This is a genomic window from Methylobacter tundripaludum SV96 (assembly GCF_000190755.2).
Classification (GTDB): domain Bacteria; phylum Pseudomonadota; class Gammaproteobacteria; order Methylococcales; family Methylomonadaceae; genus Methylobacter_A; species Methylobacter_A tundripaludum.
The window spans coordinates 460,878-575,664 of record NZ_JH109152.1 but is presented as its reverse complement, the minus strand read 5'-3'; the positions used below and the strand labels follow the sequence as shown (position 1 = coordinate 575,664).

Sequence of the window (114,787 nt, the reverse complement as noted above, 5' to 3'; positions counted from 1 at the left end):
TCGGGTTTGTTTTAGGACTGGTTGCGGTGTTTTTTGTTGGAGGCTTTCTGGAGTCCCAGGCTTTCCTGACACGATTCAATAAATTTGAAGCACTGGTGATACAGATTCCCTTTATTAAAATCATATATACGGCAACCCGTGATTTTATGTCTCTTTTCTCCAGTGAGCAGGAAGGAAAATTCAAGCAAGTGGTATTGGTCAAAATGCCTACCGGCAATGGACAGCAGATAGGCTTTGTTACAGTTTCGGATTTTAAGGAGTTTTCATATGGTTTTATTGCTGATAACCAGATTGCCGTATTTCTGCCATTCAGTTACCAGGTGGGCGGATTCACGGTTATTGTGTCACGTGAAAATGTGGTGGAATTAGATATGTCTGTTGAGGACGCTCTGCGCTTTATCGCAACGGCTGGCGTTGTAGCCGATCAACGTATTGACAGACTTCCCTAGGACTACCCCGTCCAAACAATAAGGAGTCCATAACAATGTCAAAGTCGGGCTGTTCAATCTTTATTTTCCGTTATGTACGATGGCGTACAGATGCGTGGCGACGACCCGCGCAATACTATTTCAAACGCAATTTTCAGGAGATTCATCATGACCTATCCTAATAACTCAGTCGTAAACGAATTTGGGGGTGAACGTACCTTATCCGGTGTCTACCCAGAATCCATGCATGCCAATGCAAGTGCTGTGTCGTGGAGCGCCATTTTTGCTGGAGCAGCGGCGACAGCAGCCCTGGCGTTGATTCTTTTGATGCTGGGAACAGGTTTAGGTCTGTCCTCGGTGTCGCCTTGGGCCTACAGCGGCGTAAGTGCAACCACTTTCGGCGTATCGTCCATACTGTGGCTGACCTTTACGCAACTCGTTGCTTCAGGAATGGGTGGCTACCTCGCCGGCAGGCTGAGGACAAAGTGGGTTTCGGTACATACGGACGAGGTCTACTTCCGCGACACTGCTCACGGCTTCCTGGCTTGGGCGGTCGCCGCGCTTGCAACCGCCGCACTACTGACATCCGTGATTGGATCGATTGTCAGTGGTGGAATTCAGGCTGGGGGAGTCGCTACTACAGCGGCTACCGCCACAACTAGCGGGATGGCGGGTGGATCGGAAATGGCGAAATGGGAGCCTATGAAGTACTTCGTGGATTCGCTGTTCCGAAAGGACGTCAATGTGTCTGTAACCGTTTTAACTCCCGACGAAAGCGGCGGCATGTCTAGCGTTATTTCTGAGCCAAGCGCTGCCGTATACAGAACCGAAGTTGCCCGTATCTTCATGAACAGCATTCACACGGGACCATTGCCCGCAGAAGACCTTCGGTATGTCGGTCAGGTTGTCGCACAGCGCACCGGTCTGACACAGCTGGATGCTGAAAAACGAGTGGTTGATACCTATGCACGCATACAGGCCAAGCTTAGCGAAGCGGAAACTGCGGCTAAAGAAGCTGCCGACTCCGCACGCAAAGCTTTTGTCTATGCGTCGCTGTGGCTGTTCATCTCGTTGCTCATCGGGGCATTCGTCGCCAGCTTTGCGGCTACTTATGGCGGCCGGCAGCGTGACATGTAATTACATTTACAACTAACTTAGGAGACAAACAATGCGCTCAATACTTTTGTACCTTCTCGGCATCCCCATCCCCATCATTATTCTGATTGCGTTGTTCGTGCGTTAGACGCGTTCAACATGCTGATGGGCGCGACGCGCAGGGTTGGACCTGCCGTTCGTGGCGAGCAGTAAGTCTATCGAACAGTTGAACGAATAAGTCTTAACTTATGGCTAGGTCATCGTTAAGCATTGAAAAACAACTCATACCGCATTAGGCAACGCAGTCTCAGCAAAGTCTTTACGGTTTTTTAAGAGTAACTACCTGATTTAACATTCATTCAAAGGAGAACCGCCATGCAAACCCTGGACAACATAAACAACACCGACGACTCAGTTAAGCGTAAGGACTTCACTATGCCGAAGCGATTAGGGTTATTCACATTCGCCTTGACGGCGAGCCTGTTGCTGGTGACCGGCTGCGCCCGAGACGAACCGATCACTAATACGCCGCCAGCAGAACCTCGTGCTTCAGAACTCGAACATATCGAACGCAATGTTCAACAGAGGCCGACACCTCCCCCCAATTCGAATCTAGAAAATACCGATCGCAATGTTCGCGACAGTAGCGGCGCCACTCTCACCCCGGAAGATCAAGGCGCAAATCCTGGAGATCGTAAGATCACTGCGGCCATCCGCCGAACCATCGTCAAAGACGAATCACTGTCACTGGACGCTCACAACGCCAAAATCATCACCCGCAACGGTGTTGTAACCCTACGCGGCCCTGTCGAAAATGCTGCGGAAAAAAACACACTGCAATCAATCGCCAAAAAAATACGGGGAGTGAAGCAGGTGGATAATCAACTCGAAATCAAAGCACCTTAACCAGCATTAGGAGATAAATCATGAAAAAAGCAGTTTTTTGTATCGCCAAAAATATCGAACAGGCAGAACATATTGTCAGCCAGTTGAAAACAGCCGGTTTCTCGAATAACGATATTTCCGTGCTGTTCCCGGACAAATCCAGTACCAAGGACTTCGCCCATGAAAAGCACACCAAGGCCCCCGAAGGGGCGGCTATCGGCGGAGCAACCGGCATTGGTGTGGGTGCTGTGCTGGGATGGCTGGCGGGTATCGGTAGCCTGGCCATTCCTGGAGTCGGTCCATTTATTGCTGCCGGGCCGATCATGGGAGCCTTGAGCGGTGCGGCAGTGGGTGCGGCTACCGGCGGCATTACCGGCGCTTTGGTCGGCTTGGGCATTCCAGAATATGAAGCCAAACGCTATGAGGGAAAGATCAAGGGAGGAAGCGCTTTGATTTCTGTGCATACGGAAAGTTCCGAAGAGCGTTCGAATGCGAAGGAAATCTTCGAAGAGGCCCATGCGGAAGATATTTCATCGACCGGTGAAAGCAGCGTATAAGCGATTAGAAGGCGTTGACGGTTTTATAAACAACATAAGATCGTTAATCGACTTGGATTTGTATTTAACATCTGTTCACATTCTTATCCGAGTTTTTTGTCCATAAAATTCCGGGACTCGGTAAAGGGTGTGAGCGGTTATAGCCGCTCCCGGAGTTCTTCTTGAGCCCCTGTCTCGCAGCGGCCGTGAGCATTTCACGTCCAGTAAGGTCATTAAGTTGATGACCTTACTGGTCTTCATTCCGATTAAGGACCCGTTACACAACCCACTCACGATCTACGACCCCGCATGCAGTAGCAGTGGCATGCTCACCGACTCCAAAGACGAGATCAAAGCCAAGGCTGGTGTGTACCTATACGGCAAAGAGATAAACCCGGAAACCTACGGCATTTGCAAATCAGACATGAGGATCAAGGGCAACGATCCCGAGAACATCCTGTTCGGTTCCTGCTCCATGTTGTTGAGATACTTGAGCTGCCGGGATCTTGATCGAGATTTTTCTGTCGGCATTGACCACTCGGCTTGACCCATTGGGTGACAGAACCGCCGTCCCCTAAAAAGTCCTAAAACGCGCAAGTTCGTCGCTCAGCCATTGTTTGCTCGTCACGGTTGCGCCACCATTACAACTCACCTCATAAGGTTGACCGCTAAGACTGCTTTCCGTGGCAGCCTTTTCAATAAAGTCTTCGGTGGTTTTGATCATATTTCTTGCCACCAGGTATTTGTATTTGTCGCGTAAATGCATTTGCGCCGCTTTCGAGTTGTGCCAGGTGCCGTTGCGATTAAGCTCACATCCGGAAGATCCCTCGACAAAGCCAAGCAGAAAGTTCACTTCTATTTGCACATTTACCGGGGGCTGCGCACGCGCAACTGGCACCAGCAAGAGTTCCAGTATTAGCATCAAACCCGTTATCAATCGTATGTTCATAATTCATCATCCAGTGGCAGTAGAGATAAAATATTGACCTTGATTCTTTGCCAGTCACTCCGAGCAGGTTCTGTATCGTACTCGACGACTTTTGCGCCTTCCTGGGTTTTCCACATTAAACTTGGATCCCCCTCGCTGTTCGGACGCAATGCCAGCCTGTAGGAATTGACCGGCTGCACCATGGCTTCGAAACGCGCAGCAACCTGTTGGGCCAGCGCAGGACTGTCAATGATCAAGCCAAACTCAGTGTTGAGGTGCATCGATCGCTGGTCGAAGTTCATTGATCCTATAAACAGCCTCTGGCGGTCAAATACAAACAGTTTCGCGTGCAGGGAATAGTTCCCATATCGCGATATCGCCGCCGTTTCACCGCTACCTCTGGCATTACCCAGAAGTGAGCGGATCTCATAGAGCTCCACGCCATTCTCAAGCAGAGGCACACGATAATGGATGTAGCCAGACTGCGCCAGCAACATCGGCGATGACTCGAGTGAGTTGGTCAGGATGCGTACACGTACGTTGCGTTGGCGCAGGTCTTTGAACAGCTGCATTCCTTCGTCCCCCGGTATCAGATAAGGCGTGACCATCAGCAACTCGGACTGCACCGAGTTGGTGGCATTGGCCACCGCCTGCTGCATCAGACTACCCATCATCGCTCCATTTTCCACTTTCTTCTTGTCGGGGCTATCGCTGAAAATCTTGGAAGCGGAGCACCGCGTAGCGAAGATTTTTAGTCCGCAGAAGCGATAGCGCATGTGTTTTCACGAAGCGCTTTTTGCGTAGTGAAAATGCAGGCTTTCCGACATCGCGTCGAGTCATTGCGAGAATGATGTTGGATACCCCTTGCTGGGTATCCAACGAATGAAGCAGGACGGCTGGGGCCGCCGGAGGCATTGGCTGCCGCGTAATTTTTGCCGCTTGCTTGGGCTGGGATGCCCAAAACAAGCTTTCGCAAAAATAGCGGCACTTTCACGTAGACCAGTTCAGCGTGCGCCCATATCAGGGGCAAGCGGCCGAAGATTATCCTGTCAAATAGCTCGCCGGTTGCAACCCGCCTCACATAGTCGATACCATCCGTCTTCAACTGTTGGTCATGTTCGTGCAATACCTCGCGAAGCTCGTCCAACGCTGCATTAGACGACTTTTGTCCTGAAAGCGCCTCGGCGGGAATCGACAGGGCACTGTTCCAGTACTCGTCGAAAGTCGACGAGAGCCGTTGAGCGATAGGACCGGCGGCAAATACGTCGTCATCGGCGAATTGGGACTCAGGGTCGATCTGAAAGAATTGATCACCTATATTGCGTCCGCCTATGAGCGCTATTGCATTGTCTACAACGAGCAATTTATTGTGCATTCTGTAGTCGAGCCGGGAGGCATTGAACATGAATTCCATGGCTCTAAACAGCTTGGTATGGCCGCGATACGCGAATGGATTGAAAACTCGAATCTCGACTGCAGGATGCGCATCAAGCGCTGTAATCTGATCGTCACCGGCCACCGTTTCGCCATCGTCGATCAGCACGCGTACGCGCACCCCGCGATCAGCCGCATGCAGCACAGCGTCGGTAAGCAGCTGGCCAGTTTTGTCCCCGCGAAAAATGAAATATTGAAGGTCGAGTGTTCGTTCTGCGGCATTGATCATTTGCATCCGGATCAGGAACCCGTCGGCGCCTACCGGGACGATACGAAATCCAGAGTTGCCACCCTGTTGGCGTCCTGTATTGTCAAACTGGCGACCGAGCCGAGTCTCCTCAGGATGAGAGAGCGCCGAAGACGCGGTTTTTGGAAAGTCGATGCCGGGAGGAAGCGAAGCGCATCCACTGAGGACTGCGACTATCAGTACGACAAGTGAAAAGTGGAATCGGCCGATCATCATTATTTTCCAGCGTGGTCGGCACACTTGTCCGGACGCGTGGGTGCCCGCAGTGCACTAGCCGGGTAGGTCAGGTGCATCGCACCTCGATCATCAATTGGGTTTACTGACTTTGTGGGCGACAATACCTTCGATGACGGTGTTCTTATTCTGCATCGACTTGCCTGCCCAACCATCCAGGCCGAGGAGCATTTCTGTGGCAACTGCACTGAGCGCGAATCTCTGTATCGTTTCATGGACTTATCCCTTTCTCAAACATTATGTTTTGGGTGATTCATGCCGGGCCGAATGCGGCTTACGTCTAGCCAAAGCGCGTCATCGCAAAGCTGGCCTCTGTCTTGAATATGCGCGCGTGATAGCTAGTCTTCTGAACTGGGGCGTCAGTTCGGCGTTGCAATCTTGTCCCTGCCAGCCTTACAGTCGTTCTTCGACATGCTTCACGCTATCGCGCTGTATGGGTTCGAGTCTCGCTTTCGGCATAAAAATACAAAATCCCAACAACTTAAATCATTACCATTCGCCGGTATGGCTGCTACGGACCAAGCCACTGGCTCTTCGACAGGAACAATCATTGGCCAATAGCCTCCGGGATCCACGGTGCCCTCTAAAGAACAAACCTCCGCGAAACATTTGGCGGCGGCGGCTCATGAACAAGTCGCAATGTATCATAAAGCCGCCGCTAACGCTCAGCAGCCTGAGCATGCCAAGGCAGCAGAGAAAACCTCATCAATAGCTTTCGAAAAAAGCTCATCCGCTTTGATGTCTACAATTGAAAAGTAAACAACGGTTTAATCTTATCGTAAGAGGCGCCGGTCACAGTCAAAACCCGCAGAGGAAATATATCGATCGACGGAACTGAGTAACGGTGAAAAAAATGAAGATTCACCGTTGACTCAGCTAATCGGTACTAAGTTAAAAATGACAAGGCCGGTTCATGTCCTTACCCGATTAAAAAAAATCTTTGACTACTGTATTCGTTGTGAAGGAACAAACGATACAGAGCTTCATCTATATTGATTACCTTAAATCGGTGTGTTTTAAGAAGATAGCCTGATTTTCCATCCCAAAAACCTTAATCGCTTTGGCATAGCGATGCTAAGACTATGGATTTTAGCGTTGAAGGAATAGCTCCTTTATTACAAGTGCCTGTATGTGCTCTACCGTACCGACTACAGTTAGTTTTACAGCTAAAGTGTTTTCCGGTCATGAAGGAGAAAACATGAGCAAGCAAACCCGTGTCAGCCACCCGCTATACAGCCTTTTGCCCACCGAAGTCGAGGGATTCGATGCCCTGGCGGAGCTGGCACTGGATATGCGCTGGTCGTGGAGTCATGCCACCGACCGGGTATGGAAGCAACTTGATCCGGAACTATGGAAACTCACGCAGAATCCCTGGGTGGTTCTACAGACGGTGTCTCGCGACCGGATAGAGCGCGTGTTGGCCGATCCCGTTTTCCGCAAGATCGTTGACGACCTGGTTCAGACCAGGCGGCAAACGATGGAAGCGCCGGCGTGGTTTCAGCAACATCATCCGCAGGCTCCGTTGACCTGCGTCGCCTATTTCAGCATGGAATTCATGTTGAGCGAAGCGCTGCCCATTTACTCAGGCGGACTCGGCAATGTGGCCGGCGATCAGCTCAAAGCCGCCAGCGATCTTGGCGTACCGGTGGTCGGCGTGGGACTGCTCTACCAACAAGGCTATTTTCGCCAAGTGATTGACAAGAACGGAGCGCAACAGGCCCTGTTCCCATACAACGACCCCGGACAGTTGCCGATAACCCCGTTTCGCCAAGCCAACGGCGAATGGTTGCGCCTGGAAATCGCCTTGCCCGGTTACTCGGTCTGGCTACGCGTCTGGCAGGTCCTGGTCGGGAGAGTAAAACTTTACCTGCTGGACAGCAATGACGCGGCCAACTTCCCTGCCCATCGGGGGATTACCAGTGAGCTGTATGGCGGCGGACCGGAGCTGCGCATCAAGCAGGAACTGCTGCTCGGGATTGGCGGCTGGCGGTTGTTGCGTGCGCTGGATATTCATCCTGAAGTCTGTCACCTGAATGAAGGCCATGCCGCCTTCGCGGTGTTGGAGCGCGCCCGCAGTTTCATGGAAGAGACTGCGCTGTCCTTTCATGACGCTCTGGCCGTGACCCGAGCCGGAAACCTGTTCACCACCCACACGGCAGTGACCGCAGGATTCGACCGTTTCGCCCCGGCCCTTATCGAGCAATACCTCGGTCGTTATGCCAAAAATATCGGTCTGACACTCCACGAGTTGCTGGCTCTAGGCCGCCGGAACCCGAACGACCCGTCGGAAAGTTTCAATATGGCCTATCTGGCAATCCGCGGCAGCGGGGCGGTAAACGGCGTAAGTCGTTTGCATGGCGAAGTCAGCCGACATCTCTTTGAACCGCTTTTTCCTGGCTGGCCGGTGAACGAAGTGCCTGTTGGACACGTAACCAATGGCGTCCACATGCCGACCTGGGACTCGGCTCCGGCCGATGATCTGTGGACGGAAGCCTGCGGCAAAGAGCGCTGGCTGAGACCGACGGAAACCTTGGATCAAGACATCCGCCGTATCTCCGACATCAGGCTCTGGCAATTTCGTGCCGACGCAGGCAAGTCTCTGGTTGAATACGCCCGCGAGCGATTATCCCGGCAACTGGCCGCCTCCGGCGCGCCTCCCGAGGAAGTGGAGGAAGCGAAACATTTATTTAATCCCACCGCATTGACCCTGGGTTTTGCGCGCCGCTTTGCGGCCTACAAGAGGCCTAACCTGCTGCTGCACGACCCGGATCGACTGCTTCGCCTTTTATCCAATGCCGAGCGACCGGTGCAACTCATCCTTGCCGGCAAGGCTCATCCGGCAGACTTGGAGGGGCAGGCCCTGATCCGGCAATGGACTCATTTCATCCGACGCCCCGAGGTGCGCCCTCATGTGATCTTCCTCAGTGACTACGACATGCATTTGACCGAGCAGTTGGTGCAAGGCGTGGATGTCTGGATCAACACGCCAAGGCGGCCCTGGGAAGCGTGCGGAACCAGCGGCATGAAGGTGCTGGTCAATGGCGGACTCAATCTGTCGGAATTGGACGGCTGGTGGGCGGAAGCCTACTCGCCGGAAGTGGGTTGGGCGTTGGGGGACGGCCAGGAACACGACCACGATCCAGTCTGGGACGCGGTCGAAGCTGATGCGCTCTACGACCTGCTTGAACACGAGGTAATCCCCGAGTTTTATACCGTCGATGAACGGGGCATTCCTACCGGCTGGGTGGCGCGGATGAGGGAAAGCATGGCGCAATTGACCCCGCGTTTCTCCGGCAACCGCACCGTGCGCGAATACACCGAGCAACATTACCTCCCGGCTGCGACCGCCTATCAATTGCGCATTGCCAATAAAGGCGCAATCGGCAGGCAAATAGTCGAATGGCAGCGGAGTCTGGAACTGAAATGGGCCGCGCTACGCTTCGGAGAAGTTAAGGTAGAGACTGACGATGAGCAACATGTATTTGAAGTTCAAGTATATCTCGATGATCTTAATCCGGAGGCAGTGCGAGTCGAACTTTATGCTAACGGCATTGATGATAACGCAGCCGATCGAGTGGATATGAAGCGCGTGCGGCAGTCGGCCGGTGCGTCGAACGGCTCCGTTTACAGCGCGGCAGTGTCAGTAACCCGTCCCGCAAACGATTATACGGCGCGAATAATACCGCACTGCGACGGTGTTGCGATCCCATTGGAAGCTGCCCACATCCTGTGGCAACGATGATCCATTCGTCGGAAGGGCGGGACAATAACCGGCATCCTGATGATCGTGCTGCTGGTCGTCGTTATCATCAGGCTGTCCAAAAAATCATTCAGTGCACCGCGCTGTTACCAAGTGAACTATTAACCGAGAGGTCATCTTATGTTATTTAAATTATCTACCGACAAAACCGTGAGTGCGGCTGCCGCTGCCTTGCAAGTCGCCGTCCAGGCCAATCACTTTGGCGTTATGCAGGTACATAACCTCAAAGAAACCATGACCAAAAAAGGCGTGGAATTCATCCCCGAATGCCTTATTTTTGAAGTGTGTCAGCCGCAACAGGCCAAGAAAGTTCTTGAGCAAGACATGAGCATCTCCACGGCCCTACCCTGCCGTATCAGCATTTACGAGGAGGAAGGTAAAACCGTTCTGGCGACATTGAAACCAACCACTCTTCTGGCAATGTTCAACGTGCCGCAGCTGGAAGTGGTGGCGCGAGATGTGGAAAACACCATTGTTAAAATCATGAAGGAGGCGGCATCCAACTGATTGATCACATTGGGCACAAATCGGTGCAAATACGACTGCCGGCCGGACGACGACAGCGTACAAAGATCGTAACTATTCAGCAAATCGAAAATCGCGGAGTATTCGTCCCTATGTGCCAACTTAAGGAAAAACGGCTGCTGGACGGGTTATTTAACCCGTCCACACGTTTAAGGGTTCAATGCAACCCATTGATAAAATACTTTAAGCGTTATGGTCGGGGCGAATGCCCCGACCAGCATAAGCGTAGGGTGGATAAGCGCAGCGCATCCACCTATACCGAGATTGTTATGGTGGATGCGCTACGCTTATCCACCCTACAACAATCACTTTTAACGCTTAACTTAATGGCAGTGACGCTCTGCGCGGGAACCCAGTAGGGGATGCTCCAGCGTCCCGAACCTCAGCGCGAGGGAATGATGAGTACAGGTTTCGGGAAGTTATTACCGACCATATCCTTAGCGCTGAATAGTTACCAAAAATCAAACTCAAAAACCGGGAGCACTACCATGTTCTACAAAGCCAAAACACTAAAAGGTTACAAATTGCATAGCCTCGACGGAGATATAGGGAAAGTGGAAGAATTCTATTTCGATGACCAGCACTGGACGATTCGCTATTTAGTCGTCGACACCGGCAACTGGCTTACCGGCAGATTGGTGTTGATCTCCCCGTATGCGCTGGTCGCGGTGAATAAAGAAGAGCAATTCATCACTGTCAATTTGACCAAAAAGCAGATTGAGGACAGCCCATCGTTGGACAGTGACAAGCCAGTATCGAGACAATTCGAGGAGAAGTATTACGGCTATTATGGATGGCCGTTGTATTGGGATGGCCCGTTCATGTGGGGATCTTATCCCTCTTATCCCTACATTGTGCGCGACCCTGAAATATGGAAAAGATCAAGCCAAGATGAGAAAAAGTGGGATCCTAATTTGCGCAGCACTCACGCTGTGATGGGTCATCACATTCAAGCCACAGACGGCGATATTGGCCATGTCGAGGATTTTGTTATCGATGATGAAACCTGGGCGATTCGTTATCTAATCATCAATACGCAAAACTGGTGGCCGGGAAAAAAGGTTCTGATTTCACCTCAATGGATCGAGAGTATTGATTGGTACGATTCGACAGTCTTCATTAATCTCAGCTGTGAGGCTATCAAGCAGTCACCGGAATATACGGAAGAATCTCAGCTAACCAGAGATTATGAGACCGGACTGCATCGACATTACGATCGCCAAGGATACTGGGTCGATGAATCGGCTGCCAAGAAGCATTCCCTCTGAAGCCAACATAAAAAAGGCTTTCTTAGATGCGTGTCTTGCTCGAAAGATCGGTGCCCAGGAAGTGTTGGCGCAGTTCGGTTCCCCAGAGGCCGGACTGTCGCCTTGCCGCCGATGCCCGGCTTTTGGAAGCAGCCTCGCTCAAGTGTATCGAAGCGACGCTGACCCGATTTATGGGGCATTCGGCGGGATCATGGCATTACCGCTATGGATTTACCTTTCCGGGTGCATTTTCATCTTCGGCGCCTGCCTGTGCGCTGCTCAGGCCGAAGCACTCAACACCAGGAATTAAACCATGAATACCAAGACTCTTTCCCCGGAATTACTCCACAAGATGGACGCCTACTGGCGCGCCGCCAACTATCTGTCGGTCGGCCAGATTTATCTCTACAACAACCCGCTGTTGAAGAAGCCGCTCAAGCTGGCGCACATCAAACCGCGCCTGCTCGGTCACTGGGGTACGACGCCGGGGCTCAACTTTATCTACGTCCACCTGAACCGCGTCATCAAGAAACACGACCTGAATGTAATTTACATCACCGGGCCGGGGCATGGCGGGCCGGGACTGGTGGCGAACGCTTATCTGGAAGGGACTTACAGCGAGGTCTATCCCAACATCGCGCAAGACGAAGCCGGGCTGAAGCGGCTGTTCAAACAATTTTCCTTCCCCGGCGGCATTCCCAGTCACGTCGCGCCGGAGACGCCGGGCTCGATTCACGAGGGCGGCGAGCTGGGTTATTCGCTGTCGCATGCTTTCGGCGCCGCGTTCGACAATCCCGGCCTGATCGTTGCCTGCGTCGTCGGCGATGGCGAAGCAGAGACCGGACCGCTGGCTACCGCCTGGCATTCGAACAAATTTCTCAATCCGGTCCACGACGGTGCCGTATTGCCTATCCTGCATCTGAACGGCTACAAAATTGCCGGTCCTACGGTTTTGGCGCGCATTCCGCATGACGAACTGGAAGCCTTGATTCGCGGCTACGGGTACACGCCGTATTTCGTCGAAGGCGACGATCCGGTGGCGATGCACCAGCTCATGGCGGCCACGCTGGACACCGTGACCGCCGAGATCCGGCGCATCCAAACCGACGCCCGCGCCAACGGCTTCAAGGCGCGTCCGTGCTGGCCCATGATCGTCTTGCGCTCACCGAAGGGCTGGACCGGCCCGAAGCTGGTCGATGACAAGCCCAGCGAAGGCACATTCCGTTCGCATCAGGTGCCGATGGACGACATGAGTCATCCGGGGCACGTAAAGATTCTGGAACAGTGGTTGCAAAGCTATCATCCTGAAAAATTGTTCGACAAGACCGGCAAGCTGGTTGCCGAACTTGCTGAATTGGCGCCGACAGGCGAACGACGCATGAGCGCCAATCCTCACGCCAACGGAGGTCTTTTGTTACATGAGCTGGACCTGCCTGATTTTTGCGACTACGCAGTAAAGGTGCAAAAACCCGGCGCCGTGGAGGCCGAAGCCACGCGGGTGCAGGGTGAATTTATCCGCGATGTGATCAAACTGAATCCCGAAAACTTCCGTATCTTTAGTCCGGACGAAACGGCTTCGAACCGCTGGGGAGCTGTGTTCGAAGTGACCAACCGGTGTTCGACCGCGGAAATTGTTCCCGGCGACGATCACGTCGCAGCCGATGGCCGGGTAATGGAAATATTAAGCGAACATCAGTGCGAAGGCTGGCTCGAAGGCTATCTGCTTACCGGCCGCCACGGGTTCTTCTCCTGCTACGAAGCGTTCATTCATATCATCGATTCGATGTTCAACCAGCATGCCAAGTGGCTCAAGGTCTCGAATCAGATTCCCTGGCGCCGGCCGATTGCATCCTTGAACTATCTGCTCTCGTCGCACGTCTGGCGGCAGGACCACAACGGTTTCAGTCACCAGGATCCCGGCTTCATGGACCATGTCGTGAACAAAAAGGCGGAAGTCATTCGCATCTATCTGCCGCCCGACGCGAACACGCTGCTCTCGGTAACGGATCATTGCCTGCGCAGCCGCAACTACGTCAACGTCGTCATCGCCGGCAAACAACCGTCGCCGCAGTGGCTCGACATGGATGAGGCCATTAAACATTGCACCGCCGGCCTTGGCATTTGGCCGTGGGCCAGCAACGATCAGGATGGCGAGCCGGATGTCGTGATGGCCTGTTGCGGCGATGTGCCGACGCTGGAAACCCTGGCTGCCGTCGAGTTGTTGCGCGAGCATTTTCCCGAACTGAAAGTCCGGGTGATCAACGTGGTTGATTTGATGAAACTCCAGCACCCGAGCGAACACCCGCACGGCCTGAGCGACGAAGACTTCGACGTTCTGTTCACCAAAGATAAACCCATCGTTTTCGCCTTTCACGGTTATCCATTGCTCATCCATCGTCTGACCTATCGCCGCAGCAACCACTCGAATCTGCATGTGCGCGGTTTCAAAGAAGAAGGCACCACCACGACGCCCTTCGATATGACGGTATTAAACAACCTGGACCGGTATCACCTGTTTGGCGACGCGATTGACCGCCTTCCGCAACTGGGAGCGCATGCCGCCTACGCCAAGCAAGCCATGCAAGACAAGCTCATCGAGCACAAGCAATATATCGACAAGCACGGCGAGGACATGCCGGAAATCCGCAACTGGAAATGGAAAGGATGAAAACTATTGGCGCAAATGGAATGCCTCAACCCCCTACCTGTGGAGACGACAACATGACATCGGCAAACGAAGTGGTGTTCTTGCTGGATATTGACAACACCCTGCTCGATAACGATCGCATCATCGCCGATCTGGGCGGCCATCTTGCGCATGAGTTTGGCGAAGAAAGCCGGGATAGATATTGGGAGATTTTCGAAGCGCTACGTAGTGAACTCGGCTATGCGGACTATCTGGGCGCCCTGCAACGCTACCGTACTGGTGCCATGAATGATCCGCGGTTGCTGTTGATGTCTTCATTTCTGATGGACTATCCGTTTGCCGATCGCTTGTACCCTGGTGCGCTCGACGTCATCGCATATCTGGGCCGTTGGGGACAAACGGTGATTCTGTCGGATGGTGACGTGGTGTTCCAGCCGCGCAAGGCACAGCGATCAGGATTGTGGGACGCGGTCGAGGGCCGGGTGCTTATTTACCTGCACAAAGAGCAAATGCTCGATGACGTCGAGCAGCGTTACCCGGCTCAACATTACGTCATGGTGGACGACAAGCTGCGCATTCTGGCGGCAATGAAAAAGATCTGGGTAGATCGTCTGACGACCGTATTCCCTCACCAGGGACACTACGCGCTCGACCCAAGGAATATCGCAGCCTATTCGCCCGCTGATATAACGATTGAGCATATCGGCGACCTGATTGATTACGATTTTTCCACCTTGCTCGGCATCGCCAAAGCCGACTGCACATAATTGGAGTCATCATGAAAGCCACACAACAGCATGATCCCGGTCAAAGCCTCCGGCTTGATTAAAAACCTGTAAGCGCAGAGTTAATGGCTATATGCAAACAGATACTAATTATTCGTTCGAGGAGAACACTATGCTTGTGACATTTACGACCAATGCCTATGCCGACACTACCCTATTCGGGGATGTCGCGCTTGCCCTGCTGAAAATGATGGGGCACAGCGCAACCGTGCCCGGTGCGATTCTGGCGGCAGATGTTCCTGCCGCCCTAAGTCGGTTAACAGCGGCCATCGAGTCAGAAAAAGCCTCTTCGCCAGTTGAGGACAAGTATACGGATGAGCCGATCGTGAGCATGGCTAATCGTGCACTGCCGCTCATTAATCTTCTTGCTGCCGCAGCAAAGGCAAACGCTGACGTAATGTGGCAATGAAAATAAGTCCTTTGACGGGAAGCCCGCTCAGCCGAATATGCTGATCAATGTGCCCCAGACTCGTCAAAGCTTACTCTGGCAACATGCCCGACACTGCGACGCCCAGGCAAAGCGTCTCGCTTGGCACCTCGAGGCATCGTGGTTTCGCGTTCCAAAACAGTCTCAACGAATGGCATGTTCTTGCCATCAGCCAGGCTATTTTTGATTACCACATCAAGCGTAGCAAGCCCATATATGAAAACACATGCACTATCGCTACCGGGGACTAAAAATCTTCACTCCGCTACGCTCCGTTTCCAAGTTTTTCAGCGTGGGTGTGCAAAACAGCTTTCACTTTTTTCCACAATTCAGCGACGATTTCCCAGTCAAGACAAACAGAGTTATTAATAAAAGCAATAATTTAGAGATTATGAACTGGCAAATTTTGACGCTCTTTTACAGCTGCTTTGATTCAACACCAACGTCGACGACGAAACACATCTCATACTCCATAAGGGTATTGACAGACAGCTTGAGTTTTTTGCATAAGGTGCTGATGCTTTCCCGCGTATGATGGGGAATCGCTTCGGATACCGAGCCAATCAGTTCATCCGCATTGTCCGCCGTTTTTAATATCTTGCTCATGGTATTGGACAACAGGCGTTCCTTTTTCGGTAAAAACCATTGTATTCGCAGCAATTCAGCGATTGCGTCGCACAGACTCAGGTTTCCGTCCTGTCTAATATCGGCGATGAACTTTGATGGAGGAAGTCTGCTCAGTTCAAAAAGCCTTCTAAGCCGCATGATGTGATTTTCGGTGATGATCCCGATACGATTAAGAAACTTTTCTGCAGCAGGATGAACCTTGCAATAGGAGACAAGCAGCCTCCCCCCCTTTTTTGTCACGCGTCTGGCTTCGTTAATGATCTGCAGGATTTGCTTTTCATCGTCCAGAAAATCGACCACGCCGGTCGAAATGATGGTGGTCGCGTAGCTTTCGTCGGCAAAGGGCAAACTTGATCCGTCGGTATGCACCAGCTTGATGCCTCTGCGCTGTTCGGCCAGCCTGACCATTTCAGAGCTTGAATCGACGCCGTCGACGTGAAGCCCTTTTTTACGCAAGGCATCGATTATTAAGCCTTGTCCTCCGCCGACTATTAAAACAGGCTGGGAAATTTTGTCAGCAATAATATTGATCGTTCGCAGATCGAGGTGGTTATCCTCAAAAAGAGCAAGATGCGGCGCCCATAGTTGCCAGAAGTTTGATTTGTTTGTCATGGTGCGATCATAAGCCGAGTATGTTATTTTTTTAGAATATAGGTGATCCAGTAGTAAACCAACAGCGACCTATTTGGATTGCTTAAGCGGATAGCACAGAAAAACCATTAAGTTGTTTTCTCGTAATGAATACGCCGCAATGGATCCTGACGATAATAAAGTTGAAGTTGTTGGTAAACATCAGCAAAGTGCGTATGAAGAGTTTCAGGCGAACAAAAAAAATATTCACTGATTACTGCAAAAAACTCCGCAGGGTCCGTCGCAGCATAAGGATTAATGCATGCACGATGGTGATGTTCAACTCGCCGAACCAATGACTGATAGGCGGTACTCAGCGAAGCAGTCCAATGTATGATCTCCATACCATAATGCAGAGGAGGAAAACCGTTGGCACTACCATTTAACATATCCAGTTTATGGGCAATTTCATGAATCACGACATTGCGGCCGGATTGTTTCCCCTGCACATCCCGCTCAACATCGTCCCATGACAATATAAGTGGCCCTCGCGACCATGATTCACCTATGAGCGCCTGTTCCTGATGATGTACAACACCCGCCGCATCCTTGTCGTCTCTACAAATCCGAAACGCACCTGGATAAACAATGATCTCGGTCCAGCCTGACAAACAGCTAATACCAAGCCCTAGTACCGGAAGACAGGCCTGAATGGCGATGGTCACACACATTGCGTCGGTGAGCTGAAGTTCCTGAGCGCCGAAGAACTTTTTTTCATGCAAAAACAGCGTACTCAGTTCTCGCAAGTGCGCTTTCTCAACCGCCGTCATTCCCTGCAAAAAAGCTAGCTTTTCGGCAACTTCTACCCACAGGACATGTGCAATAGCATGGCGATGCAGAATGTATAGAGTACGTGCGCGTCTAAAAAAACTCATTGTCGATCAAATCCTGATTTTGTTAGTCAACGTCGAATTTTTGCCAACTAACAACGTCAAAATTAATCGGTAAAATTTACTAAAATATTGCTTTACCTAGTCTACTATAAGCCGATGTTTTATTCATCGGTAGCAGAAAACCCAATCAAGCCAGCATGTTTCACCCTCATAGAAGATTAATTGTCAGGGTAAACCGGACATTTCGACATTTTAGCTAAGTAGGGATACATCGCGCCCCTACTTGGCTGAATGCCTATTTTCCCGTTGCCGGCTTATCGCTTTAATGAGTTCGCGCGCTATCCTCACACTCGTTAAGAAAGCGTGGATCCTCATCCGCTCTAGGCAGCTCAGGAGGCTTTGTGAACGATGGATGCTCGAAATCAAACATGCCAATAGGTGACCTGGCATGGGCATCTCGGGCTGTAAGTGCAGACAAATTAAACCGCGCCTGCACAAAACGCAAGATGGATGTGTGATCGTATACATGGTGTGATACATAGTGCTTTTTGGCATAAGGTGAGATGACAATCATCGGCACAATAATATGATCGATGGGGATGTCGGTGCTACGAAGCATATCCGGGTATGTTTCCACCACGCTTTGCCCCGCCTGGTATGGACACGACTCGATGTAAGTCTTAGGAATAGGTGTACACGCAGTGCACAACAGAGTTACTCCCTTGATAATAGAAAATTTATATATATTTGGCATGTAAAAACAGCCTGAGAAAATGACCAGGAAATCGGAGAGAACAGCGTCAAAATTGACCATGTAAGATCATTATTGCATTGTTTTTTTAATGTTTACTTCATGAGTAGACTGGCAAAATGGACGCTAAAACTGATAAATATTAGATGCTGTTACAGCCTTGGCCTAAAACCGAGGCATGTCCGGCGTTTTTTATTGACCCGCTACGAGTTTGTCTGCGAACCTCGTTACGATTACTTTCTAAGACCTTGCATTTTCGCGTATTTCTTGCTGGCTTCCATTTCTTGTTCCATGGCTTGGGTTGAATATCCATGGGCTATATGGGCGTGCTGTGCTGCAGTTTTGTCGTCACCGGATTCGTAATGCTTGGCGGCTTCCTTGTGATGCTTGGCTGCCTGTTCGTGGTGCTCTGCCGCTTTCTGATGATGTTGCTGTGGAGTTTTCTCTTGTGTTGTTTCTTGGTCTTTCGCTTGTGCTTGTGTCATTTTTTTCTCCCGAAAAAAAAATTTAACGAATCCCTCTGCCCTTGAGCTAATGGAATTCCTATGCCGGTGAGCCAATGAATGACTCACGAGTTAATGATAGGAAATTATCAAGAATTATTCCGTGCGCTGGCGTACATAGATACGACTTTTCTGTATGAATTTAGTTGAATACTGGTCAGTGTCCGGTTTCAAATGCAGGTCGTTACGCTTAAAGAGCAGTAATCCTACGCTGAGAGCGTTGATTCTTAACTGCCATTGCCAAGGCTTTTGATTGCGCAATGACCACCACCAACTGTTTTCCACGGGTGACGCCGGTACAGCGTAGATACCATAAAAATCACTCAGTTCCTGAAAGTTATCCGGATGGAATAGTTGGCCTTGGTTAATTCGATGCGAATTAATGAACGTGGTACACGCTTCAAAAAATGAGATGCAAAGTTTGATGACTATGAACTTCCAGTTATTTTGAGAGAAAGCCGAAAACTTGAGCGCGTGGAGTATATGTAACGCAATGGCAAATTACTACCATGATGCACATAGGATGGCATTGGTTTGCTTCTAATTGTTACCATCCAGGTATGACAAGACATGCAGCTCAATAGCGTAGTCACCTGATAGGTAGCAGCACTTATTGATTGGAGAAGTTGAACCCTATATCTTACAGACACTTGCACAACACAAACTGATTTTTTAGAGCTGTTCGATCTTGCATTAACAGAGGGATGTTACTTATGTCTGACCCATTTAACTCTTGGCAAAACCATCTTCTCGCCGCCCTGCCCGCAGAGGAATTCGAGCGCATTTCTCCGCATCTGGAATTGGTCCAGATGCCACTCGGTAAAATCCTTTACGAATCCGGTGACGAGTTACATTATGTCTATTTTCCCACGACTTGCATTGTGTCCAAGCTTTACGTCACAAAGAATGGCGCATCGGCCGAAATCGCCGTAGTCGGCAACGATGGCATCATCGGTATCTCAATCTTCATGGGCGGAGGAACCATGCCTGATCGGGCCGTCGTGCGGAGCGCGGGCTACGCCTATAGGCTGCGAACGCATCTACTTATGCAGGAATTCGATCGTTCTAGGGGAAGTCGCTCCGGGGGGTTGCACTGTTTATTGCTGCGCTATACCCAGGCGCTGATTACCCAGATGGCACAGCTAGCTGTTTGTAATCGACATCATTCCGTGGATCAGCAGCTCTGTCGTTGGCTGCTGGTAAGCCTAGACCGGCTGCCTTCTAACGAGTTAACCATAACTCAGGAATTGATCGCCAATATGCTCGGAGTCCGCCGCGAAGGCGTCACGGAAGCAGCCGGGAAATTGCAGGGAGCTGGATTGATTGTTTACAGACGAGGCCACATCACGGTGCTGGACCGACCTGGACTGGAGGCGCGGGTCTGCGAGTGCTACCACGTGGTCAAAACGGAATCCGATCGCCTGCTCCCCTCCACTCTCTCCACGGCGTGGCCCACTAACATCATGCATGCGAGTGGTATGTTACCGTGAAAATTACGAAGCGAGCACGTCCAATCTCCCTTTGGAAGAAACTGGGCTAGGAAAACGGGTCATTTAGTTACCATTCCTAAAGGAATTTCGGACTACTCTTTTCTCCGTCTTTTAAATCGTTGCCTGCGTTATGACGCCGTGGGGGAGTGATGAGGAGTCCATGTCATCATGCCTAACCCCCAAGCCGACGGTCAAATATTTATTTTTAAACCGTGATTACGTTGGAACTAACCGCTCTCAATGACAGTCGGTGATGCCTAAGGCGAATGAACTCGTCCGGTACAACGAATACTTGGAATCCCTATTACCGGCAGCCACCTTCTGTACGATAGCGAACAGACTAAGTCCAATCTTGCCACTAAACTAAATGCTCACTCAAGGAGGATCACCATGAATATGAATCTGCATTTCGCGATCGAACCCATACTGGCACTTGTAATAGGTATATTAATTTTGCTGGTACCGAGGTTTTTAAATTATTTCGTGGCCGTGTATTTGATCGTCGTGGGTATCTTGGGGTTAATGCATCATAGCCTTTAAGTAAAGCAGTGACGGGGCCAAGACCCCGACGATTTGGAATGGTTTTCAATTTAACGTTTTTTCTCTAAGAGGGGTACTGTCATGCCACTTGGTACAATCTTACTCATAATTATTATCCTGATGGTTATTGGTGTCTTTCCAGCCTGGCCACATAGCCGATCATGGGGTTATGGACCCAGCGGCGGACTCGGGCTGTTGCTGATTATCTTACTGCTCCTGATCTTTTCGGGAATAATCTAACCCTGAAGTACTACCGTTCTGTTTGTACCTTGTGTGTGGGAGAGGGTCGCTGCGCAAGCGGTGGGCATAGGCAACACACAAGGCATCGCGACAGAACATCGAGGCTCTTAAGATTGAGAAAATTTTCTGGCATTTGGTATCGACGCAGACCAAATCGCCCAACTTGAGCGCGGAGAAATTGTCGGTTACGAAACCAGCCAGGAAGAGCTAGCTATTGGTCTGGCTATGATACTCCCAGTAGCCTTACCTAAAATCATTGATTACATTACAGGCTTAAAGGAGCCAATAAATATAACGTTTTTTCAGTCTTAATCAGGAACCATATGTCACATGCAGGGGAAACAGCAAAGGATAAAGACACGCGCCCGGAGTCCTGGTTAAAGAAACTTGGCCCCGGTTTGATTACCGGCGCCGCCGATGATGATCCCAGTGGCATCGCTACCTATTCGCAGGCTGGCGCTCAGTTTGGCTTCAGTATGCTGTGGACCGTATTGTTGACTTATCCCCTAATGGTTGGCATCCAGGTAATCAGCGCCAAAATCGGGCGGGTCAGTGGACATGGTTTAGCGACCAATATACGCCAACATTATCCGGCCGGACTGCTATATGCTATCGTCGGACTGCTGTTAGTTGCCAATACGATCAATATCGCTGCGGATGTCGCCGCCATGGCGGATGCCTTGAAATTGATGGTTGGCGGCTCCACCCACTGGTATGTCGTTGGCTTTGGTGGGCTATCGCTGTTATTACAACTATTTATTCCGTATAGCCGTTACGTGCGCATCCTGAAATGGCTTACCCTATCATTGCTCGCCTACGTTGCCACGGTATTTGTCGTGCACATACCGTGGACGCAAGTACTGACCAATACTTTGTTACCGCAGTTATCATGGAAACCGAAATACATCACCACTGTCGTCGCGGTCTTCGGAACCACCATCAGTCCTTACCTGTTCTTCTGGCAGGCTTCACAAGAGGTTGAGGAGCAGCGAGTTAATCCGCAGGCAAAAACGTTGAAGGATGCGCCCGACCAGGCAAGAGCCAATTTTAGCCGAATTAAGGTCGACACTTTTATCGGTATGGCATTTTCCAACCTGGTCGCATTTTTTATTATATTGACGACAGCCGTCACTCTAAATCTGCACGGCGTGACTGAGATTCAAACATCGGCACAGGCCGCGTCTGCACTACGTCCGATTGCCGGCGAATTTGCTTTCTGGTTGTTTAGTGCAGGCATCATTGGTACCGGCTTGCTCGCAATTCCAGTATTAGCCGGCTCTGCCGCCTATGCGATGGCCGGTGCATTTCATTGGCGCAATAGCTTAGAATTAAAGCCCCTTATGGCAAAAAGCTTCTATGGCATTATCGCCCTATCGACGATTATCGGCGTCGGACTCTGTTTTACGCCCATCAATCCAATCAAAGCGCTCTACTGGAGTGCGGTTATCAACGGAGTTATTTCCGTGCCTATTATGACGGTGATGATGCTGATGGCAGTCCGCCCAGATATCATGGGGCAATTCGTCATTGCACTCAGACTGAAGGTGTTAGGCTGGTTATGTACAGCCGTTATGGCAATTGCGGTAGCCGCGATGTTTTGGTCGCTGGGGAAGTAAAAAATAGTTTACTAGCTCTGCCGTATTGTTCTGGCTGAATACCCGATCTCTTCAGCTATCCACGGCTTCGAAATTTCATCGCACTCAAGCGAGACGCCTCTTCGGGACAGCAAATCCTTCCGACGAGCAACCCACTCCAAGTCCAGCGAGTCCTGGTCTTAGCCACCTGTCAGAGAGCAAAGTCGAGCAGACCTAGTCCGTCTCTGTTCGCTACCGTACCGACTGCGTTTAGTTTTATCTGTACCCTTTAAAATGAGCGATGGGGAACTTCATTCCACGCTTTAGTCATGGCTATCTGGGCATGGCTAAATAATTACAGGAGACACTCATGAACAAAGATCAAATAAAAGGCCGAGTCGAAGAAGCCAAAGGTAAAGTTAAGGAAGTCACCGGCAAGATACTGGACGACGATGAGATGGAGCTGGAAGGAAATGTTCAAAAAAACGTTGGTAAAGTCAGGGCTGGCTTTGGTGATCTCAAGGACGATATTAAGAAAGACAAATAAGACGAGCACTGCTGAACTGTGCAGCTGGGCCCAGAAAGACTGGCCAGAAGCACAGCGGCAATTTGATGCTCTCACATAACTTTTTTTTCAGGAAATGCACATGAAACTCACTCACATGAAACTCATTGGTTTATCGGCAGTTATCGCTTTCACCGTCTGCTCGTTTGGCGCTTATGCCGAGGAAAGCAAAGAGGAGACCTACAAGAACATGAACAAAGATCAAATAAAAGGTCGAGTCGATGAAACCCAAGGTAAAGCCAAGGAAGAAACCGGCAAGATACTGGACGACAAAGGGATGGAGGTGGAAGGAAATGTCCAAAAGAATGTCGGCAAAGCGCAAAAGGGCTTCGGTGACACCAAAAAGGATATTCAGCAAGGCAAATAAAACGAGTTTATGACGGAGGAAAACACAGGTCAGAAGTGCTCAAACACGCGATAGCTCATGCTAAACCCGCCATCGAACACCTGAATGCCTGCATCGCGGTGCATAAATGATGCTATTGATCACGGCAAGCAAAAGCATGTCGACGTTGCGAAGCAATCTGCCGAAGGAGCCGACATACATTTGAAAGCCACGCAATAAACGACCATCAACTTCTGTTCGGCATGGATGCCGTTCAATTATGTTAATAAAGAAACACTTACTATGAAGGAGAACACTATGCCTACACGATTATTGCTAGTTATTTTCACTTTAACGGGCAGCCTAATAATGATGACCGGTCCTGTTCGAGCCGAACAAAATACCGCATTCCATTTGGCAGCTAACTCGGAATTGGAAAATGCCGAGCGTAATGTTCGCGACAAGAACAACGCTACTTTAACCCCGGAAGACCAAAAGGAAACCAAAAAGGATATCAAAATCACGGCTAAGATACGTCAAGCCGTGGTTAGAGATAAATCGCTATCAGTCGATGCGCAGAATGCAAAAATCATCACCCGTAATGGCGTGGTGACTTTGCGTGGGCCTGTTGCAAGTGAAGCTGAAAGTAAGAAGCTGCAAGAAATCGCCAAGAAAATGCGTGGTGTAGTGCAGGTAGATAATCAACTTGAAAATAAAGCGCCTTAAAGGCCCAGGAGAATGACATGACTAAAGCAGTTTTTTGTATCGCTCAAAATCTCGAACAAACAGAGATCATTGTTAATAACCTGAAGACAGCAGGTTTTTCAATTAATGATATATCTGTGCTGTTTCCCGACAAATCCACGACCAAGGATTTTGCTCATGAGAAGCACACCAAAGCGCCGGAAGGCGCCGCTATCGGTGGGACCGTGGGTTTAGGCACTGGCGCTGCGCTCGGGTTGTTAGCCGGGATCGGCGCTCTGGCTATTCCAGGCGTCGGTCCGTTAATTGCTGCTGGGCCCATTATGGGGGCATTGAGTGGTGCGGCAGTAGGCGCTGCCACTGGAGGTTTGACTGGAGGCTTAATTGGGCTGGGTATTCCTGAGTATGAAGCCAAACGCTACGAAGGAAAAATCAAGGGAGGAAGTGCCTTGATTTCAGTACATACGGAAAGCAGCGAAGAGTGTGATAAGGCGAAAAAAATCTTTGAGCAGGCTCACGCAGAGGATATCTCATCGACTGGGGAAGAGTCAGTATAAATACTTAAGCTTGATGATGCTATTACACGTAATCAAGAAATAATCACAGAGGAGTTTTATTATGCATAACATTGAAATACTCAACAAATTGTTGAAAGATGAATTATCAGCAACGGAAACATATCAGCAGGCGTTGGATAAACTTAAGGAAGATGCCGGCGTGGGCGAATCGGAGGATTTAAAGCCAATTTATGAGGCTCATAAAGATGCCGTTTCCAGTTTACAAGCACTAATCAATCGATTGGGAGGAACTCCCTGTGAGGACTCAGGAGCTTGGGGCACTTGGGCGAAAATAGTCCAGGGAGGCGCTAATATGTTGGGTAAAAAAGCGGTACTAAAGGCTTTACAGGCAGGAGAAAAAAGTGGTGCAGAGGAATATGAGGAAGCGCTGGAGGATACTGAGCTTTCCTCAGATGTTCGCTCTTTGATTGAAACAAAGTTGCTGTCTGCTCAACAAGCGCATATACGCACTTTGGATCAGCTTTTGGACACGGCATCTGAATAGGCTTTCCAGCCTAGCCTACTGTTTAAGTGATGTCAGCGTGGACCTAAAGTGATTCGCGCTGACTTTATTTATTGCGTTACCGGGTTTTAAATAAAAATCCAACTCACTTTATTAACTATTAAACCTGATTAGCAAGGATCGTCAGTTATACGAATTCATGCCGGCATGATGGCTACTTGAGGAGTTCGCCAGTTGTTCGGCCAAAATTGTACGTAATCCGGAATTGATAAGACGTTAATTGTCTTAACGCAGCAGCTGGGTAGAAAGAAATGGTGAAACACAAGTAAAGAATAGATATTGCTGTGATTATGCGGCGAAATTTTTTTTAATTTGGAGGTACCTATGTCTATATTTAATGCTGAAGATTCAACAAGATCAAGCCTGGATCGCGTTCGTAGCTCCACCGCTTCCCTTGTGAATGAAGAAATAGATCATCAAACGGATATAAATATTCACCGTTATAAGGGTAAAAGCAGGGCAGAAATTCTTGAGCGTATTCAAATGCTGGATAAGGAATGGGATATAGAGCGAGTGCTTGAGGTCAATGCCTCCACGTTAGCCCTAACCGGCCTGATTCTTGGTTTAACCAAAAATCGAAAATGGTTATTCCTTCCCGGCATTGTTTTGCCGTTTTTGTTGCAGCATGGATTACAAGGATGGTGCCCTCCCTTACCTCTATTACGCCGGCTTGGTATCCGTACCCGGGGAGAAATCGACCGTGAAAAATACGCGCTTAAAATCCGACTGGAGAAAAACTGAGTTGGTATTATTTAAGTGACTGCACAGCCTCAATTTTTCGAAGCTACAGTAGAGTTTGCCAACTGGACTAGAACAAATGAATAAATTTCAATGGCGCCACCTTTAGAAACCCAGACGTAATAAAACCATTACGCCTGGATGGTAAAAAACGTGGAAAATGTGCCAGCTTTTCCAGTAAATAGCGCCTAAATATTACCAGAAACAATTACTATATTATTGTTTTTAATGATATCTACAGTCTTATATGGCTGGGAAAAGGCGCTTTTTGTGGAAAAAATTCAACGCCGTTTTACATTCGGCAAGCTCAAGCACTACCGTAGAATTGCCACTCGATACGAGAAAAAGGCTATTAATTGCATGGTGATGCTGTCATTTTCCTCGGTACTTTTATGGCTCAGATGAAACGTCAACAGAACCTAGTCAACTGGACTCTTGAGATCGAGACTCTCCGTTATCTGATGGACTGTTTCGGCTTTATGCTGCATTTTTTTATTTTGGATATCGACACATTACATATTAAGACAGGCAGTTCTCGCATTAGCGCCTCCACACGGTGATGTCGGCGCCGAACCTCAAATGCCTCAACGGTTTGGGCCTATACCCCATTTACTTGACTTCCCCTTCCCGTTTGGTTTCCATTTCCAGATTTTGGTATTCATGTTGTTCCAACTTACCGTCATGACCTGCATCCACCTTGTCGAATACTTGCAGTAAATACGGGAAATTTTGCAATTCACTTTTAGTAACGTAGTGATCGCCATTGACATCAGCCTGGGCAAATGTGGGTAATTTTCCCTGGCCATCTCCAGGTTTTTTGGCTGGATCAGCTTGTGCATTTTGAACGTCTGGAGTTTGATTTTCAGCCCATACAGACTGGGTAACAGAGCCAAGGCCGATACTCATAACAACAGCTACCTTAATAATTTTAAAAAACTGGTTGGGGTTATGGGATATTTCGCGAATAGTTTTTCTAGTTTTCATAATGGTCTCACAGGGTTAGAGTTTAAGTAGATCCGGTTTTATCTTGAAAATGGTTTCAACAAGAATATCGTGTTACTTGCCTGCTTTGGATGCGCGTTATTACTGGCCCAAAGCGTCTGGGCGGCTAATGATGAATTAATAATATCACTCTGCGATATAGCCGGCGTCTTCCATTTGATGCTTCTTTCATGTCTGCTTAATTACTTCAATCTTCGAGAATGTGGAAAATGACTTTGTCGCCATGTTCATATCAATTCAAGCACTGACACAAAAAATAATTCATTGAGCCAGAATAATTATAAATTGGACAATTGAGTTAAGTCGGTACGGTGGCACACATAAAGCGACTGGATAATGTAGTGTGTCAACACTTTTCCGGACGCAAAATTAAGCAGTGTTATGCAAAAATTACGCGATTATTAAAGTTTTTGTTTTTTGACAGCCACAAGGACATTGTCTATGTGCGATGTCGCACAGACCGATTTTAATTATCTGTGTAACCTTAAAACACAGACAAGGAGATTTAATGAGGTATGCAGGGAACTCACTCGTTAAGAAAAAATCGAGTAATCCCGTTAAAATCCGAAAAGGGTAGTGTTTTCAATCCTCGTCTGAGTACCGATTAAGAATTTTCATAAAACCGGCTCAAACTGAGCCAACAGGAGAAAAACCATGATTAATCCCGACCAAATCAAACCTGATATGCCCGTTGTTTGCTCCCAAGACGGACAATTTGCTACTGTCGATCATATGGAGGGGACGGATACCATCAAGCTGAAGAAAGATAAGGCAGGTCAACACCATTACATTCCGCTAACCTGGGTAAGCTCAATCGAGAGCGGCAAGGTTAAAGTAGATCGTCCAGGCGATCAAGCGATGCAGGAGTGGTCGACAGTTTCGCCGAAATCTTAAGCGAATAACTTCAGGCGATAATTAGACAATCGTTAGAGTGGCTTTTTGTTTCTGTCGAGACGCTTAGGTGAAAGTGCTGAGCGCCAGCAGTTTGCTTCAACTTAGCCGTTGCGAATTTGAATGTGCGACGGCTGGGCTCTGGGTCTTGAGCCATTCCACCAAACTTAAAGGTTCGGAGGACAAGATATGAGACACACAACTCCAAGAAACCGTTGGGTGCTGTTCGGGATATTCGCGACAGCGCTCACAGTCAGCGGCATAGGTAAAGCCCAGGAATCAGCAACAAAAAAATCGAGCTACGCCCCCACTGTTATCAATGAGGACTTCGCAAAGACGATGGCACGCATGAAGGCTGCTAAGCCAGAGATCATGAAACGTCAGATCGATCTGCTCAATGCGCGATACGACCTGAGTGACCGCCCTGCTAATGGCGTGACAATGTCTAGCGGAAAGCCCGTTCAGGAAGGCGTCCGTGTGAAGCTGTCCAAAGATACAAGCTGGGACAAACTTGCGGCGGCCAGCCCCGAAGAGATTCGCGAGAAAGGCCTGTTCCCGGCAGGTTTCTTCCCACTACCCCATCCGAACCACCCGGAAGGCGGCATGACCTTTCCCAAGTTTCTCATTGAAGAAATCAAGAAGCAAGAAGGGCGGGATCTCGTTCGTTTTGATTTGGATTTCGATCTTCCGAACCATTTTTTGCCCGAGTTCCCAGCTCCCATCTACCTGACCACACGGCCTGATCTCGGAGATGTCTCACAAGGTAAGCTCGTCACTATCGACAACTATTACGAGCTGTTCAATGGGATACTAAATCCCAAGCAGATAGAGGGTCTGAGGATGTTGTTGACCCCCTTCTCACAACAGCAGTTCAACCAAACCGAGGATCGCCGCTCGGAACGTCCGAGTCGAGGGGTTGCCTGTTTCGACTGCCACGCCAATGGACATACAAACGCTGCGACCCACCTCGCGGGAGATACCCGTCCTCAGGAGTTTCGGCATCGCATTGACACGCCGTCGTTGCGCGGCGTGAACATCCAGCGCTTGTTCGGCTCTCAGCGTGCTTTGAAGAGTGTGGAGGACTTTACCGAGTTCGAGCAACGCGCCGCGTATTTCGACGGTGATCCGGTCATCGCGACGAAGAAGGGCGTCAATATCCTTGATCGCGGCAGTCAGGTGCACTTCATGGCAGAGTTTCAGGAACTGCTGGATTTTCCACCGGCTCCCAAACTCGGCATTGACGGTAAGTTGAATCCGAAAATGGCTACTGAGTCGGAGATGAGCGGGCAAGCACTTTTCTTCGGCAAAGCCAATTGCGCGAGCTGCCACGCGGCGCCCTACTATACTGATAATCTTATGCATAATATGAAGGTGGAACGCTTCTACAAGCCACAGATGATCAATGGGCGTATGGCTAGCGCCGATGGTCCAATCAAGACCTTCCCCCTGCGCGGAATCAAAGACTCGCCACCTTACCTCCACGACGACAGGTTGCTAACGTTGGAAGATACGGTAGAGTTCTTCAACCTGATTCTCGACATCAAGTTGACTGAGCCTGAGAAGAAAGATCTCGTCGCATTCATGCGACAGCTTTAGAAAGAAGCAGTAATAGAGGATCGAATCTTCTATACGGTCAAACGGGTGCGGAGGGTATCCAGTCGACACCACTGAGCTTATATCCCTCTGTATCCGTATATAGTCCCTCTTCCGGTATGAACACAACCGCGTCCGAGGTTCGCCGATTGATCATAAAAGTGCGTAACTAACGCGTAAGTTCTGATATTTGATGGCGGAGGATCATATCGAGCTCGAGTGATATAAAGGGAACCTCTATTAATTTAATTCAATTCTGAAAAAACTAGTATTTATTAGTTTCAAAGACTTATATTCGAAAATATCATGAAAAAATCAAGTATTAGAGATTCCCTTAAAGTTAATGAGTCAGTTTTCGCACTACTCAAGCTGATTTGTTTTTGCCATAGACTGACCTGCACTGCGTAGCGACTCGGGACAATCCAGTCGTCCGGTGTGAATTTCGATAAATACGAGGTCGTCCGCTGTGGCAGCTTTAGTCAGCGCCTCTTCAAGCTCGCCTTCCGTACGAACATCAAGACCTAACCCACCTCCGAACACCTCCACCAGTTTGTGATATTTCCAGGGTTGGAGATCATTGTACGGGTGATCGCTGATTACCCGCTCTATGGTATATCCGTCATTGTTGATCAGAAAGATGACAGGCTTGAGATGGTTGCGGATCATCGTCGACAGGTCCTGGCCAGTTACTTGAAAAGACCCGTCTCCCACAAACAGCACGACCTGCCTATCCTGCGCTGCCATGCCCGCACCCAGGGTTGCTCCGATCGTATAGCCGATTGATCCGTAAAAGGTCTGGCCTATGAAGGTCACTCCTTCCGGCATGAGCATTTCGGCGGCACTGAACAGGGATACGCCTGTTTCAGCAATAACTATTGCATCGTCTTCTATAAAATGACTCATGCGGTCGAAGAAACGCTTGATGGTCAGCAGTTTCGGCACATCAGGCTGGTACAGCTCCGCACGTCGGTGCACGCAACCATCAGCAGCGCATTGGATATCCAGAGTTGCGGGATCGCGTCGGGTAAGCTTTTCGGTCAGCCCAAGGATAAAGTCATGTAGAGACACGTTCTCGTAATAATGATGTTTGATCCTCACGGAACGGATGTTGGCGCTGATCGTCTTCGCGTCGTCGAGGTTGGTTGTGAAGCCTCCGGTGTTAAAATCGGTTAGCACGGCCCCAAGTTGTAGAATGCAATCAGCCGACTCGACTCGATTTCGAACATACTCGCGACTTCGTTCTCCCTCAAACAGACCAATGAATTGCGGATGCTGCTCTGACAGGACGCTCTTGCCCAACATCATGGTCACATACGGGAAACCGGTTTTGTCGAGAAAGCCGGCGAAATCCTGTTGCAGCTTGAAGCGTATCAATTCCACATCGCCGATCACAATCGGTTTCTGTGCCTTATCCAGCATTTCCAGCGCTTCGGTGATCGCCTCTCCAAGCGCATCCGGATCACTACCTAGGGCTGGTGGGAACAGAAAAGCCTGAGGGCGCTGACACGACATCATTACCACGTCCGATGGGATGCTAATGTAAACCGGTTGCTGATGAGATAGGCACACCGATAACACTCGGTCGATCTCGGCCGGCGCCGTTTCAGCCGAAACCAGCTCGGTTGAGGCGGCAGTAATTTTTTCGTATATCCTCAAGGGAATCTGATAATCGCCCAAGGTGTGATGCAATAGCGGTCGGGTGCGGAAATTAATCGTCGACGGCGAGCCGGTGATCACCACCATCGGCACTCTCTCGGCGAATGCGCCCGCCACGCCGTTGATAGCACTTAATTCTCCGACGCCATAGGTTGAAGAAAATGCACCAACACCCCGAATACGAGCGTAGCCGTCGGCAGCATAGGCCGCGTTGAGTTCATTGCAGGTGCCGACATACTTTAGGTCGCTCTTCAGTACTTGGTTGAAGAAGCCCAGGACAAAATCTCCCGGCACGCCAAAGAGGTGATCCACCCCAATCTCTTTGAGCCGTGTTATCAGGTAATCAGCAACCGTGATTTCTGAACTTTTCATATTATTGAACTCCCCATCTTGCTATTTAAGTAAGGTCTATTCGATAGTTGCATCATGTCTGATGAGGTTTATCTGTGGTTTTCAGAACAACGCATTAACAATCCGACGCCCTAAATGCATCCAAGTAACTGGCAAATTCTGCATATAAAATTGACTCACGCCGACAAAATGCAATCAAGCTTACACTATCGCTTCTGCGGACTACTCGACTCCTGTCTCTTAACGTAGAGTATTTTGACTGATCTTGATAATTCCGGGAGATTGGTAATAATATCCTAGCAATGGCTTTGCGGCTGACGTTGCCGACCTAGGTGTTACTGAAGGAGACTTTGCTTGACGGGAAGCTTTGCAGTATGACGCTAGCGATATTCTAATAATATCCAACATAAATTATTCTTTGTTTGATGTAAAGTTATCTGAAAATTTGGTCTTCTTCCAGAGCAAAAGCTCAGATTCGTTGCTGAATCTAAGCTTTAACCACTAAGTTGTTCTTCTTGCAATTGAACTTAGCGGCCATTCCTCCTTAGAAATTAGAGTGTATTTTATGCTGTGAATTTACAATTAGAATATAAGTGCCATTACTTAATGCTGATGCACCATGACTACTTCAACAGTAGCCTGTCCCCTCGAAAGCGGCCGTTCACCTGAATAGAATGCAGGATTACACTTCGGTTAGCTCAGATATTTCAAGATTATCTTGCAGTCCCAATACCTTTTTGTTCGCTACCGTACCGACGACCTTCGGTTTTATCTGTAATATTTCAAGTGGGCGTTAGGGAACTTTATCCCACGCTTTGCTCATAGCTATGTGTGTCATGACTAAATAATTATCAGGAGAAACTCATGAACAAAGATCAAGTAAAAGGCAGAGCCGAAGAAGCCAAAGGTAAAGTTAAGGAAGTCACCGGCAAGATACTGAATGACGATGAGATGGAGCTGAAAGGCAATGTCGAAAAAAAAGTTGCTAAAGTCAAAGCGGGCTTTGGTGACCTTAAGGACGATATTTAAAAAAGCAAGTAAAACGTGCCTTGCTGAGCTGCGCAGCCGTTTCCAGACTAGCAGCCCCTCAAGACTCTCTTAAATAACCTTATCAGAGGATATAAATATGAAAATCACCCACATGAAATCCATCGGTTTATCAGCAATCCTGGCTTTGCTCGTTTGCTCATTTGGCGCTTATGCAGAAGAAACCAAAGAGGAAATAAAAGGCCGAGCTGATGAAGCCCATAGTGCGGACTCTGTCGACAAGCAAAGCGAAGCCTTCAATATCTGCTTACGCGCTACTCAGCGCTTCGAACAACAGGAAAGGACCAATGGGACTGGGAAAACTGAGGTAGCGCCGCTATCTGCTTCGTGCAAAACGGAATTGAAACCGGTAGCGTATTGGCTTTGCATGGATAAAGAAGCCAATGGGAAAGTCGACTTTAATGTCGCCCATACGCGTTGTGCGAAACAAACAAACTAAATGGATTCTTGCCGTTTCGTAGTTAACCGCGGCCATCCACCCGAACCGCCGGTTGGGCGTTAATTGAAATCACGGTCGCTTGGGTGCGGCCGGATGATGATTGTAGTTATCCACGTTCAAAAATAAATATTCGACTGTCGGCTTAGGATCGAAATTGCCACATCCAAAAAGAGTAAGATCCCCTATTGCCGAATGTCTGGTATGGAAAAATCGGATGGGCATAAGTTAAATCAACTTGGCACAATACGTAACTAACGTTATTTATAGCGATAAAAATATTGTCTATTTTCATCTCCCCATAATCAACCCAACGGAATAACGGACTACCATGCAATATTCGTTAGTGACTCAGTGGCACCTAGATGCTCCCATAGAACGGGTCTGGGATGCCCTCGTCGCGTCTGAAGAATGGCCGAAGTGGTGGCACTTCGTTAAAAAAGTCGTTGAAATCAAAAAAGGTGACGCACAAGGTCTGGGTTCGGTTCGACGGTTTATCTGGACGAGCAGACTTCCCTATCGGCTATACTTTGAAGTCCGAGTTAAGGTGCTGGAAAAGCCCCATTGGATTGAAGGCATTGCGTCAGGCGACTTAAACGGTACTGGAAGTTGGAAGTTGGATGATTTGGGGGATTCAACTCGGGTGACTTATGTATGGCTTGTGTCTACGGAAAAAGCCTGGATGAATCTCCTGGCGCCAATTTTAGCACCCGTCTTTACTTGGAACCACGATCAAGTCATGCAGGAAGGCGGAAAAGGCATGGCCCGGCATCTCGGCGTTTCACTACTGGATTTTCAAGGATCCCGCAGCCGCCGCAGTGAGTGTATTTAGACTCAACAAGCCAAGCTTATAGCGTTATGCAAAACGCCGAATGGTGTTAAACGACGTTGAATTTTCTCCACATTCAACATCCATCTTTACCGATTCATTGGAAGGGTAGATGTCATTTAAACAATAAGATAGCAAAAATTAATAGAAAGTATTGATGGTCTTTTCTGATGAAACTGGCAAAATTCCTACGCTTTTTGCCAACTTGGCTACCGAATACCTAATCCCCTTTAGGGCATACTTGTAAACAAACTGTTCCAATGAGAGCGGACACTATTATTGCTAACTTCCCAACACCTTAAAGGTCGTCCGATATATCTGAATAACGCCTGTGGGTTTTTTAATGATTGTATGATGTCCGCTAGATTTCAAACTGTACGCCCAATTCAACCACTCGTTCCGGCGGAACTTTAAAAAACTGGATGGGTGATGAGGCATTTCTGAACATAATCAGGAAAATTTTTTCCTGCAAGGGGTTCAGATCCGGTTTATTAGAGGGTATTAGCGTTTCTCTACCAATGAAAAAAGACGCACTGTGCTGGTCAATGTCTAAACCTTTTAATTTACACAAACTAAGTATCTGCGGCACATTGGGCGTTTCCATAAAACCATAACGCGCGGTGACGCAGTAAAAACCCTGATCCATTTGATCAATATCGATTCGTTCATAGTCGGGGATAGTGGGAATATCTGCAGTAGATATGGTTAGCAATACAATCCGTTCATGCAATACCTGATTATGCTCGAAATTGACCTGCAAGGCATGGGGCATTCTGAGATTGCGTGCGCTCATGTAAACAGCCGTTCCGTGGACTCTTGCCATCGGCGGAAACAAAGTCAGATTGGTAATAAACGTGGTCAGCGATATGGCTGCATTTTGCAGATGATAGGCCAGTACCTGCCGTCCGCGTCGCCAGGTGGACATCATGAAAAACAGAGTCGCACCCACTACCAGTGGAAACCATCCACCTTGAGGAATTTTAAGAAGATTCGCGCCTAAGAAAGCACCATCAACTATCAGGAATGAAGCAACGAGTACACCGGTCCAAAGCGGTGACCACTGCCAGCTATCCAGAGCGACTACCAGAGCCAATAACGTTGTAATCATCATGGTGCCGGTCACTGCCAGACCATAAGCCGCCGCCAGATTGCCGGAAGAGCCGAAGCCCAGTACCGTACAGATCACCAGCAATAATAACATGCGGTTCATAGCTGGCACATAGATTTGTCCCATCGCCTGGGTGGAGGTATGCACCCGTTGCATAGGTGGAATATAGTCCATCTGCATGGCTTGGCTGGTGATAGAAAACGCACCGGAAATAACGGCTTGTGAAGCAATGACGGTAGCAGCGGTCGCTAGTCCTATCATTGGGTACATTGCCCACTCGGGTGCTAACAAATAGAAGGGATTCAGGACAGCGACGGGCTCTCGTAGAATCAGCGCACCCTGACCAAAATAATTCAGTGCCAGCGCCGGTAAAATCATGCTAAACCATGTCATTTGAATGGGACGTTTGAAGTGGCTACACTAAACCGGACACACAATCTAAAATAATCTGAAAATAGAGAGTGTGTCGAAAATGGATCAAGAAAAACAAAAAGTAAAAATATATAGCGCCGAATTTAGAGAATCCTCGGTGAAGCTGGCGATCGGTTCTGATAAGCCGATTACCCAAACAGCCAGGGATTTAGGAGTCAATGCCAATACGCTCCATACCTGGATCAACAAATATAGCCAGCCGAAGGAGTACAGCAAAACCGTGCGAACCGATGAGCATCTATACGAAGAATTGAAGCGGCTGAAGAAGGAAAACGCCCGATTAATAGAGGAACGTGACCTGTTAAAAAAAGCAGCGGCGTACTTTGCCAAGGAGCAACGGTCGACTGCATGGATGCAGGAGGTAGAGCAACGCAGGAGCAGTTGCCGAGAAGTACGCCTGGGTCAAACAACATGAGAGCGAATTTTCGGTTAAATCGATGTGCCGGTTCATGAGCGTTTCTCGTAGCGCTTACTATGCTTGGCAGGAGCGCCCTCAGACAGCCATTGAAAAAGACGATGCCGAGCTGGTTGAGGTCATAAAGACCCTGTTCCAGAAGAGTCGGAAAAACTACGGTACGCGTCGCCTCAAGGAGGCCTTAATCAACCGGGATCGGCAGGTCAGTCGACGTCGTATCGGCCGGTTAATGGCTGCTGCGGGTTTAGCCTGTAAAACCAAGCGCAAATTCAAAGCGACCACGAATTCCAAGCATAATTTGCCCATTGCCCCCAATCACTTGGATCGGCAATTCACGGTGGCGCAACCGAATCAAACCTATGTCGGCGACATCACCTATATTCATACACTGGAAGGTTGGCTGTATTTGGCTGTCGTGATTGACCTGTACTCGCGGCAAGTGGTCGGCTGGTCAATGGCTGAGCACATGCGGGCCAAACTGGTGAACGATGCGTTATTGATGGCCGTTTGGCAGCGTAAACCCGGTAAAGGCTTGATATGGCATACCGATAGAGGCAGTCAGTACGCCTCTGACAGTCATCGAACGCTATTGCAGGAGCATGGCATTATCCAAAGCATGAGTCGCAAAGGCAACTGCTGGGATAATGCCGTCTCAGAAAGCTTCTTTCATACCTTGAAAACAGAACTGGTTCATCATCAGCGTTATCAAACCAGAGCTGAGGCTAAGCAGGATATATTTGAATATATCGAGGTGTTTTACAACCGTGAGCGACTTCATTCCGCAAATCACTATGTGTCGCCAGTGGACTACGAAATGCAGCTAAAATCTGCTTAACTTTGTGTCCGGAAAAGTGTTGACACATCAGTTTGCCGAAATGCCCCATGTCGGCATAAAGCGCTTCGGCACCTGTGAGCGCCAACACCACCGCACCTAGTGCGATGAAAGCATGCCAGCCATGCTCCAGAAAAAAATGTACACCATAAGCCGGATTGAGCGCTTGTAACACATGAGGATTCTGACACACACTCACCCCCCCCAGCAGACCCAGCGTGCCAAACCAGATTAACATGATAGGCCCGAACAACATGCCGACTTTATCGGTGCCGTAGCTTTGAAACATAAACAAGGCGATCAATACCAAAATCGTCACCGGCAAGACATAAGCCTGAAGTGCCGGAGCGGCAACCTCTAGTCCTTCGACAGCGCTCAATACCGAAATAGCGGGGGTAATAATACCATCACCATAAAACAACGCCGTGCCGAACAAACCTAGCGTGATGATAATGTTACGTTGCCGTTGTTGGTTTCGGTGACGCAAGGCCAATGCCATCAAGGCCATGATTCCGCCTTCGCCATGGTTATTGGCTCGCATCACAAACAATACATATTTAATGGAGATAACCAGGATTAGCGACCAGAAAATCAGCGACAAAATACCTAAAACATTTTCTGGTGTCGCTTGCACAGCATGAGGGCCATTGAAAATGGTCTTCATTGTGTAAAGCGGGCTGGTACCCACATCGCCGTATACAACGCCAATAGTACCGAGCATCAGGGCGAGCAAACTGGCGGAAGATTCGTGGGCATTTGCTGGTGTCTGCATAGCGTCCTTGAATTGAAAACGAATCAGTAAAAGTGGTTACATCATTATATGGCGTAGCCTCACGAAACGAAAAAAATCGTATGCGTGCGACGTGAAGTCACACTAGTTGGGCGGGTTTAAACAAACTACGTAAAAGTTTGGCCTAGTTCAAATCAGGGTAACAGTTTTAACAACGATCATTAGCGTTCGAATGCAGCCATGTCTTCAGCAGGTTCAAGAAAGAACTGCTAAACAAAACGGTACTTAGGCGCATACCCTGCAGGTAAATAGAAAATAATTATTGAATTATTTTGAAGCGAAAACCATTGCAGCAGACTGTTTTAAAGTTGCCCTGAGGTTGCCCAGAAAAATATTAAGCAAAAAAAAGCCTTACATTTTCATGTAAGGCTTTAATTTATCTGGCTCCCCCGGACGGGCTCGAACCGCCGACCTAATGATTAACAGTCATCCGCTCTACCGACTGAGCTACAGGGGATTAAACTTTTTCAGTGTGGTGCGCCTGGAGAGATTCGAACTCCCGACCGCTCGGTTCGTAGCCGAGTACTCTATCCAGCTGAGCTACAGGCGCCGTACTGAGACGCTTATTATGCTTTTTAAGCCCTCCTCTGTCAACTATAAATTTACACAATCTTTAAAATATTAGGATGAAAAGAATTATTCCAAGGTTGTCAGGCTATTCAATCACGCTTATTGCGGTAGTTTTTTATTAACTGACAAAGCAAAGAAATTTGTTTTTGATGAGCACTCTATTGTGATCGTGTAAATGAGCTTTCGCCTACCCTATATTATAAAAGGGGCGAAACAGCATTTTTTACACAGGGTTCACGGCTTAACCGAAAAAAAGAATTTTTCCTATAGCGATTCAATCGCCATAGATGAATAATGGTGGGTTTTTGCATACCATCAATCCGATGTTGCAAGTGTCGAGTTTTCAAAACCAATGAGTCTGCGCTACCAAATCAACATACGAATTTTGATCTCTTCCCTGTGCATCTTGATGCTGGGCGGATCGATAGCCATCTGGCAGGCACGCGATGCCGTGAATAAAGAAGTCGATTCATCCATCAATCTGGCTGTACAGTTGATAACATTCGGCTTTTCACAAGCTTCGCAAACTCCGTTTCATGAAACCGATTGGTTACCGAAGCTTAATTCGCTAAATCAAACCCGCCATTTAAGTATTCAGCTCAAAGAACCTTCAGGCCAAATCATCAGCTTTGCCCACAAAAACCAGCAAATCAATAATGACGAAAAGCCGCCGCAATGGTTTATCAATCTGGTTGCAGCTCATTACCCCAAGGTTGAGCATCAAATCACCAGCTTCAAAGGCGAACAAATCACCCTGATTATTCAGGCCAACCCGTTAGATGAAATCACCGAAGTCTGGCAAGAAAGCATTGCCTTTTTTAGCTCGCTTTTCCTGCTGACGCTCTTTACCTTTTTGGCCGTCAACCTGGCTTTTAACAAAGCGCTTAAATCCATTGCCGTCATTGTTAACGCGCTAAAAGTCATTGAAACCGGACACTATCAGCAAAAACTACCCAATTTTTCCATTCAGGAATATGACAGTATCGCCAAAGCCATCAATCACATGACCGGTGAACTGGATGCCGGACAGCAGGAAAACCGGGCGTTAACCCAACACACGCTGGAAATACAGGAAGACGAACGGCAACGACTGTCGCAGGAGTTGCACGACGAACTGGGGCAATCACTGACCGCCATTAAAGTCATGGCCGTGACTGCCGGGCGTTCCCAAACTGGAGCTGCCGACATCAAGCAAACCACCGATTCCATTGTCACTATCTGCGACCATTTAATGACTGTGGTGCGCTCCATGATGCATCAACTGCACCCCTTGGTATTAACCGAACTGGGGCTGAAAGCGACTATGGAAGACCTGTTAAACCACTGGTCGATTAGAAATCCTGAGTTAAAGCTCACCATCACCTGCCCTGACGAAGTCGATTTTCTGGAGCAAAAAATCACCATCCAAATATTCAGAGTCGTTCAGGAATGCTTAACCAATATTGTCCGTCATGCGCAGGCGAAGCAAGCCGCCATCAACCTGGAAATCGAGCATCAAGGCAAAACAGGAGCGGCGCTACGGCTACAGGTAACCGACAACGGACAAGGTTGCGCTATTGACAAGATTAAGACCGGATTCGGCTTATTGGGCATGAGAGAAAGAATCAACAGTTTGGGCGGCGAACTCACCATACAGACCCAGCCGCACCAAGGCATGAGCATCATTGCGACTATTCCGCTGCCATGAAAGACAGGATAAAAGTCATTCTGGTCGATGACCACGCCGTAGTACGCGCAGGTTTCAGGATGCTGCTATCGACCGAAGCCGATATTGACGTGATCGCCGAAGCCGAGCGGGGTGAGGCGGCCTGCCAGCTGTATCTGGAACAGCAACCGGATGTCATGGTGCTGGACTTATCCATGCCCGGCATTGGCGGACTGGAAAGCATACGCCGCATTTGCAACCGAGACAGTAACGCCAAGATACTGGTATTTAGCGTTCACAATGAAATGGTTTATGTCGATAGAGCCATGAATGCCGGAGCAAAAGGCTACATCACTAAAAACAGCGCCCCCGACATTCTGGTAACAGCGATACAGAAAATAGCCGGGGGCGAGATTTATATAGAGCACGGCTTGACGAAAAACATGCCCCTGCAAAATAGCGAGACCGACTACCAAACCATTGTCGATACCCTATCCCCCAGAGAATTCGACGTATTCCTGCTGCTGGCAAAAGGCTTAACCGCTCATAAAATTGCCGACGAACTTTGTCTGGGCTATAAAACCGTAGCCAATTACGGCACGCAAATAAGAAGCAAACTTAAAGTTTCAACTGTCGCCGAGTTGGCGCATATTGCAATGGTTCTGGGGATGATGAAAAATTGAAAATAATGGAAGGATGTTTTAACGACAAATCATGTAACGCGCATTTCTAAAACACACCCCAAACTTAGTAAAGGTGCGCGGTACGAATCACATTTAGCTTATGCACTGAGTTTGGCTTGTAGGTTATAAACACCAAATTTAACGACCCTCATTTGCTTTCGAGTAAAAAGGAAGGGTAAACTTAAACAAAGATCACCCAATCCGCATCATGGTTTGTGCTGAATCAAATATCCCGAATGCATGGATAGCCTACCGCATCGCGGACCCTGAACCATAAAATCCACGAATAAAAGCAAGGCTTGCAGACTTTAATGAATACCGGCTTTGCACGGTTAGCTACACCGACCTACGTTGCTAAAACAATACCTTCCAGACAGAAGAATTATCAATAGAGTTTAATCACTGACACATAGGCGAGACAAATCCATAAATCCGAGTAGACGCCCTAAACCCAAGACACCACAATCCTTCATAGATTACAAAAGAGAGTGCCTATGAAATACCTCTATATTCTTACTCTGGCCGGTTTGCTCGCAGCTTGCGACGGTACCGAACTGGAAGCGCCCAAGCCCCCTGCCCTCGTTCATGACGTGCCGACCAATTGGCCGGCGGCGCAACAGGAAAGAACCAAAGCCATTGACACACACATTCAACAGCACCGGGTAGCCTATGATCGGTTTGCCAATTTCCCCGTCAGTGAAACCGACGGCATTCCCTTTATTATTCTCAAGCTGTTCCCAACGGTAGCTCCGGAATTTTGGGGCGGCAAAGAAAACTTCCTAGGAGGCTGTCGGATTAATAGAGCGAGCCTCCCCACTTAATCACGATTAAAATTTAAAAAAGTGGTTTATTGGGATTTTTAATGCCCATAGTTCTGTTTTATGGGCAGCTCAATGCTCTTTTTCCTCTCTCACCCTCTTAATACATGCATTCTTTTTAAATTCCAGCCTATACAGACTAAATTCCATTCACTTTGGACGGATTCCAGGCCTCGAAGCTGGAATTGCCTGAATCCCTGGACGTGTTTAATGATGCCAAACACGGTTTCGACAGTAGATTTTCGCTTGCCGTAGAGTGCTTTGCCCGCTTTGGTTGTTAAGCGATGGGTCATGGCCTCAACCGGCGGTAAGGTGCTTTCGCCTATTTCCGGCTGATGCTGAAACCGGGCGTCAAGGGCTTGGTTATGGCTTTGCCGCTTTTGGGCGATGTACGGTTTTATCTTTGCATCAGCACACGCCTTTACATTGGCTTGGCTGAAGTAGCCGGTGTCGGCCAACAGGTTGTCAACACTCCCCAAGCACTCCGGGAGCTGTTCCAGTTTGGCTAAGGCCGGTTCGATTTCTTGTTTGTCGTTGGTGTGTTGGGTGATGTGATGAGCAACGATCAGGTGGGTGGCAATATCAACACTGGCTTGGGCGTTATAGGCTTGTTCAAAACCATTAGGGGTCGGCATGATGCGGGACTCTTCATCGGTCAGGCTGACTTGATCTTTACCTTGAGGCGCATCGGTAGGCGCTTGGGGGGCTTTGCCGCCCATTTTCTTGCCGGTTTCACTCAGGTGTTGTTCACGCTTAGCCTGCTTTTCGTCATACTCGGCCTTTTCTTGCGCGTAACGCGCCTTGGCACGGGCCTGGATTTCCTGTTTGGCTTTGGCAATCACTGCTAAACGGTCTTGGCGGCGTTTGAGTTCCTTGGGTACATCCATGTCTTCTGGAAGCGGGGAATTGTCGGCGGCTTCAGCCAGTTTCATCAAGGTTTCAACTTCCTGTTTGAACTGGGCTTCCAGTTGATTGGCGTAATCCCAGCTCAAGGCTTTATGCTTGCTGGCATTGGCTTTAATCTTGGTGCCGTCCAGGCTCACCGTACCCAGCTTAAGCAGCCCCAAGGTTTGTGCAAGTACCAATATCTCGACAAATAGGCTTTCGATCTCTTTGCCAAAGCGCTTGCGAAAGCTGTTGATGGTGTCGTGATCTGGGTTTTCGTTGGCGCAGATGTATTTAAAGGCCATCGAGTCATGAGTGGCTTTCTCCAGTTTGCGACTGGAAAATACGCCGGTCGCGTAACCGTAGAACAGCAACGCCAACAGCATCGCCGGATGATAGGGGCGCTTTCCTTTGCCCGCATAGACGGCTGATAGCGTCCGTAAATCCAGTTGATCGACAATCTCGACAACAAAACGGGCCATATGATCTTCAGGCAAATAATCCTGAACACACGGGGGCAGAATGTAGGGGGTATCGCGATCAATCAGGATGAATTGGGTAGCCATTTTTGTTTTTTGATTTGGTGTTTCGATAGGGTTATTTTAACACTTTTTGCACTGCTAAATCCGACAGTCTCCTAGAGGTGATCGGCTTATTCAATGATGAGCGCCTAGTAGGCTATCCCGCGCCACGAGGGATAGGATTTAGCGGTTTATCAAGGAAAGAGGCGCAAGGCAATATCGACTTTGCCTCTTTTACCTGCGGCGGTTGCCACATAGGCCGGGTACGGCTGGATGACGGCAGCATGAAGTACCTGGATGGCGGCATCAACGCGGAATTTAATGTCATCGGCTTCCGCCTGAGAGTCACCCAAACCTTGGCAAAAATCTACCGCGACGAAACAGACCCGGCCAAGCAACAAAAATTGGTCATTGATGCCTTTCTTGCCGCCTTGGATGCCGCCCACCAAAAAGACGCAAACTTTTTTTATCATAACTACAGCTACGAAAACCGGAAATTTGATACCGCCTACGAACAAGCCCAGATCGACCTGTTCAAAAAGCAAGCCGGTACCGTCATCCCCAAATTCATCCACACCGCCGAGCAGGTCTACCGCGGCTGGGGCATAGTCGTTAACAAAATCTATCCGGAAATTAAACAGGAAATCATGCAAGGCTACCCCGGCACCGAAGATGCCATTGCCTTCAACGCAGCGAACGCCTATTTTTCCCTGAAGAATAATCCGCTAACCGGCCTGTTTGCTCCCCTCGCATTACCCTCCCATGCGGGTGTAACCGACATTATGGCGGTATGGAATCAGGATACCCGCAATCCTCGCTGGAATCAGGACAAGACCGACTTGATCAACGGCGGCGGACAGTGGAACGGGCATATCCCTTTGCCCATATACAAAAACATTGCGGCGCAACTGACCATCGGTTTCGAGAATATCGATGTTCGCGTTTCCGCCTTTGCCGACCAGTTACTGGACAAACTCCCTTCCCCCGCGTACCCGTTTGCCGTTGACGTGGAATTGGCCAACAAAGGCAAGGCGCTGTTTGCCGATAACTGCGCCGCCTGTCACCAGCCTAACAACGGCAAGGTGTATAGAAATATCGGCACCCATTTAGGCCGCGCCAAAATAGCAGGCACCCTGATCACCCTGGGCGCCCGGAGCAGCTTTACCAAGGTTTGCTCCCCTACCCTGACAGTGGACATGAATGGCACGCCCGGACAGCCTTGCGCCGACTATAAGGGAGTTTCCCTGGCAGGCAAAAAGGAATTATCCATGACCTCACCCGGGCGGCACGACGGCTACAACGCCCTGCCGTTAATCGGCATATGGGCGCAGGGACCTTATCTGCACAATGGATCAGTGCCAACCCTATACCATATGCTGGTACCCAGTGAACGCCCAGCTCATTTCGTCAAGAGCCGCCTGGATTTCGACAAGGAAAAAGTCGGATTTTCCTGGGATCCCAACATCCCGCCCAACCCCGTCCGAAAAGAGGGCTACCTGTTGAACACCGCCTTGTCCCCCGCCCTCAGCAATACCGGCCATGACAAGAATATCCAGGATGGCGATAAGACCTTCAAACTGGATTGGTCGGATGACAAGGCAGGAGCAATGGCGATTATCGAGTACCTGAAGACGTTGTGAAGATAATTTCGCTTAGGTTTAAAGAGATAGTACCTTAGCCTTGAGGATCGTGCATGATCCATCATGCACGATTAAATTCAGAGAAAAGACCTTAACCGGCGCGTATTACGATGATTCCAGGAATGATGCAAAAGACCCACTCGCGCTGAACTACGAACGTGTCAAATGGTCAAAGGACTTAATGCCAACCGCCGTATTGCGTAGTCGGATCGCCGCGCCAACCGGTTGTGGTTTTGTTGGCATCGGGAGTGTGTATAGTGTCTGCCGCCGCGCGGGTCATATTGGCATGCGTATAACCGCCCATCGCTTTTGCAGCTTTAGCTATCGCCGTGGTTGATGGATTAATCTCATATTTGGTAATCGTGTCATGAATGACGGCGGCGACTAATTTCTCCGTGCCCGGCTCGGAAGAAAACGTCAACAGAATCGGTAAAACCGTATTGGCAGGAACTTCTACGCTGTAACGACCGTTATCCACAGCCGCATGGGCAATTGAATGGCCGTTTTCATCGGCCACTTCCACCGTGCCGGTTCTAATCACGCCCTTGTCATTGCTGACCACACCCTCTAAAACAGTCGCTTGGGCATATTTTTTTACCACGGCTTGACTCACTTTTGCCGTTTTTTTCTCTTGCTCGCAACCGGTAAGTGCAAAACCGCTGAAGGCTAGCAGTACCGTAAATACAATTGTGCGATTCATAAATCCTCCTACTAATTCATAGTGTTGTCGCTACAAAGTATACTGGATTATGGCGCTCAAGCTATCCTCGGTAAAAACTTGACGTGTATTTCCTAAAACGCTTCCCAGTCGCCGGAACCGACTGTCACCCGTGGCGTTTTATGCTGGGCTGCGGGTATTGTCGAATGCGGGATAAAACGGCAAGAACCGGCCGCACTGTCATCCACCTTAAAACCGCTCACCGTGATCACCAGGTTTTGCGCCTGTTCTTCCAACGATTCCGCCGCTGCCGCGGCTTGTTCTACCAAGGCGGCATTTTGTTGAGTTACATCGTCCATTTGGGCGATAGCTTGATTAACTTGTTCGATGCCGGAACTTTGTTCAGATGAGGCGGCGGTGATTTCGGCCATCATATCGGTAACGCCACGGATGGAGGCGACAATTTCTTCCATAGTCAGCCCGGCCTGGGTAACCAGCTTACTGCCGTCCGAGACTTTATCTACCGAATCGCTAATCAGGTCTTTAATTTCTCCGGCAGCCGTCGCGGCGCGTTGCGCAAGGTTGCGCACCTCTACGGCTACAACGGCAAAGCCCCGGCCTTGTTCGCCGGCGCGGGCGGCTTCTACCGCAGCATTGAGGGCAAGTATGTTGGTCTGGAAAGCGATGTCGTCGATCACCGAGATAATGTCCCCGATTTTGCGTGACGATTCATTAATGTCATCCATGGTCATGACGACTTGACCGACCACTTCAACACCTTTGCCCGCGATGTTGGATGCATCAACGGCGAGCTGGTTGGCATGCTGGGCGTTTTTGGCATTGTGCTGCACGGCGGAAGTCAGTTCTTCCATGCTGGCGGCGGTTTGTTCCAAACTGGCGGCTTGCTGTTCGGTGCGGTGTGACAAGTCATTATTGCCCGAAGCGATTTCTTTGGTTCCGGTGTTAATGCCGTCAGTGGCCTCCTTGATTTGACTGATAATGTCTTTAAGTTTTTCTACCGTGGTATTGGAGTCATTTTTAAGCTGACCAAAGATACCTGAATAATCGTTGCTGATGGTTTCGGTCAGGTCGCCACGGGACAGCGCATTGAGTACGCGCACGACTTCATTAAGGCTGGTTTCGCTGGTTTGCATAAGCTGGTTAATATCGCCACCCAGATGACGCAAAAAACCGTCCTTGCCGTCCAGATCGAAACGCATACTGAAATCGCCACTGGCAGCGGCTTCCACAATAATGGCGACTTCATTCTCCGCGATTACCTCTTCGGTGCGGTCGTGCCATTCGGCCACCGTGCCCAGTCGTTGGCCCTGCGCGTTGATTACCGGGTTGGCGATCACGACCATCGAACGGCCGCCCACTATCATGGCGGCCTCATAGTTGCCGGTTAAAGAGGTGAGCATTTTTGCCTGATGCGAAGGTTTTTCGTGAAAATCATCCATGTTGGTGCCGACCAGATTCTCAATCGAGAACTTTGACAACTGCCGACTGATTTCCATTTCGGCCTTGCCGAGTATATTGATCACTTCTTGATTAACGTAAATGATGTTGCGGTCGTTATCGGCAATCATGACACCGGTGCTGACGTTGTCCAGCGCAATCTTGACGCGCAGGGTTTCGTCAGCCGCTTTGCGTTCTGCCGTTATGCGCTCCAACAGTTGTTGCTGCATGTGTTTCATCGCATATAACAAACTGCTGCTGTCTTTCTCATTAACCCGAATATCCTGAGTCAAATTGCCCTCGGCAATTTCCATGGCAATCCCTTTTGCAAAGTAAGGATCAATGCCCAATTGCTTGCTTAGATAACGTGTCAAGTAGATGGCAATGCCTAGCCCTAAACCGATGCCGGTCAAAGAAATGACGAGCATGATCTTGGATGCATGCCGGGTTGACTCAGTAATGGCATGGGTATTGTTTTTTGCGTCGTTCACTTCCTGATTTTTAATTCTATTCAGTTGTGTTCGTAGGTTTTTCGCTAATTTATTGAAATCCTTCATGACCGGATTGCCCGCATCGGCGCCCTCGGCCTTATAGACCGTGGTCATGCGCTTGCCTTCGCTGTAATACCAGTCGAAACCGGCCTCAAGAGCCGCCAATTCTTTCAGTTTTGCTGCGGACGAAGCCGCCTTATTCCCCACAGCATCACTGCCGCTCTTAATGGCGGACGGTTCGGTCGTTATTTTTACCGGGCTTTCTCCAGCCAAGCGCTCCCGAAACTGTGCGATGCCCTGTTTAAAGTCTTCGGCCGCTCTTTGCGCATCCTGATAACCATCCGGGTCCTGGTTGAGTGAAACCTGGGTAAAAAGTTGCTGTACCTGTAAGGTATAAATCGCCATTCGCTCTGCCAGCAGCGCATTGGGCAAAAAAGTATCATCCACTTTCGCCACGTCGCGCTGAGTCTGGGAAAAATTAAACAAAACCACAGCAACAATGCCTATCATCAAACTGATGATGGCAAGAAAACCAAGCACTATGCGGACTTTGAAGCTTATATAACCAAACATTTTAAGAGCCTTTTTAGATGTTACTTATTAGTTTCCACGCTGTCCTGGAAATAAGAAGAAATTAGATGCCTCTCTTTTAAGGGTTAATTAACCGCATGCAGCTTTACGACTGATTTATGCGCAAAGGATTGAAGGTTTTCCTGACTTTTTGTCGCCATTCTGTGGTTAATAAAAAAACTGTTCCCTTCAATCTTTTTGGCCTGTTTTTTTGCTTCGGATGCCAAATCGGCTATATCGACATGCGATTGACACTGACTGGTTGAAACCGAGTCTACCAGGCCCACCGACAGGCTTATCAACGGAAAAAAACATTTTTCTCCCGTCCTGTTTTCAGCATGAATACCGCCTGTTTTTATATCTTCATCTTTGTAGTAATGTGGAACGGCTTTTTTAAAGTCGTTCAAAATATTTTCACAGCACTTTAACCAGTCATTACCGGTAAAAATGACTATAAAATCATCTCCGCCGATGTGACCAACCAGACCGCTCTCGGCGGGAATGTGTTGAGCCAGTGTATTGGCGACTGCTTTAATAATATCGTCGCCCGCACTGTAGCCATAAACGTCATTAAAAGGTTTGAAGTGATCCAGATCGAAATAACCGAAACTGAAAGGTACTTTGGTTGCCAATAATTGATCGATCTGATCATTGATCGGGACGCTACCCGGCAACAAGGTAAGAGGATTAGCGTGTTTGGCATTGTGAATTTGTTGACGGGTAATTTCTTCAAGCAATTTCAGTATCGTTCCTATGCCCGTATATTCGCCGTCATTGGTAATGATAAAAGCCTGATCGTTTCGCATTGTTGATGTCAGCTGTTTACTGACTAATTCTATGGCGGTGTTTTGATCGAAACTTAACGGCGTTTTGTCTACAAACGTTTTTATGGGCTTCTTTCCATACAATTCAATGCCATAGCGACTTGAAAACAATTTAAATAGGAAGTGGTCGCGAAAAATAACCCCTGAAGCCACATTGTCATCAACCAACGGCAGAATGGTTAAGTCACTGTCATGATGGAACAAATTCATGACTTCGCTGATAGCGGTTTCCGATGAAACAGGCGTTATAAATTTAGCGATATGAGCCGCTTTCGTAGCGTTAAATTGGCTGGGTTGGGTGCTGACAACAAATAATGACTTATTGACTTTCTCTAAAGGAATAGCCGTGGGCCGGGCAAAGTAATAGCCCTGCGCATGAGTAATGCCAAGTTGTTCTACGACTTTAAATTCATCTTCTGTTTCGATACCTTCAGCGATAACATTGCAATTAAGAGAGCTGGCAATATTTTGAATGGATCGAACAAAATTAAGTTTGATAGGATCGTTATGGATGCCCTGAATAAAGTGCATGTCTATTTTTACGTATTCAGGCTGTAATTCCGACCAGAGCCTTAATCCCGAGTAGCCCGCGCCCAGGTCATCAATGGCTATCTCAAAACCCATCTTTCTATAGTGGATGATCGCTTCACGCATTAATTGAAAGTCATCCGTGGGTTGGTGTTCTGTTAACTCGATAACGACAGAACGGGGATCGACACCGAACTGATCCAGAAGTTTAAGCGTCTCCCCTTTTTTAAAATCCGGTTGCAGCAGCACGGAAGGACTTACGTTAATAAACAGCTTTTCTTTGACATCCAAGCTCGCGTAGCGTTTTATGGTGACTTCCCGGCAGATGTATTCGAGTTTTGTGCTTAAATCGAAACGTTCAGCCGTATCGAACAAATTAAACGGACTGTGCAGTGGACTATCGGAAGGGCCGCGAATTAAGGCTTCGTAGCCCATGATTTTCTTTTTATATAAAGAAACAATAGGCTGAAAATGAGGCGTCAATTGCTTGCCATGGAGAATTTTGGTTAGTTCATCGTATAAGATTGACATGTAATATTCCGGCTAATCGCAAATGTATTTGATCAGAATATGACAAGTTCATTACAGTAATGAGACAGATTCATTACAGTAATGTGACAGGCCGAAAAATATCGGCATTATTTGTAATATGGGTTACCGGCTAAATGCTGCAATCCAATGATAATGAGTCAATCATATTGCACGGATTACAGCTATTGATTTAAATACAATCCTCACAAACGCGCTAAAAATCAGTGACTTGAAAATATAGACAGGCAAAGTCAACCTGCCCCACAGCAAATGTTTTTGGGCATTACCCGAAAAAACCGTACGTAGATAATGACAAACTGGCGAATTTTTGCTGACAAAATAGAATTAAGCAGGTAGTTTGATGACATTTTTTGGTTGTACTTAACGACCAAAGCAAACAACAATTAGATTAGAAAACTTACCACGTAACTGATAAAGGATAAAAATGAGCTTTAAAACCAGTTTAATAAAAATGGCAATAAAATGGACACCTAACATGATGGTTATATGGGTGGCAAATATAATACTGAAGGGCATTGCAGAATTAACAGATTTTAATTTTGACCTCGAAGCGCGAAAAGCATACGTTCAAATTCAGCTCGTCGGTGAATCTGAAACGATTGAAGTTTGGATCGAAGATTTTGCCATTGTTAATGATGAGGGATCCTACCAATTAATCATTCAACAAGCGCAATCGAACCGGATCTGGTTGAATAACTTACTATCCCGCATCACAGGAAAAGCTTGGGGAATTCCTGAGATACCACAATTAACGGCCCATCTTGAGCTCATCTCCGAGCTGTTCAAAGCCGAAAGTCCGGAACAGGAAGAGAATTGATTGAGGAAAAACGGGGCGCTTAATTAGCTCAGCTACGTAGCGAATACATCGCGCCCCATTTACAAACACCTGAATGACAAGGCTATTTTAAAGCACTCCAACAGATAATCCATCTTAGGAATCAAAATCCCCAGCACGGTTGTTGGGCTTCGAAAAGAGGCGCAATGCCCTTCTTAGCCGGCTCCCCATTAATGGAATGGGCGTTATCAATCATTATTGGAAATAACGACTCACCGCTCCCCGTGTCGATGGTCTTGCCTTGGAGTGAATGATAGTAGTTAAACAGTTCCGTATAAAAATATTCATTCTCAGAGCCCTCCGGAAATAGTGGGCGGTTAACCTCACCCCATGCTGCGCTGAGTTCTTTTTGGATAAAATAGAGTGGATTCATTTTTTATTCTCCTGGAGAAATCATGTAAAAAAACGCAAATTTTCCGCGTAAATGGTGTTTTTTCTTTTCAGATACAGAATAAAACTTATCTCTGTCAAAGAGATGACGGTTTGTTTAAGATTTCATGACATTACAGGAAGCTTCTAAAAAACACCCTGTTCGGGCTGACTTACATCGATGAACTTCTGAATTTCATATTGGCGTAATTCAATTTTCAGGGGCTCCCTAAAATACAAAAGCAAATGCTGCGCCAAAATTAACACACAAATTACATTAACTTTTTACCAATAAAATTCAATTAGTTATAAGCAATAACATTAAACCTGGCTTGTTTGATTATTTTAGATAAGCGCATCATTTTTGTGCGCATACCGATTAACCTGCACCGACGAAACTTTTTTTGTTATGAATTCGAAAGCATGATGGAGTTTCTTTAGTGGGGTCTTTGTCGAACTGACATTATCAATTTTTATTAAAAAACGGATGTTACGCATAGTCCGTAACAGGTGAAGTGGCAGGCCCTACGGCGGCGGGAACAAGATCTTGTCGGACAATGATTTGGCAATCTGCGGTCTATCTTTTTCGCGACTGTAATCGACAGTGCGTAACATCAGTTAATAATGTTTATTTGAAAAAAACCGGGGCTTGCAGATTAGACTTTAAAAAACTGTTATGTGTAACCGTGCAAGACCTGTCCATCTGCCCGGCTATATCCAGAAAAATCCAGTACGAAAAGATTATGTTGCCCGTCCTAAACATGGGCCTTGGTCATCGGCCAATCCGGCTTCGCAGCTCCTTACCAAATTGCTTGCTGCAACATCGGCAGATGGACGGAGCTATGCCCTGTTCGAAGCGGTTTGCGTCTGTTAAATGTAGCCGCTTAACTCAGACAGCGCAGAAACGTTAGGGACGGAATTGCAATCCTAAACATGTTCTGCGTAATGGCGTTGCCTGACACCTCGCCGGCGATGAGCGATGGGGATGGCGGAGCGGTTTTTTCTTCCGTACTACCCAATATTCATCCTAGTGAATATGTACCTCACGTGACTTTACCGTATCGCTTCTGCGTAAAGTGTAGCGATCTGCCAGGCCGGCTGCCATCCTCGCTCCATCACTGTTAAGCTGAATGAGCGTCCCTTCATCTTCAATATGATATTGCCGTGGGGTTGGTTCGTTACGCGGTGTTAAAACAACGGTATGGGTTTCATCATTCCAACTATATTTTCCTTTTTCATAAAACTCCCTTGAGGAATCTCTTGCAGGCTGTGTCACCAACAGATAATTGTTATTTTGTTTTAACGACAGTGTCGCTTTAATGCCATCGCAATCGTTGCAAGGAAGATATCCGTAAAAAACGCCATGAAACTCCAGACTCTTATCTATAGGGGTTAGATGGGCTGCGTGATCTGTATCTTGCTGATGGCTCTTTACACGCGCTCTGAGGAGTTTTTCTTGATCTGCTTGGTCTGTTGCTGCCATTGCAGGGTGTAAAGCTAAAAGCAGAGTACTGAAAAAAATCAAAGTCAGATTTTGTTTTAATTGTTTTTTTAATGTTTGCATATAAGTACCTAATTTAATGTGTAATTCACGCTCAATACTTGCCGAACAACCTGAACGGCCACGAACGCTACGAAGCCCCGGATTCTGCAAGGTGTAGGTCGGGTTAGCGTAGCGTAACCCGATATTTTTTTCTCATTGCAATTATTCACAGCCAATATCATCAGCAAAATTCATCGCACCTTCACCCCAATTTTTATCCAGCATACCTGATTTTATATATCGGTGAATACTTGAATATTGCCAATCACTGGCGCGTTTTACAAGCCCGTGTTTTACGGGATTGTAGTGGATATAATCAATATGCTGTTGAAAATCCCGTTTATCACGCAAACAATGTTCCCACCCACGATGTTGCCACAGTTCCTGTTGTTTCTTCTTTTTACGGTTAGCGTTTTGAACGATGAATTTATCAGGGTATTGTTTGGTAAATGCGGATTTGATAAGTCGCCAGCGAGTTGAGTAGTCGCTGTCATATTCAGGAAGCGTCCAGATAAAATGTAGATGATCAGGTAAGACAACGGCGGCATCAATTACAAAAGGACGTTTTTGCATGACAGTTTTAAATGCAGCCCGTAGGCGCTTGACGTTATCATCCTCAGAAAATATTTTTCGTCGTTTTTCAGTAACAACGGTGAAAAAATAACAGCCACCTTCGATATAAACGCGACGATAATGCATAGTTTATGAAAAAAATAATTATGGGTAGGTCGGGTTAGCGTAGCGTAACCCGACATTTTGCGCGAATGTGTCGGGTTACGCTACGCTAACCCGACCTACATGGCTATTAATATAGCCACTCAGCTCTAATACCTCAGAAATGTTAGGGACGGGGTTGCAAACCCCGTCCCGCTTGGAAGCCGAATGTTTTGAAGCTGTTTGCTGATGCACAGGGAGGTTATCGGTTTTGGATGGAAACTAATGCACCGAAGAAGATAGAAAACCCTGCTTTCTATCTTCAAAAGCTTAACTATATTCATGAAAATCCGGTGCGAAAAGGTTATGTTGCCCGTCCTGAACATTGGCTTTGGTCATCGGCCAACTCGGCTTCGCCACTCCTTACCAAATTGTTTGCGACATGATGCACCATGCTGGACGACGATTATCGACAGCCGGAGGCATGCTGCCCCGTTCGAAACGTTTTGCGTTGGTTATGTATAGCCGCTTAACTCGGACATCGTAAAAACGTTAGGAACGGAGTTGCAAACCCCATCCCGCTTGGATCAAAGTTTTCCGTACGATTGAGCTCCGAAATGGGGCGCGATGCGCCCCCTACCCGGCTTCGCCACTCCTTACCAAATTGCTTGCAACATGATACGCCATGCATACGACAGCCGGACGGGGCATTTTGCCCCGTTCGAAACGTTTTGCATTGGTTAGCATTGCCGCTTAGCTCGGACATCGCAGAAACGTTAGAGACGGGGTTACAAACCCCGTCCCGCTTGGAGTCCCCAGTATGATTGCGCCCCCTACCCGGCTATTGCCAGATAATATCTTGTTCGTGAATTGGGAAATTCGGGCTAATATCTTTGAATAGCACATCAACACTTCCTTGTTCGTTGGAGCGTACGACCCGAGTTGCAACATACCATTTGCTCTTCAATTTCTTATAAATTAGTTGTTGATACCACGTCCCATTTCGAGCATAGAAAAAAATATTAAACCGTTGCGATGACTTTCCATGTAGATTGAAATTAATAGCATAGTTAAGCGGCCAGTGCTTTATATGTTGGATGCTCCCAATATTGCCAACATTAATGATCTTTTCATTTTTGAACGTGTCTATGTCGGTAATTTGTATCGTTAAATCATAAAGTGGGTATTGCCCCTCGTGAATGAGAAATATATTCCCCAATTGCATGTTTTCGACGCTTTCGCTTTCATTGTTGCTAAATAGGATATATGCATAGCTATTGCCCCCAGTAACCATATTCATGGTGTGATGGGAAAGATTTCCTATTTCCCGATTGAGTTTGATGATTTCTTCATTTCTTGTATTAATTTTTTCTTGCATTGCTTTGAGTTCATTTGTGGACTCGTTTTGACTGTCTGCTGCCCATAGCGCACCCAATGCCGCAGTTATGGTACCGATTAAGATTATTATCGCAGCAGGATCAGTAAATAACATTTTTAGTCGTCTTATAAAGGTAGATGGTACAGGTTTCATGGTCGATGCATCGCCGGTTAACAAGTTATTATCAGCGCCGAACGGGGCATGCTGCGCCGTTCGAAACGTTTTGCGTTGGCTAAATATAGCCGCTTAGCTCGGACATCGTAAAAACGTTAGGCTTTCTGTGTTTCGGGAAGCTGGAGCTTGGGAGCGAGCAATAATCTCAGTCTACATAAAAATTATGTATCTTCCCAACCAAAACCTGCATTTCTTCCGGCACTTCCGCCTCAGCCATTAAAACTGCGGACAGCTCATCATCCTCCATCCCCAGCAACTCCACAAACAAATCCCTCTCCCCCTGATCCGCGACCAAATACCCCGTTTCCAAATAGCGATTTAGCAGAAAATCCAACTCCTTAGTCCCCCGCCGACATTGCCACTTTAACCGGGCCTGCTCATCCATCACCCCAGCTTTCTCTGCACCAACAGTTTCTTGGTCTCGGCAATCGCCTTGGCCGGATTCAAACCCTTGGGACAGGTATCGGTACAGTTCATAATGGTATGGCAACGGTACAATTTAAACGGGTCTTCCAGTTCGTCCAACCGTTCGCCGGTGCTTTCGTCGCGGCTGTCGACCAGCCAGCGGTAGGCTTGCAGCAGGATCGCAGGGCCCAGGTAACGCTCACTGTTCCACCAGTAACTGGGGCAACTGGTCGAGCAGCAGGCGCACAGCACGCAGTCGTACAAGCCATCCAGTTTTTCCCGGTCTTCCTTGCTTTGCAGACGCTCGGAATCCGCAGGCGCTGGGGTTTGGGTTTCTATCCACGGTTTGATCGAGGCGTACTGCGCATAAAAATGAGTCAGATCCGCCACCAGGTCTTTAACGACTTGCAAATGCGGCAACGGATAAATTTTGATGGTGCCGGAATAGGAATCGATGGCTTTGGTGCAGGCCAGGGAGTTTTTACCGTTAATCATCATCGCGCAGGAGCCGCACACGCCTTCGCGGCAGGAGCGCCGGAAGGTCAGGCTGCTGTCGATTTCGTTCTTGATTTTCAGGATCGCATCCAGCACCATCGGGCCGCAGCTGTCCATGTCCAGTTCGAACGCATCGATGCGCGGGTTTTCGCCGGACTCGGGGTCCCAGCGGTACACTTCAAACCGGCGGATGTTGGTTGCACCGGCTGGCGCTTTAAAAGTTTTGCCTTCGATTAAAACCGAGTTTTTAGGCAAGGTAAATTCAGCCATCAGTACACCCTCTCTTTTGGTGGAATAACGTCGACTTCGTCGGTCAATGTGTACATGTGCACCGGCCGGTAATCGATTTTAACTTGGTCGCCGTCCAGCCAGGTCAGGGTATGCTTCAGCCAGTTTTCGTCGTCGCGTTTCGGGAAATCTTCCCGTGCATGGCCACCCCGGCTTTCGGTGCGGTTGCCCGCCGCGTTGATCGCGACAGTGGCTTGGCTCAGTAGGTTATCCAGCTCCAGCGTTTCAACCAGATCGGTATTCCAGATCAACGATTTATCTACTACTTTGACATCGGCAAAGGTTTTTCTGACTTCCGCCATCGCGTTGACGCCTTCGGTCAACGTGGTGCCGGTCCTGAACACCGCCGCTTTGGCTTGCATGACTTTTTGCATGTCCAGGCGAATATCGGAGGTCGAGCGGCTGCCGTTGGCATTGCGGATTTTATCGAAACGGGCGATGGCTTTGTCGCAAGCATTGCTCGCCAACGGTTTTTGCCTTGAGCCCGGTTTGATCAGTTCGGCGCAGCGTATCGCGGCAGAGCGGCCGAACACCACCAGATCGAGCAGCGAGTTTGAACCCAAGCGGTTTGCGCCATGCACGGAAACGCAGGCCGCTTCGCCGATTGCCATCAAGCCCGGCACGACCGCATCAGGATCGTCGCCTCTCAAGGTCACGACTTCGGCTTTGTAATTGGTCGGAATACCGCCCATGTTGTAATGCACAGTCGGCAGCACCGGAATCGGCTCTTTGGTGATATCGACATTCGCAAATATCCTGGAGGTTTCGGATATGCCCGGCAAGCGTTCGTGAATGATGGCCGGATCAAGATGCTCGATATGCAGATAGAGATGATCTTTCAGCGGCCCTACGCCTCGGCCTTCTTCAATTTCGATGGTCATCGCGCGGCTGACCACATCGCGTGAAGCGAGGTCTTTGGCCGACGGCGCGTAGCGTTCCATGAACCGTTCGCCTTCCGAGTTGGTGAGGTAACCGCCCTCACCTCTTACGCCTTCGGTAATCAAGCAGCCTGCGCCGTAAATGCCGGTCGGGTGAAACTGGATGAATTCCATATCCTGCAACGGCAAACCGGCGCGCAACACCATCGCGTTGCCGTCGCCGGTCACGGTATGCGCCGAGGTGCAGGAAAAAAAGGTGCGCCCGTAACCGCCGGTCGCCAAGACGGTCATCTGGGATTTGAACAAATGCAGGGAACCGTCATCCAGACACCAGGCCAAAATGCCGCGACATTCGCCGTCTTCCATAATCAAATCCAGCGCAATGTATTCAACGAAGAATTCAGCCTTATGCTTTAACGACTGTTGGTACAGGGTATGCAAAATCGCATGACCGGTCTTGTCGGCCGCCGCGCAAGTGCGTTGCGCCAGTCCTTTGCCGTAATGCGTGGTCATGCCGCCGAACGCACGTTGATAGATTTTGCCGTCGGCGGTGCGCGAAAACGGCACGCCGTAATGTTCCAGCTCGATCACGGCGGGAATGGCTTCGCGACACATGTATTCGATCGCATCCTGATCGCCCAGCCAATCGGAGCCTTTGACGGTGTCGTACATGTGAAAACGCCAGTCGTCTTCGCCCATATTGCCCAGCGCCGCACTGATGCCGCCTTGCGCGGCGACGGTATGACTGCGAGTGGGGAATACTTTGGTGATGCAGGCGGTTTTAAGGCCTTTTTCCGCCATGCCCAAGGTAGCGCGAAGCCCTGCGCCGCCCGCGCCAACCACGACTACATCGTAAGTATGCTCAATAATTTTATAATCTGCGGCCATGAATCACCCTATCGATACGATGCGAAACACAGCCAGCAGGGCCGCAATCGCCAAAAACAAGAAAGCCAGATTGACGGCCCAGATCGAGATGATCTTGGGGCCTTCGGCTGCGACATAATCTTCAATCACCACCTGTAAACCCAACGCGGCGTGGTAGAAGGCGGCGATGATCCACGCCACTATGCAGACGGTATTAACAGGCGATGTTAGCCAAACTACGGTTTGTTGATAGGGGGCGGTCAAGCTCAAACCCAGAAAGTAGATCAGCCAGAAAGACAACGGGATCAGCGCCACGGCGGTGACGCGCTGCATCCACCAATGAGTCGTTCCGTCCTTAGCTGAACCCAAGCCCTTAACCCTGGATAAAGGCGTTCTATAGTCCATAATATCCCCACGCAAAAGTCATTAAAGTCAGCGCCAATGAAGCCGCCAGTTCAATCATGGCATACCGGTTTAGCGTATCCAGTTCAAAGCTGCTGCCGGAATCCCAAATCAAGTGGCGAACACCGTGACACAGATGGAAAAACAGCGCGTAAATAAAAGCCCAGATTACTAATTTGAACAGCCATAGACTCATCAAGGCCTGCATGGCCGTGTACGAATCCGCACCGCCTGCCAACGCCGAAATAACATAAACGAATAAGATCAAACCGGCGGTGAGCATGATGCCGGTCATGCGGTGGGTGATGGAAATAATACCTGTTAAAGGCAGCTTGTAGACTTGCAAATGCGGGGACGTGGGTCTGTTAGTATTTATCGCCATAATATTATCCGGTTATTGTGTTTACCCAATGATCTTCCAAATCAAAATTCGATGCAATAGGCGTTCTGTTCCCAACCGCCATAGTAGGTAGAATCAGTCGAATTATGTTGTACCACATATTGCCGATACCCGCTGAGGTAAAAGCCGGAAGACGACTTCAATATGAAAGACTGGCCGTGCGGGCAAATAGCACCAATGCTTATATCAGAGTCGGGAACGAATTTTGATGACAATCAAGATAGATGATATATTTGCAACTAAATTTCAGTCGCCCATTTAGAGCATGAGCCAACTTGAAAAACTATTAGAACAATTCATCAATATACCCTTTCCAAAGTGGAACGATGTTTTAACCCTGTTAAAGAAGCTGGGTTACAAAAAACTTGAAGGCGATGGCTCCCGCATAAAATTCGTAAACCCGGAAAAAAAAGTATCATCGAATTGCACCGGCCGCACCCACAGAACGCCATAAAAACCTACACCCAAAAAGACATCATCAAAAAGTTAAAAGAACAAGGAGTTATCAAATGAAATACTTCAATTACAAAGGCTATCAAGGCAGCGTCAAAGTAAACGTAGAGGACAACTGTTTACATGGGAAAATTGAATTCGTCAGCGACTTGGTAAACTACGAAGCCGAAACAGTGGAACAATTGGAAAAAGAATTCAGGCTTGCCGTAGACAGCTATCTGGAAACCTGCAAAGAGACCGGTATGGAACCCAAAAAACCTTTCAAAGGTTCTTTCAACGTGAGAATAGGCGAAGAGCTACACGAAAAAGCGGCAAAACGGGCCGGTGAAATAGGAAAATCCCTGAACGATTACATCAAAGACATTGTTAAGAAAGATACCGAATCACACGCTTAAGGAGTAACAACATGATCCGTTACGAAAAAGCCTTTTACATCTGTACACATGGAATCAAATCATGACCTTAAAAAAAATTTTCCCTGGCTTGGCATTTATTTTTTTAACCCTCTTTACTATTCCAGCCCAGGCAGCCCCTGCGCCATTTGTCTCGGGCAGCTATCAACAAATATTGTCCAGCAACGCCAATCGGCCGTTCATGCTGGTGATCTGGTCTATCAACTGCTCTTCCTGTTTGAAAGACATGGAGCTGTTAAGCAGCATTCATAAAAACAGGCCTGAACTTAAAATGATCATGCTGGCGGCCGATGAGCCGTCCGCAACCGAGCAGATTCAGCAAATCCTGGAGAAAAATCAACTGGCCGAGATTGAAAACTGGGCTTATGCCGATGACAACACCCAGAAACTGCAATTTGAAATCGACCCCAAGTGGTATGGCGAGCTGCCCAGAACCTATTTCTTCGACAAGGCGCATCAGCGCTCCGGGGTCAGCGGTGTATTGTCGAAAGAAGATTATGATGCGATGTTCGCCAAAATTTTGAAATAAATCTTTGCTGTATTATTCACCACGAAGACACGAAGTTTTATTTCTTCGTGTCCCTCGTGTCCCGGCAATTGCTCCTGCATTGCCCTACCTCCTGCATAACCCACAGGGATGTGGGGAATGCAGATTTTGCATGGAGCAAAATATCTGCCCATGTAGTCGTTCGTGGTGATAAGCTTTTTCCTAATGAGAAGTTACATTTTTAAACCCCGGATAAAAACTTACGTTAAAATGGCCGGTATATCAGAAACTACCGGTCATTTTTTATGTTCAAAAAAATATTCCCAGTTCTGGCAACTGCCTGCCTATTAAACGCCTGTGTCACCAGCCCTACAGGTAGAAGCCAATTTGTTTTCATGCCTGATGCGCAAATCGATCAAATGGGCTTACAGGCTTTTGATAACCTGAAAAAACAAAAAGCTATCAGCAATAACAGCAAATACAATCAACTGGCAAGTTGTATTGCCGGGGCAATCACCCGGGAAACCGGCGGCAACTGGGAAGTTGTGGTCTTTGAAGATGCCTCGCCTAACGCCTTTGCCTTGCCCGGCAATAAAATCGGCGTGCATACCGGCATGATCACACTGGTCGACAATCAGGACCAATTGGCTGCGGTCATCGGCCATGAAATCGGCCACGTCCTCGCCAAGCACAGCAATGAGCGAGCCTCCCAGGAAATGGCGGTTAGTTCGGGCATGGGCATCATTCAGGCGGTCAGCGCACCGCAAACCGCTTTAGGCCAAACAGCGCTCGGTCTGCTGGGTGTGGGTGCGCAATACGGCATACTGATGCCTTACAGCCGCGTCCATGAAAGCGAAGCCGATATGATCGGCGTGGATTTAATGGCCAAAGCGGGCTTTGATCCGCAACAAAGCATCGGCTTATGGCAAAAAATGGAACAGGCCTCGCAAGGTCCGCAACCTTTAGAATTCATGTCGACCCACCCTTCGCATGCCACCCGCATTCAGGACTTGGAAAAGCACATGCCGCAAGCCATGGGACTATTTCAGCAAGCCCAATCTGCCGGTAAACAACCGCATTGCAACTAATCGATGACCCCTAATTTAAAACACCTACATCCCTACCCGTTTGAAAAACTGGCGCAACTTAAACAAGGCATCGTTCCGCCTGCGAACAAACCGCATATCGCCCTGTCTATGGGCGAACCGACTCATGCCACGCCGCATTTAATCCAGGAAGCGCTGTTAACCCACCTCCATGGTTTGGCTAACTATCCGACCACTAAAGGTATACCCGAACTCAGGCAGGCGATAGCCGGATGGATCAGCCGTCGCTTTCAGATACCGGCTGATGCGCTTAATGCTGAAACCCAGATTCTACCGGTCAACGGCACGCGCGAAGCGTTGTTTTCGTTCGCCCAGTGTCTTGTCGATCCGACTCGCCCTGCTCCCGTCGTAATCATGCCGAACCCGTTTTACCAGATTTATGAAGGCGCGGCCTTGCTGGCAGGAGCCGAACCGTATTATCTGAACACGCTGGAAGACTCCGGTTACTTGCCGGATTTTGATGCGGTGCCGGATGAGATATGGCAACGCTGCCAGTTAATCTACATTTGTTCGCCCGGCAACCCGACCGGCTCGGTGATCGATCAGGCCAGCCACGAAAAGCTGCTCAAGCTGGCGGAAAAATACGATTTTGTAATCGCCTCCGACGAGTGCTACACCGAAATCTATGACGACGAAACCAACCCGCCGCCGGGCTTGCTGCAAACGGCCTATAACATGGGCAACACGGCATTCAAACGCTGCGTTATTTTCCACAGCTTGTCCAAACGTTCCAACGCGCCGGGCTTGCGCTCGGGTTTTGCCGCAGGCGATGCGGAGATATTGAAACACTATTTTCAATACCGGACTTACCACGGCTGCGCGATGCCCTTGCCTACCCAACACGCCAGTATTCAGGCCTGGCAGGATGAGCATCACGTCATCGAAAACCGTCGCTTGTACCGTGAAAAATTCGCGGCATTTATCGATGTTCTCGGCGACGTTTGCACTGTCATAAAACCGCCTGCCAGTTTTTATGTCTGGTTGAAAATCCCCCTGCCTGCGGCTTCCCCCTTTTCCAAAGGGGGATCAATGGCAAACCATGCTGCGAACGAAAATACACACGCACCTGCCTCCTCCTTTGAAAAAGGGGGATCGAGGGGGATTTCCGATACCGAATTCGCACAGCAATTATTTGCCCAACAAAACATCACCGTGCTGCCCGGCAGTTACTTATCCCGTGAGTTTGACGGCATCAATCCCGGCTTTAACCACGTCAGAATTGCCTTGGTTGCGCCCCTGGATGAATGCATAGAAGCCGCGCAGCGTATAAAAAATTTCCTTAACTCTTTATAAAAGAAACCATGTCACAACTAGAACAAATCATTAACGACGCCTTTGAAAATCGTGCAGACATCTCACCCGCCGGCGTTTCAGCCGAAGTGCGCGCAGCCGTCGAAGACGCGATCAACTTATTGGACAGCGGCAAAGCCCGTGTCGCCGAAAAAACCAGCGGCGAGTGGGTCGTTAACCAGTGGCTGAAAAAAGCCGTATTGCTGTCGTTCAGAATCAACGAGAACCGCGTTATCGAAGGCGGCAACAGCCGTTATTACGACAAGGTTGAAGCCAAATTCAGCACTTATTCACCAGACGACTTTGCAAAATCCGGTGTGCGCGTCGTACCTAATGCCATTGTCCGTCACGGCGCTTACATTGCACCGGGCGCAGTGTTAATGCCTTCGTTCGTTAACATCGGCGGCTATGTAGACAGCGGCACCATGGTTGACACCTGGGCCAGCGTCGGCTCTTGCGCGCAAATCGGCAAGAACGTGCATCTTTCCGGCGGCGTCGGCATCGGCGGTGTTCTGGAGCCCTTGCAAGCAGGCCCCACCATCATTGAAGACAACTGCTTTATCGGCGCACGCTCGGAAATCGTCGAAGGCGTTGTCGTTGAAGAAGGCTCGGTCATTTCAATGGGCGTTTACATTGGACAAAGCACCAAAATCTTCAACCGTATGACCGGCGAAGTCAGCTATGGCCGTGTACCGGCAGGTTCAGTCGTCGTTCCGGGCAACCTGCCTTCGGCGGACGGCACGTACAGTTTGTATTGTGCGATTATCATCAAACAGGTTGATGAAAAAACCCGCAGTAAAACCGGTATCAATGAGCTACTGAGGGATTAAGCGGAATCTGACTCGCACCATGCCAAAACAGGAGAAAGCCAATGAGCTTAAACTACGCAAATAACAAGATCACTGAAGAACAGTATCTACAAGGCGAACTTGTTGCAGAATTTAAGCATGAATTCATTGATGGTGAAGCTTATGCAATGGCTGGGGCGAGTGAAACTCATAATTTGCTGGCAGGCAATCTATTTGCTGAATTGAAGAATCAATTAAAAGGCACGCCTTGCAGAACTTTCATAGCAGACATGAAAGTTAAGGTGGCTAATGATTTTTTCTATCCCGATGTCATGGTGGTTTGCCAGCAAGATAATGATTTTGACTATTACAAACAATCTCCGGTCATTATCGTCGAGATATTATCCAAATCGACCCGAAAGTTTGATAAAAATGCCAAACGTTTGAAATACCAAAATATTTCGACATTGGAAGAGTATGTTTTAATTGATCAATCCATTGCGGAAATTGAGGTCTTTAAAAAGAAAGAGCATTGGCAATCCTTTTATTACTATCTTGGCGATGCGATTACTTTTGAGTCATTAGGCGTTACCGTTCTTGTTGAAGACATTTACTATCAAGTCAACAATGACGATGTACTTGCTTTCTTGCAGGAGAAAAATCAAACCGCGGTTCAAGACACGAATACTAACCCTATGCAGTCCCCCTACCCCACCACACAGAAACCATGATTAACAACGACGTTTTACGCCGGGTACGCTACGCATTAGAGCTTAAAGACCCTGACATGATCGATATCTTTGCCTTAAGCGATGTAGAAATCAACAGGGATGAGCTGCTCAAACTACTCAAAAAAGATAATGAAGCCGATTACGTTCCGCTTGACAACAAGCTGCTGGGACAATTTTTAGACGGGCTGATTATCTATAGAAGAGGCCGACAGGAAAATCCGCCCGCGCAGGAAAAAAAACCGGAACAGTTAACCAATAACACCATACTCAAAAAACTGCGTATCGCCCTGGAATTTAAAGAAGAGGACATGCTCAGCACCCTAAAACTGGCCGATTTTGAACTGTCCAAAGGCGAACTCAGCTCTTTTTTCAGGCAAAAAGGCCATAAACATCACCGGGAATGTGGCGATCAGATTTTAAGAAACTTTTTACAAGGTTTAACCATTCGTTTTAGAGAACAGGACTGATAAATACTGTTCCGACCCGTAGGGCGTACTGTGCGCGCCTAGCTTACAAGGTGCCCTACCATAACTCACCATTAACTTAATCAAGGCCAATACCATGAGCGACAACATATCAAACAATGCCATCATTTACGCCACGCTCGCTTTAAACAGCGAAGTCGCCCTGCAACACGAATATCTGGATTCGCCCGACGTTCCCGATGATGAGCGCGAAAACGAAGAAGAAATTCTGGCCGATCTGGAACAAGCCTTTATGGAGTTCGTCGATCTTTATAAAAGCCGCTGCAAATCTGACAAACAATTGCCCAGCATTGACGAATTGCTGAACAGCCAACTGTAAAATCACTATAGAGTCAACGATGTCGATTGTCAGAATCCTGGCTATTTCCGGTAGCCTTCGCGCCGCATCGTTGAACTCTGCACTGCTAAGAGCGGTTGCCGGTTTGGCGCCTTCCGATATTTACATCGAACTGTTTACCGAGCTGGGCAATCTGCCGCTGTTCAACCCCGATCTTGAAATAACCGATTTGCCTCCGGTTGCCGATTTTCATGCCCGTCTTCTTGAAGCCGACGGCGTTATTATCGCCAGCCCGGAATACGCTCATGGCGTAACGGGAGTAATGAAGAATGCCTTGGACTGGATGGTTGGTAGCGAGGCTTTTTTCAACAAGCCGGTTGCGTTACTTAATGCGTCGCCGCGAGCCACTATCGCCCAGGCATCGCTGAAAGAGTCGCTCACCGTCATGTCTGCCCAAGTCGTTGAAGCCGCCTCAATCACCTTGCCGATTATCGGCTCCAACCTTGATGAGCTGGGGATTGCTGCACATCCTTCCATTTCAACATCAATCCGCGAGGCGTTGCGTGCCTTCCATACGGAGATTGTCAATTTGCAAAATTCAAAAACTCACACGTTGTACGGTATAAAAAACTGCGACACCGTCAAAAAAGCGCGTAACTGGCTGGATCAAAACGGCATAGCCTATCGGTTCCACGATTTTCGAAGCGACGGCTTAACCCCCGAGCTGCTACAACATTTTGCCGATCATTTGGACTGGAACAAACTGCTTAACCGCAGCAGCACCAGCTGGCGGCAACTCAGCGCCGAGCAGCAAAGCGACCTGACCCAGGAAAAGGCCCTACAACTGATGCTGACCACCCCAACCCTGATTAAACGCCCGGTTTTAGAATCCGGCGATAAACTAATGCTTGGATTTAAAGCTGAGAACTACCAAACCGAATTATTATGAGCGACACACGGAATCTTCTTAAAGACCTTAGCAGCCGTGAATCGCTAACCCAAAAAAATGCGGGGGTCCCTCGTTCCCACGCGCTGCATGGGAACGCAGTTAAGGCGCTCTGCGCCGCGAATCACGCGTAACATCCGAAAACGTAACCCATATAAACACGGGACGCAGCGCGTCCACCATAGCATTCCCACGCGGCGCGTGGGAACGAGGAATTTACTATGAGCAACATACTGGAACTTCTTAAAGACCTGATCAGCCGCGAATCGGTAACCCCACAAGATGCGGGTTGCCAGGATGTGCTGGCTGCGCGTTTAACTAAACTGGGCTTCAAGGAAGAACGCCTGGACTTTGAAGACACCCAAAACATCTGGCTTAGACGCGGCGAAGCCAAACCGCTGTTGACCTTCCTCGGCCACACCGACGTAGTGCCTACCGGCCCGCTGGAGGCCTGGGTTTCACCGCCATTTGAGCCGATGATTCGTGACGGCAAGCTTTACGGCCGCGGCGCTGCCGATATGAAAGGCGGCATCGCCTGTTTTATCACCGCCGTCGAGCGTTTTATTGCCAAGCACCCGGATCATCAGGGCTCTATCGCGGTGATGATGACCAGCGACGAAGAAGGCATCGCCACCAACGGCGTAGTTAAAGTCGTTGAAGTGCTGGAGCAGCGCAACGAAAAAATAGACTGGTGTCTGGTCGGCGAGCCGTCCAGCGACAAGAAAATCGGCGATGTGATTCGCGTCGGTCGGCGCGGTTCTTTATGCGCCAAACTGACCATTGCAGGCATACAAGGCCACGTTGCTTATCCCGAGCTTGCCGACAACCCGATACACACCTTTGCTCCGGCGTTAAAAGACCTGACCGAAGAAGTATGGGATCACGGTAATGCCTTTTTCCCGCCGACCAGCTTGCAGGTTTCCAATATCAACGCCGGAACCGGCGCGGAAAACATCATCCCCGGCAGCGTCAACGTACAGTTCAACCTGCGTTTTTGCACCGAACTGGACGAGGAAACCATCAAGCAACGCACCCGCGCGATACTGGACAAATACGATTTTAAATACGAACTGGAATGGCGCTTGTCCGGCAATCCTTTCCTGACCGAACCGGGGGCATTGATTGATGCCGCCCATGCTGCGATCAAAACCGTGACCGGCTTTGAAACCTTGGACGATACCGGCGGCGGCACCTCAGACGGACGTTTTATCGCCCCGACCGGAGCTCAGGTTATCGAGCTCGGCCCATTGAATGAAAGCATCCATAAAATCAATGAACATGTCGGCGTGGAAGACTTGGAAATTTTGTCCGATATTTATGAACAGATACTGGTAAATCTATTAGTGTAGCCTGTATGAAGTGTAACGTAATACAGGACATCGGAGTCACGAAATCCCGTATTACGCAAGCTCCATACGGGCTACTCGGTATATAACTCAACCCAGTTCAAAGGTTGTAACGCCAAAAAGCCTGTTGAGCGGCAAATCAGGAAAGACGCCGGTATACATTCTTGCTGTTTCAAAAACCAGTTTCATCTTATGATTTTCAGCTAAGGCAACCGCATCCTGATTCATTTCAGGAACATCCAAATAGATTGGTTTTCCAGGCATAACCCCGGCTTTCAACGAAACAAAAAGCGATTCCGCTAACTCAGGGCTATCGGCAAAAAGCGGTCCGATTTTATATCCCGAGCGACAGGATCTAACCATGCCATAGCCTGAAAGCTTTCCTTTTTGCATGATACCCAGTGCAACACTCTCGGGTTGATTGAGCCATGATTTTAGAAACCGGGTCCTGTTATCAGGAAAGAATGGCTGATCATAAGCTTCAACAACGTCAAAAGGCAATTCTGACAATTTAATAATTTCCGGGGTTTTAGCCGGTTCGCCGCCGCTCACCCCTTCATAGCGGATGTTCCGGTAAGCGAGTTCAAAACCTGATTTTTTATAATTGTCTTGCTGGGCAACAACGCCATCAAGCCCAACATTTCGTCCCGATAAACGTCCAAGACCGGCCTTCCATATTTGAATCCCATAGCCTTGTCCGCGATACTCCGGCTTAACGATATAACACCCGATAAAACCGAATGTCTCACCGTATTTCACAGCTGAAATCGTTGCAACCGGTTCATTATTGAGCTCCCCCACAAGAAATCCTTCCGGGTCTGCCGTATAAAAACAGTCGGCATCATACAGCCCCGGATTCCACCCCTCGGATGCAGCCCAGTCAGTGGCAATATTGATTTCATCACGAGACAGTGTTCTGATTTTGTAATTTGGTGATACCATAAAATTGCCTCGTAGGACGCGTTGCTACTTTCAAAGCTAAAAAAGCTTCAGCTTCACCAAACAGGAACCTTACCATGCTTGAACACTTGTGCTTATTAAGCCGCTACAACCAATGGATGAACGACAAACTCTACAATACCGCAGCCCAACTGCCTGCCGACGAGATTGCCAGGGATCGCGGCGCGTTTTTCGGCTCGCTTCTGGGTACCTTGAACCATATCATGGTGGCCGATATTATCTGGCTGCAACGCTTTTCCGAACATCCCGCGCAACATCCGGCGCTGGATCAGATTCGCGCAATGCCCAAACCGAAAACCTTACCTGATGACTTTACCGCGTTAAGCGCGGAACGCCGGAACGTGGACGCCACGATCATAAGCTGGTGTGAACAACTCGACGCATCCGACCTGAACCATAAGCTCGCGTACCACAACATGAAAGGCGAACCGGCGATCAAAAACTTCGCCAGCCTGATGCTGCACTTTTTTAACCACCAGACTCACCACAGAGGCCAAGCAACCACCTTGCTGTCGCAACAGGGCTTGGACGTTGGCGTCACCGATTTACTGGCGTTAGTAGCGTCGGAGTGACTTGTAACAACTAACCCAAAGTGCTGCAGGATGGATAGACCTTTGGGTAAATGTCGGCGTATAGGCGGTAAAGTTAGTCATGTAGGGAGCCCTACATGACTTCGTGATTCAAAGACAAGAGCCGTTACAATATAATCCGTCGCTGATGGAATCCCTCGGCCAGCGGTTCATTGGTAATCGTCAGTATCGCGGCATCAGGCAGTTTTTGGGCTATCAAACGCAGCATTTTCATTTCGCAGGAGGAATCAAGCGAGTCCATCGCCTCTTGCAACAATATCCACTTGGGTTGCTGCAACAGCAATCGAACCACACCCAGACGCTGTTGGTGTTCCCGGGAAAGCGCGCTGGCCCAATTATCGACGTGGTCGAGCTGCTCATGCAATTCTTCCAACCCTACCAGATCAAGCGCTTCCGTAAGCGCAGACTCGGTATATTCTATATTGGCTGACGGATAACAAATCGCTGCCCGTAAAGTTCCGGTGGGCAGATAAGGTCGTGGCGGCATAAAAAACACCGGGTCACGCGGTAACTCAATAGCCCCTTCTCCCCACGGCCAAAGACCGACTATCGCCTTAAACAACTTGGAGCCGGTAAAGGCATTACCGGTAATCAGCATGCGTTCTCCCGGCCTGATTTCGGCATTGATAGCCGATACGCACACCACGCCGTCAAGCCTGATAATACACAGATCGCAAAAACGCAAAACATCCTGTTCGGTTTTTTTCAGGTGAATACGATGCGGATCATGGAGGACGATTTCCTGCTCTAGCCGGTCGAGTCCGTTAACCAATCCCAGTACTCGTTCAACAGAAGCCCGCCACTCTGCGACGCGGGCCATATTATCGACCGGCCAGGACAACGCTCCAGCCGTTTGCTGGAATGCCTGGGCTGATTGCATCAAAGCGCCGAGCGAGATACTCCCCAGAATATAGCGGGGCGCAGACACCAGAATGGGAAATGCCATCGATAACACCGAATAGCCGGACGTAAGCATAAATAGATGCGACCAGGCCAAGGTTTGGCGTTGCCATGCATGAACAATATCCTTAAAAAGCCCAATGAAACGACGCCGTTCATTGGCTTCACCATGAACCAAAGCAACCGCCAGGGAGTTTTCTCGCGCGGTTACCAGGCCAAACCTGAAATTGGCTTCCACGGTTTGTCTGGCATCAGTCGCCATGGTATAGGGCCGGCCTAGCCACCAACCCAACGAGGAAGCGCATGCCGCATAGATGATAGCCAGCCAGACCAAATGCCCGTAAATGGGAATTTCAATGAACAACAAATCAAGCGTAACGGTGCCGGAGAGTGTCCAGAGGATTTTGGTAAAACTAATCAACACTAACGAGCAATAAACTAAGGAATGACAAAGATCGATAGCCGCTTCGGTCGCAATACGGATATCTTCAGCGATTCGTCCATCAGGATTATCATGCGTTCCCTGAATGTGCGTGACCAGATAATGGCGGCCATCGGTCATCCATTTACTGATTAAGTGATGTGTTAACCAGCTTCGCCAGTCGAGCTGCAAACGTCGCTTAACTTTAAAATGGGCAGTGGTAACCGCTATATTGGCTGCAAAAATCAGTACGATAAGGCCGATCTGCGTAAATAATCCGCTCATTGAGCGCTGTTCAAGCGCATTGAAAAGATCGGCGCTCCACACTGTGATAACCACGGCAATACCGATTTGCATCACGGTGAGCATGAATAAAGCCAGTGTCAGGCTACGAATAGTCGACTTATTTTCAGAATGCCAAAAAGGCCCCGCTAACCGAATGAATTGGATGAAAAACCCGTTTGAAAGTTGCAAAGGAAAACTCCGCGTTAGGGTGAAATAAATAACACATCAAGACGCGGCTTTTTATTTTTTCTAGTATGCCCCGTCTTTACCAACCGACAATTCTAGTGGAATTTTTCCGGTTTTCACAATTTTGTAACCTAATTAATGTCAGCCGATTGATTACTAAACCGCAAAGATACGAAAAACATGGCGTTTTTAGCTTAGATTTCTTTGTGCTTTTAAGATTTGGGGACTAACCTCAAATCGCCTACCGATTGCCGCCGTTGGCATCAAGCACAGAACATTGTTATGCCGTTAACTTTGGACTTACCAGTTCCAACACTGCGATTTCGGGGTAGCAATTGAACCTCACCGGCAAAATTGCCCAGCCGATCCCTCGACTTATAAAAAGCGGGGTTCTGGGTGTGGCGATAAGGCTGCTGGAATAAGCTTTGTTTTCTACCGGTAACCTGAGCGCGCCCAAGAAAGGTATTATCACCTGCCCGCCGTGAGTATGACCGCTCAACACCAAAGATAACGGCGTTTCAAACTCCGTATCGACCGAATCCGGGTTATGCGACAGCAGTATCCGGCAGTCGTCTCGATCCGAGCTGGAAAAAGCCTTGTCGATATTCAGCTTGTCTCCCCATAAGTCCCCTGCTCCACCAATCAAAATCCTGTCTCTACCCTTGTAGATCGCTTTGCACTGATGGCGAATGTTCTGTCCTGACCGTTCCAGCCAGCACAGGGATCGGCTGGAGTCACCCCAATGGTCATGATTGCCCAGTACCGAATACACGCCGCACCTTGCACTGAGTTTGGATAAAATAGGCCATACTTTGTCGATTTCTTCAATCGTATTCCTATTATGGACATAATCGCCGGTACATACGATGGCATCCGTGTTTAAACTGTTGGTCCGATGAACTATCTGTTCGACAAACGACGGTGAGACCAGAAAGCCCAAATGTATGTCCGTCAGGTGCGCCAGCGTAAACCCGTGAAACGACAGCGGCAGATTATCGATTGGAATCTTATACCGATTCACCTGCACGATATTTCTCTCTATGAATATCGGGTAACTCCCTGCAAAGACCAGAGCGCCGCCGGAAAGCGCTGATTTAAGAAAGGTTCTTCTGTTCATGGCAACGTCTCGACTTAAATTAATAAAGCATTGTTATAATCATGCCAAACTGTTTGATTTTCGCCGATCATTCGATTTATTCGCCTACACCATAACAAAGCAACAAAGGGAAACCATCATGAAAATCAACCACATCGCGGCCCTCCTGGCGGCGCTGGCCACATTACTGCCTGCCACAGCCCGGACTGAGCCGGTCGGCCTGAACCGCATCGAGCACATCGTCGTCATCTACCTTGAAAACCGTAGCTTTGACAGTCTGTTCGGCTTGTTTCCCGGCGCCAACGGCCTCGCCGACGCCCAGAATGCGCCGCCCCAGGTAGACGAATCCGGACGCCCTTATCAAGCATTACCTACCGTAATGGACGTCAAACACAAACCGGTCGTCCTCGACAAGCGTTTCCCCATCGATCTAGCGAACAGCCCCTTCGATATCGCCCGCTATGCGAAGCCCGACGAGAAACACCCGGATCTTACTCATCGATTCTTCATCCACCAGATGCAGATCGACGGCGGCCGCAATGATCGCTTTGCCCAACTGTCCTCCGCCGGAGGGTTGACGATGGGCCACTACGACCTGTCCGGTACGGCGCTGTGGAACTATGCCAAGGAATTCACGCTGGCCGATAACTTTTTTCAGGCGGCATTTGGCGGTTCGTTCCTGAATCATCAATGGCTGATCTGCGCCTGCACACCGACCTTCAAAGACGCCCCCGCCAACCTTCATCAATGGAAAAATGATCCGGCCACCGGCAAGCCGATCGGCGATCCTGCGCTCACCGAAGACGGTTACGCAGTCAATACCATCCAGCCGCATTTTCCGCCTTTCGATCCCGCCCATCAAAAGGATCGGCTACCGGCGCAGTATCAAACCACCATCGGCGACCGATTGTCCGAAAAAAGTATTTCCTGGGCGTGGTATGCCGGAGGCTGGGACGATGCTGCGGCCGGGCGCAAAACCGGGGACAAATTCGATTACCATCATCAACCTTTCATATATTACGCCAATTATGCACCGGACAGCCGGGCACGAGCGGAACATTTGAAGGATAGGAGCAAGCTGTTCGCCGACCTCAAGGGCAATTTCCCGCAGGTGGCGTTCTTCAAGCCGACGGGCAATAAAGACCAACATCCCGGCCATTCCAGCATCCTTGAAGCCGACCGCGAGGTCAAAGAGGTCGTTGACGCTATCCGCGACAGCGCGGCTTGGCCCAGCACCGCTATCATCATCGCTTACGACGAATACGGCGGTTTTTGGGACCACATTGCTCCGCCCAAAATCGATCGCTGGGGACCCGGCACCCGCATTCCAGCCATCATCGTTTCGCCGTTCGCGAAGAAGGGCTATGTTGACCACACGGTCTACGACACAACCTCGATTCTAAAACTGATCGAAACCCGCTTCGGCTTGGCACCACTCACCGAGAGGGACGCCAAGGCCAATGGTTTGCAGGGGGCGTTCGAATTCAACCCATAGAGTTGTATAAGCGTTGCGACCGATTGCCTGGTGGCGAATCCACCTACAATGAATCCGTCGTAGGTCGTTATCGTACAATATGCCTTGGAATGATAACTCGGGCCGGACGGTGGTTACAAACCCCGTCCCGCTTGGAAAATTCCAGACAGGGATCGGGGGAAATGACAGGGCATTCATACCAAATTACAGACTGATGTTACGCACGGGTGGTATTTCTCCCGTTTGCCGCGCCGAGCACCGGAGCTTTTATCGAGAACAGCCCGTTAGGGGCGCGGCAGGGATGCCGCGCGTCAGCAGAGGGGCAGGAGCCCCTTCTGCTGACCCTCGATAAAAGCGAGGAGCGCAGGAAGTAAGCGGTAACCGGGTCGCCTTTTCTTTGGTTACTTTCTTTTGGCGAAGCAAAAGAAAGTAACTCGCCTTCGGGTGCGACAACCCGATTCAATCAAGTGTCGCGCTAGCGACTCCTTAATCTTAAAGCGGTCGAAATTCGACTAACTGCGTAACATCAGTTACAGATTTGAGCAAACTCATACTTTTCCATAAACATCGACTATTCAGGGCCACGATGCGCACATCAAAACTGACAATTGCGTTATTTTTATCGCTATGCATTCCCATTGCAAATGCCGAAGATATGGCATATCTGCTCAACTCCACGCCGACAGAAAGAGCGGCCTCACAAACACGCTTCATGCAAAAAAAGCTGAATATATCTCAGGATGAGATTGCCAAGATACGGGAAATCAATCAGGAATACGCGGAAAAAATAGAACCCGTGTTGAAAGGATCAAGCATCGGTTTCTTTAAAATGCGTGACATCAAGGCCCTCTTGGAACAGAAAGATGATACCTTGCGCAGCGTGCTGACACCCGAACAGTTTGATGTTTACACAAATGCCAAGGACGAATTGAAGCAAGCCCTGCAACAGGACCTGAAGCATTGATTACCGCTGTTAAGTAGTTACGCAAAAGTTATTTGGAATTTTTTACCGATGTCACTCAGGATTTCCAACACCCACTTTTTCAAGTGTCCGTAACTTTGATAGGCATCGAGCGGCAACCATTCGTACTTAACTTTACGCCAGAGTATTTCGATCAGGTTCAGCTCCGGGCTGTAAGGCGGAAGAAAATGTAAGCACACACCACGTTGTTGCCAGCCCGCCAGCTTTTCTTTGAATACGCCGCTACGATGAATGGAAGCATTATCCAACACCACACAGCACGGCACTTTAGTTTCTTCGTACTTGCCTGCATACGTTTCGACAAACGCATCAAAGGCATTGACAACCGTATCCGTTGTCACCGATTGTTCGGAGCTGTGGAAAAACAGATCATTGCTGCGACTCAAAAAACCTAACACATTCATGCGCTTGCTACGATAGCAGGGTATTTGTCGGGTCTCGCCAATCCGTTGCCATCCATAGGGTACACAGGGTGTCGTGCTAAATCCGGATTCGTCAAAGTAGTAAAGCTTCAATTCCCCATCATCCTCTTGCTGTTTCAAGGCCTTCAGATATGCCTTATCACGTTGGAAATCTGCTTCATTACGCTTTCCCTTCACTGATTGCCGACAACGTTTCCAGGCATAGGCACTTTTTTTAAAATTCGTTTAAAGGTGTCAAGGCTGGCTTCCTTGCCCGTCTCCTCCAGCAATCGTGCTGCGGCGGCCTTGGGCTGGTGTGGGTTTTTGTCAATATAGCCCAGAAAAACGGCTTGTTCCTCAACCGTGAAGCGCACAGGCCTACCGCTTCGTGGACAATCGTAAAGCCCTATTAATCCCTCTGTTTCCCATTTGTCTAACCATGAGCTGACAGTCTCATGCTGGGACTCAAACAATTCGCTCAGCCGTGCAATTACATACCTTCTATTATTCAATAAGATAGCATGTGCCCGTTGTCTAACCCGGAATAATGGGTGGTTACGATAGGCTTCGGTTAACGTTACTTCCTCTTCCGGGGTCAGTTTGGCGATGAATTTCAGGTGGACTCCTAATTTTTGTCTGTTATTGCAATCGTTTCCAGTTTGACACAATAAATTTACTTCCTAATAACTTTCGCATTACTACTTACGCTATGGCTGTTCCGAATCAGAATAGCAACCCATTCCATAAGGTCTCAGGCCGGACGGCGTATACTGCCCAGTTCGAAATATTTTGCATTTTTTAAGTGTAGCCAGCCACTTAGCTCAGACATCGTAAAACGTTAGGGACGGGGTTGCAAACCCCGTCCCGCTTGGAGCGTGATTCTACCTCCTGCACGCCCCACAGGGATGTGGCAAATGTAGATATTGCCGGAGCAAATATCTGTCCATGCAATCGTAACTTCGCGAGACGGGAAGCTGGAGCTTCCCACACCGAATTCCCAGGCTGGAGCTTGGGAACTAGCGTTTAAGGGCAGTGTCGCGCTACGTCTTGTATTTACAAGGCCTGTTCGATGCATTAACCGCGACTCGCGGCGTAGCGCCCCTTGGCTGCATTCTCGGATCGAGACGGGATTGTCGCCCCATCATCTCTTAGATACGGCGACGCTTCAAATGTAACTGAAATTATCACAAGCCCCGTTCAGCTTGAGTGCGCCCCCACAGCAGCCACAGAAATTTACGCAACTCCTCAAGAACAAGGATAGACACGGCAACCCCAGCCGCCATCAGCCAATCCGTCGGCATCAATGCCGTGGTATGGAATATCCGCTGCGCGGGCGGCCAATGTATGACCAGTATCTGCAGCAGAATTACCCCGAAAATAGCCAGCCAAAGCCAGCGGTTGGCGCAAAAATGCCGGTTGAAGGTCGTGCCTTTTTCCGCTCGGGCATTGAATACGTTGAACACCTGGAACAGTACAAAGGTGGTAAACGCCAGAGTCGCGGCATGCTGACTTTCACCGGTTTTCAAGCCGTAATACAACATCCCCAAGGTGCCGACAGCCATGGTCAAGCCATAGCTGAAAAGATTACCAAAACGCCGTAACGACAGTATCCGCGCATCAGGATGTCGCGGCGCTTCGTCCATGCTGCCGGTGCGGACGGGATCGACGCCCAGCGACATGGCCGGAGGGCCGTCCATGATGATGTTGATCCACAGCAATTGCACGGCGGTAAACGGCACCGGCATGCCCAGCAGCGGGGCTCCCGCTACGGTCAGGATCGCGCCGATGTTGGTGGACAGCTGGAAGCGTACGAATTTGACCATGTTGTCGTAAATACCCCGCCCCTCTTTGACCGCTTTAACGATGGTGGCGAAATTGTCATCGGTCAATATCATCGATGCCGCTTCCCTGGCGACATCGGTGCCGGTGATGCCCATCGCGATGCCTATGTCGGCGCTCTTTAAGGCGGGCGCATCGTTGACGCCGTCGCCGGTCATCGCAACCACATGGCCGTCGGCTTTCAAGGCTTTGATGATCCGTACTTTCTGTTCCGGCGCGGTGCGGGCAAACACAGTGATCGCGTTAATACGCGCGGCCAGGGCCTCATCATCCAGTCCTGCCAATTCTTCGCCTTCGATCACTTCACCCGACAAGCCCAGTTCCTGGGCAATCGCAAAAGCCGTGACTTTCTGGTCGCCGGTAATCATCTTGACCGCGATACCGGCTTGCTGACAGAGCTTGATGGCCTCGCGTGCTTCGGCTCTTGGCGGGTCCATTAAACCGACCAACGCGACAAAGGTAAGCTCCTGAATGTACTGAAACAGGTCGCTATCCGCTTTATAGTCGTCTGCGGGCAGCGTACGAACCGCTACCCCCAACACCCGCAGACCGGTGCCCGCCATGATCTGGTTCTGGGCCAGCAGTTTGTCCTGTTGAGCCGGTAGCGAGTTGCCATTGTTATCGACTACCGAGTTACACAGCTTGAGCAAGACTTCCGGCGCGCCCTTGATAAATATTTTGACTTGGTCGCCCTGCCGATGGAAGGTCGCCATGAATTTATGCTCGGCATCAAAAGGGATTTCGGCGACGCGCGGCAGTTGCAAGACGGCCTGCTCCTTGTCGACACCGCCTTTGGCGGCAAGCACCAATAATGCGCTTTCCATCGGATCGCCGACCGCCTGCTTGCCCTGAAAATGACTGTTGTTGCATAACGCTAAGGGCAGCAACAAATCCGCTAAATCATCGACTGCACTGTCGCCGGTAGCAGGCAAAATCTCACCGGCGAGTGCATAACCCTCACCGCTGACCTTATAGCTCCGGCCTTTGTAGAAAATCGACCGTGCAGTCATCTGGTTAACGGTCAAGGTGCCGGTCTTGTCGGTGCAAATAACCGTGGTGCAACCCAAGGTTTCGACGGCGGCCAGACGTTTGACGATGGCGCGTTGACGGGCCATGCGATGCATCCCCAAAGCCAGGGTGACGGTGACTACGGCGGGTAGGCCTTCGGGAATGGCTGCCACAGCCAAAGCAATCGCGGTAAACGCGGTCTGGATCAGCGACTCTCCGCGGTACAAGGCGGTTATAAACAATACCCCGATAATCACAACGGCAATCAAGGCCAGACGTTTACCGAGACTGTCGAGCTGTATTTGCAACGGTGTCTCGCCGTCTTCTGCTCCCGCCAACAGCCCCGCCAGTTTGCCGATCTCGGTGTCCATGCCGGTCGCGGTCACCACCATTTCCGCGCGCCCGCGGGTGACGGCATTATTCATGTAAAGCATGTTGCTACGCTCGGCGAGCGGCATTGTTGCCGGCTCGAATGCCTGATGCTGTTTGGCAACGGGCACCGACTCGCCGGTCAGCGCGGACTCGTCGACTTCCAGCGTCTGGCAGGAAATAATGCGGCCGTCTGCGGGAATCTTGTCGCCCGGCTCCAGAATGACGATATCCCCCGGCACCAGCTGGTCGGCAGGCAGTTGAACGATGTGACCGTCACGGCGCACCTCGGCCTGCAATGCGAGCATATTCTTAAGCGCCGCCAGCGATTTTTCGGCCTGAAACTCCTGATAGAATCCCAACAGCGCGTTAATGCTCACAACCGCCAGAATCACTATGCCGTCTGCTAAATCGCCGATAATGGCGGCCAAGACCGCCGCGACAAGCAGCACCAGGATAAGAAAGCTTTTAAACTGGGCTAACAGTAAATGCCAGGCGGGACGCGGCGGTTTTTCGGTCAGCCGGTTGGGGCCGTAGCGGTTCAACCGATCTTCAGCGGCTTTTTGGCTCAAGCCGGTAGCTGAATCCGAAGCCTGCGCCGAAAGCGTTTCCTCGATCGACAGGGTGTGCCAGTCGGTCTGCAGTTTTCGGTCTGCCGAAGGCGCCGATTCGTGTGTCTGTTCTTCATGCTGTTGCAGCTTCAGCCAGGCTTGCCACACAGAGAGCAGGACGGCCAGAATCACCGGACCTAAAAACAGGCCGATAGCGCCGAAAGCCGAGAGTCCGCCAAGTACACCGAACAACACCACCAGAAATGGTATCCGACCCGCGCCGCTGATGACCAATGGCCGGATCACATTATCCACCGTACTCACCACCAGAAAACCCCAGAGCAACAGCCCTATGCCTTGCCAGGTTTGCTCCGTCAGCACCAGCACGATGCCTACCGGCATCCACACCAGTGTGGCTCCCATCGGAACCAGCGCTAACAGCGCGGTCACCGCACCCAACAGTACCGGCGCTTGAACACCGGCAACCGCATAGCCCAATCCGGCCAGCATGCCCTGCCCCAGCGCGGCCAACACCAAGCCGTAAACCACGGCTCGGGTCGTGTGCCCGGCGGCTTCCAGATACACGTCCTGATATTTTCCCAGAAACCGTACCAGGCCTTGATGCAACTGCCTAACCGCCTCGTCACCGTCGCGGAAACAAAAAAACACCGTCACCAGGATAACGCCCAATTTCATAATGTAGCGGCCGATACCGCCGAGGAATTTGGCGAATTCGCCCGACCACTGTTGCGCCCAGTCCGCAAATTGCGCTATCACCGCCGCTCGGTCATCGGTCAACCGCTCCAGCCATTCCTGCGCGGTGCTGCCCAACCAGGGAATGCGGCTGATAAAATCCGGCAGGCGGTAAGTATTCTGACCAAAGTCGCTCACCAGGGTTTGATAAGCGGTTTTCAACTCATCTTGCAACATGGCAACCAGCCAGTAGACTGTCAGAAAGAGCACCGCCGCAATAATCGTCGTCATAACCGCCGCACTGAGCGTGGCATCGCCTTTGAGTTGCTGCCTTAAATAACGGTAAGGCGGCCATACGACATAGGCGATAATCAGCGCCCAGGCCAGGGTGAGCAAAAACTCACGCAGCACCATAAAGCCCAACAATAAAAGACAGGCAAGTAGAATGCCGGGAATGAGCTGCCGTATCGGTGTATTACCTAGATAATCATTCATGTCCGCGACTCAAAAAAGTAAAAGTAATATATCAACCCGCTGTTCAATCAACATTGTAAGCTATAGCCGTTTAATTATCAGCAATGTGCAGGATGCGCTTTATCCTGACGTATTGTAAGTATTCTGCTCTATCATTATGGTTCGTCTGCTATATAATGAAATCGACGCATAGACGACAAGCCGACTGCCGGCAGGATATGCTAAACCGCATCGCCACGCCCGATAGCAATCGGTAACATTTACCGGAAATACGCAACACCTTGTAACATAAGCTGTAATTAGGAATATTGTGCATATTCAACTTAAGATTTTCGCCCACTATCGGATGACGCAATGAATCTCGACTCTCGCACGATGATGGTGATGATGTCCGCGTTGATCTTGCTGTTTTCCGGCCTGCTGACATTGGCGGGATTGCATGCCGGTAACACCCGCGGCGTGCAGCACTGGGCATTGGGCGGTCTATGCATAGGGCTGGGTCTGGGCTTTTCCTATCCCCAGCAGGAATTACCGGGCAGCTCTTGGGTTCTGGTACTCGGCGCTACCTTGGCGGCAACAGGGATAGGCTTGCAATTCAACGGCATCCAGGCTTTCAAGACCGGGCTCTGCAACAAGTACATTCCGTGGTTGCTGGCCGGACTGGTGTTTATTCAAAGCATCTGGTTCGTTATCCTCCATCCTGATATTCATTCCCGCGTTGTCGCCAATTCGTTGGTGTTTGCCTTATGTAATGCGGCCTGCGCCCGTGCCTTGTTCATCCGTATAGAACAACCGTTGCGGACTGCGTATTGGTTTACCGGTGGATCATTCGCGGTAGTTGCGATGATGTTACTGCTTAGAGCGGCCATCGTTTTTCTTTCTCCGGCCAATACTTATGGCCTTTTTTCGCAAGCTCCCATTAATCCGGCGACTTTTTTTATTGGCAGCATGGCGCAAATGTGCCTGGCCTTCGGGTTCGTGCTGATGCTGAATTACCGACTTTCTGCGGATCTTCAAAAACTGGCATTAAGCGATGCGCTGACCGGAGCGCTGAACCGACGTAGCCTGGAACAGGAGGCTGCCCGCCTGTCGGCACGATGTACCCGTACCGGAGATGCGCTGGCAATCATGATGATCGATGTCGACCATTTCAAGTCCATCAATGACCGTTACGGTCATCCGGTGGGGGATGAGGTATTGAGGCGTCTGGCTGCGGTGGCGCAAAAAACCATTCGTAGCGACGACTACTTCGCCCGCTACGGAGGTGAAGAATTCTGTATTCTACTGCCCTCCACCATCGAAAAAGATGCCTGGACATTGGCTGATCGCCTGCGTCAAAACTATGCGGCACTGATAATGGAATTCGGTGGCGACGTCCTGCGCAGTACCATCAGCATCGGGGTGTCCGATTCAATACATGCCGGACTGGAGTTTAGCTCGCTGGTAGCCGCCGCCGATCAGGCGATGTACCGCGCCAAGCAGGAAGGCCGCAATCGGGTAGTAATGCATTCATTCTGCTTAAGTCAGGTTAATATCTAGCCGCCAAGCGGGCAGGCTTTTTCCATTTTCGGCTTATTTAACTGCAATTCCTCAAGCTTCGTAGCTATTGTTCAGCTAATAGTCGCAACTAACGGCATGCGCATTTTTCAACAAAACCGGATTCCAATGTTCAACCGCCCAGCCAAGTAACTCGGTTACCGGGGCTTCTTGCAGTTCAACCGGCGGATTTTGCTTTAATAAAACCAGCAGCTCAAAAATAACACGGTCAGGCGACGTTAAGTCAACCGCCATTGCCTGCGTTTGTTTGCTGAGCTTATAACCTTGCTGGTCAACAATAACAGGGACATGCATATAGCGGGGAGTAATAAGACCCAGCAACTGTTGCAGGTAAATCTGTTTAGGTGTTGCATCCAGCAAATCAAAGCCGCGGACAATATGATTAACGTGTTGCAAGTCATCATCAATCACCACGGCAAATTGATAGGCAATAATCCGGTCTTTGCGCTTCACGATAAAATCGCCGTCCTGCGTGGCGAGGTTATGGGAAATCAGGCCTTGCAGTTCATCCTGAAAGGTAATGATGCGGTTATCGGTTTTAATGCGCAGTGCATGAGGACCGTCAGGAAGGGTTTGCCGGTCTCGGCAAATGCCGGGGTATATATCGGGCTGTGATTGCCCTCTATCGCTGGCCGTCAGTGTTTTTCTGCTGCATGTGCAGGGGTAGATCAGTTGGTTTTTTTGCAGGTCGTTGAAGACATCGTTATAAACATCGATATGTCGGCTTTGATAATAAACCTCGCCGTCCCAATGCAGGCCAAAAGCCTCCAGGGTTTTTAATAGGGTATCGGCCGAGCCTTTTACGTTTCTGGGGGTGTCGAGGTCATCAATGCGTAGCAGCCACAGACCTTGTTGTGAGCGGGCTTGAAGAAAACCGGCAAGCGCCGTGTAGAGTGAACCGAGGTGTAAAGGGCCGGTGGGCGAGGGTGCAAACCGGCCGATGGTGGGTTGTTTATCCAGAATTAACCCATTTGTTTTTCACGAATTTCATCAAGTGTTTTGCAGTCGATGCACAGACTGGCAGTGGGTCTCGCTTCCAGACGGCGTATGCCTATTTCAATGCCGCAAGACTCACAAAAACCATAATCCCCTGATTCAATTTCTTTAAGGGATTCATCAATTTTCTTGATCAGCCGTCGTTCACGATCACGAGTTCTTAATTCCAGACTGAATTCTGACTCCTGAGACGCTCGGTCATTAGGATCAGGAAAATTAGATGCGTCATCCTGCATGTGATGCACAGTGCGATCTACTTCGTGCATTAATTCGCCTTTCCAGTTTTTAAGAATAGTCTCAAAATGCTCCAATTGATCGGCATTCATGTATTCTTCGCCTTCTTTTTCTTGATAAGGCTTAAAACTGAAAGGTGATGCGCCAGTTTTAGAACTATCGGTCATCCATTAACTCCTAAGACAAGATTAAATAAAACCGCGCATTTTTAGCAGAATAGCAACCGGATAGCAAGGTTTATTGGTATGATCTACCGCTTTTGTGATTAGTGTCGATATTATGAGCGTACGACTGGCAAAGCGGACTCAGGGAATTTCACCCTTTTATGTGATGGAGCTACTGCGCCGCGCAAAACAATTGGAGGCGCAGGGCAAGGATGTCATTCACATGGAAATCGGCGAACCTGATTTTGCTACGCCGCAGACCATTGTTGAAGCGGGCATTAGACAACTTAAAACCGGCGAAGTGAAATATACCCCGGCAGCGGGATTGCCGGAGCTGCGCGAAAAAATAGCCGAATTTTATCAAACGCGTTATTCGGTGATGGTGGACAAAAAACGCATTTTTGTAACGCCTGGAGCCTCTGGGGCGTTTTTATTAGCCCTTGGGGCCAGCCTTAATCCAGCGGAAGAACTGCTGATGGCGGACCCCTGTTATCCCTGTAACAGCAACTTTGTTAAGTTGTTTGACGGTAAAGCCAGAACCGTTCCGGTCGATGCCACAAGTCGCTATCAGCTGACCGCCGCGCGCATCAAACAGCATTGGACTAAAGCCACTAAAGGCGCGTTGATTGCCTCGCCGTCAAATCCTACCGGCACTGTCATCGCCTCGGATCAATTAAAACAAGCCATTCACACCGTTAATGAGTTAGGCGGCTGCTTTTATTCCGATGAGATTTATCACGGGCTGGTTTATGGTGAAAACGCGACGACTGCGCTCGCCTTTAGCGACAATGTATTTGTTATCAATAGCTTTTCCAAGTATTTCGGCATGACCGGCTGGCGCGTCGGCTGGTTGATAGTACCTGAGGAATTTATCGATGCCACCGAAAAGCTGGCGCAGAATATATTTATCGCCACGGCAACCCATTCGCAATATGCCGCATTAGCCGCATTTGATGAGGACACGCTGGCCGAGCTTGAACGCAGACGTACCGAATTTGAAGCCAGACGTGACTTCCTTTATGAGGCATTGTTGCGCCTGGGCTTTGAAATCCCCATCAAACCGGATGGTGCATTCTATATTTATGCCAACTGTTCCAAATTTACCGCTGACAGCTATCAATTCGCCCTGGATTTGCTGGAAGCTGAAGGCGTCGCAATAACACCGGGAAAGGATTTTGGGACAAATGAGGCCAATCACTATATCCGCTTTGCTTATACGACATCCATAGATAGAATGGCCATTGCCATGCAACGTTTAGAAAAATTTATTAACAAAGGTTAACCATGTCCATAAAACAAGTATCAGCAACGGAATTAAAAACCAGAATTCAAAATGAACCGCATCTATTTTTGCTGGATGTCAGGGAACCTAATGAGTTTCAATATGCCAGCATAGAAAACAGTGTGTTAATTCCGCTTAATCAGATTCCGGAAAGACTAAGTGAGCTAGACCCGCAACAAGAAATGGTAGTCATTTGCCATCATGGCGTGCGTAGTTCACAAGCCTGCATGTATCTTGTTCATTCAGGGTTTACGAATGTTTCAAATTTAACGGGCGGGATCGATGCCTGGTCTTCCGATTGCGATAATTCGGTGCCGCGATATTAAGAAATGGCATCATCAGGCGGCAAACCCGCCTGATGCGATTAGACTCTTATTTAAAACCGTCTTGTTTAAATTTCTCCAGCTGTTTCTTAAAACCTTTCCTGTCAAACAGATAGTATAAAAACACCAGTAAAAACGGCCAAAGCATATAGCCCAGCAGTTTAAATACAGTTCCAATGTCCATAGCTGCCCCTTGTGCTGTTTTGTACATTTGATTCTTTATAACTTTATAGCGCCGGTTGATCGACGCCGCTTAAATTTTCCGTTCCGATATTTAACTTCCGCCATCCGGCCGAGTTAACAGCATTTCCAATGCCAGCTGCGCCATGTTTCTTGAACCGCCGCCCTGCCCTAACTGCTGTTTAACCTGGATCAGGTTTTCGCGCATTTCATCGGCGTAAGCTTTATCAGTCAAAATCCGAATAACTTCTGTCGCCAGGTTATCGGCTGTCGCATCGTGCTGAATCAGTTCTTTTATGACGCTTTTGCCTGACACAATATTCGGCAGGCCTATAAACGGCGTATTGACCAGCCACTTGCCCAACCAATAGGTTAACGGTGAAAGCTTGTAGGCGATGACCATGGGTACGGTTAACAAGGCGATTTCCAACGTTGCGGTGCCTGAGGTGGTCATCACCGCGTCACAGCATTGAATCACATCATAAGGCTGATTTTTTATTATTGTGATGGCAAGCGGCGACTGGCTGGTGTAGCTTTCAAGCAATGCATCGCTGATTGAATCGGCTTGCGGCAAAATAAACTGACACTCCGGCAAACCGGCCTGCACTGTTTCGGCGGCGGCCAACATGACCGGCAACATGCGTTTGATTTCGTTGACACGACTGCCGGGCAACAAGCCGACAATCGGTTTTTTTTTATCCAGCCCGAAACGGGTTAGATCTTCATCTTTGCTGTATTGGGCGTGGACTTTATCTACCGAAGGATGCCCCACATAGCGTACCGGCACTTTTTCGGCGTCGTAATAAGCGGTCTCAAACGGGAATATCACCGCCATCATGTCGATGACTTTACCGTAAGCTTTTACCCGTCCAGGCCGCCATGCCCAAACTTGAGGACTGACGTAAAACAGAACCTTAATGCCCTGCTGTTTGGCGTAACGCGCCAGTTTAAAGTTGAACTCCTTGTAGTCTACGCAAACCAGCAAGTCGGGGCGCTCGGTTGCTACCAACTCTTGCATCAGTGTTAACGCACGGCGGATTTCGGCATAATGCTTGATGACTTCAACCACGCCGATAACGGCGATATTGGCCGAATCGTAACGAATATCGATGCCCGCCTGAGCCATTTTTGCGCCGCCCATGCCGATGCCTTTAATGTCCGGCTGCTGTTTTTTCAGCTCAAGGAACATATTGGCGGCGTGCTGGTCGCCGGATGATTCTCCGGCACTGAATAGGATTTTCAAGGGTTTATGTTGCAAGGTTTCAAGACTCAAAGTAGGGTACGCTGCGCGTACCTTTTATAGGGTTAAAAACGCCCCGGAAAGTGGTACACACAGCGTACCCTACGTAATTTTATGACGTCAAAACACCCCGAATAACCGCCACTATCTCCCTGATGGTGTCATCCTCAAGAGACGGACAAATCGGCAATGACAAACAGTTGGCCGCAACAAATTCGGTCACCGGCAAACTGACGCCGGCGTATTCCTCTTTAAACACATTCTGCCGGTGCAAAGGCACGGGATAGTACACGGCACAGCCAATCTGCTTATCCTGCAAGGCTTTCATAACTTCATCGCGACGGTCGCATAACAACGTGTACTGGTGATAAACGTGCTCGCCCAGACCGTCTTCAAACGGCGTGGTCAACGGCAAATCGGCCATCAACTCCGAATACAGATGCCCGGCATGACGACGGCCTTTATTGTATTGGTCAATGCGTTTTAATTTGGCTCTTAAGATGACCGCCTGCATTTCATCAAGCCGACTGTTGTAGCCGATCACATCATGGTAATAACGGACTTCCGAGCCATGATTGTGCAACATTTTGAGCTTTGCCGCAGTCTCGTCGGAGTTGGTGACGACCAGTCCGCCATCGCCAAACGCACCCAGGTTTTTGCTGGGAAAAAAGCTGAAACCGGCCGCATGGCCGATAGCGCCGGTTTGCTTGCCGTCGATGCTCGCGCCGAACGACTGGCAGCAATCTTCGATCAGCTTTAGATCATGCCGGTCGCATAGCCGCTTAATGGCCGCCATGTCGGCCGGTTGACCGAACAAATGCACCGGCATGACCGCTTTGGTTTTGGGAGTAATCGCTTTTTCTATCGCTTCCGGCGAGATATTGAAAGTCTTGGGATCTATATCGACGAAAACGGGAATCGCGCCGACATATTTGATCGCTTCCGCCGTAGCGATAAAGGTGAACGCGGTGGTAATCACTTCATCGCCTGCACCGATGCCTTCGGCGATCAAGGCCAGATGCAGCGCATCGGTTCCTGAAGCCACCGCAATAGCGTGTTTAACACCCAAATAATCGGCCGCTTCTTTTTCAAAAGCCTGAACATTAGGCCCTAATATAAACGAACAATTTTCGATTGTTTCAGCCAGACCGCGCTCAATTTCATCTTTAATTTCAACGTATTGAGCCTTCAGGTTTACCATTGGTATCATGTTTTATTGCCTTTATGTTTATCGATTGATTGTGCTCAAGCGGGATGGGGTTTGCAACCCCGTCCCTAACGTTTTCGCCAGACGACCCGAACCAAACGGCTATTCAAACCAGATCAAAACGTTTCGGACGGGGCAACATGCCCCGTCCGGCTGTTAACTGAATTCCCACGCCGGAGCGTGGGGAACTATTAAACCCAGTTATTTATCGCCTAATAACCGGGTGATGGCTATCGCAGTTTCCAGCGCTCTTTTTCCCGCTTCACCGGAAACCAGCGGGTTGTCCCCGGTATGAATGCAGTTAACGAAATGCTTGATTTCTTCCAACAGCGCATCGCCGCTTTCAAAAACGGATTCTTCCGTTTCTATTTCAGGAATGCCGGGGAACATTTCTCCTTTGCCGGTGCGATGTTTGGTCAAGATACGATTCTGGAAATCTACAGAGACATAGGAAGACGGCCTGAACATGCGCATTTTGCGTTCCATCTTCATGCTGATCCGGCTGGCCGTCACATTAGCCACGCAACCGTTTTTAAACAGCAAGCGGGCATTGGCAATGTCGGTGCCTTGCGTTAAAACCGCCGTGCCGCTGGCATCGATGCGTTCCACCTCGGAATCCACCAAGGCTAAAATAATATCGATGTCGTGGATCATTAAATCCAGCACCACGCTGACATCATTGGCGCGCGGATTAAACGGGGACAGGCGGTGGGATTCGATGAACAGCGGTTTTTCCTCCTTGTCCAGTCCCAATACCGCCGGATTAAACCGTTCCAGATGCCCGACCTGAAAAATCAAATTCCCTGCCTTGGCAATGACGATCAATTCATCGGCTTCTGCAACCGTCACGGTAATCGGTTTTTCAACCAGCACATGCGCGCCGGCATTGAGAAAATCCCTGGAGACCTTATGATGCAGTGTCGTAGGCACCACGATGCTGACCGCATCGACTTCACCTAACAGCGATTGATAGTCCGTCAGCGCTGTTGCGCCGTGTTTTTCGGCAACTTCTTTAGCCGCCGCTTCGTTAATATCGACAACCGCAACCAGTTCGCAATCAGGCAGAGACGCATATTTTTCTGCGTGAAATTTGCCCAAGTAACCGGTACCGATAACAGCGCATTTTAATTTTTTCATGTGATAATTTTACATCCTGTCTATTTGCAACCCCGCTCTAGGGGCGAACTTATTCGTCGGTATTGTAAACCATCACTATGTATTCAGAAAATTTTGTACCGGGCAGTCATCGTGACTGATTTTTGATGTTATGCTAAATACCTATTTAAAGATATTGATCGACAATTCTCACAATTTCCCCTGAAAATTTATTAGACTTTCTTTACAGTACAGCAATAAAACCTAGACCATGGAGAAGATGTCATGACTGACGAAGATAAGGACAACACCGAACTCATAAAAAAAGCGGCTCGATCCATTCTTAAGGATGAAATCAAACATCTTCAGCTTGTCCCTTCTGTCGCCATCAAACTTTTAAAGCTCACCAATGACGATAACGCCAGGATCGAGCACTTATCCTTAATCATAGAAACGGAACCGGTGCTGGCTGCAAAAATCCTGAAACAGGTTAATTCCGCCGCTTACGCCCTGCCCAACAAAATAACCTCCATTAATCGCGCCGTGACCATGCTGGGGTTTTCTACCGTACGCCAGCTTGCGATAAACCTGCTGCTTTATAACAAACTGATTCAACGAGGTTCAAAGCGGGCGTTCGACTTATTGTTTTTCTGGCAGCATTGCCTTTATGTAGCATCATTAAGCCGGAGAATAGCCGTCGCACTGAAGTATCCGGACCCGGACCTGGTTTATACCGGAGGGCTTTTACACGATATAGGCAAGATAGTTTTGGAGACCTATGGACGTGTGACTTACAGCGATTTTATTCATTCCATGGGTAAAAGCGGACATTCAACCATTGAAGAGGAACGTCGTTTTTTCGGGATAACGCATACCGAGATGGGTCATGTTTTTTGTCTGGAATGGCAATTACCGCCATCAATCATGGCAATCGTCGCTTTCCACCACAACCAGCCGACGGAGACGTCTTCGTACGCTAAATATAAAACGGAAATTGCCATCGTTTCCTTCGCAAACTACATTGCCTGGATACAGGGCATCGGCTCGGCTACCCACGATAGCCACTCGAAATTGCAAAGCGCCGTACTCGAAACGATTAATATTGACCAACTGGATCTTGAAGCCCTACTGCAACAGGTAGATCAGGACATGAAAATCACTCGGGAATTCTATGACATCCAGCTGCCCGGTTTAACCACGTTACGGGCCACGTTGGTTAAAGCGACCATTAACCTAAGCCAGATAAGCGAGGATAAACCTTTTTCAGCTGTCGATATGTCCGGCAGGAAACCGTCATCCTGTTTAACAGCGCCCCATCACAGCCTTAACCCTGATGACTTTATACCCCGGACTCTGGAGGCGATACAGGACGAATTTTGTTTCGACCGCAGCATCATGTTCACCATCGATCCCAAGCGCCGCTGCCTGATCGCGTCATACTGGTGGCCGACATCAATATTACCCACAGCGCTGCAACCCTTCGAGATCGACATGAGCGGCATTTCCGGCTTGCTATTAACCTGTCTGCGCGAGAAGAAAGCCGTCATCGTTAATACCGCCATAGAGCGCGACAACCCAATACTTCAACGCTTAAATACCAGCGAGTTTATCGCTGTGCCGGTCTTGCATCACAATCGTCTGAGCGGCGTACTTTATGCCGATAATTCACAGTCGAAAAAACCGATGCGCGAATCATTACTGCCGGAAATAATGCCCATTGCCTACGAATTGGGGATCGCCATGTTTAATGCCAAACAATACGACCAGCAGAAAAAACACGCGCAGATCGACCACTTAACGCAGCTTTTCAATAAGCGAATGCTCACCAATTTCCTGACTGAGATTTTTCAAGGGGATGAATCCAAACTGACCAATATCGCGATTGGCTTTGTCGATATAGACAAGTTCAAACTGTTTAACGACACCTGCGGGCATCAAGCCGGAGACGATGCCTTAAAGATTGTTGCCGATATTTTGCGCAGCTTGACCCGGCCCGGAGACTTCATCGGCCGCTACGGCGGAGAAGAGTTTTTATTTGTGCTTAGAAATACTGATGCAAAAGGCGCCTACGGTTACGCCGAGCGCATCAGGTCGGAAATTGAGCGTCGCGGCAAGCTGATGAACCAACGGTTTCACGGTCATCTACTGACAGTCAGCATCGGGGTATCCCTGTATAGCGCCGACTATACCAATTACACCGACATGATCGAAGCCGCCGATCAAGCCATGTATCAAGCAAAAGAAGAAGGCAGGAACCGGATTGTTATGCTGCCCGACGTTGAAACCGGCAACAAATAACCTGATTAGCGAAAAACCTCGGTCGGCACCGCGATACCGGCATGACAGGCCGCTTATTATCCTAAAAACCGCCGTTCAAACTATTGTTGCGGCGCGACATTGCAAAATCGGACGGTTTTTAATGTTCATTGTTAAATCAACAGCTTGCGAAAAAATCTAGTTAAAGTGCGCCGTATATTGATTTATAAAGGGAATTTTTGTTTTGTTCAGGTTTCTGGGTGGTTTTTAGGACGATTAATGAAAATCTCACACACCGCGCCGCAAACAGCCGAAATTTCTCTTGCAAAGCAACAACCTGCAAGGGTACAGTTGCACCGCCCGGACTTTGATAACGGGATGAAAACCTTTCTTTCAATGCTTGCAGTTTTTCTGGTAATTTGTTGCACCGCCCGGACTCTGATAACGGGATAAAAACATGCTAAACGAATACCAATCCGGCCGGGAAGCCTAGCCCTTTAGAACCCCGAAGCGAATCCATAACCATCCTGCCCAGCCGCGCGCTGACCGCCATCCATGCTGGTTTGAAGCCGCCGAATCGGCTATCTGGCTGACATTGCTTGTTGCATTTAAAAAAAAGCGTTAGTATCCGCGCCAGCCTGTTAATTACCTGCCTTCTTCGTCCTCCGCAAAAACCATTGTCTTGTTGACGTCAATGGTTTTTTGTCACATGCACAGAACGTAAGCACATTAATACCGTTCACATTCAATCCTGTTAAGGTGTTTTTTGACTGCACATACCCGTTTAAACCCTGCCAATGCCGTTACCGAAAACCCGGCATTTCGCCTGGCCTGTTTTGAATTTCAACTTTGCCTAACCGAAGCCACCGAACTCCCAGTCTACAAGGGCTCCAGCTTTCACGGCGCATTCGGGCACGCGCTGGCTCGCATCGGCAGCCACTTCCGCGATTATTTCTACAACCCGACGCCGCCTGCCCACTGGAGCGACGCCCAACAAGCGCCGCCCCGGCCTTACGTACTGATTCCGCCCCTGGATGAAAAAACCCGCTACGCGGCAGGCGACACGCTCAACCTTGGCGTTGTCCTGTACGGCGCTGCCGTCGATTATTTCCTGATCGTGTTTGCCGCGCTGGAGCATCTTGGCGAGTTTATGGGCTTAGGCAAACAACGCGCCCGGTTCAGCATCGACAGCATTACGCAACTGACCTCCGGCGGGGCCGGTACCCTTTACCGAAACCGCCAATGGCTGGGACAAACCCAAGCCATGCAAGCCGGACAGTTTTTCGCCGACACGCCGCCATCCCTGTCGCGCATACGGCTAACCCACCACACCCGATTACGGCTGAAAGCTGGCAACCAATTGCTGAACACAGTCCCGCCGTTCAGCCTGTTGATGAACCGCCTGTTAAGCCGCATCAACGCCCTGGCGACGCTGTACGGCGGCGGCATAGCCATCGCCCCGGAACAAAAACAGCAGCTACTCAAGCTGGCCGAAACCGTGCAAATCGAGCACAGCACCCTGCAATGGCACGACTGGGAGCGCCATTCGCAACGCAGCCACAGCGACATGCCGTTCGGCGGCCTGCTCGGCGAGACGATTTACAGTGGAGAGCTTGCGCCGTTTGTGCCGTGGCTGGCGTTAGGGCAATGGGTAGGGATTGGCGGCAAGACGAGTTTTGGTTTGGGTTTGTATAAAGTGGAGAAAACGCAATGACAGAAATTATTTTAAAACTTCGGGTTGTCACCCCTTTATTTATCGCTGGTGCAGAACAGGAGCAACAAGCAGAGCTGCGTGAACCATCAATAAAAGGGCTGCTGCGTTTTTGGTATAGGGCAATTTATCCCGATGATCCAGAGGGAGAAGCAAAAATTTTCGGCGGACAGGGAAAAGGTCAGGGGCAATCTGGCGTTTTATTGCGTATAACCGACAGAAAATTGTCTTTGGGCCATAAAGATGATGATCGCTGGAATAAAACAAAAACCGCTTACTTGGGTTACGGCGTTATTGTTCGTGATAAAAAAAAAAAGAAATAACTACAAGACCTTACATTAAATCCGGCAGTCGATTTAGTTTAATCATTCGATTTAATCAATTCCGCTCTGATCAGTCACACCAATGTGTTTTGAATGCTGAAGACAAACTTCGGTTTAAACGAGCTTTGTGGGCGTGGCTTATGTTTGGCGGACTTGGCGCCAGATCCCGAAAAGGCTTTGGTTCGTTAATGCTGGACAGCGTTGTAGGCTTGGATGATGACTTACCCTGCCTTAATGCGAACAACAAGGAAGAGTTACAAGCATCAATACATACATTCATAAAAGGAATTTCAGCCTTCCAGCAAAAGCAAATTAGCGGTTACCCTGAATATACTCAATGGAGCGATAAAACAAGATGCGTAATCACAGGACAAGGTAAAAATGGCGAAGATGCATTAGAAAAGTTGGGTTGCAAAATCAGCTCGTTACGCTCTTATCAAAGTAAAGATAAATTGGCGTGGGTAACAGATGACCATGATTTAATGGATAAATTTGTTCGCAATGTGAGCGTACCAACGCATCCCCCGATTCGTTCAGCTTTTGGGTTGCCGCATAATTATTTTTTCTCTTCCTCCCAACAAAGCGGTGAAGTCAATTTCATGGATCAGAATGGTAAAAAAGGACGACGGGCCAGCCCGGTTTTTTTTACCGTTTATGAATTTTCAACACACACTCAAGCTTGTGTCGTGATGTTATTTTTGCCGGCAATACTCATTCCAGAAAATAAAGAAGTCAGGTTATCAACCGGTGAACAAGGCAAAGCTGGCTATCGCTACAAAGATTTAGCATTGATTGATGATTTTACAGCGATAACAGATATCCTTGATGAGTTTTCCAAGGCGGATAATCACGGCTTAAAGGTATATCCATGAGCAAAACCCTACACTTCAACTTCACCCCCGTACAAAGCTTTGTCGCCCAAGCGCGAAGAACGCGCGATTTGTGGGCGGGTTCTTATTTGCTGGCATGGCTCTCCGGGCAAGCCATGAATGCCATACTTAAGGACAACGGCAAAATATTAATGCCTTATATTGACGATGATTCGTTAATGGCGGCGATACAAGACCCAAGCCATGCTTCAGACTTAGCCAAAAGCTTGGGCACCTTGCCCAACCGCTTTACCGCGCAAATACCGGAAAACAAAGACCCCAAGGAGTATGCAAAAGTCATCCAGGATCATTGGATAAAAGTTGCCAATGCGGTACGAGACAAAATCGACCCCGGCAAATCGCTTATCGACGATGATTTCTGGAACCGGCAAATCAACAATCACTGGGAATTTGCCTGGGTGACCGGCGAAAAATCCAGCCTGGACAGCCGTAAAAACCTGCGCTTGCCAACACCCACAGAAGAAAGCGGCGAAAAATGCACGGTCTGCGGCGAGCGGCAGGAACTTTCCGAGTCGAAAAAATCCGAGTTTGTACCGAACCGGAAAAGCAGCAAAGACTGGTGGGCTAAATTCCAAGTAAGCGATTTAGACCTGCGTGAAAATGAACGCTTGTGCGCGGTATGTTTGACCAAGCGCCTGTTTCCGTTGGTGGCTGAAAAAGCTATCGGTTGGGAAGTCGAGCAATACTACCCATCCACCGCCTATTTATCGGCCATCGACTGGCTGGAAAAAGTGCTTATAAAAGCCAAAGATTCGGATGCTATTCAAAAAGCCGCTAATGAGCTGACCGAAACGGCAAAAAAACTACATCTTCATAACTCGGAATACAACACACATATAAACGGATTGTCGCATCACCTAAAAGACAGCGGCATTAACAAGCCCTTTATTGATTTAGACGGCGATGCATTTTATTTGTCCTCCATTGATGCCGACCAACTGCAAAAGCGCGGCAGCAACAAAACCCTATCAACCGGCGAAAAAAATGACTTACGCAAAGCGCTTATAAAACTGCAAAAAGCAGCCGGATCCAAAGCCACGCCGTTTTACGCGCTGCTGCTGATGGACGGCGACGGTATGGGCAAACTGATCGGCGATTGCGATACGGAAGAACGGGGAAAAATATCGAAAGCGCTGGCCGACTTTACCAGCCGAGTGCCGGGCATTGTTGACCAACACAACGGCAAGCTGGTTTACGCAGGCGGCGACGATGTGTTCGCGCTGTTGCCGGTCAGTAGCGCTATAAAATGCGCCGCAGACTGCCGAAGCGCCTATCAACAAGCCTATCAACAAGCCTTTGAACACTTGCCGAAAGGCATCACAGAGGCCGCCACCATTTCCGCCGCCGTGCAATTCGCCCACCAAAACATCGCCTTAAGCGTGGTCGTGAAAGATGCGCACCGCTTGCTCGACGACATCGCCAAAGACCGCACCGGGCGCGATGCCTTGACCTGCCGCGTATGGAAGCCCGGCGGCATAGTCTTGACTTGGGCGCAGCCTTGGACGGACGAGTTAAAGACCGACTTTGCCCAACTGCTTGATGAAATCATAGCCGCTTTTCGTCCAGACCCAACTAGCGACCGCTTTTCCAGCAAATTCTTCTACAAACTTCGCGACCTGTTTGAGCAAATCGAAAGCGATGACACCATCACCGATGAGGCGATACAAGACTTGCTGGCCGCCGAATACCTCGCCAACCGTGAACTCAAGAAAAATGACAAGGAAACGCAACGCAAGGAAGCTAAAGAGCGCGTCGAAAGGTTGTTGCTGTTATGCCGACAACAAACGCGCCACAGCGAAAACACGCCCGTCACTTACACAAAGGGCAAATACAACGCCGATGCCGCCTTGCTGGTGCGCTTTTTAGTCCAAAAGGAGGTTTAAATGACGGTAAGAACTTGGCAATTCAACGCCGCCGACAGCTTGTTTTTCGGCGCGGGAAAACCGATGAATGCAGGCGAGTCGTCCTGGATAGACTCGCAGTTTCCGCCGACCGGTCTAACCCTGCAAGGCGCGATACGCACCGCCGTGTTGTATTGCACCGAAGCCGATATAGACGCCTTCACTCACGGCAAACCGTGCTTCCCCGACGGCGGCAGCTTGAAAGCCGAAATCGGCTGTGCCAAAAACCTTGGCAAGCTTGAGCTGACCGGCCCCTTTTTGCATGACAACGGCGAATTGCTGTTTCCCGCGCCGCTGGATTTAATGAGCAACGCCCAAAACCAACGCGCCTTGCTTAAACCTGCCGGTGATCCCACCGCTTGCGACTTAGGCAACATCCGCTTACCGGCCGTTGACGGTAAGGGCTACAAGGTTTCGGAAAACTGCTATGTCAACCATCAGGACATGGCAAAGCTGCTGAACGGCGAAACCGACGGTATCAAACTGATCCCGCTTTTTGCCGACAATCCTAAAGACCTAGCCCTGGCCGACAAGGAACCCAAAATAGGCTTGGCGCGGGACAACAAAACCCGCAACTATGAAGAAGGCATGTTATTCGCCATCGCCCCGGTGCGACCCCGCAAAGACGTCAGCCTGCTTCTTCGGGTGCAAGGCATAGCGCCGGAGCATCTGCCGCAACAAGCGTCTTTGCAAAAATTGGGCGGCGAAGGCAAATTGGCCGCCATTAGCGTTAGCGATGAAGACATTAAAATGCCCGCAGCCCGGATAACGCCGGACGGCGAAACCGTGCGCTTCAAGCTGGTTTTTACCCAGCCCGCGTTAATGCCGGTTGACAGCGATGGGTGGTTGCCTGAAGGCTTTGCGCTATCGAAGGAAAAGGATCAATGGATTGGTCAACTGAGGATCGGACAACTGAACGCTTGCGAAGTCGCCATCATTTCCGCCTGCATCGGCAAGCCGCTAAAACTGGGCGGATGGGATTTAAAAGCAGGCTCGTCAAAAACCCATCAAGCCTACATCCCCGCAGGCAGCGTGTACTTTTGCGAGGCGCAGGCGAAAGACCGGGAAGCGATCCTTCAACTGCATGACACTAAGCTCGGCGGTAACCGCGAATACGGCTTCGGGCATGTGCTCGTGGGCCGTTGGTAATAACTTTCCGAAACGTGGACTCATCGCTCCCATGCGGAGCGCTCATTGTTATACACAAGTCTGTCCAAGACCGTCATTTCGACATTAGCAGACTCGGATGTAGGCCGGAATAAGACCATCCAAGCGCGTAGCGCGAGGTGGCGTTTCCGGAGAAATCGGGAGATGTTTGCCGGAAACACCGGTTCTCGCTGTCGCTTGAACCGACTTATTCCGGCCTACTTCAAGATGCAGAGCATGGGAACCATAAAAAACGCGGGGCAATCTAAGGTTAAGCCTCGCTCATTGACTCGCCTTAGATGGAAAAACCAACAAAACAGGAAACTACTATGACACCACAATCACGCCTCATCACCTTGCAAGCCATCACGTTCTTACATCCCGGCACCGGGCAAACCACCGGCGTCGTTGACTTGCCGATACAACGCGAAGTCCACACCGGCTACCCGATGTTTGCTTCCTCGGGATTCAAAGGCAGCTTGCGCGACAAAGCCGAACAGCTTTGGAATAAAGAGCCTGACAATGTAAAAACCCTGTTTGGTTCCTCGGTAAACGGTGATGAGACTAACACCAGCGCAGGAGCATTCAGCATCACCGATGCCCGCATTCTGGCTTTTCCCGTCCGCAGTTTGCAGCAGGTATTCGTGTGGGTAACCTGCCCCATGGTGATTCAACGCTTGCTGCGGGATATTGAACTGATCGGTTACGGAAAACCGGAAATAGCCCTTGACGATGCGTTGGCGCTGGTAGAAGCGAAAGCGTTGGCGGCGACCGGCTCTCCGTTAAAAGACCTGCTGATTCTGGAAGACGTCAATTTCAACGTGACCGCTAACAAGACCGTTGATGCGATTGTCGAACTGCTAACACCCTTGCTGGACGGCCAAGCCGGATTTGACGGCAAGCGGCTGGTCGTCATCCCCAACGACGACTTTCAGCATCTGGTGCGTTACGCCACCCAAGTATCGGCGCGGATTCAGTTAAACGACGAAAGCAAAACCAGTGACAATTTATGGTACGAAGAAACCCTTCCGCCCGAAACCCTGATGTATGCGCTGGCGTTGTGCCATGACCCGCGCCGTGGCAACGACCAAATCCAAGATGCCGGACAGGTTGCCCAAAAACTGCAAGCCTTGCTTGAAGACCGGTTCTTGCAAATCGGCGGCAATGAAACCGTCGGCCAAGGCTGGTGCTGCGTAAAAATCAGCGGAGGCCAATCATGAGCCGCACCCTGGAACAACGCCGCGCCGCATTTACATTAGCGTTTATTAAGGGCCAATTGAGTCTCGAAGAGAAAGACAAGGATAAACTCAGCACCCACATCCACAAGTCGCCCAGCCTGATCTTGCAATGCGGATTGGGCCAAGCCTTGGCGTTTTTGCTTGCCGATGCCGGAGATAAACCGAAAGCGCCGTCAAAAATACTTTACAACAGCCTGCAAGACTGGCTGTGCGGAGAGCCGGACGAGAAGCACCCGATGCGCGTCTATCAAAAAACGGAACTCATCGAAGCGCTGGTTACCGGCACAAGGAGCGACTACTTTCGCGCCCAGGAAGAAAGCCTGATGCTGTTTAACTGGCTGAAAAAATTCGCTGCGGCGAAATTGTAAGGAGCAAACATCATGTTGCCATTGTATGCACAAATCCCCAGAGACACATTTAAACAGACCAGTACCGCGCATTCCGGCTTGTTGTTCGATAAATTCCCCGATGGTTGGGATGAAAGAAATGACTACAAACCCGCCGATAATGCCAAGAAGCAGTTTTTTCTGGATGTCATCAACAAGTACCAAGCAACCAAGCCCCTATTAGAGGCTAACTTAACCGCCGCATTAACCCGGCAACGCGCCTTATTGAACCATTTCAAAGTCAAAGACCCAAGCCTTACCGTAACCACCGACTGGCGATTCGTATCCGGCTTGGGAGCCGCCCATCCTTACGAAACCGGCTTCATTTGGCATCGCACCTTAAGCGTCCCTTACCTGCCCGGCTCATCGGTTAAAGGCCTGATGCGCGCCTGGGCAACGCATTGGTGCGAACTGACCGAACAACAAGAGATCACCCGCCTGTTCGGGGCAAAGGATGGCGAGGCGAATTGCGGCGCGCTCATCGTTTTTGACGCCCTGCCCAGCCAGCCGCCCAAACTGGAACTTGACATACTCAACCCGCATTATTCCGAATACTATCAAGACTCAACCAAGCCGCCTGCCGACTATCTCAGCCCAAAACCGGTGTTTTTTTTAACCGTGGCTCCGGGGCAAGACTTCGAGTTTTTTCTGGCTCCGCGCCCTGGCGCATCCGAACAAGACCTTGATACCGGCTTGAAACTATTACGGAAAGCCTTGGAAACACTAGGCGCAGGTGGCAAAACCGCAGTCGGTTACGGGGTTTTTAAAGAATCCAAGGCAGCGCAGCAAAAAAGGGAAGCCGAACAAGCAGCCCAAAAACAAAGGGAATTACAAGAACAACGCATTAAAAACCTAAGCCCGCTAGAAATAGAACAGGAAGACTTTTTAAACAACATACCCGAGCAAGAATGGGACACCCGTTTACTGCAAGAACTGGACAAATCCCGCTGGACTGGTGAAGACGGCAAGCAGATCGCCGAAAAAATAAAACAACTGATGATCAACGCCGACAAATGGCACCCCGAATTTAAAGGCACAAACAAGCAAAAACTTAAATATAAAGAGCGTTCGCTTAGAGTTAGTGAATATTTAAACGAATAAATCGGTTTTTTCGTTCCATACAGCGCGAGTGAAGCCATCATATCGGCAGATATTGCCGGGGTGATGCTTTTCTTCATATCAGGAAATTTAAAGAACAGTTGCGAGGAGGTCGCTTTTAGAAAGCACACTACATGATTGAATAAACGTAAAAAACATATTAACAACTTGGAGACACAACAATGTGGGATTTAATCGACAAACTGGCAACTATTATCGGTCTTATTGCTGCGGCTATTGCCGCCTGGAATGCCCTGAAACTGCGCAAGGAAACAGAACAGCGCTGGCAAAAAGAGAATGAGCAGATTTACGTAATATTACGTAGCCCAAGCCAGAAAATTAGGCTGCCCGTCGAAATAAAACGTCGTGATTTTACCCGTAGCGAACTATTAGGCTATATTGGCATGTTGCCTTTGATTGAAGGCAAAACGAGATTCAACCTGAACTTTACCAGTACAGCAGAATTCTCGCAGCAATTAGAGATCATTCGACAAGCTGGAGTTGAATTTATCATTAGCTGCGACGAGAGCGAACTAGACCAGTTCAATTACGCAAAACAACCCGTTGCCGCATAGCCGATAGTTTGTCTTGCCTCATAGACAGCGGCCGACACTAAAAAATCAATTGGAATAAAACATGATAGAAATCAACCTTGCCGTCTTGTACAACCAAACCGCCAAACTGTCGGCATTGCCGGACTACGAGCAACAAGCCAAAGCCTTGGCGGGCGACGGGCGGGATGTTGTGTTGACCGGGGCGGCTCCGGTTTGGCTGTATCTTAGAATCGCCCACGCCCTGCACGGCAAGGTAAAAAGCCTGATTTACCGTTCGCCTGTTACCGGCGATGTGGTCATTTTCGATCACAATCCTTATTAACGCTGGGATTTGGCGAATGCGAATAGCCGTTTGCGGCGCGTCAGGCGAAAGTTTTGTGATTTTTTGCGTTTGCTGTGAAATCAACAGCTTGCTAAAAAATCGAGATAAAGCGCGCCGTATGTTGATTTATAAAAGGAATTTTCGTTTTGTTCAGGTTTCCGGCCGTTTTTTAGGGTTGCCGCCGAGTTCTTTACTAGGTGCGCCGCAAACAGCCGAAATTTCGCTTGCAAAGCAACAGCCTGCAAAGGTACAGTTGCACCGCCCGGACTTTGATAACGGGATGAAAACGCATTAACAACGAGCTCAATCTCTACAATCGTAGAGTTGCACCGCCCGGACTTTGATAACGGGATGAAAACGCCTTCATAGTTCTTCGCGTTTACATCCCCCACATAGGTTGCACCGCCCGGACTTTGATAACGGGATGAAAACTGAGGGCGGTTAAGAGTACCAGCCAGACTGTGATTGTTGCACCGCCCGGACTTTGATAACGGGATGAAAACAGTACTATTGGATGTCTATCTAAAAAGTTATCTTTGTTGCACCGCCCGGACTCTAAATAACGGGATAAAAATACGTTTGGGCGAATCTACTTTCGCCCAAACCACTTGCGTTTTAAGCACATCATTCCAGCCCAGAGCACGCCCTCATGCAAACACCCCAATTGTCCGATGCCTTGACCGATTTCAATCTCCATCAGGCCTGGAGCAAGGTGTATGAAAACCAGGGCTGCGCCGGTGTCGATTACCAAACATTGGCGGCGTTCGCAGACCGGCTGCACAAAAACCTCGAGACCTTGCGCGATGAAGTCAGCGATGAAACCTATCAACCCCAGCCGCTGCTGCGCATAGAACTGGAAAAGCCCACCGGCGGCACTCGCCTTCTGTCCATCCCAACGGTGCGCGACCGCATCCTGCAAACGGCGGTGACCCGCGTCATCGAACCTTTGTTCGAAGCCGAGTTTGAAGATTGCAGCTTTGCCTACCGCAAGGGCCGCAGCGTCGATCAGGCGCTAGGAGACTGTCGGATTTAGCAGTGCAAAAAGTGTTAAAATAACCCTATCGAAACACCAAATCAAAAAACAAAAATGGCTACCCAATTCATCCTGATTGATCGCGATACCCCCTACATTCTGCCCCCGTGTGTTCAGGATTATTTGCCTGAAGATCATATGGCCCGTTTTGTTGTCGAGATTGTCGATCAACTGGATTTACGGACGCTATCAGCCGTCTATGCGGGCAAAGGAAAGCGCCCCTATCATCCGGCGATGCTGTTGGCGTTGCTGTTCTACGGTTACGCGACCGGCGTATTTTCCAGTCGCAAACTGGAGAAAGCCACTCATGACTCGATGGCCTTTAAATACATCTGCGCCAACGAAAACCCAGATCACGACACCATCAACAGCTTTCGCAAGCGCTTTGGCAAAGAGATCGAAAGCCTATTTGTCGAGATATTGGTACTTGCACAAACCTTGGGGCTGCTTAAGCTGGGTACGGTGAGCCTGGACGGCACCAAGATTAAAGCCAATGCCAGCAAGCATAAAGCCTTGAGCTGGGATTACGCCAATCAACTGGAAGCCCAGTTCAAACAGGAAGTTGAAACCTTGATGAAACTGGCTGAAGCCGCCGACAATTCCCCGCTTCCAGAAGACATGGATGTACCCAAGGAACTCAAACGCCGCCAAGACCGTTTAGCAGTGATTGCCAAAGCCAAACAGGAAATCCAGGCCCGTGCCAAGGCGCGTTACGCGCAAGAAAAGGCCGAGTATGACGAAAAGCAGGCTAAGCGTGAACAACACCTGAGTGAAACCGGCAAGAAAATGGGCGGCAAAGCCCCCCAAGCGCCTACCGATGCGCCTCAAGGTAAAGATCAAGTCAGCCTGACCGATGAAGAGTCCCGCATCATGCCGACCCCTAATGGTTTTGAACAAGCCTATAACGCCCAAGCCAGTGTTGATATTGCCACCCACCTGATCGTTGCTCATCACATCACCCAACACACCAACGACAAACAAGAAATCGAACCGGCCTTAGCCAAACTGGAACAGCTCCCGGAATGCTTGGGGAGTGTTGACAACCTGTTGGCCGACACCGGCTACTTCAGCCAAGCCAATGTAAAGGCGTGTGCTGATGCAAAGATAAAACCGTACATCGCCCAAAAGCGGCAAAGCCATAACCAAGCCCTTGACGCCCGGTTTCAGCATCAGCCGGAAATAGGCGAAAGCACCTTACCGCCGGTTGAGGCCATGACCCATCGCTTAACAACCAAAGCGGGCAAAGCACTCTACGGCAAGCGAAAATCTACTGTCGAAACCGTGTTTGGCATCATTAAACACGTCCAGGGATTCAGGCAATTCCAGCTTCGAGGCCTGGAATCCGTCCAAAGTGAATGGAATTTAGTCTGTATAGGCTGGAATTTAAAAAGAATGCATGTATTAAGAGGGTGAGAGAGGAAAAAGAGCATTGAGCTGCCCATAAAACAGAACTATGGGCATTAAAAATCCCAATAAACCACTTTTTTAAATTTTAATCGTGATTAAGTGGGGAGGCTCGCTCTATTAATCCGACAGCCTCCTAGACCGTATTCAGTTATTGCAACGCCAGGGCTATCACTGGGTGGTGGATGCCGACATCCAATGTTTTTTCGACAGCATCGACCACACCTTGCTAATGACTATGGTAGGCAAGCTGGTTACCGATGTCGGCTTATTGCGCTTGATAGAGCAATGGCTTTGCGCCACGGTGGTCGACGGCGACCGGCGCTTTGTGCTGAGCAAGGGCGTCGCCCAAGGCTCGCCCATCGGCCCGTTGCTGTCCAACCTGTATCTGCATCATCTGGATGAAGCGCTGCTGGACAACAAGTTGTGCCTGATCCGTTTTGCCGACGATTTTTTGATCCTGTGCAAAAGCCGGGATCATGCCGAGCAAGCGCTGGAACTCACCGACAGCCTGCTGGGCGAATTGCGGCTAACACTCAACACCCGCAAGACGCGGATTGTGCATTTCAATCAGGGCTTTCGTTTTTTAGGGGTGCAGTTCATCCGCTCGCTGGCGTTTAAAACGGGGCCGACGAACCGAATTTGCTGGCTTTGCCGGTGAATAATGAAGGTTTGAGCGAACTCGGGCGTTCACCTCCCTGTGATCTGGATCCCGGCACAAATCTGTCTGGAACAGATTTGCATTCACCCGAAGGGCATCAGGCAGGATGGCCTGATGTGATTCCCTGCCGGGATGACGGTTCTGAAAGAGCCGCCGAGCCGCAAACCGTCATGCAGTTGGCGTTTTCGGAAGCCAACTTAAACGCCAAGGATTTCAGTGACCGCGAACACTCTCTTGAAAATACCGAACGCCTTGATGAGCAAGGCTTGCCCAGCGACCATGAGCCACTGTTGCGCACCCTGTATTTACTGCAACACGGGCAAGTCTTGGGCAAGGGAACTACTCACCCTATGCTAATGCTGGCTCCTATCATGTTCAAAGCCAGCTTTGAACTCCTATAGCACACTTTTCTGGAGTCCAAAGCTGGCTTTGGACAGTAAGAATCGACGTTGCTGTTAAAAAAGGAGGATAGTTCATGGGGCTTTAGCCGGCGCGTTCGGCAGCCGCCCACCGACGGCATTAACGCCATGCTGTCTTACGGTTACACGCTGTTGTTTTACAATATCTATTCGCTGTTGCGCAGCCGCGGCCTCAATCCGCAAGTCGGCTTTTTGCATGCGTTGCGGCAAGGCCACCCGGCGCTGGCCTCGGACATGATGGAAGAGTTTCGCAGCATTGTGGTGGATGCCGTGGTCTGGAAACTGGCAGTAAACGGGCAGTTGACGCCCGACGATTTCGACTACCCGAAAACGGCGGGCGAAGGCTGCTTCTTTAAGCCTCATGCGCGGCAAACGTTCATCAAAGCGCTGGAAGAAAAATTCAACTCGGCCATTGCCCACCCGGTTACCGGCACAGCGCTCGATTACCGGCGCTGCATGGAATATCAGGTACAGCATTTATCCCAGGTCATCCGCGGCATCGACGCGGACTACCAAGCCATGGTGCTGCGATGACCCGTTTATGGCTGATAACCTACGACATCAGCGATGACGATGACCGCAAAAAAGCACATGACATCCTGAAAAACTACGGCAAGCGCGTACAGTACAGCGTGTTTGAATGCCACTTGAGCGACAACGGCTTAAGCATGTTGCGCGACCGTTTGCTGGACGAAATAGACAGCGCCGACAGTTTGCGCTGGTATCCGTTATGCACCTGGTGCAGCGCGACGGTGTTTTTTCAAGGCCTCGGCTTGCCGCCTGAAGACGAAGCGTTTTTTCTGCAATGACGGTTTTTTATGTGATCTGTTTCGATGTGCATGACGCCAAAAGGTTGCGCAAAGTCTCCAACGAGATGGAAAACTTCGGCGTCCGCGTACAGCGTAGCGTGTTCGAATGCCATCTTGAAAGCGGCCAGTTGCAGGAGCTTAAACGGCGGCTGGACAAGTTGATGAACCCGACGGAAGATCAGGTGCGTTATTACAACTTATGCGGCAAAGACAAGCTGCACATCGTTATCGATGGCAGCGGACGGGTAAGCGCAGACCCGGATTATAATCTGCTCTGAGGCATGAAAAGCGGTTTGCGGCGCGTCGCTGCAAAATCGGACGGTTTTTAGGGTTCGCTGTTAAATCAACAGCTTGCGAAATAATCGAGGAAAATCGCGCCGTATATTGATTGATAAAGGGAATTTTTGTTTTGTTCAGGTAAATTAGCGGTTTTCAGGAGAATTGATGGAAATCCCGCGCACCGCGCCGCAAACAGACCAAATTCCGCTTGCAAAGCAACAACCTGCAAGGGTACAGTTGCACCGCCCGGACTTTGATAACGGGATGAAAACCCATAACGGTCAAATGTTTCAATACCGTACTTTTGTTGCACCGCCCGGACTTTGATAACGGGATGAAAACTTTCCCGTTAATAGCCTGCCGTATGAGAGTTACCTGTTGCACCGCCCGGACTTTGATAACGGGATGAAAACTTGAGTGCGCGATCCTTTATAGACATGCGGACAATGGTTGCACCGCCCGGATTCTGATAACGGGATGAAAACATGTGCTAACCGATTGGCGTGAAACCGTCCTTGTGTTGTTACCGCCCGGACTTTGATGTCGAAATCAAAGCGCAAAAAAAACGCCCGGTTAAGGGCGTTTTTTTCATTGCCAAACTTTAGAAGTTTTTCAAAATTCGGTGCTATTCATTTCACGGTCACCGTTTCAGGTTGATGACGATCCCCGCGCCATCTAACGATTTTCGCTTATCCACTTCCGGTTCTTGCGACATCAACACCTGACTATCCAAATATAAAGGCCGCGGCCTTTTGTTCTTTTCCGAAGCAAATATATTTAATGATTCTCCCTGAACGGCCTTGTTTTGTTCAATCGTCAGCCAGGCATTTTCAGAATCCTTAAATGGCATAGAAAGATCCAGCGGTTTTTGAAATTCAGCCTCTTCAGCAACCGCTTCCTGCTTATTTTTTGTTTTCTGTTTTGGCTTAACGAGGCTTTCTTTGCTCTTGGACTGCACTTTTTTTACTTCATTTGCTGAAGGAAGAGCATTATTAACGCCGGGCTTTTCAAACCCGGTCAGCAAAATAAATGAAGCCGTCACAAAACTCACTATAAACAGGCGATAATTTTTCATCTTCATTTTTTTCCTCTCCTGCTATAAAACCAAAAACTCTATATTATTTATTCTAGCCCAACATACAAAAACCGGAACGTTTCGACAGGGACTTTATTACAAGGACAAGCGTCCTTCAGTATACGTAGGGCGTGCCGCGCGCGCCTTAGCTTCCAAGGCGCGCGCGGCACGCCCTACGGCAGATGTCTTTTTGTTGTGAGGATTCAACAACTTTATGACTTTACCGGCATTTTACCGCTTATCTGCCCAAACGCCGTTCGGTTTCCAACACCCGCTGCGTAGTCTGCAACACGGTATCGGGATTCAAACTCATTGAATCGATGCCGATTTCCACCAGAAATTCCGCCATTTCGGGGTAATCCGACGGCGCTTGGCCGCAAAGGCCGCAATGTCTGCCGTTACGCCGCGCGCCGTCAACGGCAAGGCGAATCATTTCCTTGACGCCGGGATCGCGCTCGTCAAAATCCTCGGCGAGGATCGCGGAGTCGCGATCCACACCCAAGGTAAGCTGGGTCAAATCATTGGAGCCGATAGAAAAGCCGTCGAAATATTCGGAAAAAGCATCGATTTGAATGACGTTATTGGGAATCTCGCACATCACATAAATTTCCAGCCCCTGCTCGCCGCGTTTCAAACCCAGCTGCGCCATGTAGTCGAGTACGCGCCGGGCTTCCTCTACGCGGCGGCAAAACGGGATCATCAAGATAACATTGGACAAGCCCATCTCGTCGCGCACCCGTTTCATAGCTCTGCATTCCAGCGCAAAACCTTCTGCGTAAGCGGGATGGATGTATCGCGACGCGCCGCGAAAACCGATCATCGGATTGGCTTCATCGAATTCAAACCAGCGCCCGCCAAGCAAGGTGGCGTATTCGTTGGTTTTAAAATCCGACATCCGCACGACGACGGGCTTGGGATAAAACGCGGCGGCAATGGTGCCCACGCCTTCCGATAGTTTTTGGATAAAGTAATCTTCGGCGCTCGCATAATTTCGTGTTAACCGGCTCAGCTGTTCCCGTTCACCGGCATCTTGCACTGTCTCCGGGTGTATCAACGCCATTGGATGCGCCTTGATGTATTCGGTAATGATAAATTCCATCCGCGCCAGCCCCACGCCGTCATTGGGCAGGAAGCTGGTTTTAAAGGCCAGTTCGGGATTGCCGATATTGAGCATGATCTTGGTTTTCGGACGTTGCAGGCCCGACAAATCGGTGCTGTTAATAGCGAAGTCGAGCAGGCCGGAATAGACTTTACCGACATCGCCCTCGGCGCACGATACGGTGACCGGGCTATTATGTTTAATCATGGTCGTGGCATTGTCGCAACCGACGACCGCCGGAACGCCCAGTTCGCGCGAGATAATCGCCGCGTGACAGGTGCGCCCGCCACGGTTGGTGACTATCGCCGAAGCCATTTTCATCACCGGTTCCCAGTCCGGCGTGGTCATATCGGCCACCAACACATCGCCGGGATTAAAACTATTGAGCTGTTCGACGTTTTCAATAATCCGCGCATTGCCGGTGGCAATCTTGCTGCCCACCGCATGCCCGGTGACTATCGGTTCGGCTTTACTTTTAAGACTGTATTGTTCCAAAACCATGCCGCGCAATTGGGAAACCACGGTTTCCGGGCGCGCCTGAACGATGTACAGCGTACCGTCAAGGCCGTCTTTCGCCCATTCAATATCCATCGGTTTGGCCTGACCCGCTTTGGCGCTGTAATGTTTCTCTATTTTAATGGCGTAGTCGGCGAGGGTCAGCGCATCCGCATCGTTAATGCAAAAGCGGTTACGTTCTTCTTCAGAGGTCACAATGTTGTGGGTAGGTTCTCGGGTACGTCCTTCGCTGTAGACCATTTTTATTTTCTTCGCGCCCAGGGTGCGCCTTAACACCGCCCGATGGCCCTGCTCAAAAGTGGGTTTGTGTACGTAAAATTCGTCTGGGTCTACTGCGCCTTGCACGACGTTTTCGCCCAGTCCGTACGCGCCGGTAATAAACACCACATCCCTGAATCCCGATTCGGTATCCAGCGAAAACATCACGCCGCTGGCATCCAGGTCCGAGCGCACCATTTTCATAATGCCTATCGATAAGGCCAGCTTGAAATGGTCGAAGCCCTGATCGACGCGGTAATGTATCGCGCGATCAGTGAACAGGCTGGCAAAACAGCGTTTGCAGGAGTCCAGCAAGACTTGTTCGCCGCGTATATTCAGGTAAGTATCCTGTTGTCCGGCAAAACTGGCGGTCGGCAAGTCTTCGGCGGTGGCGGAACTGCGCACCGCAACGCTTAAGTCGTCGCCATACTGTTGTTTCAACTGATTGAACGCCTCGATAATTTGCTGCTCAAGGTCTTTGGGAAAAGGCGCGGCGTAGATTATTTCCCTCGCTTTACGCGCACGTTTGGCAAGGTCGGCGACATCGTCAGGATTCAAGTCATCCAAAGTTTGATGCAGCGCCTCCCAGCTATGTGTTTGATCCAATACATAGCGGTAAGCTTCGGCGGTCACCGCAAAACCGTTAGGGATTTGGATGCCTTGCGGCGTTAATTCCCGATACATTTCGCCTAATGAGGCATTCTTGCCGCCTACCAGAGACACATCGTCGATCGTTAATTCATTAAACCAACGAATATAGTTTGCTTGCTCGGCCATCATAGTTCCTTAAACGAATTATTCACTTTTTCATGATTGACACGTTGCCCGCGTTCATCCATGTCATTCAATCGGTTAAAACATAACCTTACCAAATTATTTTGCCTTGGTGTTGGCAGCATATCAATATGCGCACTTACTTACTGATGTTACGCAGCCTGCAGAATCTGAAGTTCTGCATAGGCTTGACGGGTTGCTTTAATAAAGAGCTTAGCTCGCAACGCAAAATGGTTCGTTTTGTGTTTTAACTTCAGGCATTCCAGCTTGAATACCGCGTAAATCGCCATAAACACATGATTGTTTTGCGTGGTAACCCTGCGGGTCGGCGACTTTGCCAATGCGGCATTGGATTTCAAGGATTTATGAAACACTTCAACTTTCCATCGTTTTTGATAGATTGTCGCGATCATGTCGCCGTTGCACGTCAAATCGCTGCAGACCAGATTCAACAACCCCGTGCTGCCGTCTTTGTTTGTAAAGACTTGCCGAACTAAAAGGACCTCATCTGCATACCCTTTTAGCCAGCCGCGCACGACCTGTTTATCCGATAATTCCAGGGTATCGATCCGTACAAAGCGACCTTGCTTCTTATCGGCTGCACTTAAAGCGACCAGACGGTTGTCTTTGAGCGCAGCGATAAAGTGCTTTTTCTTTTTCACAATAAACTCAAAGTTTTCCACGGAAGCGAACCAGCTATCCATCAACACATAACGAAATTTCAAGGCGTTATTCACGCAGGTGGCTATCATGCACCGCATCAATTCGTTTTTGGTGACTTCACTGGCCCGCTTCACCTGTCGCGTTTTCACATCGCAAAATTGCAGCGGCTTTCGCATCAGCTCAAACGCAACCGGAATCGATACCTCACCGCTGTAATACAGGGCATTCAGCAAGTTGATTCCCCGTACCGAACGCCCGCTGCAATGATCGAAATGCCAGTACATCACCTCATTTTCGTCCGTCCAGGCCTTCTCCTGGATCGTGTCGTCGAAAATCAACACGCCATCTTCCCGCTCTATCTGGCGAACTGTCGATTTTACCTGGCGCCATAAGTCTCGAGACGTGTATTCGCGTTCTGACAGAAAACGCGTCACTCGGTCATGGCTCACATCTCCATCCACCATCGACGATAATCCCGTGGCTGTCGCCGCTCCAAACGTGCTTATCAAATAATCTGTGTATAACTCTAATTCTGCTTTTTTCATTCGCACAGAATAACCAAATTTAGGGATGACTGCGTAACATCAGTTAATAAGAGATCAAGAAACCTCAACCAGCACAGCCATAATGGCATGGATGCCGATATCCATGTCCACGGACGGTAAACCTTACCGAAGGTGTAAATAAATCCGACATAACAATGATGACTGAAACTAACTTTGGTTGCTTATAATTGTTACCATTGAGATATGACAAAACATGTGGCTTAGCGTAGTCACCTTATAGGTAGCCGCACTTATTGATTTGAGAAGTTGAACCCTTTATCCTACAGGTACATGTACAATACAAACTGATTTTTTTGGCTTAATAGAGCTATTCGATCTTAATTAACAGAAGGGTGTTGCTTATGCCTGACCCGCTTAGCTCTTGGCAAAATTATCTTCTCGACGCCCTGCCCGAAGCCGAATTCGAGCGCAATACTCCTCATCTGGAATTGATCCAGATGCCGCTAGGTAAATTCCTTTACGAATGTTGCGTTATGCCTATTTTTCCACGACTTGCATCGTGTCCAAGCTTTACGTCATGGGAGAATGGCACATCGACCGAGAAATCGCCGTAGTCGGAAACGTGGCATCATCGGTGTCTCAATTTTCATGGGCGGTGGAACCCTGCCTAATCTGGTCGTCGTGCGGAGCGCTGGGTACGCCTATCGGCTACGAGCGCATGCTGGGCTATATGGCCGCAGATGTTCTGAACAAGATCACCCCGACCGCCATTTCCTATCCGCAGGAAGTGATCGTACGTGCCAATGCGTTGAGCGTAGAGCTCAAAACCCCGATTACGCCTGACTTCGAGTCCTTGGTATTCAAGGCCTCATGCGACATCGAGGATGTCTACGAGTTGACCTACACCCGCAAGGATGGCAGTCGCTTTCCGACGGTTGTGTCGGTCACGGCGTTACGCGCCGGGCATCATCGGTTACCTGTTGATCGGCACTGCCAATACTGCGCGACCAGCAGTTCTACACGCGATCATGACCACTGATCCGTCCCGCATCATTTCCGACATCAACAAGCAGATGGAGGCTCTCTCCGACTGCACGCGCGACGAGCAGACCGGCGCACCGTTCAAGAATGACTTCACCGATCCGGGCCGGGCCGGACCGAGACGAGCAGGCTGGATTCTTCCTGTATCTCACAAAACCCATCAAGGTCAATGAATTTATGAACGCCTTGGACGATGCACTGAAACTTTCTGAAATAGGCTTGGTCAATACAAATAAAATGGACAAATACGATGATTAGCGAGCAAGAAATCCTTAACGCCAGCATTCTGATCATTGACGATCAGCAATACAATGTGCTTCTGCTTGGGGAAATGCTAGGTGATGTCGGCTATGCTTGCATTGCGTCGACAAATGATCCCCATGAGGTTTATTCGCTTCACCAAAAAAACCGCTACGACCTGATCCTGCTCGATCTACAGATGCCTGACATGGATGGCTTCCAGGTGATGGAAGGCCTTAAGGAAATTGAAACGGATGGCTACCTTCCAGTACTCGTGATCACTGCCCAACCGGGCCACAAGCTGCGGGCGCTCGCTGCCGGCGCGAAAGACTTTGTCAGCAAACCGTTTGATCTGGTCGAAGTACGGACGCGCATCCATAACCTGCTGGAAGTGCGGCTGCTGTACAAAAAACTAAATAATTACAACAAGGTGCTGGAACAAACAGTACAGGAACGGACCGCCGAACTTAACTCCATTTTTAATGCGTCAGTGGAAGGCATTATCACTATTGACATGTCCGACATCATCGTATCCGCTAATGCTGCAGTAGAAACTATTTTCGGTTATAAACCGAAAGAGCTGATCGGTTGCCGCATTAACAAGATCATGCCGTCATCGCCAAGAAAAATGAATGATTGCAGCTTGCCCCATACAGTAAAATCTGTCGGTCAAATTTGGGAGATTGAAGGCATTCACAAAAACGGTTCTGTGGTGCCTCTGGATATGTCCATAGCTGAGTTTTCAATTGAAAACACGCGCTATTTTACCACTATTGTACGTGATGTGAGTCTGCGCAAACACAGGGAACAGCAAGACAAGAAACATCTGGACGAACTCGCTCATGTCACTCGCCTTGGGCTGATGGGTGAAATGGCTTCAGGCATTGCTCATGAACTCAACCAGCCCCTGACTGCGATTTCAACCTATACACAAACCAGTATAAACCTTATTAACACTGATCATCCTGATCCGGTAAAGCTCCTCGAAATCTTATCCAAAATCCATCATCAGGCTTCAAGAGCGGGACAAATCATTCAACGCATGAGGGAGTTTATCAAATCTCATGCAAAACATCGTTCAACCGCCGACATTAATAGTTTGATTCATGAATGTGTTGACCTGTGCATTGTCGAACTTAATCAAAACGGCGTAAAGCTAAAGCTTGAACTGGAAAATAATCTGCCGTCTATCAATGTCGATCAGATACAAATTGAACAGGTCCTCATAAACCTGATCCGAAATAGCGTTGATGCCTTAAAAAACTTACCCGAAAAACGGCAACGCCAGATAACCATCCATAGCCGAGTGACTCTCAATAACAGCATACAGGTCAGGGTAAAGGACAACGGGCCGGGAATAAATGAAGACCAACAAAAAAAAATATCGACGCCTTTTTACACCACCAAGGCCGATGGCATGGGCATGGGAATATCCATCAGTCGTTCACTAATCGAGGCCCATGAAGGTACTTTGTATTTCAAGAGTAAACCTGACAAAGGCACCACTTTTTATTTCATCCTACCAATGGCTTAAGCCATTGGTGAAGTCAAGTAGGGATACGACAACGATTACTTCATTTTGGGGTCATAAAACTGTGCGGCAGTCTATTTGCCCTGTTCAAAAAAACGACCGTTTTTTGGAGATTGCCTCTTCCACGTCAGAAAAGGCTGTATTGAACTTATCTACAAAATCAAAGTATCAAACTTGCGAGGTAAATTGAGTTTCGTGGTACACATATTCACGAGCCATCACTAAAGCACTAACACTAAGAGTAACCCCGCTTGCTTCGAGCAACGGCTTCAGCAGAGTCCATAAATCGTGGCGACACGACCTATGTTATGGCCTAAAAATGAAAGAATCGTTGTTGCACACGTGTACTATCGCGCCTGTAGACTACTCGACTCCTGTCTCGTAACGTAGGATATTTTGACTGATTTTTATAATTCCGGGGGATGGGTAATAATATCCTGCCAGTGGCTGTGCGGCTGGCTTAGGTGTTACTGAAGGTGACTTTGCTTGACGGGGAGCTTTGATGTATGACGCTAGCAATATTCTAAAAATGTCCAACATAAATTATTCTTTGTTTGTTTGATGTAAAGTTATCTAAAAAAATCCGCCTTCTTCCAGAGCAAAAGCTCAGATTCATTACTGGATCTGAGCTTTAACCACTAAGTCGTTCTTCTTGCAATTGAACTTAGTGACCATTCCTCCTTAGAAATTGGTAGGTGTATTTTATACTGTGAATTTGCAATTAGAATATAAGTGCCACTACTTATACTGGTGTACCATGGCTACTTCAACAGTACCCAACCACGCTTCCTGGATGTAAAATTTCTACCCTCGAAGTAGGGTATAAAGTGTCGACGCTTTCTAAATACCGTTCTTTGGGTTCTAGCAGTGACTCATAGTGGCGGCTATTAAATGCTTCACTGGGCAAATGGAACTCGGTTTTTAAGCGTATTTCAAGATGGTGCAAGCAAAATATATGGAAAAACCTGCACAATGGTTACAGCCAACATCCCGATTTACAGCAGGTGTTGACTGGTAGCACGACGCCCGCGCACATGCCTGTGCGGCAGGGGCGGAATAAGCCGGTTTGAGCGAAAACTGGCGTTTCCGGCGCATTTGTAAGTTGTGCCGAAAACGCCCGCATCGCTACGGACAAGCGCTTAGGCAAAGGTCGCGAATCATCACCTCCTCATCAGCGGGGACAATCAGCACGGGTTTATAACCGGCAAGACCGATTTCATTCTGCCCGACACGGTTGGGATACTTATCCAACGCAAACCCCAAAAAACCCAAGGAACCGCAGATTTTTTCCCGAACTTCGGCAGAATGCTCACCTATGCCACCGGTAAAAACCAGCGCATCGATACCGCCCGCCTTGGCTGCAAAGCCGCCGATCGCCGCCCTCACCTGACGGCAAAAATAGTCGACGGCAAATTGGGCATTTTCACTGTTACTCGAAAGCAGCTCATTCATTTCCGAACTTTCACCCGCAGACAAAGCCATCAACCCCATCTGGTGAAACACCATGTCGCTCAATTGTTCGGGATTGTAGCGTTTCGCCAGCTCCAGCATCACGCCGGGATCGAGGTCGCCGCTTCGGGTTCCCATCGGGATGCCGCCCGCCGGGGTATAACCCATCGTGGTATCCACGGATTTCAGGTTTTCCATCAGGCAAAGGCTGGCGCCGCTGCCCAAATGAGCGACAACGACTTTTTTATAAGCCACGTCGCCCAAAACTCCCGCAAGCATTTTGGCGATGTAGGCATAATTGAGCCCATGAAAACCGAAGCGGCGTAGCCCCAACTCGTTCGGAATCGGCAGCCGTTTGGCCAACTCGGGCATCGTGGCATGAAAAGCCGTATCGAAACAAACGACTTGCGGCGCATTGAAACGTTGCAGGCATAAATCCAGCCCCAGCAGGTTGCCCGGCAGATGCAGCGGAGCAATATGGATCAGCTCTTCCAGTCGGCAACGCTCGGCCGCATCGACCCGCCTTGCCGGATCGACAATATCGCCGCCATGGACAAAGCGATGCCCGACCAGTTCCGGCATATCACCTTCCAGATCGTGCAGGAGTTGATCGAACGCTTCCCGTTGGTCATGCACTCGCTCATAGCGGAAATTGCGCCGCGCCCCGTCAGCGGAAAACAGGCTCGCCTTGATCGAAGACGAACCGCTGTTGATGGTTAGAACCGAGTGCTTCAATACGGCCACACCCAGTTGTCAACCTCGGGCAAATCGGTGCCGTGTTCGTAAGCGTAGTTGCGGCATTCGATCTGCATGTCGCGCATGCTTTCTTTGACATGCGCACCCGCCACGCGCAAAGCAGGAACGCGATTAATCGCATCGATCACCAGGCTGAAACGGTCTATCTCGTTCTGGATCGCAAGCTCCAGCGGCGTATTGATGCTGCCTTTTTCCTTGTAGCCGCGCACATGCAGGTTCTTGTGGTTGTTGCGACGATAAGCCAAACGATGGATCAACCAAGGATAGCCGTGGAAGTTGAACAAAATAGGCTTATCCAGCGTAAACAGGCTGTCGAAATCCTTGTCCGATAAACCGTGCGGGTGTTCTGATTCAGGCGTCAGCTTGTAAAGGTCAACCACGTTGATGAAGCGAATCTTAAGTTCCGGGAAATTCTCGCGCAACAACACCACTGCGGCCAGCGCTTCCTTGGTAGGAATGTCGCCCGCACTGGCTATCACCAAATCCGGCTCGACGCCTTGATCGTTACTCGCCCAACCCCAGATGCCGATGCCTTTGGTGCAGTGCTTGATCGCCGCATCCATGTCCAGAAATTGCAGATGCTTTTGTTTGTCGCAAACGATCACGTTGATGTAATTGGTGCTATTCAAACAATGGTTGGCAATCGTCAGCAGGCAGTTTACATCGGGCGGCAGGTAGATGCGCGTCACCGCTGGGCTTTTGTTGACCACCACGTCGAGAAAGCCGGGGTCCTGATGGGTGAAGCCATTGTGATCCTGACGCCATACGGTGGAGGTAATCAACAGGTTCAATGACGAAACCGGCGCGCGCCACGCGACTTCCTTGGACATGGCCAGCCATTTGGCATGCTGGTTGAACATCGAATCGATCACATGCACGAAGGCTTCGTAGGTGGAGAAGAAACCGTGGCGGCCGGTCAGCAGATAGCCTTCCAGCCAGCCTTCCAAAGTATGTTCAGACAGCATTTCCATGACCCGTCCGTCCGGCGACAGTTCGCCGCCATCGGCGTCTTCCGGCAGGTAGTCGGCCAGCCAGGTTTTTTTGCTGACTTCGTACACGTTGCCCAGCTTGTTCGAGCTGTTTTCGTCGGGGCCGAACACGCGGAAATTGTGCATATTCAGACTCATGATGTCGCGCAGGAACTTGCCCAGCGGACGCGTGTTTTCAGCAGTGGTGGTGCCCGGTTTGGTCACGACGGCGGCATATTCGCGGCAATCCGGCATGTGCAGGGCTTTGCGCAACAGGCCGCCGTTGGCGTGGGGGTTGGCGCTCATGCGTCGCGCACCCTTCGGTGCCAAAGCTTTGAGTTCAGGCAACAAGCGTCCGTCCCGGTCAAACAATTCTTCCGGCTTGTAGCTGCGCAGCCAGTCTTCCAGCTGCTTGAAATGCTCCGGGGTGTCGCGGACATTACCAAGCGGCACTTGGTGAGCGCGCCAGAAGCCTTCCACTTTCTTGCCGTCAACCTCTTTCGGCCCGGTCCAGCCTTTGGGCGAACGCAATACGATCATCGGCCAGCGCGGGCGAACCGGCTGGCCGCTGCTGCGCGCTTCCTGTTGAATGCGGCGGATTTCAAGTACGCACTGCTCCATCGTAACGGCCATGGCTTGATGCATGGTGTCCGGATCGCTACCCTCGACGAAATAAGGCGTCCAGCCGTAACCCTTGAACAGGTTTTCCAGTTCTTCGTGCGGGATACGCGACAGGATGGTCGGGTTGTTGATCTTGTAACCGTTCAGATGCAGGATCGGCAACACCGCGCCGTCGCGGATCGGATTCAGGAATTTGTTGGAATGCCAGGAAGTCGCCAGCGGCGCGGTTTCGGATTCGCCATCGCCGACCACCACCGCAACGATCAAATCAGGGTTGTCGTAAGCCGCGCCGAACGCATGCGAGACGCTGTAGCCGAGTTCGCCGCCTTCATGAATCGAGCC

113 protein-coding genes, 2 tRNA genes and 3 pseudogenes (2 of these 118 only partly in view) are annotated in these 114,787 nt (G+C 49.4%); 74 read left to right on the top strand and 44 right to left on the bottom strand.

The window, feature by feature from the left end:
• From METTU_RS02645 to METTU_RS22110, 5 genes are all read left to right on the top strand, one after another.
• On the top strand, nt 1-449 hold the 3' portion of the coding sequence (locus tag METTU_RS02645; protein WP_006889745.1) for a DUF502 domain-containing protein. 157 nt of this gene lie to the left of the window's left edge; 449 of the gene's 606 nt are visible here — the last part of the coding sequence; its start codon lies off the left edge, out of view; it ends in the stop codon at nt 447-449.
• Nucleotides 450-596: 147 nt separating this feature from the next.
• The gene (locus METTU_RS02640; protein WP_006889744.1) at nt 597-1,565 is read left to right on the top strand and encodes a hypothetical protein; all 969 of its coding nucleotides are present in this window, start codon (nt 597-599) and stop codon (nt 1,563-1,565) included.
• A gap of 333 nt (nt 1,566-1,898) precedes the next feature.
• On the top strand, nt 1,899-2,429 hold the full coding sequence (locus METTU_RS02635; protein WP_006889743.1) for a BON domain-containing protein: 531 nt from the start codon (nt 1,899-1,901) through the stop codon (nt 2,427-2,429).
• A 20-nt stretch (nt 2,430-2,449) separates the two neighbouring features.
• On the top strand, nt 2,450-2,965 hold the full coding sequence (locus tag METTU_RS02630; protein WP_006889742.1) for a hypothetical protein: 516 nt from the start codon (nt 2,450-2,452) through the stop codon (nt 2,963-2,965).
• A 139-nt stretch (nt 2,966-3,104) separates the two neighbouring features.
• The gene (locus METTU_RS22110) at nt 3,105-3,491 is read left to right on the top strand and encodes an N-6 DNA methylase (RefSeq protein WP_367301500.1); all 387 of its coding nucleotides are present in this window, start codon (nt 3,105-3,107) and stop codon (nt 3,489-3,491) included.
• Nucleotides 3,492-3,518: 27 nt separating this feature from the next.
• Here METTU_RS22110 and METTU_RS02620 read toward each other — a convergent pair whose 3' ends face one another.
• The 3 genes from METTU_RS02620 to METTU_RS21530 are packed head-to-tail and all read right to left on the bottom strand — an operon-like array spanning nt 3,519 to nt 5,769.
• Complete coding sequence (locus tag METTU_RS02620) at nt 3,519-3,893, bottom strand: YfeK family protein (protein WP_006889741.1); 375 nt, start codon at nt 3,891-3,893, stop codon at nt 3,519-3,521.
• Nucleotides 3,890-4,648, bottom strand: a complete 759-nt coding sequence (locus METTU_RS02615; protein WP_081466859.1) for a phospholipase D-like domain-containing protein — start codon at nt 4,646-4,648, stop codon at nt 3,890-3,892. Before METTU_RS02615 ends, METTU_RS02620 begins: the two co-directional genes overlap by 4 nt.
• Nucleotides 4,624-5,769 carry a phospholipase D-like domain-containing protein gene (locus METTU_RS21530; RefSeq protein ID WP_217182761.1) on the bottom strand — a complete coding sequence of 382 codons (1,146 nt, stop codon included), beginning with the start codon at nt 5,767-5,769 and terminating at the stop codon, nt 4,624-4,626. Before METTU_RS21530 ends, METTU_RS02615 begins: the two co-directional genes overlap by 25 nt.
• 594 nt (nt 5,770-6,363) lie before the next feature.
• Between METTU_RS21530 and METTU_RS02605 the strand changes: the two genes are divergently transcribed.
• The 7 genes from METTU_RS02605 to METTU_RS02570 all read left to right on the top strand — a co-directional run bounded on the left by METTU_RS02605 (nt 6,364) and on the right by METTU_RS02570 (nt 15,160).
• Nucleotides 6,364-6,546, top strand: a complete 183-nt coding sequence (locus tag METTU_RS02605) for a hypothetical protein (RefSeq protein ID WP_040579562.1) — start codon at nt 6,364-6,366, stop codon at nt 6,544-6,546.
• A gap of 439 nt (nt 6,547-6,985) precedes the next feature.
• Nucleotides 6,986-9,529 carry an alpha-glucan family phosphorylase gene (gene glgP / locus METTU_RS02600; protein ID WP_006889739.1) on the top strand — a complete coding sequence of 848 codons (2,544 nt, stop codon included), beginning with the start codon at nt 6,986-6,988 and terminating at the stop codon, nt 9,527-9,529.
• 138 nt (nt 9,530-9,667) lie between these two features.
• A complete protein-coding gene (locus METTU_RS02595; protein ID WP_006889738.1) occupies nt 9,668-10,054 on the top strand; it encodes a DUF302 domain-containing protein in 387 nt (128 codons plus the stop codon).
• Between the two features lie 506 nt (nt 10,055-10,560).
• Entirely contained in the window at nt 10,561-11,340 is a 780-nt protein-coding gene (locus METTU_RS02590) for a PRC-barrel domain-containing protein (protein ID WP_006889736.1), read from the top strand.
• Between the two features lie 292 nt (nt 11,341-11,632).
• Entirely contained in the window at nt 11,633-13,987 is a 2,355-nt protein-coding gene (locus METTU_RS02580; RefSeq protein WP_006889735.1) for a phosphoketolase family protein, read from the top strand.
• A gap of 53 nt (nt 13,988-14,040) precedes the next feature.
• The gene (locus tag METTU_RS02575; RefSeq protein ID WP_006889734.1) at nt 14,041-14,733 is read left to right on the top strand and encodes an HAD family hydrolase; all 693 of its coding nucleotides are present in this window, start codon (nt 14,041-14,043) and stop codon (nt 14,731-14,733) included.
• A 91-nt stretch (nt 14,734-14,824) separates the two neighbouring features.
• Nucleotides 14,825-15,160, top strand: coding sequence for a DUF1840 domain-containing protein (locus METTU_RS02570; protein WP_254257804.1), 336 nt, complete (start codon nt 14,825-14,827; stop codon nt 15,158-15,160).
• A 435-nt stretch (nt 15,161-15,595) separates the two neighbouring features.
• Here METTU_RS02570 and METTU_RS21525 read toward each other — a convergent pair whose 3' ends face one another.
• The 4 genes from METTU_RS21525 to METTU_RS02550 form a co-directional block, all read right to left on the bottom strand.
• A complete protein-coding gene (locus METTU_RS21525; RefSeq protein WP_006889731.1) occupies nt 15,596-16,417 on the bottom strand; it encodes a class I SAM-dependent methyltransferase in 822 nt (273 codons plus the stop codon).
• Nucleotides 16,418-16,524: 107 nt separating this feature from the next.
• A complete protein-coding gene (locus METTU_RS02560; RefSeq protein ID WP_006889730.1) occupies nt 16,525-17,310 on the bottom strand; it encodes a M90 family metallopeptidase in 786 nt (261 codons plus the stop codon).
• Nucleotides 17,311-17,590: 280 nt separating this feature from the next.
• Complete coding sequence (locus METTU_RS02555; RefSeq protein WP_040579558.1) at nt 17,591-18,082, bottom strand: alkaline phosphatase family protein; 492 nt, start codon at nt 18,080-18,082, stop codon at nt 17,591-17,593.
• A gap of 170 nt (nt 18,083-18,252) precedes the next feature.
• The gene (locus tag METTU_RS02550) at nt 18,253-18,504 is read right to left on the bottom strand and encodes a hypothetical protein (protein ID WP_006889729.1); all 252 of its coding nucleotides are present in this window, start codon (nt 18,502-18,504) and stop codon (nt 18,253-18,255) included.
• A gap of 731 nt (nt 18,505-19,235) precedes the next feature.
• Here METTU_RS02550 and METTU_RS02545 point away from each other — a divergent pair.
• The 11 genes and pseudogenes from METTU_RS02545 to METTU_RS25040 form a co-directional block, all read left to right on the top strand.
• On the top strand, nt 19,236-20,012 hold the full coding sequence (locus METTU_RS02545; protein WP_006889728.1) for a Crp/Fnr family transcriptional regulator: 777 nt from the start codon (nt 19,236-19,238) through the stop codon (nt 20,010-20,012).
• A gap of 402 nt (nt 20,013-20,414) precedes the next feature.
• Nucleotides 20,415-20,552, top strand: coding sequence for a DUF3096 domain-containing protein (locus tag METTU_RS22105; RefSeq protein ID WP_174269939.1), 138 nt, complete (start codon nt 20,415-20,417; stop codon nt 20,550-20,552).
• Between the two features lie 81 nt (nt 20,553-20,633).
• Nucleotides 20,634-20,792, top strand: a complete 159-nt coding sequence (locus METTU_RS22100) for a DUF3309 family protein (protein WP_006889726.1) — start codon at nt 20,634-20,636, stop codon at nt 20,790-20,792.
• Nucleotides 20,793-21,115: 323 nt separating this feature from the next.
• A complete protein-coding gene (locus METTU_RS02540) occupies nt 21,116-22,408 on the top strand; it encodes an NRAMP family divalent metal transporter (protein WP_006889725.1) in 1,293 nt (430 codons plus the stop codon).
• 328 nt (nt 22,409-22,736) lie between these two features.
• Nucleotides 22,737-22,913 (top strand): CsbD family protein, encoded by a 177-nt coding sequence (locus tag METTU_RS02535; protein ID WP_006889724.1) that lies wholly within the window; start codon nt 22,737-22,739, stop codon nt 22,911-22,913.
• Between the two features lie 100 nt (nt 22,914-23,013).
• Nucleotides 23,014-23,298, top strand: coding sequence for a CsbD family protein (locus tag METTU_RS24240; protein WP_006889723.1), 285 nt, complete (start codon nt 23,014-23,016; stop codon nt 23,296-23,298).
• Between the two features lie 276 nt (nt 23,299-23,574).
• On the top strand, nt 23,575-23,982 hold the full coding sequence (locus METTU_RS02525; protein WP_006889722.1) for a BON domain-containing protein: 408 nt from the start codon (nt 23,575-23,577) through the stop codon (nt 23,980-23,982).
• Nucleotides 23,983-23,999: 17 nt separating this feature from the next.
• Nucleotides 24,000-24,515: a hypothetical protein gene (locus tag METTU_RS02520; RefSeq protein WP_006889721.1), complete on the top strand. Its 516-nt coding sequence runs from the start codon at nt 24,000-24,002 to the stop codon at nt 24,513-24,515.
• Nucleotides 24,516-24,576: 61 nt separating this feature from the next.
• Nucleotides 24,577-25,020, top strand: a complete 444-nt coding sequence (locus tag METTU_RS02515; protein WP_006889720.1) for a DUF2383 domain-containing protein — start codon at nt 24,577-24,579, stop codon at nt 25,018-25,020.
• A 342-nt stretch (nt 25,021-25,362) separates the two neighbouring features.
• Nucleotides 25,363-25,779 (top strand): DUF2892 domain-containing protein, encoded by a 417-nt coding sequence (locus METTU_RS02510; protein WP_006889719.1) that lies wholly within the window; start codon nt 25,363-25,365, stop codon nt 25,777-25,779.
• Nucleotides 25,780-26,073: 294 nt separating this feature from the next.
• A pseudogene (locus tag METTU_RS25040) lies at nt 26,074-26,181 on the top strand (IS5 family transposase); the annotation flags it as partial.
• 204 nt (nt 26,182-26,385) lie between these two features.
• Here the strand turns inward: METTU_RS25040 and METTU_RS02500 are convergent.
• Nucleotides 26,386-26,760 carry an EF-hand domain-containing protein gene (locus tag METTU_RS02500; protein WP_006889718.1) on the bottom strand — a complete coding sequence of 125 codons (375 nt, stop codon included), beginning with the start codon at nt 26,758-26,760 and terminating at the stop codon, nt 26,386-26,388.
• 672 nt (nt 26,761-27,432) lie between these two features.
• Between METTU_RS02500 and METTU_RS02495 the strand changes: the two genes are divergently transcribed.
• Nucleotides 27,433-27,672, top strand: coding sequence for a DUF2171 domain-containing protein (locus METTU_RS02495; protein ID WP_006889717.1), 240 nt, complete (start codon nt 27,433-27,435; stop codon nt 27,670-27,672).
• 186 nt (nt 27,673-27,858) lie between these two features.
• Nucleotides 27,859-29,265, top strand: a complete 1,407-nt coding sequence (locus tag METTU_RS02490) for a hypothetical protein (protein WP_006889716.1) — start codon at nt 27,859-27,861, stop codon at nt 29,263-29,265.
• Nucleotides 29,266-29,622: 357 nt separating this feature from the next.
• On the opposite strand, the gene METTU_RS02485 is transcribed toward METTU_RS02490, so the two are convergent.
• Entirely contained in the window at nt 29,623-31,290 is a 1,668-nt protein-coding gene (locus METTU_RS02485; protein WP_006889715.1) for an alpha-keto acid decarboxylase family protein, read from the bottom strand.
• A gap of 843 nt (nt 31,291-32,133) precedes the next feature.
• Between METTU_RS02485 and METTU_RS02480 the strand changes: the two genes are divergently transcribed.
• The 3 genes from METTU_RS02480 to METTU_RS02465 all read left to right on the top strand — a co-directional run bounded on the left by METTU_RS02480 (nt 32,134) and on the right by METTU_RS02465 (nt 33,584).
• Entirely contained in the window at nt 32,134-32,298 is a 165-nt protein-coding gene (locus METTU_RS02480) for a CsbD family protein (protein WP_006889714.1), read from the top strand.
• Nucleotides 32,299-32,395: 97 nt separating this feature from the next.
• Complete coding sequence (locus METTU_RS23840; protein WP_006889713.1) at nt 32,396-32,755, top strand: hypothetical protein; 360 nt, start codon at nt 32,396-32,398, stop codon at nt 32,753-32,755.
• A gap of 328 nt (nt 32,756-33,083) precedes the next feature.
• Nucleotides 33,084-33,584, top strand: a complete 501-nt coding sequence (locus tag METTU_RS02465) for an SRPBCC family protein (RefSeq protein WP_006889712.1) — start codon at nt 33,084-33,086, stop codon at nt 33,582-33,584.
• A gap of 358 nt (nt 33,585-33,942) precedes the next feature.
• On the opposite strand, the gene METTU_RS02460 is transcribed toward METTU_RS02465, so the two are convergent.
• Nucleotides 33,943-35,088, bottom strand: a complete 1,146-nt coding sequence (locus tag METTU_RS02460) for a KUP/HAK/KT family potassium transporter (RefSeq protein ID WP_302050582.1) — start codon at nt 35,086-35,088, stop codon at nt 33,943-33,945.
• Nucleotides 35,089-35,161: 73 nt separating this feature from the next.
• On the opposite strand from METTU_RS02460, the pseudogene METTU_RS02450 reads away from it, so the two are divergent.
• Nucleotides 35,162-36,371: pseudogene (locus tag METTU_RS02450) on the top strand (IS3 family transposase).
• Here METTU_RS02450 and METTU_RS02445 read toward each other — a convergent pair.
• From METTU_RS02445 to METTU_RS02435, 3 genes are all read right to left on the bottom strand, one after another.
• Nucleotides 36,259-37,140, bottom strand: a complete 882-nt coding sequence (locus METTU_RS02445) for a KUP/HAK/KT family potassium transporter (protein WP_040579551.1) — start codon at nt 37,138-37,140, stop codon at nt 36,259-36,261. The pseudogene METTU_RS02450 and the gene METTU_RS02445 sit on opposite strands and share 113 nt — an antisense overlap.
• 399 nt (nt 37,141-37,539) lie before the next feature.
• Nucleotides 37,540-37,615 (bottom strand) — tRNA-Asn (locus tag METTU_RS02440).
• 16 nt (nt 37,616-37,631) lie between these two features.
• Nucleotides 37,632-37,708, bottom strand: a tRNA-Arg gene (locus METTU_RS02435).
• 372 nt (nt 37,709-38,080) lie between these two features.
• Between METTU_RS02435 and METTU_RS02430 the strand changes: the two genes are divergently transcribed.
• The 3 genes from METTU_RS02430 to METTU_RS02420 all read left to right on the top strand — a co-directional run bounded on the left by METTU_RS02430 (nt 38,081) and on the right by METTU_RS02420 (nt 40,877).
• Nucleotides 38,081-39,415, top strand: coding sequence for an ATP-binding protein (locus METTU_RS02430; RefSeq protein ID WP_006889709.1), 1,335 nt, complete (start codon nt 38,081-38,083; stop codon nt 39,413-39,415).
• A complete protein-coding gene (locus METTU_RS02425) occupies nt 39,412-40,056 on the top strand; it encodes a response regulator (RefSeq protein ID WP_006889708.1) in 645 nt (214 codons plus the stop codon). Before METTU_RS02430 ends, METTU_RS02425 begins: the two co-directional genes overlap by 4 nt.
• A 494-nt stretch (nt 40,057-40,550) precedes the next feature.
• Nucleotides 40,551-40,877: a hypothetical protein gene (locus tag METTU_RS02420; RefSeq protein WP_006889707.1), complete on the top strand. Its 327-nt coding sequence runs from the start codon at nt 40,551-40,553 to the stop codon at nt 40,875-40,877.
• An 89-nt stretch (nt 40,878-40,966) separates the two neighbouring features.
• On the opposite strand, the gene METTU_RS02415 is transcribed toward METTU_RS02420, so the two are convergent.
• Nucleotides 40,967-42,325 (bottom strand): IS1182 family transposase, encoded by a 1,359-nt coding sequence (locus METTU_RS02415; RefSeq protein WP_006889238.1) that lies wholly within the window; start codon nt 42,323-42,325, stop codon nt 40,967-40,969.
• A gap of 71 nt (nt 42,326-42,396) precedes the next feature.
• Between METTU_RS02415 and METTU_RS25115 the strand changes: the two are divergent.
• A pseudogene (locus METTU_RS25115) lies at nt 42,397-42,522 on the top strand (hypothetical protein); the annotation flags it as partial.
• A 42-nt stretch (nt 42,523-42,564) separates the two neighbouring features.
• Nucleotides 42,565-43,920, top strand: coding sequence for a c-type cytochrome (locus METTU_RS24785; RefSeq protein ID WP_496109393.1), 1,356 nt, complete (start codon nt 42,565-42,567; stop codon nt 43,918-43,920).
• Between the two features lie 178 nt (nt 43,921-44,098).
• On the opposite strand, the gene METTU_RS02405 is transcribed toward METTU_RS24785, so the two are convergent.
• The 3 genes from METTU_RS02405 to METTU_RS02395 all read right to left on the bottom strand — a co-directional run bounded on the left by METTU_RS02405 (nt 44,099) and on the right by METTU_RS02395 (nt 48,980).
• A complete protein-coding gene (locus tag METTU_RS02405) occupies nt 44,099-44,620 on the bottom strand; it encodes a hypothetical protein (protein WP_006889705.1) in 522 nt (173 codons plus the stop codon).
• A gap of 92 nt (nt 44,621-44,712) precedes the next feature.
• On the bottom strand, nt 44,713-47,100 hold the full coding sequence (locus METTU_RS02400; protein ID WP_006889704.1) for a methyl-accepting chemotaxis protein: 2,388 nt from the start codon (nt 47,098-47,100) through the stop codon (nt 44,713-44,715).
• Nucleotides 47,101-47,183: 83 nt separating this feature from the next.
• Nucleotides 47,184-48,980: a GGDEF domain-containing protein gene (locus METTU_RS02395; protein WP_006889703.1), complete on the bottom strand. Its 1,797-nt coding sequence runs from the start codon at nt 48,978-48,980 to the stop codon at nt 47,184-47,186.
• 445 nt (nt 48,981-49,425) lie between these two features.
• Between METTU_RS02395 and METTU_RS02390 the strand changes: the two genes are divergently transcribed.
• On the top strand, nt 49,426-49,818 hold the full coding sequence (locus tag METTU_RS02390) for a hypothetical protein (protein ID WP_006889702.1): 393 nt from the start codon (nt 49,426-49,428) through the stop codon (nt 49,816-49,818).
• 121 nt (nt 49,819-49,939) lie between these two features.
• On the opposite strand, the gene METTU_RS02385 is transcribed toward METTU_RS02390, so the two are convergent.
• From METTU_RS02385 to METTU_RS02375, 3 genes are all read right to left on the bottom strand, one after another.
• A complete protein-coding gene (locus tag METTU_RS02385) occupies nt 49,940-50,209 on the bottom strand; it encodes a hypothetical protein (protein ID WP_006889701.1) in 270 nt (89 codons plus the stop codon).
• 1,023 nt (nt 50,210-51,232) lie between these two features.
• Nucleotides 51,233-51,769, bottom strand: a complete 537-nt coding sequence (locus tag METTU_RS02380; protein ID WP_006889700.1) for a copper resistance protein NlpE — start codon at nt 51,767-51,769, stop codon at nt 51,233-51,235.
• Between the two features lie 141 nt (nt 51,770-51,910).
• Complete coding sequence (locus tag METTU_RS02375) at nt 51,911-52,447, bottom strand: REP-associated tyrosine transposase (protein ID WP_006889699.1); 537 nt, start codon at nt 52,445-52,447, stop codon at nt 51,911-51,913.
• Nucleotides 52,448-52,635: 188 nt separating this feature from the next.
• On the opposite strand from METTU_RS02375, the gene METTU_RS02370 reads away from it, so the two are divergent.
• Nucleotides 52,636-52,848, top strand: a complete 213-nt coding sequence (locus METTU_RS02370; RefSeq protein WP_254257803.1) for a hypothetical protein — start codon at nt 52,636-52,638, stop codon at nt 52,846-52,848.
• Between the two features lie 395 nt (nt 52,849-53,243).
• On the opposite strand, the gene METTU_RS02365 is transcribed toward METTU_RS02370, so the two are convergent.
• The 6 genes from METTU_RS02365 to sdhC form a co-directional block, all read right to left on the bottom strand.
• A complete protein-coding gene (locus METTU_RS02365; RefSeq protein WP_217182759.1) occupies nt 53,244-53,957 on the bottom strand; it encodes an intracellular growth attenuator family protein in 714 nt (237 codons plus the stop codon).
• A 142-nt stretch (nt 53,958-54,099) separates the two neighbouring features.
• Nucleotides 54,100-54,339 carry an FAD assembly factor SdhE gene (locus tag METTU_RS02360; RefSeq protein WP_006889697.1) on the bottom strand — a complete coding sequence of 80 codons (240 nt, stop codon included), beginning with the start codon at nt 54,337-54,339 and terminating at the stop codon, nt 54,100-54,102.
• A complete protein-coding gene (locus METTU_RS02355; protein WP_006889696.1) occupies nt 54,339-55,124 on the bottom strand; it encodes a succinate dehydrogenase iron-sulfur subunit in 786 nt (261 codons plus the stop codon). The genes METTU_RS02360 and METTU_RS02355 overlap by 1 nt, the downstream gene beginning before the upstream one ends.
• Nucleotides 55,124-56,908: a succinate dehydrogenase flavoprotein subunit gene (sdhA, locus tag METTU_RS02350; protein WP_006889695.1), complete on the bottom strand. Its 1,785-nt coding sequence runs from the start codon at nt 56,906-56,908 to the stop codon at nt 55,124-55,126. Before sdhA ends, METTU_RS02355 begins: the two co-directional genes overlap by 1 nt.
• A gap of 3 nt (nt 56,909-56,911) precedes the next feature.
• Complete coding sequence (gene sdhD, locus METTU_RS02345; RefSeq protein WP_006889694.1) at nt 56,912-57,292, bottom strand: succinate dehydrogenase, hydrophobic membrane anchor protein; 381 nt, start codon at nt 57,290-57,292, stop codon at nt 56,912-56,914.
• Nucleotides 57,282-57,671: a succinate dehydrogenase, cytochrome b556 subunit gene (gene sdhC, locus METTU_RS02340; protein ID WP_006889693.1), complete on the bottom strand. Its 390-nt coding sequence runs from the start codon at nt 57,669-57,671 to the stop codon at nt 57,282-57,284. The genes sdhD and sdhC overlap by 11 nt, the downstream gene beginning before the upstream one ends.
• 527 nt (nt 57,672-58,198) lie before the next feature.
• Here sdhC and METTU_RS02330 point away from each other — a divergent pair.
• From METTU_RS02330 to dapE, 10 genes are all read left to right on the top strand, one after another.
• A complete protein-coding gene (locus METTU_RS02330) occupies nt 58,199-58,537 on the top strand; it encodes a type II toxin-antitoxin system HicB family antitoxin (RefSeq protein ID WP_006889691.1) in 339 nt (112 codons plus the stop codon).
• Nucleotides 58,538-58,598: 61 nt separating this feature from the next.
• Nucleotides 58,599-59,084 carry a TlpA family protein disulfide reductase gene (locus tag METTU_RS02325; protein ID WP_006889690.1) on the top strand — a complete coding sequence of 162 codons (486 nt, stop codon included), beginning with the start codon at nt 58,599-58,601 and terminating at the stop codon, nt 59,082-59,084.
• 263 nt (nt 59,085-59,347) lie between these two features.
• Nucleotides 59,348-60,130, top strand: coding sequence for a M48 family metallopeptidase (locus METTU_RS02320; RefSeq protein WP_006889688.1), 783 nt, complete (start codon nt 59,348-59,350; stop codon nt 60,128-60,130).
• Nucleotides 60,131-60,133: 3 nt separating this feature from the next.
• Entirely contained in the window at nt 60,134-61,441 is a 1,308-nt protein-coding gene (gene dapC / locus METTU_RS02315) for a succinyldiaminopimelate transaminase (protein WP_006889687.1), read from the top strand.
• A gap of 8 nt (nt 61,442-61,449) precedes the next feature.
• The gene (dapD, locus tag METTU_RS02310) at nt 61,450-62,268 is read left to right on the top strand and encodes a 2,3,4,5-tetrahydropyridine-2,6-dicarboxylate N-succinyltransferase (protein WP_006889686.1); all 819 of its coding nucleotides are present in this window, start codon (nt 61,450-61,452) and stop codon (nt 62,266-62,268) included.
• A 41-nt stretch (nt 62,269-62,309) separates the two neighbouring features.
• On the top strand, nt 62,310-62,957 hold the full coding sequence (locus tag METTU_RS02305; protein ID WP_006889685.1) for a Uma2 family endonuclease: 648 nt from the start codon (nt 62,310-62,312) through the stop codon (nt 62,955-62,957).
• A complete protein-coding gene (locus tag METTU_RS02300; RefSeq protein WP_006889684.1) occupies nt 62,954-63,424 on the top strand; it encodes a YehS family protein in 471 nt (156 codons plus the stop codon). Before METTU_RS02305 ends, METTU_RS02300 begins: the two co-directional genes overlap by 4 nt.
• Before the next feature lie 94 nt (nt 63,425-63,518).
• Nucleotides 63,519-63,761, top strand: a complete 243-nt coding sequence (locus METTU_RS02295) for a hypothetical protein (RefSeq protein WP_006889683.1) — start codon at nt 63,519-63,521, stop codon at nt 63,759-63,761.
• Between the two features lie 19 nt (nt 63,762-63,780).
• The gene (locus tag METTU_RS24905) at nt 63,781-64,668 is read left to right on the top strand and encodes an ArsC family reductase (protein ID WP_006889682.1); all 888 of its coding nucleotides are present in this window, start codon (nt 63,781-63,783) and stop codon (nt 64,666-64,668) included.
• A gap of 218 nt (nt 64,669-64,886) precedes the next feature.
• Nucleotides 64,887-66,014, top strand: a complete 1,128-nt coding sequence (dapE, locus tag METTU_RS02280) for a succinyl-diaminopimelate desuccinylase (RefSeq protein ID WP_006889681.1) — start codon at nt 64,887-64,889, stop codon at nt 66,012-66,014.
• 87 nt (nt 66,015-66,101) lie between these two features.
• Here dapE and METTU_RS02275 read toward each other — a convergent pair whose 3' ends face one another.
• Complete coding sequence (locus METTU_RS02275; RefSeq protein WP_006889680.1) at nt 66,102-66,953, bottom strand: GNAT family N-acetyltransferase; 852 nt, start codon at nt 66,951-66,953, stop codon at nt 66,102-66,104.
• Nucleotides 66,954-67,027: 74 nt separating this feature from the next.
• Between METTU_RS02275 and METTU_RS02270 the strand changes: the two genes are divergently transcribed.
• Nucleotides 67,028-67,543, top strand: a complete 516-nt coding sequence (locus METTU_RS02270) for a DinB family protein (protein ID WP_006889679.1) — start codon at nt 67,028-67,030, stop codon at nt 67,541-67,543.
• A 124-nt stretch (nt 67,544-67,667) separates the two neighbouring features.
• Here the strand turns inward: METTU_RS02270 and METTU_RS02265 are convergent, their stop codons facing one another.
• Nucleotides 67,668-69,356, bottom strand: a complete 1,689-nt coding sequence (locus METTU_RS02265; protein ID WP_006889678.1) for an ABC transporter ATP-binding protein/permease — start codon at nt 69,354-69,356, stop codon at nt 67,668-67,670.
• 277 nt (nt 69,357-69,633) lie between these two features.
• Nucleotides 69,634-70,470: a metallophosphoesterase gene (locus METTU_RS02260; protein WP_006889677.1), complete on the bottom strand. Its 837-nt coding sequence runs from the start codon at nt 70,468-70,470 to the stop codon at nt 69,634-69,636.
• Nucleotides 70,471-70,588: 118 nt separating this feature from the next.
• On the opposite strand from METTU_RS02260, the gene METTU_RS02255 reads away from it, so the two are divergent.
• Nucleotides 70,589-71,944 carry an alkaline phosphatase family protein gene (locus tag METTU_RS02255; protein ID WP_006889676.1) on the top strand — a complete coding sequence of 452 codons (1,356 nt, stop codon included), beginning with the start codon at nt 70,589-70,591 and terminating at the stop codon, nt 71,942-71,944.
• A gap of 565 nt (nt 71,945-72,509) precedes the next feature.
• The gene (locus METTU_RS02250; RefSeq protein ID WP_006889674.1) at nt 72,510-72,887 is read left to right on the top strand and encodes a DUF4890 domain-containing protein; all 378 of its coding nucleotides are present in this window, start codon (nt 72,510-72,512) and stop codon (nt 72,885-72,887) included.
• 17 nt (nt 72,888-72,904) lie between these two features.
• Here METTU_RS02250 and METTU_RS24225 read toward each other — a convergent pair whose 3' ends face one another.
• The 3 genes from METTU_RS24225 to METTU_RS02235 form a co-directional block, all read right to left on the bottom strand.
• Nucleotides 72,905-73,504: an IS630 family transposase gene (locus METTU_RS24225; protein WP_050897707.1), complete on the bottom strand. Its 600-nt coding sequence runs from the start codon at nt 73,502-73,504 to the stop codon at nt 72,905-72,907.
• A complete protein-coding gene (locus METTU_RS24220; RefSeq protein WP_006893918.1) occupies nt 73,501-73,974 on the bottom strand; it encodes a helix-turn-helix domain-containing protein in 474 nt (157 codons plus the stop codon). Before METTU_RS24220 ends, METTU_RS24225 begins: the two co-directional genes overlap by 4 nt.
• A gap of 516 nt (nt 73,975-74,490) precedes the next feature.
• The gene (locus METTU_RS02235) at nt 74,491-78,261 is read right to left on the bottom strand and encodes a calcium-translocating P-type ATPase, PMCA-type (protein ID WP_006889672.1); all 3,771 of its coding nucleotides are present in this window, start codon (nt 78,259-78,261) and stop codon (nt 74,491-74,493) included.
• A gap of 333 nt (nt 78,262-78,594) precedes the next feature.
• On the opposite strand from METTU_RS02235, the gene METTU_RS02230 reads away from it, so the two are divergent.
• On the top strand, nt 78,595-79,779 hold the full coding sequence (locus METTU_RS02230; RefSeq protein WP_006889671.1) for a GGDEF domain-containing protein: 1,185 nt from the start codon (nt 78,595-78,597) through the stop codon (nt 79,777-79,779).
• A gap of 75 nt (nt 79,780-79,854) precedes the next feature.
• On the opposite strand, the gene gluQRS is transcribed toward METTU_RS02230, so the two are convergent.
• Nucleotides 79,855-80,739, bottom strand: a complete 885-nt coding sequence (gluQRS, locus tag METTU_RS02225; protein WP_040579550.1) for a tRNA glutamyl-Q(34) synthetase GluQRS — start codon at nt 80,737-80,739, stop codon at nt 79,855-79,857.
• Between the two features lie 20 nt (nt 80,740-80,759).
• Nucleotides 80,760-81,194 (bottom strand): RNA polymerase-binding protein DksA, encoded by a 435-nt coding sequence (dksA, locus tag METTU_RS02220; protein ID WP_006889669.1) that lies wholly within the window; start codon nt 81,192-81,194, stop codon nt 80,760-80,762.
• A gap of 112 nt (nt 81,195-81,306) precedes the next feature.
• Here dksA and METTU_RS02215 point away from each other — a divergent pair, with 112 nt between their 5' ends.
• Together METTU_RS02215 and METTU_RS02210 are read left to right on the top strand one after the other, a co-directional pair.
• Nucleotides 81,307-82,473, top strand: a complete 1,167-nt coding sequence (locus METTU_RS02215) for a pyridoxal phosphate-dependent aminotransferase (RefSeq protein WP_006889668.1) — start codon at nt 81,307-81,309, stop codon at nt 82,471-82,473.
• Nucleotides 82,474-82,475: 2 nt separating this feature from the next.
• Entirely contained in the window at nt 82,476-82,799 is a 324-nt protein-coding gene (locus METTU_RS02210; protein WP_006889667.1) for a rhodanese-like domain-containing protein, read from the top strand.
• A 46-nt stretch (nt 82,800-82,845) separates the two neighbouring features.
• Here the strand turns inward: METTU_RS02210 and METTU_RS23485 are convergent, their stop codons facing one another.
• From METTU_RS23485 to METTU_RS02195, 4 genes are all read right to left on the bottom strand, one after another.
• Entirely contained in the window at nt 82,846-83,007 is a 162-nt protein-coding gene (locus tag METTU_RS23485) for a hypothetical protein (RefSeq protein WP_169624828.1), read from the bottom strand.
• A 63-nt stretch (nt 83,008-83,070) separates the two neighbouring features.
• Nucleotides 83,071-84,219: a lipid-A-disaccharide synthase gene (gene lpxB, locus METTU_RS02205; RefSeq protein ID WP_254257802.1), complete on the bottom strand. Its 1,149-nt coding sequence runs from the start codon at nt 84,217-84,219 to the stop codon at nt 83,071-83,073.
• A 109-nt stretch (nt 84,220-84,328) separates the two neighbouring features.
• On the bottom strand, nt 84,329-85,426 hold the full coding sequence (locus tag METTU_RS02200) for a DegT/DnrJ/EryC1/StrS family aminotransferase (RefSeq protein WP_006889664.1): 1,098 nt from the start codon (nt 85,424-85,426) through the stop codon (nt 84,329-84,331).
• Nucleotides 85,427-85,624: 198 nt separating this feature from the next.
• Nucleotides 85,625-86,560: a Gfo/Idh/MocA family protein gene (locus METTU_RS02195; protein ID WP_006889663.1), complete on the bottom strand. Its 936-nt coding sequence runs from the start codon at nt 86,558-86,560 to the stop codon at nt 85,625-85,627.
• Nucleotides 86,561-86,803: 243 nt separating this feature from the next.
• Here METTU_RS02195 and METTU_RS02190 point away from each other — a divergent pair, with 243 nt between their 5' ends.
• From METTU_RS02190 to METTU_RS02135, 11 genes are all read left to right on the top strand, one after another.
• The gene (locus METTU_RS02190) at nt 86,804-88,816 is read left to right on the top strand and encodes an HDOD domain-containing protein (RefSeq protein WP_006889662.1); all 2,013 of its coding nucleotides are present in this window, start codon (nt 86,804-86,806) and stop codon (nt 88,814-88,816) included.
• Between the two features lie 724 nt (nt 88,817-89,540).
• The gene (gene cas6 / locus METTU_RS02180) at nt 89,541-90,488 is read left to right on the top strand and encodes a CRISPR system precrRNA processing endoribonuclease RAMP protein Cas6 (RefSeq protein ID WP_006889661.1); all 948 of its coding nucleotides are present in this window, start codon (nt 89,541-89,543) and stop codon (nt 90,486-90,488) included.
• Nucleotides 90,485-90,808: a type III-B CRISPR module RAMP protein Cmr1 gene (gene cmr1, locus METTU_RS02175; RefSeq protein WP_040579547.1), complete on the top strand. Its 324-nt coding sequence runs from the start codon at nt 90,485-90,487 to the stop codon at nt 90,806-90,808. The genes cas6 and cmr1 overlap by 4 nt, the downstream gene beginning before the upstream one ends.
• Before the next feature lie 140 nt (nt 90,809-90,948).
• Entirely contained in the window at nt 90,949-91,680 is a 732-nt protein-coding gene (locus METTU_RS02170; protein ID WP_040579544.1) for a hypothetical protein, read from the top strand.
• Nucleotides 91,677-93,581, top strand: a complete 1,905-nt coding sequence (gene cas10 / locus METTU_RS02165; protein ID WP_006889659.1) for a type III-B CRISPR-associated protein Cas10/Cmr2 — start codon at nt 91,677-91,679, stop codon at nt 93,579-93,581. Before METTU_RS02170 ends, cas10 begins: the two co-directional genes overlap by 4 nt.
• A complete protein-coding gene (gene cmr3 / locus METTU_RS02160; protein ID WP_006889658.1) occupies nt 93,582-94,748 on the top strand; it encodes a type III-B CRISPR module-associated protein Cmr3 in 1,167 nt (388 codons plus the stop codon). It begins immediately after the preceding gene.
• Nucleotides 94,749-95,074: 326 nt separating this feature from the next.
• Nucleotides 95,075-95,965 (top strand): type III-B CRISPR module RAMP protein Cmr4, encoded by an 891-nt coding sequence (cmr4, locus tag METTU_RS02155; protein WP_006889657.1) that lies wholly within the window; start codon nt 95,075-95,077, stop codon nt 95,963-95,965.
• Nucleotides 95,962-96,351 (top strand): type III-B CRISPR module-associated protein Cmr5, encoded by a 390-nt coding sequence (cmr5, locus tag METTU_RS02150; protein WP_006889656.1) that lies wholly within the window; start codon nt 95,962-95,964, stop codon nt 96,349-96,351. The genes cmr4 and cmr5 overlap by 4 nt, the downstream gene beginning before the upstream one ends.
• Nucleotides 96,352-96,363: 12 nt before the next feature.
• The gene (gene cmr6 / locus METTU_RS02145) at nt 96,364-97,470 is read left to right on the top strand and encodes a type III-B CRISPR module RAMP protein Cmr6 (protein WP_006889655.1); all 1,107 of its coding nucleotides are present in this window, start codon (nt 96,364-96,366) and stop codon (nt 97,468-97,470) included.
• Between the two features lie 179 nt (nt 97,471-97,649).
• Nucleotides 97,650-98,042, top strand: coding sequence for a hypothetical protein (locus METTU_RS02140; protein ID WP_006889654.1), 393 nt, complete (start codon nt 97,650-97,652; stop codon nt 98,040-98,042).
• Nucleotides 98,043-98,103: 61 nt separating this feature from the next.
• Nucleotides 98,104-98,343, top strand: a complete 240-nt coding sequence (locus METTU_RS02135) for a CRISPR-associated protein Csx3 (protein ID WP_006889653.1) — start codon at nt 98,104-98,106, stop codon at nt 98,341-98,343.
• Between the two features lie 80 nt (nt 98,344-98,423).
• On the opposite strand, the gene METTU_RS25035 is transcribed toward METTU_RS02135, so the two are convergent.
• Nucleotides 98,424-98,735, bottom strand: coding sequence for a hypothetical protein (locus METTU_RS25035; RefSeq protein ID WP_436969934.1), 312 nt, complete (start codon nt 98,733-98,735; stop codon nt 98,424-98,426).
• A 257-nt stretch (nt 98,736-98,992) separates the two neighbouring features.
• Here METTU_RS25035 and METTU_RS02130 point away from each other — a divergent pair, with 257 nt between their 5' ends.
• The 8 genes from METTU_RS02130 (at nt 98,993) to METTU_RS25030 (ending at nt 103,275) form a co-directional block, all read left to right on the top strand.
• Nucleotides 98,993-99,376 carry a reverse transcriptase family protein gene (locus tag METTU_RS02130; protein ID WP_050897706.1) on the top strand — a complete coding sequence of 128 codons (384 nt, stop codon included), beginning with the start codon at nt 98,993-98,995 and terminating at the stop codon, nt 99,374-99,376.
• A gap of 54 nt (nt 99,377-99,430) precedes the next feature.
• A complete protein-coding gene (locus METTU_RS02125; protein WP_006889238.1) occupies nt 99,431-100,789 on the top strand; it encodes an IS1182 family transposase in 1,359 nt (452 codons plus the stop codon).
• A 145-nt stretch (nt 100,790-100,934) separates the two neighbouring features.
• A complete protein-coding gene (locus METTU_RS02120; RefSeq protein ID WP_050897705.1) occupies nt 100,935-101,441 on the top strand; it encodes a reverse transcriptase domain-containing protein in 507 nt (168 codons plus the stop codon).
• A complete protein-coding gene (locus tag METTU_RS02115) occupies nt 101,438-101,842 on the top strand; it encodes a hypothetical protein (protein ID WP_006889652.1) in 405 nt (134 codons plus the stop codon). The genes METTU_RS02120 and METTU_RS02115 overlap by 4 nt, the downstream gene beginning before the upstream one ends.
• Nucleotides 101,843-101,890: 48 nt before the next feature.
• A complete protein-coding gene (cas1, locus tag METTU_RS02110) occupies nt 101,891-102,394 on the top strand; it encodes a CRISPR-associated endonuclease Cas1 (RefSeq protein WP_050897704.1) in 504 nt (167 codons plus the stop codon).
• Nucleotides 102,391-102,669, top strand: coding sequence for a CRISPR-associated endonuclease Cas2 (gene cas2 / locus METTU_RS02105; RefSeq protein ID WP_006889651.1), 279 nt, complete (start codon nt 102,391-102,393; stop codon nt 102,667-102,669). Before cas1 ends, cas2 (METTU_RS02105) begins: the two co-directional genes overlap by 4 nt.
• On the top strand, nt 102,666-102,947 hold the full coding sequence (cas2, locus tag METTU_RS02100) for a CRISPR-associated endonuclease Cas2 (protein WP_006889650.1): 282 nt from the start codon (nt 102,666-102,668) through the stop codon (nt 102,945-102,947). The genes cas2 (METTU_RS02105) and cas2 (METTU_RS02100) overlap by 4 nt, the downstream gene beginning before the upstream one ends.
• Before the next feature lie 166 nt (nt 102,948-103,113).
• Nucleotides 103,114-103,275 (top strand): hypothetical protein, encoded by a 162-nt coding sequence (locus tag METTU_RS25030; RefSeq protein ID WP_436969933.1) that lies wholly within the window; start codon nt 103,114-103,116, stop codon nt 103,273-103,275.
• 313 nt (nt 103,276-103,588) lie between these two features.
• Here the strand turns inward: METTU_RS25030 and METTU_RS02095 are convergent, their stop codons facing one another.
• The 3 genes from METTU_RS02095 to METTU_RS02085 form a co-directional block, all read right to left on the bottom strand.
• On the bottom strand, nt 103,589-104,029 hold the full coding sequence (locus tag METTU_RS02095) for a hypothetical protein (RefSeq protein ID WP_006889649.1): 441 nt from the start codon (nt 104,027-104,029) through the stop codon (nt 103,589-103,591).
• A 232-nt stretch (nt 104,030-104,261) separates the two neighbouring features.
• A complete protein-coding gene (gene ppsA, locus METTU_RS02090) occupies nt 104,262-106,673 on the bottom strand; it encodes a phosphoenolpyruvate synthase (RefSeq protein WP_006889648.1) in 2,412 nt (803 codons plus the stop codon).
• A gap of 149 nt (nt 106,674-106,822) precedes the next feature.
• Nucleotides 106,823-107,878, bottom strand: coding sequence for an IS701 family transposase (locus tag METTU_RS02085; protein ID WP_006889647.1), 1,056 nt, complete (start codon nt 107,876-107,878; stop codon nt 106,823-106,825).
• A gap of 484 nt (nt 107,879-108,362) precedes the next feature.
• Between METTU_RS02085 and METTU_RS22065 the strand changes: the two genes are divergently transcribed.
• The 3 genes from METTU_RS22065 to METTU_RS02075 all read left to right on the top strand — a co-directional run bounded on the left by METTU_RS22065 (nt 108,363) and on the right by METTU_RS02075 (nt 110,654).
• The gene (locus tag METTU_RS22065) at nt 108,363-108,878 is read left to right on the top strand and encodes a hypothetical protein (protein WP_040579540.1); all 516 of its coding nucleotides are present in this window, start codon (nt 108,363-108,365) and stop codon (nt 108,876-108,878) included.
• The gene (locus METTU_RS23925; RefSeq protein WP_217182757.1) at nt 108,868-109,053 is read left to right on the top strand and encodes a hypothetical protein; all 186 of its coding nucleotides are present in this window, start codon (nt 108,868-108,870) and stop codon (nt 109,051-109,053) included. Before METTU_RS22065 ends, METTU_RS23925 begins: the two co-directional genes overlap by 11 nt.
• A 77-nt stretch (nt 109,054-109,130) precedes the next feature.
• Nucleotides 109,131-110,654 carry an ATP-binding protein gene (locus tag METTU_RS02075; RefSeq protein ID WP_006889646.1) on the top strand — a complete coding sequence of 508 codons (1,524 nt, stop codon included), beginning with the start codon at nt 109,131-109,133 and terminating at the stop codon, nt 110,652-110,654.
• Nucleotides 110,655-111,776: 1,122 nt separating this feature from the next.
• Here the strand turns inward: METTU_RS02075 and METTU_RS02070 are convergent.
• Together METTU_RS02070 and METTU_RS02065 are read right to left on the bottom strand one after the other, a co-directional pair.
• The gene (locus METTU_RS02070) at nt 111,777-112,844 is read right to left on the bottom strand and encodes an acetate/propionate family kinase (protein WP_006889645.1); all 1,068 of its coding nucleotides are present in this window, start codon (nt 112,842-112,844) and stop codon (nt 111,777-111,779) included.
• Nucleotides 112,832-114,787, bottom strand: the 3' portion of a protein-coding gene (locus METTU_RS02065) for a phosphoketolase family protein (RefSeq protein WP_006889644.1). It continues 417 nt past the right edge of the window; only the last 1,956 of its 2,373 coding nucleotides appear in the window; its start codon lies beyond the right edge, outside the window — the gene reads right to left on this strand; it ends in the stop codon at nt 112,832-112,834. The genes METTU_RS02070 and METTU_RS02065 overlap by 13 nt, the downstream gene beginning before the upstream one ends.

What these genes read in the sequence shown, in the direction of transcription:
- METTU_RS02495 (WP_006889717.1), top strand. Translation starts at nt 27,433, where the DNA reads ATGATTAATCCCGACCAAATCAAACCTGATATGCCCGTTGTTTGCTCC.
- METTU_RS23840 (WP_006889713.1), top strand. Translation starts at nt 32,396, where the DNA reads ATGAAAATCACCCACATGAAATCCATCGGTTTATCAGCAATCCTGGCT.
- METTU_RS02190 (WP_006889662.1), top strand. Translation starts at nt 86,804, where the DNA reads ATGACTGACGAAGATAAGGACAACACCGAACTCATAAAAAAAGCGGCT.
- METTU_RS02590 (WP_006889736.1), top strand. Translation starts at nt 10,561, where the DNA reads ATGTTCTACAAAGCCAAAACACTAAAAGGTTACAAATTGCATAGCCTC.
- METTU_RS02195 (WP_006889663.1), bottom strand. Translation starts at nt 86,560, where the DNA reads ATGAAAAAATTAAAATGCGCTGTTATCGGTACCGGTTACTTGGGCAAA.
- METTU_RS02130 (WP_050897706.1), top strand. Translation starts at nt 98,993, where the DNA reads ATGCAAACACCCCAATTGTCCGATGCCTTGACCGATTTCAATCTCCAT.
- sdhA (WP_006889695.1), bottom strand. Translation starts at nt 56,908, where the DNA reads ATGGCCGCAGATTATAAAATTATTGAGCATACTTACGATGTAGTCGTG.
- dapC (WP_006889687.1), top strand. Translation starts at nt 60,134, where the DNA reads ATGACCCCTAATTTAAAACACCTACATCCCTACCCGTTTGAAAAACTG.
- METTU_RS02515 (WP_006889720.1), top strand. Translation starts at nt 24,577, where the DNA reads ATGCATAACATTGAAATACTCAACAAATTGTTGAAAGATGAATTATCA.
- METTU_RS02400 (WP_006889704.1), bottom strand. Translation starts at nt 47,100, where the DNA reads ATGTTTGGTTATATAAGCTTCAAAGTCCGCATAGTGCTTGGTTTTCTT.
- METTU_RS02305 (WP_006889685.1), top strand. Translation starts at nt 62,310, where the DNA reads ATGAGCTTAAACTACGCAAATAACAAGATCACTGAAGAACAGTATCTA.
- METTU_RS02235 (WP_006889672.1), bottom strand. Translation starts at nt 78,261, where the DNA reads ATGAATGATTATCTAGGTAATACACCGATACGGCAGCTCATTCCCGGC.
- METTU_RS02445 (WP_040579551.1), bottom strand. Translation starts at nt 37,140, where the DNA reads ATGCAGACACCAGCAAATGCCCACGAATCTTCCGCCAGTTTGCTCGCC.
- METTU_RS02330 (WP_006889691.1), top strand. Translation starts at nt 58,199, where the DNA reads ATGAAATACTTCAATTACAAAGGCTATCAAGGCAGCGTCAAAGTAAAC.
- METTU_RS02395 (WP_006889703.1), bottom strand. Translation starts at nt 48,980, where the DNA reads ATGTCAATCTTATACGATGAACTAACCAAAATTCTCCATGGCAAGCAA.
- METTU_RS21525 (WP_006889731.1), bottom strand. Translation starts at nt 16,417, where the DNA reads ATGACAAACAAATCAAACTTCTGGCAACTATGGGCGCCGCATCTTGCT.
- METTU_RS02295 (WP_006889683.1), top strand. Translation starts at nt 63,519, where the DNA reads ATGAGCGACAACATATCAAACAATGCCATCATTTACGCCACGCTCGCT.
- METTU_RS02250 (WP_006889674.1), top strand. Translation starts at nt 72,510, where the DNA reads ATGCGCACATCAAAACTGACAATTGCGTTATTTTTATCGCTATGCATT.
- METTU_RS02555 (WP_040579558.1), bottom strand. Translation starts at nt 18,082, where the DNA reads ATGGTCAATTTTGACGCTGTTCTCTCCGATTTCCTGGTCATTTTCTCA.
- METTU_RS02485 (WP_006889715.1), bottom strand. Translation starts at nt 31,290, where the DNA reads ATGAAAAGTTCAGAAATCACGGTTGCTGATTACCTGATAACACGGCTC.
- METTU_RS02270 (WP_006889679.1), top strand. Translation starts at nt 67,028, where the DNA reads ATGCTTGAACACTTGTGCTTATTAAGCCGCTACAACCAATGGATGAAC.
- METTU_RS02260 (WP_006889677.1), bottom strand. Translation starts at nt 70,470, where the DNA reads ATGAACAGAAGAACCTTTCTTAAATCAGCGCTTTCCGGCGGCGCTCTG.
- METTU_RS25030 (WP_436969933.1), top strand. Translation starts at nt 103,114, where the DNA reads ATGGAAATCCCGCGCACCGCGCCGCAAACAGACCAAATTCCGCTTGCA.
- METTU_RS02510 (WP_006889719.1), top strand. Translation starts at nt 25,363, where the DNA reads ATGTCTATATTTAATGCTGAAGATTCAACAAGATCAAGCCTGGATCGC.
- METTU_RS02200 (WP_006889664.1), bottom strand. Translation starts at nt 85,426, where the DNA reads ATGATACCAATGGTAAACCTGAAGGCTCAATACGTTGAAATTAAAGAT.
- METTU_RS02135 (WP_006889653.1), top strand. Translation starts at nt 98,104, where the DNA reads ATGATAGAAATCAACCTTGCCGTCTTGTACAACCAAACCGCCAAACTG.
- METTU_RS02545 (WP_006889728.1), top strand. Translation starts at nt 19,236, where the DNA reads ATGTCTGACCCATTTAACTCTTGGCAAAACCATCTTCTCGCCGCCCTG.
- METTU_RS02075 (WP_006889646.1), top strand. Translation starts at nt 109,131, where the DNA reads ATGATTAGCGAGCAAGAAATCCTTAACGCCAGCATTCTGATCATTGAC.
- METTU_RS02375 (WP_006889699.1), bottom strand. Translation starts at nt 52,447, where the DNA reads ATGCATTATCGTCGCGTTTATATCGAAGGTGGCTGTTATTTTTTCACC.
- METTU_RS02420 (WP_006889707.1), top strand. Translation starts at nt 40,551, where the DNA reads ATGAAATACCTCTATATTCTTACTCTGGCCGGTTTGCTCGCAGCTTGC.
- METTU_RS02140 (WP_006889654.1), top strand. Translation starts at nt 97,650, where the DNA reads ATGTGGGATTTAATCGACAAACTGGCAACTATTATCGGTCTTATTGCT.
- METTU_RS02615 (WP_081466859.1), bottom strand. Translation starts at nt 4,648, where the DNA reads ATGCGCTATCGCTTCTGCGGACTAAAAATCTTCGCTACGCGGTGCTCC.
- METTU_RS02640 (WP_006889744.1), top strand. Translation starts at nt 597, where the DNA reads ATGACCTATCCTAATAACTCAGTCGTAAACGAATTTGGGGGTGAACGT.
- METTU_RS02415 (WP_006889238.1), bottom strand. Translation starts at nt 42,325, where the DNA reads ATGGCTACCCAATTCATCCTGATTGATCGCGATACCCCCTACATTCTG.
- METTU_RS02215 (WP_006889668.1), top strand. Translation starts at nt 81,307, where the DNA reads ATGAGCGTACGACTGGCAAAGCGGACTCAGGGAATTTCACCCTTTTAT.
- dapE (WP_006889681.1), top strand. Translation starts at nt 64,887, where the DNA reads ATGAGCAACATACTGGAACTTCTTAAAGACCTGATCAGCCGCGAATCG.
- METTU_RS23925 (WP_217182757.1), top strand. Translation starts at nt 108,868, where the DNA reads ATGACCACTGATCCGTCCCGCATCATTTCCGACATCAACAAGCAGATG.
- METTU_RS02635 (WP_006889743.1), top strand. Translation starts at nt 1,899, where the DNA reads ATGCAAACCCTGGACAACATAAACAACACCGACGACTCAGTTAAGCGT.
- METTU_RS02230 (WP_006889671.1), top strand. Translation starts at nt 78,595, where the DNA reads ATGAATCTCGACTCTCGCACGATGATGGTGATGATGTCCGCGTTGATC.
- METTU_RS02430 (WP_006889709.1), top strand. Translation starts at nt 38,081, where the DNA reads ATGAGTCTGCGCTACCAAATCAACATACGAATTTTGATCTCTTCCCTG.
- cas2 (WP_006889650.1), top strand. Translation starts at nt 102,666, where the DNA reads ATGACGGTTTTTTATGTGATCTGTTTCGATGTGCATGACGCCAAAAGG.
- METTU_RS02125 (WP_006889238.1), top strand. Translation starts at nt 99,431, where the DNA reads ATGGCTACCCAATTCATCCTGATTGATCGCGATACCCCCTACATTCTG.
- METTU_RS23485 (WP_169624828.1), bottom strand. Translation starts at nt 83,007, where the DNA reads ATGTACAAAACAGCACAAGGGGCAGCTATGGACATTGGAACTGTATTT.
- cmr4 (WP_006889657.1), top strand. Translation starts at nt 95,075, where the DNA reads ATGACACCACAATCACGCCTCATCACCTTGCAAGCCATCACGTTCTTA.
- cmr6 (WP_006889655.1), top strand. Translation starts at nt 96,364, where the DNA reads ATGTTGCCATTGTATGCACAAATCCCCAGAGACACATTTAAACAGACC.
- cmr5 (WP_006889656.1), top strand. Translation starts at nt 95,962, where the DNA reads ATGAGCCGCACCCTGGAACAACGCCGCGCCGCATTTACATTAGCGTTT.
- METTU_RS21530 (WP_217182761.1), bottom strand. Translation starts at nt 5,769, where the DNA reads ATGATGATCGGCCGATTCCACTTTTCACTTGTCGTACTGATAGTCGCA.
- METTU_RS02490 (WP_006889716.1), top strand. Translation starts at nt 27,859, where the DNA reads ATGAGACACACAACTCCAAGAAACCGTTGGGTGCTGTTCGGGATATTC.
- METTU_RS22065 (WP_040579540.1), top strand. Translation starts at nt 108,363, where the DNA reads ATGTTGCGTTATGCCTATTTTTCCACGACTTGCATCGTGTCCAAGCTT.
- METTU_RS02425 (WP_006889708.1), top strand. Translation starts at nt 39,412, where the DNA reads ATGAAAGACAGGATAAAAGTCATTCTGGTCGATGACCACGCCGTAGTA.
- METTU_RS02390 (WP_006889702.1), top strand. Translation starts at nt 49,426, where the DNA reads ATGAGCTTTAAAACCAGTTTAATAAAAATGGCAATAAAATGGACACCT.
- METTU_RS22100 (WP_006889726.1), top strand. Translation starts at nt 20,634, where the DNA reads ATGCCACTTGGTACAATCTTACTCATAATTATTATCCTGATGGTTATT.
- METTU_RS02570 (WP_254257804.1), top strand. Translation starts at nt 14,825, where the DNA reads ATGCAAACAGATACTAATTATTCGTTCGAGGAGAACACTATGCTTGTG.
- METTU_RS02355 (WP_006889696.1), bottom strand. Translation starts at nt 55,124, where the DNA reads ATGGCTGAATTTACCTTGCCTAAAAACTCGGTTTTAATCGAAGGCAAA.
- glgP (WP_006889739.1), top strand. Translation starts at nt 6,986, where the DNA reads ATGAGCAAGCAAACCCGTGTCAGCCACCCGCTATACAGCCTTTTGCCC.
- METTU_RS02095 (WP_006889649.1), bottom strand. Translation starts at nt 104,029, where the DNA reads ATGAAGATGAAAAATTATCGCCTGTTTATAGTGAGTTTTGTGACGGCT.
- METTU_RS02210 (WP_006889667.1), top strand. Translation starts at nt 82,476, where the DNA reads ATGTCCATAAAACAAGTATCAGCAACGGAATTAAAAACCAGAATTCAA.
- METTU_RS02085 (WP_006889647.1), bottom strand. Translation starts at nt 107,878, where the DNA reads ATGAAAAAAGCAGAATTAGAGTTATACACAGATTATTTGATAAGCACG.
- METTU_RS02620 (WP_006889741.1), bottom strand. Translation starts at nt 3,893, where the DNA reads ATGAACATACGATTGATAACGGGTTTGATGCTAATACTGGAACTCTTG.
- METTU_RS02405 (WP_006889705.1), bottom strand. Translation starts at nt 44,620, where the DNA reads ATGAATCGCACAATTGTATTTACGGTACTGCTAGCCTTCAGCGGTTTT.
- METTU_RS24785 (WP_496109393.1), top strand. Translation starts at nt 42,565, where the DNA reads ATGAAGTACCTGGATGGCGGCATCAACGCGGAATTTAATGTCATCGGC.
- METTU_RS02560 (WP_006889730.1), bottom strand. Translation starts at nt 17,310, where the DNA reads ATGAGTTTTTTTAGACGCGCACGTACTCTATACATTCTGCATCGCCAT.
- METTU_RS02595 (WP_006889738.1), top strand. Translation starts at nt 9,668, where the DNA reads ATGTTATTTAAATTATCTACCGACAAAACCGTGAGTGCGGCTGCCGCT.
- METTU_RS02465 (WP_006889712.1), top strand. Translation starts at nt 33,084, where the DNA reads ATGCAATATTCGTTAGTGACTCAGTGGCACCTAGATGCTCCCATAGAA.
- dapD (WP_006889686.1), top strand. Translation starts at nt 61,450, where the DNA reads ATGTCACAACTAGAACAAATCATTAACGACGCCTTTGAAAATCGTGCA.
- METTU_RS02360 (WP_006889697.1), bottom strand. Translation starts at nt 54,339, where the DNA reads ATGGATGAGCAGGCCCGGTTAAAGTGGCAATGTCGGCGGGGGACTAAG.
- dksA (WP_006889669.1), bottom strand. Translation starts at nt 81,194, where the DNA reads ATGACCGATAGTTCTAAAACTGGCGCATCACCTTTCAGTTTTAAGCCT.
- cas10 (WP_006889659.1), top strand. Translation starts at nt 91,677, where the DNA reads ATGAGCAAAACCCTACACTTCAACTTCACCCCCGTACAAAGCTTTGTC.
- METTU_RS02300 (WP_006889684.1), top strand. Translation starts at nt 62,954, where the DNA reads ATGATTAACAACGACGTTTTACGCCGGGTACGCTACGCATTAGAGCTT.
- METTU_RS02535 (WP_006889724.1), top strand. Translation starts at nt 22,737, where the DNA reads ATGAACAAAGATCAAATAAAAGGCCGAGTCGAAGAAGCCAAAGGTAAA.
- METTU_RS02500 (WP_006889718.1), bottom strand. Translation starts at nt 26,760, where the DNA reads ATGAAAACTAGAAAAACTATTCGCGAAATATCCCATAACCCCAACCAG.
- METTU_RS02480 (WP_006889714.1), top strand. Translation starts at nt 32,134, where the DNA reads ATGAACAAAGATCAAGTAAAAGGCAGAGCCGAAGAAGCCAAAGGTAAA.
- sdhC (WP_006889693.1), bottom strand. Translation starts at nt 57,671, where the DNA reads ATGGCGATAAATACTAACAGACCCACGTCCCCGCATTTGCAAGTCTAC.
- METTU_RS24905 (WP_006889682.1), top strand. Translation starts at nt 63,781, where the DNA reads ATGTCGATTGTCAGAATCCTGGCTATTTCCGGTAGCCTTCGCGCCGCA.
- METTU_RS02255 (WP_006889676.1), top strand. Translation starts at nt 70,589, where the DNA reads ATGAAAATCAACCACATCGCGGCCCTCCTGGCGGCGCTGGCCACATTA.
- METTU_RS02630 (WP_006889742.1), top strand. Translation starts at nt 2,450, where the DNA reads ATGAAAAAAGCAGTTTTTTGTATCGCCAAAAATATCGAACAGGCAGAA.
- METTU_RS02275 (WP_006889680.1), bottom strand. Translation starts at nt 66,953, where the DNA reads ATGGTATCACCAAATTACAAAATCAGAACACTGTCTCGTGATGAAATC.
- METTU_RS02380 (WP_006889700.1), bottom strand. Translation starts at nt 51,769, where the DNA reads ATGCAAACATTAAAAAAACAATTAAAACAAAATCTGACTTTGATTTTT.
- METTU_RS24240 (WP_006889723.1), top strand. Translation starts at nt 23,014, where the DNA reads ATGAAACTCACTCACATGAAACTCATTGGTTTATCGGCAGTTATCGCT.
- cmr1 (WP_040579547.1), top strand. Translation starts at nt 90,485, where the DNA reads ATGACAGAAATTATTTTAAAACTTCGGGTTGTCACCCCTTTATTTATC.
- METTU_RS02385 (WP_006889701.1), bottom strand. Translation starts at nt 50,209, where the DNA reads ATGAATCCACTCTATTTTATCCAAAAAGAACTCAGCGCAGCATGGGGT.
- METTU_RS02540 (WP_006889725.1), top strand. Translation starts at nt 21,116, where the DNA reads ATGTCACATGCAGGGGAAACAGCAAAGGATAAAGACACGCGCCCGGAG.
- METTU_RS02320 (WP_006889688.1), top strand. Translation starts at nt 59,348, where the DNA reads ATGTTCAAAAAAATATTCCCAGTTCTGGCAACTGCCTGCCTATTAAAC.
- METTU_RS02325 (WP_006889690.1), top strand. Translation starts at nt 58,599, where the DNA reads ATGACCTTAAAAAAAATTTTCCCTGGCTTGGCATTTATTTTTTTAACC.
- cmr3 (WP_006889658.1), top strand. Translation starts at nt 93,582, where the DNA reads ATGACGGTAAGAACTTGGCAATTCAACGCCGCCGACAGCTTGTTTTTC.
- METTU_RS02525 (WP_006889722.1), top strand. Translation starts at nt 23,575, where the DNA reads ATGCCTACACGATTATTGCTAGTTATTTTCACTTTAACGGGCAGCCTA.
- sdhD (WP_006889694.1), bottom strand. Translation starts at nt 57,292, where the DNA reads ATGGACTATAGAACGCCTTTATCCAGGGTTAAGGGCTTGGGTTCAGCT.
- ppsA (WP_006889648.1), bottom strand. Translation starts at nt 106,673, where the DNA reads ATGGCCGAGCAAGCAAACTATATTCGTTGGTTTAATGAATTAACGATC.
- METTU_RS02550 (WP_006889729.1), bottom strand. Translation starts at nt 18,504, where the DNA reads ATGACACAAGCACAAGCGAAAGACCAAGAAACAACACAAGAGAAAACT.
- METTU_RS02580 (WP_006889735.1), top strand. Translation starts at nt 11,633, where the DNA reads ATGAATACCAAGACTCTTTCCCCGGAATTACTCCACAAGATGGACGCC.
- METTU_RS02575 (WP_006889734.1), top strand. Translation starts at nt 14,041, where the DNA reads ATGACATCGGCAAACGAAGTGGTGTTCTTGCTGGATATTGACAACACC.
- cas2 (WP_006889651.1), top strand. Translation starts at nt 102,391, where the DNA reads ATGACCCGTTTATGGCTGATAACCTACGACATCAGCGATGACGATGAC.
- METTU_RS02170 (WP_040579544.1), top strand. Translation starts at nt 90,949, where the DNA reads ATGTTTGGCGGACTTGGCGCCAGATCCCGAAAAGGCTTTGGTTCGTTA.
- METTU_RS02520 (WP_006889721.1), top strand. Translation starts at nt 24,000, where the DNA reads ATGACTAAAGCAGTTTTTTGTATCGCTCAAAATCTCGAACAAACAGAG.